Source organism: Pseudomonas sp. P4_C1, assembly GCF_056402155.1.
The window spans coordinates 1-96778 of the sequence record NZ_JBFUHY010000014.1; the positions used below are offsets into that span (position 1 = coordinate 1).

The window sequence follows — 96778 nt, forward strand, 5'->3', positions numbered from 1 at the left end:
CCCCCTGTGGGAGCGAGCTTGCTCGCCCCCCTGTGGGAGCGAGCTTGCTCGCGATGGGGCCCTTGAAAGCACAGCCACTCCCTCAGAAGTTATCCGGTAACCGCGCCTTCTCCCGCGCATGGTCACGACTGACCAAACCCTTGGTCACCAGGTCCTTCAAGCTCATATCCAGCGTCTGCATCCCCAACGACCCTCCCGACTGAATCGCCGAATACATCTGCGCCACCTTGTCCTCGCGGATCAGGTTTCGGATCGCCGACGTCCCCAGCATGATYTCGTGGGCCGCGATGCGTCCGCCGCCGATTTTCTTCACCAGGGTCTGGGACACCACCGCCAGCAGCGACTCGGAGAGCATCGAACGCACCATCGACTTCTCGTCCCCCGGAAACACGTCGACTACCCGGTCGATGGTTTTCGCCGCCGACGTGGTGTGCAGCGTGCCGAACACCAGATGGCCGGTTTCGGCGGCGGTCAACGCCAGGCGAATGGTCTCCAGATCGCGCATTTCGCCCACCAGAATCACATCCGGGTCTTCCCGCAGTGCCGATCGCAAGGCGGTGGCGAAGCTGCGGGTATCTCGATGAACCTCACGCTGGTTGATCAGGCACTTGCGCGGCTCGTGGACAAACTCGATAGGGTCTTCGATGGTGAGGATGTGGTGATGGCGATGGGTATTGAGGTAATCGATCATCGCCGCCAGCGTGGTGGACTTGCCGGAACCGGTCGGGCCAGTCACCAGCACCAGGCCACGGGGTGCGTCGGTCATTTTGCGAAACACGTCCCCCATGCCCAGTTCGTCCATGCCCTGCACTTTCGACGGGATGGTACGAAACACAGCGCCCGCGCCACGGTTCTGATTGAACGCATTGACCCGGAAGCGCGCCACACCGGGCACCTCAAAGGAAAAATCGGTTTCCAGGTGTTTCTCGAAATCCACCCGCTGGGCGTCATTCATGATGGCATGGATCAGCACCTGCACCTGCTGGTGCTCCAGGGCCGGCAGGTTGATGCGCCGCACATCGCCATCCACCCGAATCATCGGCGGCAGGCCGGCGGACAAGTGCAGGTCGGATGCCCCCTGTTTGGCGCTGAATGCCAGCAGTTCGGTGATATCCATAGCGTCTCTCAATTCCAGTAGAATGCCGCGAACCTTCAGACCGCTGGCGCCTCTTGATGTCCACCATAGCAGACAACATTCTCGAAGTTAGTTCGCGCATCCATGCCGCAACACTCGCCGCCAACCGCGCCGAGAACAGCGTCCAGCTGCTGGCCGTGAGCAAGACCAAACCCGCACAAGACCTGCGTGAAGCCTACGCCGCCGGCTTGCGCGACTTTGGCGAGAACTACCTGCAGGAAGCGTTGGGCAAACAGCTCGAACTGGCCGACCTGCCCTTGATCTGGCACTTCATCGGCCCCATTCAATCGAACAAGACTCGTGCCATCGCCGAGCACTTCGACTGGGTGCATTCCGTGGATCGCCTGAAAATCGCACAACGCCTGTCCGAACAACGTCCCGCCGATCTGCCGCCACTGAATATCTGCATCCAGGTCAACGTCAGCGGTGAAGCCAGCAAATCCGGCTGCACCCCGGCCGACCTGCCGGCCCTGGCCAACGCCATCAGTGCCCTCCCGCGCTTGAAGTTGCGCGGGTTGATGGCTATTCCTGAACCGACTGAAGATCGCGCCGCCCAGGATGCCGCTTTCGCTGCCGTGCAAAGCCTGCAAGCCAGCCTGAACCTGCCGCTCGACACACTTTCCATGGGCATGAGCCACGACCTTGAGTCAGCCATCGCCCAGGGCGCCACTTGGGTCCGTATTGGTACGGCCCTGTTTGGCGCCCGCGACTACGGCCAGCCGTAAACATGGCTGACACACTTCTGAATAAGGACCTGACATGAGCAAGACACGTATTGCCTTTATCGGTGCCGGCAACATGGCCGCCAGTCTGATTGGCGGCCTGCGGGCCAAGGGTCTGGAAGCCGCACAGATTCGCGCTAGCGATCCGGGCGAAGAAACCCGCGCCCGCGTGAGTGCTGAGCATGGCATCGAAACCTTCGCCGACAACGCCCAGGCCATCGACGGTGCCGACGTGGTCGTGCTGGCGGTCAAGCCCCAGGCGATGAAAGCCGTGTGCGAAGCGCTTCGCCCAAGCCTCAAGCCCGATCAACTGGTGGTTTCGATTGCCGCGGGCATCACCTGCGCCAGCATGAACAACTGGCTCGGCACCCAGCCGATCGTGCGCTGCATGCCCAACACCCCAGCGCTGGTGCGTCAGGGCGCGAGCGGCCTGTTCGCGACAGCCGAAGTGACCGCCGAACAGCGTCAGCAGGCCCAGGAACTGCTGTCCGCAGTCGGCATCGCCTTATGGCTGAATGAAGAGCAGCAACTGGACGCCGTCACCGCCGTTTCAGGCTCGGGCCCGGCGTATTTCTTCCTGCTGATCGAGGCCATGACCGCCGCTGGCGTGAAACTTGGCCTGCCAGCGGACATCGCCGCGCAACTGACCTTGCAAACCGCACTGGGCGCCGCCCAAATGGCCGTCTCCAGCGACGTCGACGCGGCCGAGTTGCGCCGCCGCGTCACCTCGCCTGCGGGCACCACAGAAGCTGCAATCAAGTCGTTCCAGGCCAATGGCTTCGAAGCCCTGGTCGAAAAAGCACTCGGCGCTGCCGCGCATCGCTCGGCCGAGATGGCTGAACAACTGGGTCAATAAGGAGCTTTTCATGATTGGATTGAATACCGCAGCGGTCTACGTGCTGCAAACCCTCGGCAGCCTGTACCTGCTGATCGTGCTGATGCGCTTCGTACTGCAACTGGTGCGGGCGAACTTCTACAACCCGATCTGCCAGTTCATCGTCAAGGCCACTCAGCCACTGCTCAAGCCACTGCGCCGGATCATCCCGAGCGTATTCGGCCTGGACATGTCCTCGCTGGTGCTGGCGATCCTGGTACAACTGGCGCTGATGGCCCTGACCCTGCTGCTGACCTACGGCACCACCGGCAACCCGCTACCACTGCTGATCTGGTCGGTCATCGGCGTGACCGCGCTGTTCATGAAGATTTTCTTCTTCGCCCTCATCATCAGCGTAATCCTGTCCTGGGTCGCTCCGGGCAGCCATAACCCGGGTGCCGAACTGGTGAACGACGTCTGCGAACCGGCCCTGGCGCCATTCCGCAAGTTCCTGCCGAATCTGGGCGGACTGGATCTGTCGCCGATCTTTGCGTTCCTGGCCATCAAACTGGTCGACATGCTGGTGATCAACAACCTCGCCGCCATGACCATGATGCCGGAAATCCTCCGCGTGTTGATCTGACCCGGTGAGCTGGTTTCGCTGGGACGGTGACGACCTGATTCTGGAGTGTCACCTGCAACCGGCAGCCCGTAGCGATGACTTCTGCGGGCTGCACGGCGATCGCCTGAAGATCCGCCTGACCGCGCCGCCAGTCGAGGGCAAGGCCAACGCGTATTTGATGGCGTTTCTGGCCAAGGCCTTTGGCGTGTCCAAGAGCCAGGTCAGCCTGATCAGTGGCGAGTTGAACCGGCAGAAACGGGTGCGGATCTGCTCGCCGAAGAAGTTGCCGGACTTGCCGGATCTGGTGCGCCCGACGGGCTGACCGCGTCATCGTTCATCGCGAGCAAGCTCGCTCCCACATTGGAATGCGTACCCCTGTGGGAGCGTGGCTTGCCCGCGATGGCCGCACCTCGGTCTTACATGAAAAAATCAGCTCGGGCCTTTGCTTGCCGCTAACCCCAGCGGTCTTTAGACTTACGCCTCATTTCAACGAGAGCAGGGTCGATGCCAGCTGCCTTTCCCCCCGATTCTGTTGGTCTGGTGACGCCGCAAGTGGCGCACTTCAGCGAAGCCCTGGCTCTCGCCTGCGGCCGTTCGCTCCCGGCCTATGACCTGATTTACGAAACCTACGGCACGCTCAACGCCACGGCGAGCAATGCCGTGCTGATCTGCCACGCCCTGTCCGGCCACCACCACGCCGCTGGCTACCACAGCGCCGACGACCGCAAACCCGGTTGGTGGGACAGCTGCATCGGTCCCGGCAAGCCGATCGACACCAGCAAGTTCTTCGTGGTCAGCCTGAACAACCTCGGCGGCTGCAACGGCTCCACCGGCCCGAGCAGCATCAATCCGGACACCGGCAAGCCGTTCGGTGCCGACTTTCCGGTATTGACCGTGGAAGACTGGGTGCACAGCCAGGCGCGTCTGGCGGACCGTCTCGGTATCGCCCAATTCGCAGCCGTGATCGGCGGCAGCCTCGGCGGCATGCAGGCGATGCAATGGAGCATCACCTACCCTGACCGCATCCGTCACTGCCTGGCCATCGCCTCGGCACCCAAGCTGTCGGCACAGAACATCGCGTTCAACGAAGTGGCGCGCCAGGCGATCCTCACCGACCCGGAGTTCCACGGCGGTTCGTTCCAGGAACACAACGTGATCCCCAAGCGCGGCCTGATGCTGGCGCGGATGGTCGGGCACATCACCTACCTGTCCGACGACTCCATGGGCGAGAAATTCGGCCGCGGGCTCAAGAGCGAGAAGCTCAACTACGACTTCCACAGCGTCGAGTTCCAGGTGGAAAGCTACCTGCGCTATCAGGGCGAAGAGTTCTCCGGGCGCTTCGATGCCAATACGTATCTGTTGATGACCAAAGCGCTCGACTACTTCGATCCGGCGGCGAACTTCGACGATAACCTGGCGAAAACCTTTGAAGGTGCCAAGGCCAAGTTCTGCGTGATGTCGTTCACCACCGACTGGCGCTTCTCCCCTGCCCGCTCGCGGGAACTGGTGGACGCGCTGATGGCCGCGCGCAAGGACGTCTGCTACCTCGAGATCGACGCCCCGCAAGGCCACGACGCCTTCCTGATTCCGATCCCACGCTACCTGCAGGCATTCGGCAATTACATGAACCGCATTACGCTGTGAGAAAGCCATGAGAGCTGATCTGGAAATCATCCAGGAATGGATCCCCGCCGGCAGCCGCGTGCTCGACCTCGGGTGCGGCGATGGCGAACTGCTGACCTGGCTGCGCGATAACAAGCAAGTCACCGGTTATGGCCTGGAAAACGACGCCGACAACATTGCCGAGTGCGTGGCCAAGGGCATCAACGTCATCGAACAGGACCTGGACAAGGGCCTGGGCAACTTTGCCAGCAACAGTTTCGACATCGTGGTCATGACCCAGGCACTGCAAGCCGTGCACTACCCGGACAGGATCCTCGAGGAAATGCTGCGCGTGGGCCGGCAGTGCATCATCACCTTCCCCAACTTCGGTCACTGGCGCTGCCGCTGGTACCTGGCGAGCAAGGGCCGGATGCCGGTTTCCGAGTTCCTGCCGTATACCTGGTACAACACGCCGAACATTCACTTCTGCACCTTCGCGGACTTTGAAGCCTTGTGTCGCGAACGTGAGGCGAAGGTCATTGATCGGCTTGCCGTGGATCAACAACATCGGCACGGGTGGGCCAGTAAGCTATGGCCTAATCTGTTAGGTGAGATCGGAATCTACCGCGTGAGCAGTCCGGGACTTTCCGACCACAAGGTCGCGGTCTGATCCACCCTATTTCAAGGAGAACGATCATGGGTCGTCTAGCGTTGCTTCTACTCACTGCCTGCCTGAGCGTCACCGCCATGGCCGCCGACGCCATCAAGGGCGAGCGCAAGGAAACCTTCGGTGACGTGACGGTGCACTACAACACCTTCAACTCCACCTACCTGACACCGGACATTGCCAAGTCCGCCGAACTCACCCGCAGCAAGAACCAGGGCGTGATCAACATTGCGGTGCTCAAGGACGGCAAACCGCAGATGGCGCAGGTCAGCGGTACGGTCAAAGACCTGACCAGCCAAAGTGTGGACCTGAAGTTCCGCCAGATCACTGAACAAGGTGCGATCTACTACATCGCCCAATTCCCGGTACCGCAGCAGGAAACCCGCACCTTCGACATCAAGGTGCAGACCGGCGACAAAATCAACACCATCAATTTCAACCAAGAGCTCTTCCCCGGCCAATGATCAACTTCACACAACTCGTATTGGCCAGCCATAACGCCGGCAAACTCAAGGAGCTCCAGGCCATGCTCGGTGAATCGGTGCATCTGCGCTCGATTGGCGAGTTCAGCAGCGTCGAGCCTGAAGAAACCGGCCTGTCGTTCGTCGAGAACGCGATCCTGAAAGCCCGCAATGCCGCGCGCATTTCCGGCCTGCCGGCGCTGGCCGACGATTCCGGGCTGGCGGTGGATTTCCTGGGCGGCGCGCCAGGCATCTACTCGGCGCGTTATGCCGACGGCAAGGGCGATGCGGCGAACAACGCCAAACTGCTCGACGTGCTGAAAGATGTGCCTGAAGCAGAACGTAGCGCGCAGTTCGTCTGCGTGCTGGCCTTGGTGCGTCACGCCGATGATCCGTTGCCGATCCTCTGCGAAGGTTTGTGGCACGGGCGCATCCTGACCGAGGCCAGCGGCGAACACGGTTTCGGCTACGACCCGCTGTTCTGGGTGCCGGAGCGCGATTGCTCCAGCGCCGAACTGAGCCCAAGCGACAAGAACCAGATCAGCCACCGCGCCCGTGCAATGGATCTGCTGCGCCAGCGTCTGGGCTTGAAATGACCCACGATTCCGCAGCAAAGCCACTGATCTTCGGTGGCGCCGCACAAACGCCCAGGGCAGCGCTGCCTGTGCTGCCACCCCTGGCGCTGTACATCCACATCCCGTGGTGCGTACGCAAATGCCCTTATTGCGACTTCAACTCCCACACCGCCAGCCCCGTGCTGCCGGAAGAAGAGTACGTCGACGCCTTGCTGGCCGATCTCGATCAAGACCTGCACGCCGTTTATGGTCGTGAGCTGAGCTCGATTTTCTTTGGGGGCGGCACGCCAAGCCTGTTCAGTGCTGATTCGCTGGGTCGCTTGCTCAAAGGCGTCGAACAGCGCATCCCGTTTGCCAGCGACATCGAAATCACGCTGGAAGCCAATCCGGGGACGTTCGAGCAAGACAAGTTCGTGGCGTACCGGAAACTGGGGATCAATCGCCTGTCGATCGGCATCCAGAGTTTCCAGCAAGAAAAACTCGAGGCCCTGGGGCGGATTCACAACGGTGACGAAGCCGTACGTGCCGCCGGCATGGCGCGACAGGCCGGGTTCGACAACTTCAACCTGGACTTGATGCATGGCTTGCCGAACCAGTCCCTGGATGATGCCCTGGCGGACCTGCGCACAGCCATCGCCCTGAAACCGACACACCTGTCGTGGTATCAACTGACCCTGGAACCGAACACGGTGTTCTGGAACCAGCCGCCAACGCTGCCGGAAGACGACACGCTGTGGGACATTCAGGAAGCCGGGCAAGCGTTGTTGGCTGAACACGGTTACGCGCAATACGAAGTCTCGGCCTATGCCCTGCCAGGTCGCCCGGCGCGTCATAACCTCAATTACTGGAGTTTTGGCGACTTCATCGGCATCGGCGCGGGCGCCCATGGCAAGCTCAGCCATCCGGACGGGCGCATCATTCGCACCTGGAAGACCCGCCTGCCGAAGGACTACCTGAATCCGGCGAAAAGCTTCCAGGCTGGCGAGAAAGCGCTGACCAATGATGAAATGCCGTTCGAATTCCTGATGAACGCGCTGCGCCTGACTGAAGGCGTCGAATCGCGGCTGTACCCGGAACGTACCGGCATGACGCTGGAAAGCCTTGCTGAGGGCCGCCGTGAAGCCGAACAAAGCGGCCTGTTGCAGGTCGAACCGTCACGTCTGGTAGCCACCGAGCGCGGACAACTCTTCCTCAACGACTTGCTGCAGAAATTTCTGAGCTGATTTCAGCCTTAAGGGAAAACGAATGGATTTGGTACTCGACCTGCTTGCCACCGTGTCTCGCTGGAGCCGCAGCAACCTCTCGGAAATCGCCCTGGCCCTGGTGGGTTGCCTGCTGGTGCTGTTCGGTGCGGATTTCAAAGGCTGGGTCGAGCAGCGTCTGGGCAGCATCGCCGGCGCATTGCGCGTGCCGCTGATGTCCCTGCTGTGCATGATCGGTAGCGGCGCGGCACTGATCTACGCCACGCCGTGGGTCGTGCGCGGCCTGAGCCAGTTCAACAACTACAGCCTGGCGCCAGTGTTGCTGGTGGTGTTGGTGTTGATTGGCGTGGTCGCTGACCGCCGCTGATCCTGCGGCACACACAGACAACTGTGGGAGCGAGCTTGCTCGCGATGAGGCCATCACATTCAACATCTATGTTGACTGTCAGGCCGCCATCGCGAGCAAGCTCGCTCCCACAGGTTTTACGCCAACTTCTCGAACTTCAAATCCCACACGCCATGCCCAAGACGTTCGCCACGGCGTTCGAACTTGGTGATCGGCCGCTCGGCCGGGCGCGGTACGCACTTGCCGTCTTCGGCAAGATTGCGGTAACCCGGCGCGACGCTCATCACTTCCAGCATGTATTCGGCGTACGGTTCCCAATCGGTGGCCATGTGCAGAATGCCGCCGACCTTCAACTTGCTGCGCACCAGCTCAGCGAAGGACGCCTGAACGATACGACGCTTGTGGTGACGGCTCTTGTGCCACGGGTCCGGGAAAAACAGCATCAGGCGATCGAGGCTGTTATCGGCCACGCAGCGGTTGAGCACTTCGATCGCGTCGCAATCGTAGACCCGCAGGTTGGTCAGGCCTTGCGTCAGCACGCCATTGAGCAGCGCACCGACACCCGGACGGTGCACTTCGACGCCGATGAAATCCTGATCCGGCGCAGCCGCTGCCATTTCCAGCAGCGAGTGGCCCATGCCGAAACCGATTTCCAGCGAGCGCGGTGCCGAGCGACCGAACACCTGGTCGAAGTCCACCGGCGCATCAGCCAGCGGCAGCACGAACAGCGGAGTGCCCTGCTCCAGGCCCTTTTGCTGGCCTTCGGTCATGCGCCCGGCGCGCATCACGAAACTTTTGATGCGGCGGTGTTGGCGCTCGTCGCCTTCTTCCGTCTGGATAGGCGTGTCGTTCGATTCAGTCATCAATGGCTCTTACTTGATCAGACCATCCAGCGGCGAAGAGGCGCTGGCATAGAGTTTTTTCGGCATGCGGCCAGCGAGGTAGGCCAGGCGGCCTGCGACGATGGCATGTCTCATGGCTTCAGCCATCATGACCGGCTGCTGGGCGTGGGCGATGGCCGAGTTCATCAGCACCGCATCACAACCCAGCTCCATGGAAATGGTGGCGTCGGACGCGGTACCGACACCGGCATCCACCAGCACCGGGATTTTGGCTTCTTCCAGGATGATTTGCAGATTGTACGGGTTGCAGATCCCCAGGCCCGAACCGATCAGACCAGCCAGCGGCATCACCGCGATACAGCCGATTTCCGCCAATTGACGGGCGATGATCGGGTCATCACTGGTGTAGACCATCACGTCGAAGCCTTCCTTGACCAGCGTTTCGGCGGCCTTGAGGGTTTCGATCACGTTGGGGAACAGGGTTTTCTGATCGGCCAGCACTTCCAGCTTCACCAGGTTGTGGCCATCGAGCAGCTCACGGGCCAGGCGGCAAGTGCGCACGGCCTCGATAGCGTCGTAGCAACCGGCGGTGTTCGGCAGGAAGGTGTAGCGATCCGGCGACAGCACTTCGAGCAGGTTCGGCTCGCCCTCGATCTGGCCAAGGTTGGTGCGACGCACGGCGAAGGTGACGATCTCGGCACCCGAGGCTTCGATGGCCAGGCGGGTTTCTTCCATGTCACGGTACTTGCCGGTACCGACCAGCAAACGCGACTGGTAAGTACGACCGGCCAGGACGAAAGGCTTGTCGCTGCGAACGATGCTCATGGGAAATCCTCTATAGGGGTGAGGTACTTGCAGAATTCTGTGGCCACTCGGCCGAGGTTGCTAGCCGCCACCGATGGCGTGCACCACTTCGACGTTGTCGCCGTCGTTCAACGTGGTGTCTGCGTGCTGACTGCGCGGGACGATATCCAGATTGAGTTCGACCGCCACCCGGCGTCCGGTCAGATCCAGACGGGTCAGCAGGGCCGCAACGGTTTCACCGTCGGGCAGTTCAAAGGATTCGCCGTTCAACTGAATGCGCATGCCGGATGCCGCCATCATTTTTAGGGGCTGGCATTCTAGCCCGATCATGACCTAAAGGTCAGCAACAAGCGTCAAGCGGTAAGTTGCAAGCGCCAGGCGGCTAACCCCAGGCAAAACCAGCCCACCAGGAAGGCCAGGCCACCGAACGGGGTGATGATGCCGAACTTGCTGAGGCCCGTCAGCGTCAAAACATACAGGCTGCCGGAGAACAGCAGGATACCGATGGCAAACGATGCGCCGGCCCAGGTGATCAGGCGGCCGGGAATCTGCGTGGCCAGGAATGCGACGCCCAGTAATGCCAGGGTATGTACCAGTTGATAGGTGACGCCCGTGTGGAAAATTGCCATGTACTCGGCGCTCAGGCGGTTTTTCAGGCCATGGGCGGCAAAGGCGCCGAGGCCGACACCGGTGAAGCCGAAAAAAGCGGCCAGCATCAGAAAGCCACGCAGCATGCAGAACTCCAGTCAGACTCGATCAACAGGGTCTGTATAATGGCCTGCTCAACGGGTTCGGCCAAGCCATCTCTATGCTGCGTATCTATTTCCGTCGTTTCACCAATGCCGTGCTCTGGTTCATGGGTGGCAGCGTATTGCTGGTGCTGATCTTTCGCGTGGTGCCGCCACCGGGGACCGCATTGATGGTCGAGCGCAAGATCGAATCCTGGTTCGATGGCGAACCCATTGACCTGCAACGGACCTGGAAACCCTGGGACGAGATCTCCGATGACCTGAAAGTCGCGGTGATTGCCGGCGAAGACCAGAAATTTCCGGAGCACTGGGGCTTCGATATCGGCGCGATTCAGGCGGCGTTTGCCCATAACGAGCGCGGCGGTTCGATCCGTGGCGCCAGCACCCTCAGCCAGCAAGTGTCGAAAAATCTGTTCTTGTGGTCCGGACGCAGCTGGCTGCGCAAAGGCCTGGAGGCCTGGTTTACTGCATTGATCGAAGTGTTTTGGCCAAAGCAGCGAATTCTTGAGGTGTACCTCAACAGCGTCGAGTGGGATGACGGCGTGTTTGGCGCCGAAGCGGCCGCCCGACATCACTTTGGTGTGAGTGCAAAAGGCCTCAGCCGCCAGCAGTCGAGCCTGCTCGCCGCCGTCCTGCCCAACCCGCGAGTCTGGAGTGYCAGCCATCCGACTTCCTACGTTTCGCGGCGTGCAGGGTGGATTCGACGGCAGATGAGCCAACTGGGCGGGGATAGCTATCTGGTCGGACTGAACGATTCACGCCGGGCGCCTTGGGCCGAATAACCGATCACCATTTATTGAAACACTGAAGATCCCTGTGGGAGCGAGCTTGCTCGCGATTGCGGCCTGACATTCAACTTTTATATTGAATGTTCGGACCTCATCGCGAGCAAGCTCGCCCCCACAGGATCAACGATCGGGGCGTTTTTTATTGCCTGCTCGCCAGTTACGCAGCGATCGACACTTTGAGCTTGTTCATCGCACTCTTCTCGAGCTGGCGAATACGCTCGGCCGACACGTTGTACTTCTGCGCCAGGTCGTGCAGCGTGGCTTTTTCTTCCGCCAGCCAGCGCTGATAGAGGATGTCACGGCTGCGGTCGTCCAGCACTTCCAGCGCTTCGTGCAGGTTGTGGTTGGAGTTGTCGCTCCAGTCGGCGTCTTCCAGTTGACGGGCCGGGTCGTACCGGTGGTCTTCCAGATAGTTGGCCGGCGACTGGAAAGCACTGTCGTCATCCGCTTCGGCAGCCGGGTCGAAGGCCATGTCATGGCCGGTCAGGCGACTTTCCATCTCGCGCACTTCCCGAGGCTCAACACCGAGGCTTTCCGCCACACGGTGGACTTCCTCGTTATTCAACCAGGCCAGACGTTTCTTCTGGCTGCGCAGGTTGAAGAACAGCTTGCGCTGGGCCTTTGTGGTCGCGACTTTCACGATGCGCCAGTTGCGCAGGATGAATTCGTGGATTTCCGCCTTGATCCAGTGCACGGCAAAGGACACCAGGCGCACGCCCATTTCCGGGTTGAAACGCTTCACGGCTTTCATCAGGCCGACGTTGCCTTCCTGGATCAGGTCAGCCTGGGCCAGGCCGTAGCCGGAATAGCTACGGGCGATATGTACGACAAAACGCAGGTGGGCGAGCACCATCTGCCGAGCCGCCCCCAAATCCTGCTCATAATAGAGACTCTCGGCCAGTTCACGCTCCTGCTCCGGCGACAGCAATGGAATGCTGTTGACGGTGTGCACATAGGCCTCCAGGTTCGCACCCGGGACCAGAGCATATGCAGGTTGCAAAGAATTGGTCATACGAAAAAACCTCCGACTTACAAACTCGTGCAGTTCAGCACTGCGAAAATTGACCGGAAACCGAAAGACAAGTTCCCAAAACCCAAAAACGCTGAAAGGTCAATACGAGCAAAATGATACTACTTAGGCGCAAGCTCCCTCAGGTGGCGTGCGACTGCAATCCATGCACCGATATACCCCAACAGCACCGCGCCAAGCAAGAGAGACAGACCGTCGGCAACTGGCACTCCAGCCAGTGCAAAATCACTGCCGTACAAACCGGCCAGCCCTACCACCGCGTCGTTCAGCCAATCAAGGCCGAACGCCAGTACGCCCCAGGACAGAATCCCCGCACCGAAGCCATACAGCGCGCCCATATATAGAAAGGGCCTGCGTACATAGCTGTCAGTGCCGCCGACCAGTTTAATCACTTCTATCTCTGTGCGGCGGTTTTCAATATGAAGACGAATGGTATTGCCTATCACCAAAAGTAATGCAGAAACCAGAAGCACGGTCAGACCGAAGACAAATCGATCACCCAGCTTGAGGATGGCTGCCAGACGCTCGACCCAGACTAAATCAAGTTGCGCCTGTTGTACCTTCGGCAGCTCGGATAGTTTTTGTCTTAATGCTTCAAGGGCCGGCTTGTCGACTTCGTTCGGCGTCACCAGGACCACGCCCGGCAGCGGGTTCTCCGGCAACTCCTTTAGCGCCTCGCCCAGCCCGGACTGTTTCTGGAACTCTTCCAGCGCCTGATCCCGGCCAACGTATTCGGCATCGGCGACGCCAGGCATTCCCTTGATCTGATCACGCAGCGATTCGCCTTCCGCCGGCTTGGCCTCAAGGTCCAGGTACAGGGAAATCTGCGCCGCACGCTGCCAGGAACCACCCAGACGCTCGACATTACTTAGCAAAAGTGACAGCCCCATGGGCAAACTCAGGGCCACCGCCATCACCATGCAGGTGAAAAAACTGCCGACAGGCTGCTTGCCCAGGCGGCGCAGGCTGTCCACCAGACTGGCGCGATGACTTTCGATCCAGGCGCGGAACAACGTAGCAAAGTCCGGCCCGTCGTCATCATCGCGTTTTTTCTTTTGCGGCTGCGGATCGGCGGCCTTCGGGGCCACACGCTCGGAAACCTTGGGGCTACGTGTTGCGCTCATACCGCGGCCTCCCCGTCACCGATCAATCGACCGCGTTGTAGCGTCAGCATGCGATGGCGCATGCGGGCGATCAGGGCCAGGTCATGACTGGCGATCAGCACGCTGGTACCCAGGCGATTGATGTCTTCGAACACACCCATGATCTCGGCGGCCAGACGCGGGTCGAGGTTACCGGTCGGTTCGTCCGCCAACAGCAAGGCCGGACGGTGGACGATGGCGCGGGCGATGCCGACGCGCTGCTGCTGACCGGTGGACAGGTCGCCCGGGTACAGATCGGTTTTATCCGACAGCGCCACGCGCTCCAGTGCCGAGTCCACGCGCTTGGCGATCTCGGCCTTGGACAGGCCCAGGATCTGCAATGGCAATGCAACGTTGTTGAACACCGTGCGATCGAACAGCAACTGGTGATTCTGGAACACCACACCGATCTGCCGGCGCAAGAAAGGTATCTGCGCATTGCTGATGGTGCTCAGGTCTTGCCCGGCGAGCAGCAATTTGCCGCTGGTCGGGCGCTCCATGGCCAGCAACAGCCGTAACAAGGTGCTTTTACCGGCGCCGGAATGGCCGGTGACAAACAGAAACTCGCCACGACGGACTCGAAAGCTCAGCTCATGCAAGCCGACGTGACCGTTCGGGTAGCGCTTACCGACCTGTTCGAAACGAATCATGAACGCTCCCGCTCGGCAAACAATGCCTGGACAAAGGGTTCTGCTTCAAAGGTACGCAAATCGTCGATGCCTTCGCCGACGCCGATGTAGCGGATCGGCAGGCCGAATTGCTTGGCCAGGGCGAAAATCACCCCACCTTTCGCTGTGCCATCGAGCTTGGTCAGCGCCAGGCCAGTCAGCTCGACGGTCTGGTTGAATTGCTTGGCCTGGTTGATGGCGTTCTGGCCGGTACCAGCGTCAAGCACCAACAGCACTTCGTGAGGTGCGTCGGCGTCGAGCTTGCCGATCACCCGGCGAACCTTCTTCAGCTCTTCCATCAGATTGTCTTTGGTGTGCAGGCGGCCGGCGGTGTCGGCGATCAACACATCGATACCACGGGCCTTGGCGGCCTGCACGGCGTCGAAGATCACCGAAGCCGAGTCGGCGCCAGTGTGCTGCGCGATCACCGGGATCTTGTTGCGCTCGCCCCAGACCTGCAACTGCTCCACCGCCGCGGCGCGGAAGGTGTCGCCAGCGGCGAGCATGACTTTCTTGCCTTCCAGCTGCAGCTTCTTCGCCAGTTTGCCGATGGTGGTGGTCTTGCCGGCACCGTTGACGCCGACGACCAGAATCACGAACGGCTTGTTCTGCGAGGTGACTTTAAGCGGCTGCTCGACAGGCTTGAGCATGGCCGCCAGCTCGGCCTGCAGGGATTTGTACAGGGCATCGGCGTCGGCCAGCTCTTTGCGTGCGACTTTCTGCGTCAGACGCTGGATGATCACCGAAGTGGCTTCGACACCGACGTCGGCGGTCAGCAAGCGGGTTTCGAGGTCTTCCAGCAGTTCGTCATCGATGACCTTCTTGCCCAGAAACAGGCTGGCCATGCCTTCGCCGATACTGGCGCTGGTCTTGGACAGGCCCTGCTTGAGACGGGCGAAGAAACCGGCTTTGGTTTCTTCGGTGCGCACTGGCTGGACCGGGGTTTCGATGGGAGCGAGGGCGGGAGCGGGAGCAGGTGCAGGTGCAGGTGCAGGTGCAGGTGCAGGTGCAGCAACAATCGGGGCTACCGGTTCGATTACAACCGGTGCAGGTGCAGGCTCAGCCACAACGACTGGCGCCACCACCGGCTCGATCTCAGGCGCATGAACCGGGGCCGGCGCAAACTCAGCCGGGGCCGGTATCTGCGGTGTCACGTGAGGGGCCAGGTCATTCTCGACCAGTGCCACGGGCTCTTCCGCCACGGGCAAGGTCAGCCACGGCTCGGCAGCGCTGGTCAGCGGTTGCTCGATGATTTCACGGGCAGGTTCGGCGACGACTTCGGCCTGCGTCTGCAGCACCGGCTCGGCAATCGGCAGAGCAACCGATGCAGACGCTTCTTCTATTACCGGGACCGGTGCCGGCGCTGGTTCAGGAATGGCTTGTGGCTGTTCGACGACGGGTTCCTGCGGCTTTTTGCGCAGCCATCCGAACAGGCTTTTTTTCTCGCCAGCCGCAGCTGGGGTCTTCTTGTCGTCGTTGGAACCAAACATGGAGGACGGCTATCTCACAGTAGCGACGCGCCAATGGCGCCCCGGCAAATAAATATTCGATGCAGAACAGACTGCGATTGACCCAGCTTGTTCACGCGCAACATTTTGTCGAGGTGCCAACGGCGCCTCAAAGGTCGACTAATACGAAGGACTGGAACGGCATCGTCGGCGAAAACGCAGAGTTTAGCTGACAAACTCAAAGTTTCTGCCGGTAACCCATACAACCCGAAGGCCGGTCAAAGGCCTGATAGGCGTGGCCGCCAGTAAACCGGATCAGTATCCTAGCACCTCCTCGCCCGCCTAGGCTAAGACCAAGCGGGCAGCCCCAAAGGTTTAAAAACGAATGAATGCTCTTGCCCGCCGCGCCGCAGGCCTGCTGCTCAGCACAGTTTGCCTACCCCTTTCGGCCCTGGCCGCCGACCCGCAACCCACCCACGAATTCACCCTCGACAATGGCCTGAAGGTGGTCGTGCGTGAGGACCACCGTGCGCCCGTGGTGGTTTCCCAGGTCTGGTACAAGGTCGGCTCCAGCTACGAGACGCCGGGTAATACCGGCCTGTCCCACGCTCTGGAACACATGATGTTCAAGGGTAGCGAGAAGGTTGGCCCTGGCGAAGCCTCGCTGATCCTGCGCGACCTCGGCGCCGAAGAGAATGCATTCACCAGCGACGACTTCACCGCGTACTACCAGGTGCTGGCCCGGGATCGCCTGGGCGTAGCCTTCGAGCTGGAAGCCGACCGCATGGCCAGCCTGCGCCTGCCGCCCGACGAGTTCGCCAAGGAAATCGAAGTCATCAAGGAAGAGCGTCGCCTGCGCACCGACGACAAGCCGATGTCCAAGGCCTACGAGCGCTTCAAGGCCATGGCCTACCCGGCCAGCGGCTACCACACGCCGACCATCGGCTGGATGGCCGACCTTGAACGGATGAAAGTCGAAGAACTGCGCCACTGGTACGAAACCTGGTACGTGCCCAACAACGCCACGCTGGTGGTGGTTGGCGATGTCACCCCGGACGAAGTCAAAACCCTGGCCCAACGCTACTTCGGCCCGATCGCCAAGCGTGAAGTGCCCGCCGCGAAAAAACCGCTGGAACTGGCCGAGCCGGGCGAGCGCCAGATCACCCTGCATGTGCAGACCCAACTGCCTAGCCTGATGCTGGCCTTCAACGTGCCAAGCATCGCCACCACCGACGACAAACGCCTGGTCAATGCCCTGCGCCTGATCTCGGCGCTGCTCGACGGCGGCTACAGCGGACGCATCCCGACGCAACTGGAGCGCGGAGAAGAACTGGTGTCCGGCGGCTCGTCGAGTTACGACGCCTACACCCGTGGCGACAGCCTCTTCACCCTGTCGGCATCGCCAAACTCACAGAAACACAAGACCATCGCCCAGGCGCAAGCCGGATTGTGGAAGCTGCTCGACCAGCTTAAAACCACGGCGCCAACCGCTGAAGAGCTGGAACGGGTACGCGCACAAGTCATCGCCGGCCTGGTCTTCGAGCGTGACTCGATCACCAGCCAGGCCACCGCCATCGGCCAACTGGAAACCGTCGGCCTGTCATGGAAGCTGATGGACACCGAACTGGCCGATCTGGAAAGCGTCACGCCGCAAGACATCCAGAAAGCCGCCAAGCTGTATTTCACCCGCGAACGTCTCAGCGTCGCCCATGTACTGCCTCTGGAGACGACTCATGAGTGAGCGTAAACCCTCTCGCCTGGCCCTGATCGGCCTGGTCGCCGTTGCCGTTTTCGGTTCCGCCGCGTTCTATTTGTCGCGTTCTGGCGAAACCAGTGCCAGCGAAGCCCTGGACAAGGCCAAGGCCAGCCAGAAACTGCAATCGCTGACCGAACTCAACGGCAAGGCACCGGGCCACCGCCAGCTGGACGTACAAACCTGGAGCACTGCCGAAGGTGCGAAAGTGCTGTTCGTCGAAGCCCATGAGCTGCCGATGTTCGACATGCGCCTGATCTTCGCCGCCGGCAGCAGCCAGGACGGCGATGCACCGGGCGTGGCGGTGTTGACCAACGCCATGCTCAACGAAGGCGTGGCCGGCAAAGACGTCGGTGCCATTGCCCAGGGTTTCGAAGGCCTGGGCGCCGACTTTGGCAACGGTGCCTACAAGGACATGGCCATCGCGTCGCTGCGCAGCCTCAGTGACCGGGACAAGCGCGAGACGGCCTTGAAGCTGTTCGCCGAAGTCGTCGGCAAACCGACCTTCCCCGCCGACTCGTTTGCCCGCATCAAGAACCAGATGCTCGCCGGTTTCGAATACCAGAAACAGAATCCCGGCAAACTGGCGAGCCTGGAACTGATGAACCGCTTGTACGGTGATCACCCATACGCACACGCCAGCGACGGCACGGCGAAAACCATCCCGGCGATTACCCAGGCACAGCTGCGGGCTTTCCACGAGAAAGCCTACGCGGCCGGTAACGTGGTGATCGCACTGGTCGGCGACCTGTCCCGCGCGGAAGCCGAAGCGATTGCCGCCCAGGTGTCCAGCGCCCTGCCCAAAGGCCCGGCGCTGGCGAAAATCGCGCAACCGGTCGAGCCCAAGGCCAGCGTCGGCCATATCGAGTTCCCGTCCAAGCAGACCAACCTGATGCTCGCGCAATTGGGCATCGACCGCGACGACCCGGACTACGCGGCGTTGTCCATGGGCAACCAGATTCTCGGTGGCGGCGGCTTCGGCACCCGTCTGATGAGCGAAGTGCGCGAGAAGCGTGGCCTGACTTACGGCGTGTATTCGGGCTTTACCCCGATGCAGGCGCGCGGCCCATTCATGATCAACCTGCAAACCCGCGCCGAGATGAGCGAAGGCACCCTGAAACTGGTGCAGGATGTGTTGGCCGACTACCTTAAAACCGGCCCGACCGAAAAAGAGCTGGACGACGCCAAGCGCGAACTGGCCGGCAGCTTCCCGCTGTCCACCGCGAGCAACGCCGATATCGTCGGTCAGCTGGGCGCCATCGGTTTCTACAACCTGCCGCTGAGTCACCTGGAAGACTTCATGCAACAGTCCCAGGCCTTGACCGTCGAGCAGGTCAAAGCCGCCATGAACAAACACCTGGGCACGGACAAGATGGTCATCGTCAGCGCTGGCCCGACCGTGCCGCAAAAGCCGTTACCGGCCCCTACTGATAAACCTTCCGAGCAGCCGCTCGGGGTTCCGGAGCATTAATGGCCCATCCTAAAAAACCCGCCAAAAACGTCCATAACGGCGTGAACCAGCTGCGCATCATCGGCGGCGAATGGCGCAGCCGGAAGCTGAGCTTCCCCGACGCCCCTGGCCTGCGCCCGACGCCGGATCGCGTGCGTGAAACCCTGTTCAACTGGCTCGCGCCTTACGTGCCGGGCGCCAAGGTGCTCGACCCGTTCACCGGCAGCGGCGCGCTGTTCCTTGAAGCACTGTCCCGTGGCGCGGCCATGGGTCAGGCGCTGGACGCCAGCAGTATCGCGGTGTCCAGCCTGAAAGAGCACCTGGGGACGCTGCGGTGCACCAACGGCCAGGTCCAGACTGCCGATGCCCTGCGCTACCTGGAAACCCAGACCGCGACGGCCTACGACCTGGTGTTCCTCGACCCGCCATTCAACCAGAACCTGCTGCCCGCCGTTTGCAAGTTGCTCGAAGAGCGCCAATGGCTGGCCGAAGACGCCTGGGTGTACACCGAAAGCGAGTCGGCGCCGTCGACCCTGGGCCTGCCGGAGAACTGGCGCCTGCACCGGGAGCAGAAATCCGGACGCGTGTATTACTCGTTGTGGCAGCGCAACGCCTGACATTTCAGCGAGACGACTGCCCCAGCCTGGTTGTGAGGTGCACTACATAGTTACCACCTGACGCCCTTACGGATCATCCACAGTGGTTTGCGCAATTACCTGCAAACCACTGAGGATGAACACGGATGAACATCTCCCGCAGCCTATTTATGCTGCCCTTTATCGCCTGGCTACCGCTCATGGCCAGCGCGGCGACACCCCCCGCGACGCAAGACTTCGTACTGGACAACGGCCTCAAGGTTATCGTGCGCGAGGACCATCGCTCGCCCATCGTTACCGCCCAGCTCTGGATCAAGGTCGGTGCAAGCTACGAGCCTCCCGGCCAGTCCGGCCTGTCCCACGCCCTCGAACATATGGTCTACAAAGGCAGCAGCAAGGCCTGCGCCGGAGAGTTCGCGGCGATACTGAAAAAACTGGGCGCCAGCGAAAACGCATTTACCGGCACCGATTTCACGGTCTTTTACCAGACACTGCCTTCCGGCCGCACTGGCGTCGCTTTTGAAATACTGGCCGATCTGATGAGTACGGCCGAGCTGGATGCACAGGACTTTACACAGGAGCTCAAGGTCATTCAGGAGGAGCGTCGGATGCACTTTGATGATGAAATCATCGCGCTGGCTCAAGAACGACTGAACAGCATCGCCTACCCGGCCAGCGGCTACCGAACCCCGACAATCGGCTGGATGCACGACCTGCAACGCATGAATGCCGTGCAATTGCAGCAGTGGTATCAGGCCTGGTATTCACCGGACAATGCGACGCTGGTAGTCGTTGGCGATGTTGCACCTGAGCGGATCAAGACCCTGGCACAGCAGCACTTCGGCCACCTTGAGCGACGTGCGACACCTGTGGCGCCTACCCCTGTCGAGCTGGCTTCTGCCGGAGAACGGTCACTGACCCTGTATGCACCCATAGCATCCCCGCGCCTGATCATGAGTTTCAACGCGCCCAGCCTGACCACGGCACCGGATCATCGGACCGCCCATGCCCTGCGCCTGCTCGATATGTTACTGGCCGGGTCCAGTAGCGCGCGGATCAAACAGCAACTGCAACTGGGCGAGGCGATATTCACCGAGGCCGACTCAGCGTACGACGCCTTCAATCGCGGCGATTCGTTACTGACCATCAGCACCCAGCTCAACCCGGACAAGCTCAGTGACGCTGACGAAGCCCTCGCCCGCCTGTGGCAAGTGATCGAATCACTGAAGAGCAAGGCACCGGAACCGGCAGAACTGGAGCGCGCGAAAAACCTCCTGATCGCTAACTCGGTTTATGCGCAGGATGATCTGGAAGAACAGGCCAACACCTTGGGCCTGCTGGAAACCATCGGCCTGGACTGGCGGCTGGCCGATCAGGATACCGATGAGCTGAACAAGGTCACCCCCCTGGATATTCAACAGGTCGCAAAGACTTACCTGACGCGTGAGCGCCTGAGTACCGCGACAATCTTGCCGGAGAAAAACAATGGATAAGCTCAAAGGCCTCATCAGTGGATTGATCCTGGCCGGCATGCTGTTGAGTGCGCAGGCCCCTGCCGTTGCAACCACGGCGCCCCAGAAACCAGTGCTGCAATCGCTCAATGAACCACAGACTCCGGCGACCCAGCGCACGCTGTCGATCAAGGGTTACAAAACGCTCAGTGGAACGAAGATCCTGTTCATCCACACCCCTGGCCTGCCAATGTTTGATGCCTTGGTGAGTTTTGCTGCCGGCAGCGCCCACACCCCGCATCAACCCGGCCTGGCCGCGGTCACCTATAGCCTTTTGAATGAGGGCGTAGCTGGCAAGGACGTCAACGCCATACAGGCGACGTTCGACAATCTGGGTGCCAGGATGGGTATGGATATCAGCCAGGACCGGACCTGGTTTTCCCTGCGTAGCCTGAGTGACGAATCACGGCGCGCTCCAGCCCTGGAACTGTTTGCCCAGGTACTCGGCAAGCCGCTGTTGCCGCAAGAGTCCCTGCCTACGGTGAAATCCCAATTGCAGTACTTTCTGGACCTTGAAGATCAGTCCCATGCCGCTCAAGCCCGACAAGCGAACCTCGGTCAGTTGTTTCCCGAGCACGGTTATGCTCAGTCCTTCTACGGAACCAGGGCCGGACTGACCTCCGTCACCCGCACCCAGGTGCAAGACTTTTATCGCGAGGCTTATGCCGCGGGCAATGCCCAGATCACACTGGTTGGTGACCTCACCGAGGAAGAAGCCCAGCGCATCGGTGCGCAGATATCCGCGGCCTTGCCCCTGGGACCGGCCACTGCCGCGATCCAGCCAGTGACAAGTCCGGCCGCTCCAGGTCTGCTACGCGTTGAGCGACCATCGACCCAGGCTTATCTACGCCTTGCCCAGCCAAGTGTCCTGCGAAACAGTCCGGACTACGTCGCGCTTCAGATGGCCATGCGGGTTTTCACCAACCGTCTGACCAATGAACTGCGTGAACGCCGAGGCCTGACCTACCACGTTGAAGCCGACCTTTCAGCCCTTCAGGCGCAGGGGTTACTGACCATTGATTTGCAGACCCGACCAGAGCAGGCCGATGCCGTGCTGGCCCATATCAAGACGATGTTCAACGACTTCCTCGCCCAAGGGCCGACCCAACAGGAACTCGAAGACATCCAACAGCAACTGACCGGTAGCGCGCCGTTGGGCAGCGCTACCAATGCGCAGATTCTGAGCCAGTTGTACGCCATCAGCGCCCACAATCTGCCGCTGGACCTCGACTTCGCCATGCAAGCCGCCTTGAAGCTGAACCTTGTATCAATCAAAAGCGCACTCAACCGGCATTACCACGCCGACCAATGGCGCGCTGTCATCCTGGGGCCGAAGACAGATCAACAACCGCTGCCGGCTCCAAGCGAAAGCGCAACCAATTCCATGTGTCGCGCACCTGGCGAGATTGTGGCAAGTTAGAGAGCCATGATGACGCGGTTGCGGCGCTGTCCCGCCGCGTCTTCGGGCAGACTCATGAACACTTCCACCGAGAATGACTGTGCAATCGCACCCCACACTGGCCTCACCGCCGTCCTTTACCCCCGCCTTTGGCATCGGCAATCCGCACTTGCAAACCTTGTGGGGGCCTCTGTGGCGTAAAACCGTGCACATCGGCCGCGAACGCGAACGTCTCTGGCTTGAAGACGGCGATTTTCTCGATCTCGACTGGCACGGCCCGCACAGCGCCGACGCACCCTTGGTGCTCGTGTTGCACGGGCTCACCGGCTCCTCGAATTCGCCTTATGTCGCCGGCATGCAAAAAGCCTTGGGCGAGCGGGGTTGGGCCAGTGTCGCGTTGAACTGGCGCGGCTGTTCAGGCGAACCCAACCTGTTGCCGCGCAGCTACCATTCCGGCGCCAGCGAAGACCTGGCCGAAACCATCAGGCACTTGCGGGCCAAACGGCCTCTCGCTCCGCTGTATGCTGTCGGCTACTCATTGGGCGGCAATATCCTGCTCAAGCATTTGGGCGAAACCGGTACCGACAGCGACTTGATGGGCGCCGTGGCGGTGTCGGTGCCGTTCCGCCTGGACCACTGCGCCGACCGTATCGACCAGGGTTTCTCAAAGGTCTATCAGGCGCATTTCATGCGCGAGATGCTCGCCTACATCAAGAACAAACAGCGGCAGTTCCAGCATGACGGACACGAGGATGGCCTGGCCGCATTGGCCGCACTTGGCTCACTGGAAAACATGCGCACGTTCTGGGATTTCGATGGCCGGGTTACCGCACCGCTGAACGGCTTTGTCGATGCCGAGGATTACTATCGCCGCGCATCGAGCCGCTACTTCCTCGGCGAAATTCGCACCCCGACCCTGATGATTCAGGCGGCCGACGACCCCTTCGTATTTCCCCACAGCCTGCCGCACGTCGATGAATTGTCCGCCTGTACGCAATTTGAACTGCAAGCCAAGGGCGGGCACGTCGGATTCGTAGACGGCACGCTCAGGCAACCGGGTTACTACCTGGAACGGCGCATCCCCGAGTGGCTGGCCGCCGTGGCTCGCAAGTAAAGCCATGGTCAGCGATCAGGGCGAGTCGATTCATTTCTGGCAAACCGCACCACTGGCCGGGGTCGAGTTGTTGTCCGCCCGCTACATCGATCATCGTTTCGCGCCCCATGTGCATGACGGCTATGTGATCGGCATGATCATGGCCGGCGCCCAGCGTTATCGTTATCGCGGTGCCGAACACCTGGCGGGCAGCGGCACGCTGGTGCTGATCAACCCCGATGAATTGCACACCGGTCATAAAGGTACCGAGGATGGCTGGCTGTACCGGGCGTTTTATCCGGACAGCGGACAGATAACCTCGCTGCTGGCCGAACTCGAATTGCCGACCCACCACTTGCCGGCCTTCGGTGCCACGCTGTATCGCGATCAGGATCTGGTGAACGGTTTCTGCCAACTCCACCGCCTGCTGGAAAGCCCCGCCACCGCATTGCAGCAACAAACGGTCTGGCGCGAACTGGTGCTGTCGCTGTTGCAGCGTCATGCGGCGGTGCCCGATGCCGGCAAACCCGGCAAGGAACACCGGGCCGTGAGCCTGGCCAAGGAATTGCTGCAGGCGCAACTGGCAGCACCGCCCTCACTGGAGACACTGGCGGCGGCGGTCAATCTCTCGCCATTCCATTTCGCCCGAGTGTTCCGCCGCGCCACCGGCATGCCGCCACACACCTGGCTGATGCAACAGCGCATCGCCCGGGCGCGGACGTTGCTGCAAAGTGGTTGTTTACCGCTGGAAGTCGCAATGCAACTTGGGTTTGCCGACCAGAGCCATCTGAGCCGGCAGTTCAAGCAAGTGTATGGGGTTGGGCCGGGGGCGTATCGCAGTGCAAAGCGGGGGACTTGAGGTTTAACAAGGTCTCACAAACACCATCCATCCCTGTGGGAGCGAGCTTGCTCGCGATGGCGGCTTAACAATCAGCATCACTATTGAATGTAATGGCCCCATCGCGAGCAAGCTCGCTCCCACAGGGTTTCGTGGCGTTCATTCGCCAGTGGCAATGCCCCGCGCAGGCTCGTTGATCCATTCGCTCCACGACCCGGCATACAACGAACCCAGCGGATAACCGGCCAGACACAACGCAAACAGGTTGTGGCACGCCGTCACGCCGGAACCGCAGTACGCCACCAGATCGGTCGGCGAACGATCACCCAGTTTTGCGGCGAAACGCTGCTTGAGCTGATCGGCCGACAGGAAGAGCCCGTCTGCGCCCAGGTTGTCGGTAAACGCCGCGCACTGGGCACCGGGAATGTGCCCGGCAACCGGGTCGATCGGTTCCACTTCACCCTTGAATCGCGGCAGTGCGCGGGCATCGAGCAGGGTAAGTTCCGGCCGGGCGAGGCGCTTTTGCAACTGCTCGGCACTGATCAGCAACGCCGTATCAGGACTGCCGGTGAAGGAGCCACGGGTGATCGCCGGCGTATCCAGGCTCAACGGCAACCCCGCCGCATGCCAGGCCTTGAGTCCGCCATCGAGGATGAATACGCCATCGCGCTTACCCAACCATGCCAGCAGCCACCAGGCCCGCGCCGCATAGGCACCCGGACCATCGTCGTACAAAACCACTTCGCTATCGGCGTTGATGCCCCAGGCTTGCAGGCGCTCGATCAATTGCACGGGTTCGGGTAACGGATGACGCCCGGTCACGCCCTTGACCACGGCGCCACTCAGATCACGCTCAAGGTCAGCATAGCTCGAACCGGCAATGTGCCCTTCGGCATAGCTGCGCTGACCGTAATCCGGGTCTTCGAGGGCAAAACGACAATCCAGAATCACCAGCCCCGGCTGGTCCTTTTTCAGGTCCAGTGCTTGCGGGCTGATCAATTGCGCAATGGGCATAACGGGCTCCTGTGATTTTTATCGGACTTCGATCCTACGACACTTCCTCAAGCGCCTGGGCCAGGGGCACGTAAAACTCTTCGAACAAGGCATTGACCGCATCGCGGGCCTCATCCGTGACAAACCCGGCTTCCAGCACCAAAACCTGATACACCCCGCGTTTAATGGCCTGCTCGCTCAAGTGGCTGGAATTCTCCCGCGTGGTGCACAGGAAACGTACCCAGGACGTGAGGATGATCCAGGCATTGAGCGTCAGGGATTCGATCTGCACCTTGTCCATCTTCAGGATGCCAGCGGCGACGAAGCCTTCGTAGATCGCCGAACCCTGGATCAGGCAGCGCTGAGAGAAACGTCGATAGCGGTCGGCCAAGTCCGGATCGCTGTCGAGCAAATGTTCGAGATCGCGATGCAGAAACCGGTAACGCCACATCGCCGCCAGCAGCTCCTTGAGGTAGAAGCGTTTGTCTTCCACCGTGGCAGTACGGCCCTGGGGCGGGCGCAGGAAGCTGTCCACCAGGCTCTCGTATTCGCTGAACAGCACAGCGATGATCGCCTGCTTGTTGGGGAAGTGGTAGTACAGGTTGCCCGGGGAAATTTCCATATGGGCAGCGATGTGGTTGGTACTGATGCTGCGCTCGCCCTGTTGATTGAACAGCTCCAGGCTGTTCTGCACGATGCGCTCGCTGGTTTTGATCCGTGGGGCCATGGCTTGGGCTTTAATTCAGAGTGCGTTGACGGGCATCTTAGATCTATCCGCGAGTGGATAAAACAAAGCTGTTACAGGATGTCATTTGACTTTTTAGAGTATAGACTCTAGAAAGTGCCCCATTACAATAAATCCGGAGCCGACCATGACTGCTGAAATTTCCTACCTGCAGAACCTACAGCAGCCGCTGGAAGAGCTTCAGGCCCTGTTCGACGCCCAGCGTGCCGCCTACGCCGCCAACCCGATGCCACCCGCCGCGCAGCGCCAACAATGGCTCAAGGCGCTGAAGGATTTGTTGAACAATGAACGCCAGGCCCTGATCGATGCGATCAGCCAGGACTTCAGCCATCGTAGCGCCGATGAAACCCTGCTCGCCGAACTGATGCCCAGCCTGCACGGCATCCATTACGCCAGCAAACACCTCAAGGGCTGGATGAAAGCGTCGCGGCGCAAGGTGGGCGCTGCCTTCCAGCCGGCTTCGGCCAAAGTCGTTTACCAACCGCTGGGCGTGGTCGGGGTCATCGTGCCGTGGAACTACCCGCTGTACCTGGCCATCGGCCCGCTGGTCGGCGCGCTGTCGGCGGGCAATCGGGTGATGCTCAAGCTCAGTGAATCGACTCCCGCTACCGGCTTGCTGATGAAGCAGTTGCTGGCGCGCATCTTCCCCGAAGACCTGGTTTGCGTGGTCCTGGGCGAGGCCGATATGGGCGTGGCGTTTTCACGCCTGCCGTTCGATCACCTGCTGTTCACCGGCGCCACCAGCATCGGCAAACACGTCATGCGCGCCGCCGCGGAAAACCTGACCCCGGTAACCCTGGAACTGGGTGGCAAGTCCCCGGCCATTGTTTCCCGCGACGTGCCGCTCAAGGACGCCGCCGAGCGCATCGCCTTCGGCAAAACCTTGAACGCCGGCCAGACCTGCGTGGCCCCTGACTACGTACTGGTGCCGGAGGATCGCGTCGGAGGTTTCGTCGAAGCCTATCGCACAGCCGTCCGCGGGTTTTATCCGACGCTGGCCGACAACCCGGACTACACCGCGATCATCAATGAGCGACAACTGGCGCGCCTAAACGGCTACGTCAGCGACGCCACCAGCAAGGGTGCGCTGCTGATGCCGCTGTTCGACCAGGGCCAGGGCCGACGCATGAGCCATAGCCTGCTGCTCAATGTCACCGACGAGATGACGGTGATGCAGGACGAGATTTTCGGACCGCTGCTGCCGATCGTGCCGTACAAGGATCTGGACCAGGCATTTGCCTACATCAACCAGCGCCCGCGCCCACTGGCGCTGTATTACTTCGGCTACGACAAGCGCGAACAACARCGCGTGCTGCACGAAACCCATTCCGGTGGCGTGTGCCTGAACGACACGCTGCTGCACGTCGCCCAGGACGACATGCCGTTCGGCGGTATCGGTGCCTCGGGCATGGGTCATTATCATGGTCATGAAGGGTTCCTGACCTTCAGCAAGGCCAAGGGCGTGCTGATCAAGCAGCGCTTCAACGCGGCGAAACTGATTTACCCGCCGTATGGCAAATCGATCCAGAAGCTGATCCAGAAGCTGTTCATCCGCTAACGATCTCACCGTCGGGTAATAACAATAATGAACCCCAGCCTTTGCGATACACCCGCGCTGTCACGGCGCGGGCTACTTAAATTCAGCCTCGGCGCCAGCGCCTTTCTCGCCACTGCCGGATTGGGCGCCAGCCTCAGCGGCTGTTCGTCGAGTGTTCCGGCCAGTGGCTTCGTCACGTTGCGAAGCGGCGACCTGCTGTTTTTGCGGGCGTTGATTCCAGTCATGCTCGATGGTGCCGTAACTTCCGAACGGATGCCCGAGGCTGTCGAGGGCACACTGAAAAGCCTTGATTACAACCTCGCTCACTTGTCACCGGAAATGCTCAAACTGACCCAGCAACTGTTCGATGTGTTGGGCATGGCCGTGACCCGTGGACCGCTGACCGGGATCTGGAGCAGCTGGGAAAACGCCAGCGCCGATGATATCCGGCAGTTTCTGAACCGCTGGGAAAATAGCTCATTGAGCCTGTTGCGCATGGGTCACAGTTCTTTGCTGCAATTGGTGATGATGGCCTGGTACGGCCGCAAAGAATCGTGGGCGCATTGCGGGTATCCCGGGCCGCCAACAGTCTGAAATCGAGTCGACCCCATCGCGAGCAAGCTCGCTCCCACAGGGGATTTATGAACGACGCAGAACCAATGTGGGAGCGAGCTTGCTCGCGATGGGGCCAGCCGCTTCACCGCCTACTCCAACAATAAAAAGAGAACCCGAAGATGCCCGTACCCGATCCGTTCCGCGAAGGCATGGCCCGAGGCTGGAAAACCTACAATGGCTCGCAACTGACCCAGGACCTGGCACTCGAAGCGGACGTGGCGATCATCGGCAGCGGAGCCGGCGGCGGCACCACGGCTGAAATCCTCAGCGCAGCCGGCTACAAAGTGCTGCTGATCGAGGAAGGCCCGCTCAAGACCAGCAGCGACTTCAAGCTGCTCGAAGACCAAGCCTACAGCAGCCTTTATCAGGAAGGCATCGGCCGCATGAGCAAGGACGGCGCGATCACCATCCTCCAGGGCCGGGCGGTGGGCGGCACCACGCTGATCAACTGGACTTCCAGTTTCCGCACTCCGGAACCGACCCTGGAACACTGGGCCAAAGAGCACAACGTCAAGGGCCATAGCCCGGCGGAAATGGCGCCGTGGTTCGAAAAAATGGAGCAACGCCTGGGCGTCGCGCCGTGGATGGTGCCGCCCAACGCCAACAATGATGTGATCCGCAAGGGCTGCGAAGCACTGAATTACTCGTGGCATGTCATCCCGCGCAACGTTCGCGGCTGCTGGAACCTCGGCTACTGCGGCATGGGCTGCCCGACCAACGCCAAGCAATCGATGATGGTTACGACCATTCCGGCGACCCTGGAAAAAGGTGGCGAGCTGCTTTACCTGGCCCGCGCCGAAAAACTTAACATCAGCGGTGACAAGGTCACCGGCCTGCAATGTTCGGCGATGGATGAACGCTGCGTCGCACCGACCGGGCGCACCATCACGGTCAAGGCGCGGCATTTCGTGCTGTCCGGTGGCGGCATCAACAGCCCGGCCTTGCTGATGCGCTCCGGGGCACCCGACCCGCACAAGCGCCTGGGAAAACGCACCTTCCTGCACCCGGTGAACATGTCCGCCGCGTTGTTCGACGAAGTGGTCAACCCGTTCTACGGCGCGCCGCAGTCGATTTATTCCGACCATTTCCAATGGCAGGACGGCACCACCGGCAAGATGTCCTACAAACTGGAAGTCCCGCCCCTGCACCCGGCGCTGGCCACAACACTGCTCGGCGGGTTCGGCCAGGAGAATTCGCAACACATGGCCAATCTGCCGCATACCCACGCCATGCTGGCTTTACTGCGGGACGGCTTTCACCCGGACAGCCCCGGTGGCAGCGTCGAATTGCGCAGCGATGACACACCGGTGCTGGATTATCAGCTCTCGCCTTACGCCTGGGATGGATTGCGCCGGGCGTTCCATACCATGGCCGAGATCCAGTTTGCCGGTGGCGCCAAGGCCGTGATGCCGATGCACGCCGACGCCCGCTACGTGAAGACCCTCGCCGAAGCGCGCACGCTGATCGACGGCCTGAGCCTGGAGCTGTATCGCACACGCCTGGGCAGTGCCCATGTGATGGGCGGTTGTGCCATGGGTGAAGACCCGACAATCGCGGTGACCGACAGCCTCGGCCGGCATCATCAACTGGGCAATCTGTCGATTCACGACGGCTCGCTGTTCCCCACTAGCATTGGCGCCAACCCGCAGCTGTCGGTCTACGGACTGACGGCACAACTGGCGACATCCCTGGCCGAACGTTTAAAAAAACCATGAAAATAACGATAATTCCCATCGTCTATAGTGCTTTCTTACCCAACAGGCGACTTGGCCGACCGGGAAGGCTGCGATACCATCCGACTCCCCAACGGATTCCCGCCAGGACGACGCGATGAACCGAGTGTTGTACCCAGGTACCTTCGACCCTATTACCAAGGGCCATGGCGATCTGGTCGAACGCGCCTCGCGCCTGTTCGATCACGTGATCATTGCCGTTGCCGCGAGCCCCAAGAAAAACCCGTTGTTTCCTATGGAACAACGGGTAGAACTGGCGCGCGAGGTCACTAAACATCTGCCGAACGTTGAAGTCGTCGGTTTCTCGACGCTGCTGGCGCACTTCGCCAAAGAGCAGAACGCCAACGTGTTCCTGCGTGGTTTGCGCGCGGTGTCAGACTTCGAATACGAATTCCAGCTGGCCAACATGAACCGCCAACTGGCGCCGGATGTGGAAAGCCTGTTCCTGACCCCGTCCGAACGCTACTCGTTCATTTCCTCGACGCTGGTCCGTGAAATCGCAGCCCTGGGCGGCGATATCACCAAGTTCGTGCACCCTGTGGTGGCGGATGCCCTGACCGAACGCTTCAAGAAATAACCCCCCCGCAAACTGTAGGAGCGAGCCTGCTCGCGATGGACGTCAACGATAACGCGGGAAACCTGACACCCCCCGGCGTTCTCGGGTTCATCGCCAGCAGGCTGGCTCCTACAGTACGTCGCACCTGCGTGCAACGCAGGCGCCAATGCGGCACAATTGTGCGCATTGGTTTATTGCGCCCGGGCTTGCCGCCCCGGCTGGAGTTAGCATGTCCCTGATCATCACCGACGATTGCATCAACTGCGACGTCTGCGAACCCGAGTGCCCGAACGCCGCCATTTCCCAAGGCGAAGAGATCTACGTGATCGACCCGAACCTGTGCACCCAGTGCGTCGGCCACTACGACGAACCGCAGTGCCAGCAAGTCTGCCCGGTGGATTGCATTCCACTGGACGAAGCTCATCCGGAGACTGAAGAACAGTTGATGGAGAAGTACCGGAAAATTACCGGTAAGGCTTGAATGATGTAGTGCTCTTTCGGGCCTCATCGCGAGCAAGCTCGCTCCCACACTGGATCTGTGTCGTTCACAAACCCCTGTGGGAGCGAGCTTGCTCGCGATGAGGCCATCAGCCACGCCGAATCTCTAACGGATTGTCGCGCGTATCAGCTCTGACAACGCGGGCAAAAAACGCTGGCACGCTGCCCGAGCTTCACTTCCCGCAGCCCCGTGCCACAGACCTTGCAGTGTTCGCCGCCACGGCCGTACACGAACAGTTCCTGCTGGAAATAACCGGGCTGACCATCACCACCGATAAAGTCCCGCAGCGTGGTACCGCCACACTCGATGGCGGCCGCCAGGATGCGCTTGATCTCGATGGCCAGCTTCAAGTAACGCGCCCGGGAAATGCTCCTGGCTTCGCGGCGCGGGTCGATCCCGGCGGCGAACAACGCTTCGGTCGCATAGATATTGCCGACGCCCACCACCACCGCGTTGTCCATGATGAACGGCTTGACCGCTATCGAGCGGCCACGGGACTGCTGGAACAGGCGCTCACCATCGAACAGGTCGGTCAGCGGTTCCGGCCCCAGGCGAATCAGCAATTCGTGATTGAGCGGGTCGAGGCTCCAGAGCATCGCGCCGAAGCGCCGCGGGTCGGTGTAACGCAGGGCCAGGCCCGACTCCAGCTCGATGTCCACATGCTCATGCTTGGCCGCCGGCAGCCCGACCTCCACCAGACGCAAATTGCCTGACATGCCCAAATGACTGATCAAGGTACCGACTTCGGCATTGATCAGCAGGTACTTGGCGCGCCGCTCCACCAATACGATGCGCTGGCCGGACAGGCGCACATCGAGGTCCTCGGGAATCGGCCAGCGCAGGCGCCGATCACGCACGATCACCCGGCTGACGCGCTGGCCTTCCAGGTACGGCGCGATGCCGCGACGGGTGGTTTCGACTTCTGGCAGTTCCGGCATGGTGTGCTCTTGAAAGAAGAAAGTTCCGACACTCAGCGATGAGTGCCGAGGTCGCGGATCGTCTGCTTGAGTGTCTCGAAGTCGTAGTCCGAGAGGCCGACATAATCGAGCACCAGCGCCGCGATGCTGTTCCACTCGTGATCTTCGGTCTGGTTACCCAGTACCCGATAAGAAGCACAAATATGCTCGGCCATTTTCAGTATCGCCAGCAGGTTCTTCAGCGAACTGTTGCGCGACGACTCATCGCTGAAGATCGCCAGGGCATTGTGGTGATTGGCGATCGCCGCGCTCACGTGCTCCGGCAAGCGCCACGACCTGGCCGTGTAATACCCGACCACCGAGTGATTGGTATTGAACACCTGGTTCTCCGTATCCACCACCCGGCATTCGGCACTGGCGCTGGCATAGGCCTGCTCCAGAACACCCATGTAGTCGGGGAAACGCTGGAGCATCAAGGGCACGCCGCAGTCGTGGAACAGGCCCAGGGCATACGCTTCGTCGCCATTCTCAACGCCGATGCGCTTGGCCAGGGTCAGGCAGGTCATGGCCACGTCCTGGGCGGTGTCCCAGAAACGGTTCAGGGTGACAATGGTGTCGTCATTCATCTCGCCCTTGATCGACTGCGCGTTGATCAGGTTGATGACCGAGCGGCTGCCCAGCAGATTTACCGCGCGCTGGATCGAGGCAATCTTGTTACTCAGGCCGTAATACGGCGAATTGACGATCTTCAGCAGGGAGCCGGAAAGACCCGGGTCCTGGGAAATCAGCCTGGCGATGACTTCCAGATCCGGGTCGGGCATGTACTGCTCCATCTGCAAATCCACCATGATTTGCGGCTGGGCCGGTACGCTGATGCCCTGCAGGGCTTGTTGGATCTGTTCGGATGTCAGCTCTTGGGACATTTGTGCACACTCTGGGTCAGACACCGATTCTAACCTTTATGAAGTTGGATCCGACATACCAAATCGCAAGACAACCCTCGCCACATGTCCACTTGCAGGCCAATCCGGGGGCTCAACACGCTATACTCCCGCTCTTTTTTCCGGAGCGACGACATGTCCCTGCCTAGCCTGCGCCTCAAAGCCAACGCCGACCGTCGTCTGCGCAACGGTCACTTGTGGGTCTACAGCAACGAAATCGATGTAGCCGCTACGCCTTTGCACGGCTTCAAGGCCGGCGACCAGGCGATCCTCGAAGCCGCCGGCGGCAAGCCGCTGGGCATCGTTGCCATGAGCCCGAACAACCTGATCTGCGCCCGTGTGCTGTCGCGCGACATCAAGTTGCCGCTAGACAAGTCGCTGCTAGTGCATCGCCTGAACGTGGCCCTGTCGCTACGCGAGCGCCTGTTCGACAAGCCGTTCTATCGCCTGGTCTACGGCGACTCCGACCTGCTGCCGGGCCTGGTGGTTGACCGTTTCGGCGACATCCTCGTGGTACAGATCGCTTCGGCCACCATGGAAGCCCATAAAGACGACGTGATCGCGGCGCTGACCCAGGTGYTCAAGCCAAGCGGCATCCTGTTCAAGAACGACTCCGCTGCCCGTGACGCCGAAGGCCTCACCCGCTACGTCGAAACCGTGTTCGGCCTGGTGCCGGAGTGGGTTGCCCTCGAAGAGAACGGCGTGAAATTCGAAGCGCCAGTCATTCAAGGCCAGAAAACCGGCTGGTTCTACGACCACCGCATGAATCGCGCCCGCCTGGCCCCTTACGCCAAAGGCAAGCGCGTACTGGATCTGTACAGCTACATCGGTGGCTGGGGCGTACAAGCCGCTGCATTCGGCGCCAGTGAAGTGTTCTGCGTCGACGCCTCGGCCTTCGCCCTTGACGGTGTCGAGCGCAACGCCGCACTGAACGGCTTTGCCGAGAAAATGACCTGCATCGAAGGCGACGTGTTCGAAGCCCTCAAAGAGCTGAAAGCCAGCGAAGAACGCTTCGACGTGATCGTGGCCGACCCGCCGGCGTTCATCAAACGCAAGAAAGACATGAAAAACGGCGAAGGCGCCTACCGCCGCCTGAACGAGCAAGCCATGCGCCTGCTCACCAAGGACGGCATCCTGGTCAGCGCATCGTGCTCGATGCACCTGCCGGAAGACGACCTGCAGAACATCCTGCTGACCAGCGCCCGCCACCTGGACCGCAATATCCAGATGCTGGAGCGTGGCGGTCAGGGTCCGGATCATCCGGTGCATCCGGCCATTGCCGAGACGCGCTATATCAAGAGCATTACTTGCCGGTTGTTGCCGAATAGCTAAAACCGCAAACCACTGTAGGAGCGAGCTTGCTCGCGATGGACGACAAAGCACCTCGGGGTGTCAGGTCGCCAGCGTTATCGTTGACGACCATCGCGAGCATGCTCGCTCCTACAGACAGCGACACATTTTGATTCTCTGTCATTACGACAGCCTCGCCTGTGGCGTCTAACGTTTTCTCTTCCAATCACAGAAGAGGACAACGGAATGTCCAGCACGCCACACGGCCACCGTTTACGCACCGGCCGGCACTCAGAACATGGCCGCATCTATCTGCTCACCGCTGTTACCCACGAGCGAACCCCGTTCTTCAAAGACTGGCGCATGGGGCGCCTTCTCGTGCATGAATTCAGAAAGGCTCATGAAACAGGAAATGCCACATCTATCGCTTGGGTAGTCATGCCGGATCACTTTCACTGGCTGCTCGAGTTACACAACGGTGATTTGCCGAAACTGATGCAAGCCACCAAAGCTCGAAGTGCCCGCGCTATCAATCTCAAGCGAGGCCAGCCCGAGAGGCTATGGCAGAGAGGTTATTTCGACAGGGCTCTGCGTCGGGAGGAAGACCTGAAAGCCGCTGCTCGATACATCATCGCCAACCCCCTACGCGCAGGCCTCGTCGACCATATCGGCGATTACCCACTCTGGGACGCTATCTGGCTCTGACGCCCCTTTCCCCCTCTGTAGGAGCGAGCATGCTCGCGATGATCGTCAACGATAACGCTGGCAACCTGACACCCCGCGGCGTTCTTGGGTTCATCGCGAGCATGCTCGCTCCTGCAGGATTGCCTCTTTCCGCACGTCTCGTGAATGCTTGCAACCATTCCCTCCAGCCGCCAGCCGTGTAGAATCGCGAACATTCATCGCCAGTCATCCCCGGCGGGTTTATGAGCTCAAGCTGAAGCGCGCGGCGATCCCGCAAAGTTATCGGCAACTTCCGGACACGCGGCCATTTCTGAGTGTTCCAGACGTCAATAGAAGCTCACTTCCCTTTTGATACCTGATTAGCCGCCCGGAGTGCTTCATGCCTGATTACCGCTCGAAAACATCCACCCACGGCCGCAACATGGCCGGCGCCCGCGCACTGTGGCGCGCCACGGGGATGAAAGATGACGACTTCAAGAAGCCGATCATCGCCATTGCCAACTCCTTCACCCAGTTCGTACCGGGCCACGTGCACCTCAAAGACCTGGGGCAACTGGTCGCCCGCGAGATCGAACGCGCTGGCGGCGTGGCCAAGGAATTCAACACCATCGCCGTCGACGACGGCATCGCCATGGGCCACGACGGCATGCTCTATTCGCTGCCGAGCCGCGAAATCATTGCCGACTCCGTCGAGTACATGGTCAACGCCCACTGCGCCGACGCGATCGTGTGCATTTCCAACTGCGACAAGATCACCCCTGGCATGTTGATGGCCGCCCTGCGCCTGAACATCCCGGTGATCTTCGTCTCTGGCGGCCCGATGGAGGCCGGCAAGACCAAACTCGCCTCCCACGGCCTCGACCTGGTCGACGCCATGGTGATCGCCGCCGACTCCAGCGCTTCTGACGAGAAAGTCGCTGAGTACGAGCGCAGCGCCTGCCCGACCTGCGGTTCGTGCTCCGGCATGTTCACCGCCAACTCGATGAACTGCCTGGTCGAAGCCCTGGGCCTGGCATTGCCGGGCAACGGTTCGACCCTGGCCACTCACAGCGACCGTGAGCAGCTGTTCCTGCAGGCCGGGCGCACCATCGTCGAGCTGTGCAAGCGTTATTACGGCGAGAACGATGAGTCGGTGTTGCCGCGCAACATCGCCAACTTCCAGGCGTTCGAAAACGCCATGACCCTGGACATCGCCATGGGCGGTTCCACCAACACCATCCTGCACTTGCTGGCCGCTGCCCAGGAAGCCGAGATCGATTTCGACCTGCGCGACATCGACCGTCTGTCCCGTCACGTGCCGCAACTGTGCAAGGTCGCGCCGAACATTCAGAAGTACCACATGGAAGACGTGCACCGCGCCGGCGGGATCTTCAGCATCCTCGGCTCGCTGGCCCGTGGCGGTTTGCTGCACACCCAGTTGCCAACCGTGCACAGCCGCAGCATGGAAGAAGCCATCGCCAAGTGGGACATCACCCAGACCACCGACGAAGCGGTGCACCACTTCTTCAAGGCCGGTCCGGCAGGCATCCCGACGCAAACCGCGTTCAGCCAGTCGACCCGCTGGGAAACCCTGGACGACGACCGTGAAAACGGTTGCATCCGCAGTGTCGAGCACGCGTACTCGCAAGAAGGCGGCCTGGCCGTTCTCTACGGCAACATCGCCCTGGACGGCTGCGTGGTGAAAACCGCCGGCGTCGACGAGTCGATCCACGTGTTCGAAGGCAACGCGAAGATCTTCGAAAGCCAGGACAGCGCCGTGCGCGGCATCCTCGCCGACGAAGTGAAGGAAGGCGACATCGTCATCATTCGCTACGAAGGCCCGAAAGGCGGCCCGGGCATGCAGGAAATGCTCTACCCGACTTCGTACCTGAAATCCAAAGGCCTGGGCAAAGCCTGCGCCCTGCTCACCGACGGCCGTTTCTCCGGCGGCACCTCGGGCCTGTCCATCGGCCACGCTTCGCCTGAAGCGGCTGCCGGCGGCGCGATTGGCCTGGTGCAGGACGGCGACAAGGTGCTGATTGACATTCCGAACCGCTCGATCAACCTGTTGGTCAGCGACGAAGAACTGGCTGCACGCCGGGTCGAGCAGGACAAGAAAGGCTGGAAACCGGTGGAAGTGCGTCCACGTAAAGTGACCACCGCGCTGAAAGCCTACGCCCTGCTGGCGACCAGTGCCGACAAGGGTGCTGTACGTAACAAGGCGATGCTTGACGGGCTGTAAGGCTTAAGCATCGAACATGAAAATGCCCCGCCAAGTGCGGGGTATTTTTTTGTCCGCGCTATTCCTGAGGGTCGAGGTTATCCAACACCTGATTCACCGCCAACTCGCCCAGCATGATCACCTGCGCAATCCCCAGCATTGTGCTGCGTTGCGAGCCTTCCAGCAGTCCGGCGAAATCGCTGGCCATCACATTGGCCGAGGCGAGGGGTTCGCAGGCGTGGGTGGCGGCCATACGCAGGTTGGTAGACCGGTCACCAGGAACCCGGCGCGTCCGAAGATGCCCTGCGCATGGCCACCATATGAGCAGAGACAGAAACGAACCCTGCAAAGGGTGGCGCAATGCGCCGAGGTGAACACGGGCTACCAAACCCGATCACTGATGTTCAGCGACGCGGAAACGATAGAAGCCGGTACCCAGACGCACAAGCCGGCGGATTCTGGCGTAGTCGTAGTCCCTTGCGCAAGAATGCGTAGGGTGTGACTGTCAGGAGATGTCTTTCAAGCGGGGTCTTTCATTGCACTGACGGGCCTCATCGCGAGCAAGCTCGCTCCCACAGGGGATCTTCGGTGCTCACACAGTCTGTGTTTCACCCGAGATCTTTGTGGGAGCGAGCTTGGTCCGGGCGGCGTTCCGACGATGGCGGCGCCGCGGTCTTACTGGATGTCTTCCGGCTTGACGATCACCCAGTTCTTGTCGGCAGTCACGGTCAAGCCTTCCTTGGACTGGGCTGCGGCATTCTTGGCCATCATGCCGTTGATCTGGGTCATGTACTTGTCCTTGCGATTGACCCACAGGTGGATACCGCCCTTGGCCACGTCAACACTGTGGAACAGCATGTAACCATCGCTGCTCGGGGTGTCGCCGCCCACCAGCACCGGTTTTTTCCACTCGTCGATGTAGGTCAGGATCGCCGCCTGCTTGCCGGCCATCCAGGTCGCCGGGGTCCACAGGTACGGGGTCAGTTCCAGGCCGAGGTTGGCCTTCTCGTCATATTTGCCGGCGGTGACCTGCTTGCGCGCGGTGGTCAGCTCGCCAGTCTTCGGATCCTTGAGCAGCAGCGACACGCCGATCACATTCTGCGGTTTGACGTTGTAGCCGTACTTCGGATCGGCCGCGACCATGCGCACCAGTTCTTCGGAGGCGGCGGTCATCACGTAGACCTCGATGCCGTTCTCCATCAGTTTGTTGTACAGCTCTTGCTGGCCGGTGAAGATTTTCGGCGGGTTGACGTCGAGTTTCTTGACCACATCACCTTCGTAATAAGTGGCCGGCACCGGTTTGCCGGACGCCATCATTTCGTCGACATAGCCCTTGAGTTCCTTGAGCGTGAAGCCGGAGAACACTTGGGCGACCCATGGATAGCAGACCATGTCGTCGACTTCGCAGAGGCGGTAGTAGTAGCTGAACAGGCTTTCCTTGTGGTCGGCGGTGTCCTTGAACGGCATCAGTTTCAGGGAGGGATCGAGCTTGTCGCGGGTGATCAGGCCCTTGTTCTCCATGAACGGCAGCAACGACTCTTCGAGGTCGTAGCGGTAACTGGTGTTGTCCATGTCGAACACCGCGTAGTTACCTTTGTTGGCGTTGGCGGCGATCATCGCGTCCAGCGCCTTGGCCTGATCGGCCGGCCAGTGTTTCAGATCCGTGGCGAGGACCTGGCCGGCGAGGCCGAGGCAAAGTGCTGCGGCCAGTAGTTTCGGTGCGAACTTCATCTGCGTTTCTCCCTGAATGAAAGATATCGACGCTAACAAATAAGTGTGACAGTCCTCGTCTGTCAGCGACCGCCCGCGTCCCTTTCGCGCCAGTTGCATTTCTGACAGCGACATCCGCTTATTCCAAAAGCGACGAATACCATACGTTTTTGATATTAATTCATTAGTTTTCAAGCTGTTAGGCTTGCCCGTTCGCAGCTGCCCCGGATGGTAGCTGGCACAAGTCTCACTCGGAGTTCTCATGAATCTGCCGCTGATCCTCAATCTGCTGGTGTTCCTCGCCCTGCTCCTGGGCCTCGCGCAAACCCGCCACACCACTTGGAGCCTGGCGAAAAAAGTCCTGCTCGCGCTGGTGCTGGGCGTGGCGTTCGGTGTGGCCTTGCACGCCGTTTACGGTGCCGGCAACCCGGTGCTGAAAGCCTCGATCGGTTGGTTCGATCTGGTAGGCAACGGTTATGTACAACTGCTGCAAATGATCGTGATCCCGCTGGTATTCGCCTCGATCCTCAGCGCCGTGGCCCGTCTGCACAACGCTTCGTCGCTGGGCAAGATCAGCTTCCTGACCATCGGCACGCTGCTGTTCACCACCGCCATTGCAGCGCTGATCGGCATCGGCCTGACCAACCTGTTCGGCCTGACCGCCGAAGGCCTTGTGGCCGGCACCCAGGAAATGGCGCGGCTGCAAACCATCCAGACCGATTACGCCGGCAAGGTCGCTGACCTTAACGTGCCGCAGTTGCTGCTGTCGTTCATCCCGCAGAACCCGTTTGCCGATCTGGCGCGGGCCAAACCGACCTCGATCATCAGCGTGGTGATTTTCGCGGCGTTCCTGGGTGTCGCGGCCCTGCAATTGCTCAAGGATGATGCCGAAAAAGGTCAGAAAGTGATCAACGCCATCGACACCTTGCAAGCCTGGGTGATGCGCCTGGTGCGCCTGGTGATGAAGCTGACCCCGTATGGCGTACTGGCGCTGATGACCAAAGTGGTCGCCGGTTCCAACCTGCAAGACATCATCAAGCTCGGCAGTTTTGTCGTGGTGTCTTACATCGGCCTGGGCCTGATGTTTGTGGTGCATGGCGTGCTGGTGTCGGTTGCCGGGATCAATCCGCTGCGCTTCTTCCGCAAGATCTGGCCGGTGCTGACGTTTGCCTTCACCAGCCGTTCCAGCGCTGCGACGATTCCGCTGAGCATCGAAGCCCAGACCAGTCGTCTGGGCATTCCGCAGTCCATCGCCAGTTTCGCCGCTTCGTTCGGCGCGACCATTGGCCAGAACGGTTGTGCCGGCCTGTACCCGGCGATGTTGGCGGTAATGGTGGCGCCGACCGTGGGCATCAATCCGCTGGACCCGCTGTGGATCGCGACGCTGGTGGCGATTGTCACGCTGAGTTCGGCCGGTGTGGCCGGGGTTGGCGGCGGTGCGACGTTTGCCGCGCTGATCGTGCTGCCAGCGATGGGCTTGCCGGTTTCGCTGGTGGCGTTGCTGATTTCGGTCGAGCCGCTGATTGATATGGGGCGTACGGCGTTGAACGTTAGTGGTTCGATGACGGCCGGGGCGATTACCAGTCAGGTGATGCAGCAGACGGATAAGGCGCTGCTGGATGCGGATGAGCATTCGGCGTTGGCGCAGGCTTGAGTAGCGTCTGATAGACCGCTATCGCGAGCAAGCTCGCTCCCACAGGGATCTGTTGTGTTCACACAATTTGTGTTTCACCTCAAAACACTGTGGGAGCGAGCTTGCTCGCGATGCTTTTAGGCTTTTTCCCATACTTCGAAGTTGTACGCCGGTTTGTCGCCTTCCGCCGGGTTCGGCACATTCGACACCAGTTTCCACTGGTTCAAATCAAACTCCGGAAACCACGCATCCCCTTCCGGACTCAGCGCCACGCGGGTCAGGTACAACCGATCGGCTTGGGCCAGCCCTTGCGCATACAACTGCGCACCGCCAATCAGCATCAGCTCATCGACACCCTGTTCCTTCGCCCATGCTTCGGCACGAATGACGGCGGCTTCCAGCGACGGATAAACCTCCGCGCCTTCGAGCAGCAGATCTGCCTGACGGCTGACCACGATGTTCAAGCGGCCGGGCAACGGGCGCCCCAGGGAATCCCAGGTCTTGCGCCCCATGATGATCGGTTTGCCGAGGGTGGTGGCCTTGAAATATTTGAAGTCCCCCGGCAAGTGCCAGGGCATGCTGTTGTCGACGCCGATCACGCGGTTTTCACCGAGGGCTGCGATCAGGCTGAGAGGGAGTGATTTAGTCATGCCGGCGAGGATAGCAGAGCCGGGCTTTCGCCGATAAGCGCCACAGCGGTTATGCTCACAGCTCAATTAAGCGACGGGATGCCGCGTGACTGAACTCAATACCCTCTGGCTGACAGAAACCATTCGACTGCGCGAAGAACACGCAGGTCCTCTGGAAGACCTTGAAGCCAACCGACTGGCCCGCAGCGCCGGCGGCGATTTGCCGTCGCGCATTCAACGCCGGGCCCTATGGCTGGCTGAACGCGATGGCCTGGCTACGGCCCTCAAACACTGGCTGCAAGGTGCGAGACTGGCGCTGATTGTCATGGCGGTGCTGGCCGTGGTCAGCGGCGCCGGCCTGGCCTTTGCTGCACTGGGCGACGGCCTGCACCCGGTGAATGTGTTCTGGGCCTTGGGCAGCCTGCTCGGGCTCAATCTGATCCTGCTGCTGAGCTGGGCCCTGGGACTGGTGTTCGCCGGTGAACAAGGCGCCAGCCTCGCACGCCCGTGGCTGTGGCTCAGCGAAAAACTCGCGCGTGACGCCAAAGCCGCGCAACTGGCTCCGGCCCTGCTCCTGTTGCTGCAACGCCAGAAACTCAATCGCTGGGCCATCGGTGTGCTGGTCAACAGCCTGTGGTTGCTGGCGATGATCAGCGCCTTGGTGATCCTGCTGATGTTGATGGCGACCCGGCGCTACGGCTTCGTCTGGGAAACCACGATCCTCAGTGCCGACACTTTTATCGCCGTCACTCAGGCGCTTGGCGTGCTACCGGCCCTGCTCGGCTTCAGCGTACCGACCGAGGAAATGATCCGCGCCAGTGGCGATGCCGCACTGAACATCGAAAGTGCCCGCCAGGCCTGGGCCGCGTGGCTGGTCGGCGTCTTGCTGGTCTACGGCGTTGTGCCGCGCCTGCTGCTGGCGCTGTTTTGCCTGTGGCGCTGGAAGACCGGGCAAACGGCGCTGCGTCTGGATTTGAACCTGCCCGGTTACGCACAACTGCGCGAACGCTTGATGCCCACCAGCGAGCGCCTCGGCGTCAGCGATGTGGCACCCGCGCAGCTGCATCGCGTGGAAAGCGGCGTGACTGAACAGCAAAGCGACGGCGCGTTACTGGTCGCCATCGAGCTGGACGACCAGCGCCCGTGGCCACCGCAATTGCCGAAAAACGTGAGCAACGCCGGCATCCTCGACAGCCGCGAATCGCGGCACAAACTCCTCGAACAACTGAGCCGCTTTCCCCCGGCGCGCCTGGCCATTGCGTGCGATCCACGGCGTTCGCCGGATCGCGGCAGCCTGGCCTTGATTGCCGAACTGGCCCGCAGCGCCAGCGCCACCCGCGTGTGGTTGTTGCAGGCGCCCCCCGGCGAAGCGCTGGACGCCGAACGCCTCGGCGACTGGCACGTGGCGCTGCAACAGCTTGAGCTGCCGTTTGCCGATTGTGCACCGATGAACTGGCTGGAGACGGGTCATGACTGACACCTGGAAACAGCCTCTGAAACTCGCCGTGGTCGGCCACACCAACGTCGGTAAAACCTCGTTGCTGCGCACCCTGACCCGCGACGTCGGCTTCGGTGAAGTGTCCCATCGCCCCAGCACCACGCGGCATGTCGAGGGCGCACGATTGTCGGTGGACGGCGAGCCGTTGCTCGACCTTTATGACACCCCCGGACTGGAAGACGCCATCGCCCTGCTCGATTACCTCGAACGCCTGGAGCGTCCCGGCGAACGCCTCGACGGCCCGGCACGCCTGACGCGTTTCCTTGAGGGTAGCGAAGCCCGACAACGCTTCGAACAGGAGGCCAAAGTGCTGCGCCAGTTGCTGGCGTCGGACGCCGGGCTCTATGTGATCGATGCCCGGGAGCCGGTGCTGGCCAAGTATCGCGACGAGCTGGAAGTACTGGCCAATTGCGGCAAACCCTTGCTGCCGGTGCTGAACTTCGTCAGCAGCGCCAACCACCGCGAGCCAGCATGGCGTGAAGCGCTGGCGCGGCTGGGCCTGCATGCCCTGGTGCGTTTCGATAGCGTCGCGCCGCCAGAGGATGGCGAACGCCGACTCTATGAAAGTCTCGCCCTGCTGCTGGAAACCGCGCGGCCACAACTGGAACGCCTGATCGCCGATCAGCAAGCCCAACGTCTGGCTCGCCAACAAAGCGCAGAGCGATTGATTGCCGAATTGCTGATCGATTGCGCAGCTTGCCGGCGCAGCGTGGTCAGTGACACCGAGCAGGAACAACAGGCGATCAGCGAACTGCGCAAAGCCGTGCGCCAGCGCGAGCAGCGTTGCGTCGAGGCCCTGCTCAAGCTGTACGCCTTCCGCCCACAGGATGCCGCTGCGGGTGATTTGCCGCTGCTCGACGGTCGTTGGGGCGACGATTTGTTCAATCCGGAAACCCTGAAACAACTGGGCGTGCGGGTCGGTGGCGGTATCGCCGCGGGTGCTGCCGCCGGGGCCGGGGTTGATCTGCTGGTCGGTGGCATCACGCTAGGCGCAGCGGCATTGGCCGGAGCGATTGCCGGCGGCGCCCTGCAAACCGCACGCAGTTATGGCAGTCGCTTGCTCGGCAAGCTCAAGGGCCAGCGCGAACTGACGGTGGATGACAATGTGCTGCGGCTGTTGGCGCTGCGCCAGCGGCAATTGCTGCAAGCACTCAATGCCCGTGGGCATGCGGCGATGGACAGCATCCAGGTGGCCACACCCCTGGACAAGAGCTGGCGCGAAGGCAAGCTGCCCGAGGCTTTGAACAAGGCGCGGGCGCATCCGCAGTGGTCGTCGCTCAATCCTCATCCCAAATTGAATCAGGCGGAGCGGCAGGAGCAGGTGGAGGTTCTGGCACAACAGCTGTAGAGGCAGGAACACTTGTGTTGCCTGGGCTGACGCCATCGCGAGCAAGCTCGCTCCCACAGGGTTTTGTGCTGGGACATCAATCTGTGTCCAGACACAGATCCAATGTGGGAGCGAGCTTGCTCGCGATGGCCGCGCCTCGGTTCAAAGGCTTTATGCAGCCAACAGCCGCACCGCTTTGCCCTTCAACACTGCCAGATCAATCACCGGCACATGCATCTCTTTCGCCAATTCATCCCACTGGCGCATGCGCAAACTCACGGCACACAGCGGGTCCTGCTCGAACGCCTCTGCCTCTACAGCCGTCATCACCCCGCCCTGATATTCCAGGGTTTGACGACTGGCTTCGCTCAGGCGCTCGTAGTAGCCAGGCTCCTTTAGTGTCAGATAACGCTTGGCCTGAACGTGATACTCGACCAGCCGCGCCATGCGCTCGCTGAAACCGGCCTGGCGCAAGTAGTCGGCGCCGAGGCGCTCATGGCTGACCACACCGAAGCCACCCATGTTCTCCGCGCTTTCAGTGCAGATATGCCCGATGTCGTGGAAGAACGCCGCTAAAATCACTTCATCGTCGAAGCCTTCGTCCATGGCCAGTTGCGCCGCCTGGGACATGTGCTCGATCTGCGACACCGGCTCGCCGATGTAGTCGCTGTCGCCAAAGCGCTCGTACAAACCGAACACCTCGGCAATCACTTGCTTATTGCGTTCCATCAGATTTCCTCCAGTACCGTGGCGACGTTTCGCTCGGCCATCGCCGGCCCGACGCTCATGCCGACACCAGTGTGCATCAATGCCACGCCCAGGCCTTTTGCCGGGCGCAGGAACGAGAAGGGCCCCGGGCCCCGTGAACCATAGACACCCTGCCAGCGTTCGACCACTTGCACCTTGCAGCCCAGGGTCTGCTCGGCCAATTCGATCATCCAGTCGTCGACCCGCTCGGCATTGAAGGGCGATGGATCGCTGCCGTAATGGTGCGAGTCGCCAATGATCAGCTCGCCATAGGGCGTCGGGCTGATCAGCAAGTGGATGCCGTTTTCGTGCAGGTGCGGCGCGTGTCGCAGAATCTCGGCCTGCACCGCTGCAGCTTCCGGCAAGTCAGCGAAGGCGCCGTAGTGCACGCAACTCAAACCGGTGAGTAATGCATGTTGCAGGTTCAGGTTGATTTGCGGTCGGGCGCGGAGCATTTGCAGGCGGCAGATTTGCGGGTCGAGTTCGGCGATCTGTTCGGCCAGCAAGGTCTGATAATCGTGGCCGGAACAGACGATGATCTGCTCGGCACTGAAGCTGCCGGCGGTGCTGTACAGGCGACCCGGCTCGATATCGCGCACCAGGGTAGAGAAGTGAAACTCGACGCCCAGGTCGCGGCGCAGGAAGTCGATCAGCGCCGGAATCGCTTCGCGGGAATACAGTTGCTGGTCGTCCATGCCGTGCAACGCCGCGCGATGATGGCGGAACTGGCCGCCGTACAAATCGCGCAATGCAGCACCGTGCAGCAGATCGACACGGTAGCCGTGCTCTACGGCGCGGCCGTCACAGAAGGCTTCCAGCAACTGTTCTTCTGCTTCGGTGCGGGCGAACAGGTACGAGCCATTGCGCTTGAGTTGCAGGCCGGCGAGTTGCGCCCAGTCGCCCCAGATTTCGCGACTGGCCCGGGCCAGCTCCAGCATCGGCCCCGGCGGTTGGCCGGTGACCAGTGCCTGGCCGAAGTTACGCACCGAAGCGCCAAGGGGCGTTTCGCTGCGCTCGAAAACCGTGACCTTGAGACCGCGCTTGGCGGCGGCATACGCGTGGGACAAACCCAGGATGCCGGCGCCGACGATCAGCATGTCGTTGTGTTGTGTCATGACGAATTGTCCTGAATTCAAGACCGCAATCGCGAGCAAGCTCGCTCCCACAGTGATTTGTGGTGGGCACAAATTTTGTGACCGCCACAGGACCTGTGGGAGCGGGCTTGGTCCGGGCGGCGTTCCGACGAAGGGGCCCTGTCAGTCGATAAAGATCTTACTTGGCCGCCACTTTCTCGGACTTGCCGTCATAGCGCTTGCGCCATTCGGTGAGGATTTCGTCGCGGTTCTTCGAAGCCCAGGCGAAGTCGTTCTTGATCAGGCGCTGTTCGTAGTCGGCTGGCAGTTCGCTCTGTGGCTTGGCGATGCCAGGCTGGGCGAGTACGGCAAAGTTTTCTTTATAGAGCTCCATCGCCTCAGGGCTCGCGGAGAAGTCAGCCAGTTTCTTCGCCGCTTCCTCGTGGGCAGTGCCCTTGATCACGGCAGTCGCTTCGATCTCCCAGCCCAGGCCTTCCTTCGGCAGGATGATGTCCAGCGGTGCGCCCTGGCGCTTCAGTTGAACAGCCGGGTACTCGAAGGAAATACCGATCGGGAATTCGCCAGCCGCCGCCAGTTTGCAAGGCTTGGAACCGGAGTGAACGTACTGGCCGATGTTCTGGTGCAGGCCGTCCATGTACGCCCAACCCTGCTTCTCGCCGAAGGTTTGCAGCCAGGCGCTGACGTCGAGGAAACCGGTACCGGACGATGCAGGGTTCGGCATGACAATCTTGCCTTTGTACTCAGGCTTGGTCAGGTCCTGCCAGCTCACGGGTTTGGTCAGGCCCTGCTTCTCGGCTTCGACGGTGTTGAAGCAGATGGTTGCGGCCCAGACGTCCATGCCGACCCAGGCTGGCGGGTTGGCAGCGTCGCGGTAGTTCGCGCCGATCTTGCCCAGATCCTTCGGTGCATAGCTTTGCAGCATGCCTTGCTGATCGAGGATCGCCAGGCTGGAAGCGGCCAGACCCCACACAGCATCCGCCTGTGGACGGGCTTTTTCGGCCAGCAGTTTGGCGGTGATGATGCCGGTGGAGTCACGCACCCACTTGATTTCGACGTCCGGGTTGGCCTTCTCGAAAGCCTCTTTGTAGGTCTTCAGTTGTTCGGCTTCGAGGGCGGTGTACACCGTCAACTCGGTTTTCGCCGCAAAGGCGTTCAGGCTGAAAGCGGTGAGGACAGCGGCGGCCAGGGCCATAGGCTTGAACATGATCTTTTCCTGTTTTTTGAGTTGAGGGGTTGTGCAGATTCAATGACCGGGCGCGGTCTGCCGCCATGCCTGGGAGCGGCGCAGCAAACCGCGCGAGGCCCAAGCCAGCAGCAGGGACACGCCCGCCGAGGTAATCAGGATCAGGGTCGACATCGCTGCCGCGCCACCGACGTTGCCGGCGTCGTCCATGTTCAGCACCGCCACCGCCGCGAGGATGGTGTCGGGGCTGTAGAGGAAGATCGCCGCCGAAACAGTGGTCATGGCCGAGACGAACAGGTAGCGCACGATGTCCAGCAGCGCCGGCAGGCAAATCGGCACGGTGACTCGCAGGTAGTGGCGATATAGCGGCGCCTTGAGCGACAGCGCAGCCGCTTCGAATTCGGCATCGAGTTGACGCAGCGCCGTGGTGGCAGTCATTTGCGCGGTGGTCAAATAGTGCGCAATGGTGCAGACGATCAGCAGGGTCATCGTCCCGTAGAGCACATGCAGCGGGTTGCCGGTGAGATTGAAGAAGAAGACGTAACCCAACCCCAACACCAGGCCCGGCACCGCCATCGGTACGAAACTGAGCATGCGCAAGGTCAGGTTCAGGCCGCGCTGCCCCTTGGTTTTTTCCATCAGGTACGCACCGGTGAAGATCAGCAGGCTGCCGATCAGCGCCGTGCCCAAGGCCATCTTCAGGCTGTTGCCGTAGGCCAGCCAGCCACCGCCGGCGGTTTCATTGAACTGATAGTGGTTGAGCGACAGCGACAGGTTGTACGGCCAGAACTTCACCAGGGACGAGAACACCGCCATGCCGAACACCAGCAGCAACGCGGCGCAGATCAGCAGGACGATGGCCAGGTAGCAACCGTCGCGCAGCTTCGACGGCGCGGGCTTGAACACTTGGGCGCGACCGCTCATGGAGTCTCCGTGACGACGACGCAACCAGGCATCGACGCCAAAGCTGAGCAGCGCCGGCAGCAACAACACCATGCCGATCAAGGCACCACGACCGAACTGTTGCTGGCCGACCACCGCCTTGTAGGCCTCCAGCGCCAGCACCTGATAGTCGCCACCGACCACCACTGGCACACCGAAATCGGTGATGGTCAGGGTGAACACCAGGCAGAACGCGGCGAACACGGCCTGACGAGTCGCCGGCCAGGTGATGCTGCGGAAAGCTTTCGCATGACTTGCGCCCATGCTGGAAGCGGCATCGAACAGTCGCGCATCGGCCAGGGACAGGGCTGACAGCAGAATCATCAAGGCGTGCGGGAAGGTGTAGATGACTTCGCCGAGCACAATGCCCCAGAAGCCGTAGATGTTGTCCGAGAGCAGGCCACGCAACATACCCTGGTTGCCGAACAGGTAAACCAGCGCGATGCCGGGCAGCATTGATGGCGCCATCAATGGCAGCAACGAAATGCCACGCCAGATGCCTTTAGCCGGAATCAAGGTGCGTTGCAGGGCGTAGGCAAACAGGTAAGCCAGCGGTACGACAATGGCCGCGACACTGAGAGAAACCTTCAGGCTGTTACCGAGCAACCAATGGAAGTTCTCGCTGGTCACTAGTTCCTTGGCGGCAATCCAACCACCGCCCTGCCCGGCTTCGGCGCTGAAACCGCGCCAGAAGATCGCCAGCAACGGCATCAATACGGCAACACCCAACAACACCAGCAGAAGGACTTTGCCGCCGACCACGAACAACCGGTCACCGACCTCGGCGCGAGTGGTCTGCCGAACCTGCTTGTGCGGCAACGGCAGCGCGATGTTCGCGCTCATCAGGCAAACACCTGCAGGCTGCGCGGCGGCAACGCGACCATGATCTGCTGGGCGCCAAGGCGCGGCATGGCTTCCGGCGCCAGTTCCGCCAACAGCGCGTGGCCCGGCAATTGATCGAGTTCGAAGCTCATGCGGCAGCGGTTGCCGAGGAAGGTGATTTCACGAACCTTGGCCGGGAACAGGTTTTCCTCGTGCACCAGCGGGTTGACGTTGATCGCTTCCGGACGGCAGAACAATCGGCCCGACGCGGTCTTGGCGCCGCCATCGGCCAGACGCATGCTCAGCCCGCCGACCTGGGCGTGGCTGTCGCTGCTGCGCTGGAACGGCAACCAGTTGCCCTGGCCGACGAACTCCGCCACGAACGGCGTGGCCGGACGGTTGTAGATTTCCTGCGGCGTGGCGTACTGCTCGACCTTGCCGTTGTTCATCACGGCGATACGGTCGGCCATCAGCATGGCCTCGTCCTGATTGTGGGTGACCATCAGGGTGGTGATGCCGAGGTTGCGTTGCAGTTGGCGCAATTCGGTGCACAGATGCTCGCGCACCCGGGCATCGAGGGCCGACATCGGTTCGTCCAGCAGCAACAGCGAAGGGGCCGGGGCCAAGGCACGAGCCAGTGCAACCCGCTGCTGCTGGCCGCCGGACAATTGGCCGGGGTACTTTTTCTCGCTGCCGCTCAGGCCGACCAGCTCCAGCATCTGACCGACGCGCTGGCGAATCTGGTCGCGACCATTGCCGGCGAGGCCGTAGGCAATGTTCGCTTCGACGGTGAGATTGGGGAACAACGCGTAGGACTGGAACAGAATGCCGTAGTCCCGCGCCTGGGGTGCCAAGTGGGAAACGTCGCGATCACCCAAGTACAACTCGCCGCTGTCCTGCTTCTCCAGACCGGCGATGCAGCGCAGCAAGGTGGTCTTGCCACAGCCCGACGGGCCGAGCAGACACACCAGCTCACCGGCCGCCACGTCGAGGGAAACATTATCCAGCGCCGTGAAGGCGCCAAAGCGCTTCTGCACGCCGCGCACCTTCATCGGTGCGCCGGGGTTGGTCAGGGCAGTTGCGATCGGGTTGTTCATGGACGGACCTCATCTGGCAGATGGGGGCCATCCTAGAGTTGTAATGAGTCCGTCATGTGGCAGTAAGGCAAAAACTGCCGATAGTGGTATTCGGGATTTTTGGTTATTCCTGTGCTGACTGATCTACCGCCATCGCGAGCAGGCTCGCTCCTACAGGGGAATGCGGTCAACTGTAGGAGCGAGCCTGCTCGCGATGAGGCCTGGACAGGCAAAAGATCTCAGGCCGGGGCCATTTCCTGCGCCAATCCCAGAAACGCCGCCGGCAGCCGCGCGCCTTTGCGCTCCCTGAGGCAGTACAGATACTCGGGAATCTGCGGCGCACTCTCGATGGTCAGTACCCGCAGCTGCGGATCATGGGGCACTTCCTGGCGGGCAATGATGCTGATACCGATATTGCGCAGTACCGCTTCGCGGATCGATTCGCGGCTGCCGATTTCCAGCAGCGGGCCGAAACACACGCCGGCGCTGGCCAGCAATTCTTCGGTCAGGCGACGGGTGGTCGAACCCGGTTCGCGCATCAGCAGGGTATGCCCGGCCAATGCACTGAGCGAAACGTGATCGTGAACCGCCAGCGGATGATTGCGATGCACCGCCAGCACCAGCGGATCGCTGCCGAGCACCCGGCGAATCAGCCGCGCGTCATCGAGCAACTGCGACGACGCCGCGACATCGACCCGATAATCCTCCAGCGCTTCAAGCACCTGCTGGGAGTTACCGATTTCCACCGACACCTCCACTTGCGGCAGACGTTCGCGGAATGTTTTCACCAGGTCGAGGATGTAATACGGCGCCGTGGCGGCAATGCGCAATGTGCCCTGGACCTGGCCGCAGTTACGCAGGAAAAACTCGATGTCGGCCTCCTGTTGCATCAGTGCCTTGACCATCGGTAACAGCCGCGCGCCCTCTTCGCTGACACTGAGACGCCGGCCACCACGGTAGAACAGCTCGACCGAATATTGACTTTCGAGGTTGCGGATCTGCGTCGTCACCGTTGGCTGGCTCAGGCCAAGCTTTTTTGCAGCCTGGGTAATGCTGCCCAGGCGGGCCACCATGTAAAACGCCTTCAGCTCGGCACTCAGCACAACCGTCCCTCATCCTTTACTTGCGCAGCAGGCGCAAACCGTTGAACACCACCAGCAAACTCACCCCCATGTCGGCGAACACGGCCATCCACATGGTAGCGACCCCGGCGAAGGTTACCCCAAGAAAGATCGCCTTGATGACCAAAGCCAGGGCGATGTTCTGTTTGAGGATGCTCGATGTCCGTCGCGAAAGGCCAATGAATGCCGGAATCTTGCGCAGATCGTCGTCCATCAGGGCGACATCGGCAGTTTCAATCGCGGTATCGGTGCCTGCGGCGGCCATGGCGAAACCGATCTCGGAACGCGCCAGCGCCGGGGCGTCGTTGATGCCATCGCCGACCATGCCGACCCGATGCCCTTGGGCATAAAGAGCCTCGATAGCCTGCAATTTGTCGCCTGGCAACAGGTCTCCCTTGGCCTCGTCGATGCCGACTTGCGCGGCAATGGCTTGCGCAGTGTGGACGTTATCGCCCGTGAGCATCAGGGTTTTGATACCCAGGTCATGCAATTGCCGGATGGCTTCGCGGCTGGACGCTTTCACCGTATCGGCGACGGCGAACAGCGCCAATGGCCCGGACTGATCAAGCAGCAGCACCACCGACTTGCCCTGCTTTTCCAGGGCAAACAGCTTTTCTTCCAGCGCCGGCGAACACAAACCCAGATCCTCCACCAGGCGATGGTTGCCCAAATGGTAGAGCTGACCGTTGATCTCGCCGCGCACACCGCGCCCGCCCAGCGCTTCGAAGTTATCCACAATCAGCGTCGCGGTCTGGTTATCCACAGCCGCTTTGGCAATGGCCTGAGAAACCGGGTGATCCGAGCGCCTGGCCAGCGCGGCGGCTATGGCAGGCGCCGACTCATCGGCGGTCGGGTCCAGCGACAGGTAATCGGTCTGCACCGGTTTGCCGTGGGTGATGGTGCCTGTCTTGTCCAGGGCCAGGTAGTCGAGCTTGTAACCGCCCTCCAGATAGACGCCGCCCTTGACCAGGATGCCTTTGCGCGCCGCCGCCGCGAGGCCGCTGACGATGGTCACCGGCGTGGAAATCACCAGCGCACACGGACAGGCCACCACCAGCAGCACCAGCGCCCGGTAGATCCAGTCGAACCACAACTCGCCCATGAACATTGGCGGGATCACCGCCACGGCCAGTGCCAGGACGAACACCGCCGGGGTATAGACTTTCGAGAAACTGTCGACGAAACGCTGGGTCGGCGCCCGCGCCCCTTGGGCCTGCTCGACCGCGTGGATGATGCGCGCCAGGGTCGAGTTGTCGGCCGCAGCGGTTACTTCATATTCCAGGGATCCGGCCTGATTGATGGTGCCGGCGAATACTTTGTCGCCGATGGTTTTTTCCACCGGCAAGCTTTCACCGGTGATTGGCGCCTGATCGATGGTTGAGCGACCAGACAGCACTTCGCCATCCAGGCCGATGCGCTCGCCGGGACGAACCCGTACCCGCGCACCGAGCCCGATGCTTTTGACATCCTGCTCTAGCCAGTTCCCGTCATTCTGCAACACCGTTGCCGTGTCCGGGGTCATCTGCATCAGGCCGCCGATGGCATTACGCGCACGATCAAGGGACTTGGCTTCGATCAACTCGGCCACGGTGAACAGGAACATCACCATTGCCGCTTCCGGCCACTGGCCGATCAGCACCGCGCCGGTCACGGCAATGCTCATCAGCGCGTTGATGTTCAGGTTGCGGTTTTTAAGGGCGATCCAGCCTTTTTTGTAAGTGCCGAGACCACCGCTGAGGATCGAGACCAGCGCGATAGCCGCCACCACCCAGTTCGGCGCGGAACCGGTGAAGTGAATAACTTCTGCCAGCAATGCACCAACACCAGACAGTGCCAAGGGCCACCATGGCTTTTTCTGGAGCGCCGGCGCCGGGGTGTCAGCACCTTGATCCAGCGGCTCGGCCTGCATGCCCAAGGACTTGATGGCCTCGACGATCGGCTCGATACCAGGCAAATCGTGGGTCACGCCGAGCACCCGATTAATCAGATTGAACTCCAGCTGCTGCACACCGGTCAGTTTGCTTAGCTTGTTCTGGATCAGCGTCTGTTCGGTTGGACAGTCCATCGCTTCGATGCGAAAACTGCTCAGTCGAGCCCCGGGCGTCGGCGATTCGCTCAGTTTTACAAACGCAGGCGCTGCCGCTTTAGATGAGCAACAGGCGTCGCCGTGACCACCGTGGCCATGTTTTTGCACGGGCTTGAGCTTGTCGCTGTGCTCGTGTTCAGCCCCGGGTTTGCGGGAGTGCAGGGAATCGCTCATTGGTTGTGTCCATATAGAGTGCCTGTTGCCAAGTAAAGACCCTGTAGCCACTATAGGGTCAAGCACCCATTTTGGAGTTTTGGAGATTGTCGTCATGAAAATTGGAGAGTTGGCAAAGCTCACGGACTGTGCCGTGGAAACGATCCGCTACTACGAGCGCGAGAGCCTGCTGCCGGAACCGGCCCGCAGTGACGGCAATTATCGCGTCTATACCCAGGCCCACGCCGAGCGCCTGACCTTCATCCGCAACTGTCGCACCCTCGACATGACGCTTGAAGAAATCCGCAGCCTGCTGGCGTTTCGCGACAGCCCGCAAGATCAGTGCGAAAGCGTAAACTCACTGATCGACGAGCACATCCACCACGTCAGGGCGCGGATCGACGGCTTGCTGGCCTTGCAGACGCAACTGCTCGACCTGCGCCAACGCTGCGACGAGGGGCCGGGTATCGATCAATGCGGGATTTTGCAGCGGCTGGAAGTGAGTGGCGGGGTTGTGACGACGGAGGTGGAGCATTCCCATGTGGGCCGCAGTCACGGCCACTAAGCACACCGCAAAACCCTGTGGGAGCGAGCTTGCTCGCGATGACGGCGGCACATTCAACATTGATGTGACTGACAAACCGCTATCGCGAGCAAGCTCGCTCCCACAGGGTCGGTGGTGGTTTTTCAGACCGCCATCGGCGCGGTCATCGGTGCGTGGTGCTCGTAGCCTTCCAGGGAGAAATCGCCCGGTTCCACCAGCTCCAGCCACTCCGGCTGATACACACCCGTCTTGGCAAACTCCGGCACACGCTCGGAAATCACCAGTTTCGGCATCGGGAACGGCTCGCGCTTGAGCTGTTCGTTGAGCATGTCCAGGTGGTTTTCGTAGACGTGGGCATCACCGATGAAATAGGTGAACCAGCGCGGCGTGTAGCCGGTCAGGCGACCGATGAGGCTCAGCAGCGCAGCACCTTCGGTGAGGTTGAACGGCGTGCCCAGGCCCAGGTCGTTGGAGCGGATGTAGAGGGTCAGGGAAATCTCCCTGGTCTCGACATTCGGGTGGAACTGGTACAGCAGGTGGCACGGCGGCAAGGCCATTTCATCGAGCTGGGCGCAGTTCCAGCCATGGAACAGGATGCGACGGCTGCCCGGGTCATTGATGATGGTGTCTACGCACTGGCGGACCTGATCGATGGCCTTGTACAGCACCACGTAGGCCTGACCGGCATCGGAGCCTTCGGCGATCTGGCGGTAGCCTTGCTTCAGGGTCTGCTCGATGGCGGCCGGGTTGCTGACCGGAATCTGCTTGTACGCCGGCCATTTGCGCCATTGCACACCGTAGATTTCGCCAAGGTCGTCTTCGCCCTGGCGGAACGGGTTGGCCAGCCACTGGGCGTTTTCATTGGCGTTCTGGTCCCAGACCTTGCAGCCCAACTCACGGAATTCGGCAGCGTTGTTCACGCCACGCAGGAATCCGCACATTTCGCCGATGGCCGATTTGAACGCCATCTTGCGCGTGGTGATCGCCGGAAAACCTTCCTGCAGGTCATAACGCAGCATCGCACCGGGAAAACTGATGGTGTTCACGCCGGTGCGGTTGGCCTGCTTGGTGCCGTTCTTGATGACGTGGGCAACCAGTTCGAGATATTGCTTCATGAGTTACCTGTGTCCTTGAACCCGGGACCGAAGCCCCGGGGTTCGAATTTTATACTGCTGCCGCTGGAGTCGCCGGAGTGCGGTGATAGGCCAGCCAGATCAGGAACAACCCGCCGACGATCATCGGCACGCACAGCACCTGGCCCATGGTCAGCCAGTTCCAGGCCAGATAGCCCAGTTGCGCGTCCGGTACACGGACGAACTCGACGATGAAACGGAAGATGCCATAGAACAGCGCGAACATCCCCGAGACCGCCATGGTCGGCCGTGGCTTGCGCGAGAACAGCCAGAGGATCAGGAACAGCGCCACGCCTTCAAGGGCGAACTGGTACAGCTGCGACGGGTGACGAGGCAACTGCGCCGGGTCGCTGAACGGCGGGAAGATCATTGCCCACGGCACGTCGGTCGGCTTGCCCCACAGCTCGGCATTGATGAAGTTGCCGATACGACCGGCACCCAGGCCAATCGGCACCATCGGCGCAACGAAATCCATCAGCTGGAAGAACGACTTGTTGTTCTTTTTACCGAACCACAACGCCGCCAGCATCACACCGATGAAACCGCCGTGGAATGACATGCCGCCCTTCCACACTTCGAAAATCAGCGTCGGGTTGGCCAGATAAGCGCTCAGATCGTAGAACAGCACGTAACCCAGTCGCCCGCCGACGATCACCCCCATCGACATCCAGAACACCATGTCGGAGAGTTTCTCCCTGGTCCAGGTCGGGTCGAAACGGTTCAAGCGGCGGGACGCCAGCAGCCAGGCGCCGCCGATGCCGATCAGGTACATCAGACCGTACCAGTGGATTTTCAGCGGACCGATGGCCAGGGCCACCGGGTCGATCTGCGGGTAAGGCAGCATTGCGACTCCTCGTTAGAGTTCAAATCTTAAAAATTCCCGGGCGACGCTGCCACCTCAGGATTAAGCCAGGATTGCGCTGCCGGTCAGAGCAGGAAGTTCAGACCGACGCAGAACAGCAAAGCGGCAAACAGCCGTTTCAGCAACTTTGGCGACAACCTGTGAGCCAATCGCGCGCCCAAGCGGGCGAACACCATGCTGGTCAGGGCAATGCCCAGCAACGCCGGCAAATAAATGAAACCGAGACTATGGGCCGGGAGCAACGGATCGTGCCAGCCCAGAATCATGAAACTTAATGCACTGGCCAGGGCAATCGGCAGACCGCAGGCCGACGAAGTAGCCACGGCTTGCTGCATCGGCACACTGCGCCAGGTCAGGAATGGCACGGTCAGCGAACCTCCACCAATGCCGAAAATCGCCGAAGCCCAGCCAATCGCGCTACCGGCCACGGTCAGACCGAGTTTGCCCGGCACGGTTCGGCTGGCCTTGGGTTTAACCTCCAGCGCCAACTGAGCGGCGATCACCAGGGCAAACACACCAATGAGTTTCTGCAGGTTAGGGCCGGAAATCGCTTCCGCCGTCAGCGCGCCGAATCCGGCACCGACCAGAATGCCGACGGTCATCCACATGAAGATCGGCCAACGCACGGCTCCACGGCGGTGATGCTCACGTACCGCGTTGACCGAGGTAAAGATGATCGTCGCCAGGGAGGTGCCCACTGCCAGGTGCGTGAGGATCGACGGATCGAACCCTTGGGCCTTGAAGCTGAACACCAGCACCGGGACGATGATGATCCCGCCGCCCACGCCAAACAGCCCGGCGAGTACACCTGCACAGGCGCCGAGCGCCAGATAGAGCAGAAATTCCATGGTTGTCTCGCCCGCATCCCAAAACCGGAGCGGCATGGTAACGGATGCATGGCCTCAAGCTCCACTGCGCAAGGCGATGGATCGATGAGCGATGTCTGCGTAGAGTGAGCAAAAAACACACAAGGACAGCCTTATGTGCCTGATTGTTTTTGCCTGGCGTCCGGGTCATGCCCAGCCGCTGGTCGTGGCGGCCAATCGCGATGAGTTCTACGCCCGCCCCAGCCTGCCTCTGGCGCCATGGCCCGAAGCGCCGCACGTACATGCGGGGCGCGACCTCGAGGCCGGTGGCACCTGGCTCGGTGTCGGTGCCAACGGACGTTTTGCGGCGCTGACCAATATCCGAGATCCCAATCGACCACCAGGGCGAAAATCTCGTGGGGAGCTGGTCGCGCGTTTTCTAACCGGGGAAATATCAATTGACGACTATTTAGCCGACGTTGTCGAACGTTCGCAGGAATATGGTGGTTTTAACCTGTTGGTCGGCAATGCCAATGAACTCTGGCACTTCAACGCCCGGGAACCAGCAGCGGTGATGTTGGCCCCGGGGATCTACGGGTTATCCAATGCCGGGCTGGATACGCCGTGGCCGAAGTTGCTCAAGGCCAAGGCGGCGTTGAGCGAGGTGCTGGATGATCCGCAGCCTCAGGCGCTGTTGGCGTTATTGAGCGATGCGCAGACCGCACCGCTTGCCGAGTTGCCGGATACCGGAGTGGGGCTGGCCACCGAGACGTTGCTGTCGAGCGTGTTCATTGCCAGTCAGAGTTATGGAACGCGGGCGAGTACGGCGTTGATTGTGCAGGCGGATGGGGCGCGGCATATGGTCGAACACAGTTTCGGGCCGCATGGCGGGCATCTTGGGGAAGTGGAGATCAGGCTTTAGTTTTGTGTTACCTGGACTGGCCCCATCGCGAGCAAGCTCGCTCCCACAGAGTTTTGTGTTGTTCACAAAACAGTGAGCCTACACAAGCCCACTGTGGGAGCGAGCTTGCTCGCGATGGGGCCGTCAGCGTTTCAGAGGGGCTTGATCGCTGCCGGATTGATCATCCGCGCCAACCCGAGGTTCTTCAGCGCCAATTGCAACGAGCTATGAATCACTTGCGGGTTGTCGATGGTCATCAGTTCGGCAAGCAATTCCTTGGCCTTGCTCAGGTTGATCTGGCGCAGCATCCACTTCACCTTCGGCAGGTTGGTGGCGTTCATCGACAGACTGTCGAACCCCATCGCCATCAACAGCACGGCCGCCGCCGGATCACCGGCCATTTCACCGCAGATACTCACTGGCTTGCCTTCGGCATGGGCATCACGCACCACATTCTGCAGCGCCTGAAGCACTGCCGGGTGCAGGTAATCGTAGAGGTCGGCCACCCGCGGGTTGTTGCGGTCCACGGCCAGCAGGTACTGGGTCAGGTCGTTGGAACCGACCGAAAGGAAGTCCACTTGCCGCGCCAGTTCCTTGGTCTGATACACCGCTGCCGGAATCTCGATCATCACGCCAACCGGCGGCATCGGCACGTCGGTGCCTTCATCGCGTACTTCACCCCAGGCACGGTGAATCAGGTGCAGGGCCTCTTCGAGCTCATGGGTGCCAGAGATCATCGGCAGCAGGATGCGCAGATTATTCAAGCCTTCACTGGCCTTGAGCATGGCGCGGGTCTGCACCAGGAAGATTTCCGGGTGGTCGAGGGTGACACGAATGCCGCGCCAGCCAAGGAACGGGTTATCTTCCTTGATCGGGAAATACGACAGCGCCTTGTCGCCGCCGATGTCCAGGCTGCGCATGGTCACCGGTTGCGGGTGGAACGCGGCCAGTTGTTCGCGGTAGATCGCCAGCTGTTCCTTTTCGCTCGGGAAACGCTGGTTGATCATGAACGGCACTTCGGTGCGGTACAGGCCCACGCCTTCGGCACCGCGCTTCTGCGCCCGCGCCACATCCGCCAGCAAACCGGTGTTGACCCACAGTGGCATGCGGTGGCCATCGACTGTCACGCACGGCAGATCGCGCAGCGCATCGAGCCCGAGGGCCAGTTGTTTCTCTTCCTCGACCACCTCGGCGAACTGCTTGCGCAGCACTTCACTCGGGTTGGTGTAGACCTCACCGTGGTAGCCATCGACGATCATCTGGATGCCGTCGACCTTGGAATACGGCAGGTCGACCAGGCCCATCACGGTCGGAATGCCCATGGCGCGGGCGAGGATGGCGACGTGGGAGTTGCCTGAGCCGAGCACCGACACCAGGCCGACCAGCTTGCCCTCCGGCACCTCGCCGAGCATCGCCGGCGTCAGTTCTTCGCTGACCAGAATGGTGTTGTCGGGGTAGACCAGCGTTTGCTGACGCTCTTCCTGCAAGTAAGCCAGCAATCGCCGACCAAGGTCCTTGACGTCCGAGGCCCGCTCGCGCAGGTAGGCGTCGTCCATCAATTCGAAACGGTTGACGTGATCGGTGACCACCTGGCGCAAAGCGCCCTGGGCCCACTGCCCGGTCTTGATCACGGTGGTGACTTCGCTGCCCAGCGCGGCATCGTCGAGCATCATCAGGTAGACGTCGAACAAGGCCCGCTCTTCCGGGCGCAGCTGCGTGGCGAGTTTGGCGGACAAGGTGCGCATGTCGGCGCGCACGCCTTCAATGGCGGTCTTGAACAAACCGAGTTCGGCGTCGATGTCGGTGATGTTCTTGTCCGGCACCACGTCCAGATCGGCGGGCGGCAGCATGACCACCGCCGTACCGACCGCCGCACCCGGCGAACCCGGCACGCCGATGAACTTGGCTTCCTGAATGCCTTTACCCTGACGGCCCAGGCCGCGGATCGAACCGGTGGCCTCGGCGTGGGCGATAACGCCGGCGAGCTGCGCGCTCATGGTCACGAGGAAGGCTTCTTCACCTTCATCGAACTGGCGGCGCTCTTTTTGCTGGATGACCAACACGCCGACAACACGGCGGTGGTGAATGATCGGTGCCCCGAGGAATGAGGCGAAGCGCTCTTCACCGGTCTCGGCGAAGTAGCGGTAGCGCGGGTGATCCGCAGCGTTTTCGAGATTCAGGGGTTCTTCGCGCGTACCGACCAGGCCAACCAGACCTTCGTTGGGTGCCATGCTGACTTTACCGATCGAGCGCTTGTTCAAGCCCTCGGTGGCCATCAGCACGAAGCGGTTGGTCTCAGGGTCAAGCAGGTAGACCGAGCAGACCTGACTGCCCATGGCCTCTTTGACGCGCAACACAATAATCCCCAACGCCGCCTTGAGATCCTTGGCGGAGTTAACTTCCTGGACGATCTTGCGCAGCGTATTGAGCATGGCTCGGGGTCGAACTCCGTCGTCAGTCGCGCGCTAAAAGGCGCGGGGCAAGCTCTTTGAGAGCGCGTCGATACACCTCGCGCTTGAATGTCACCACCTGGCCCAACGGATACCAATAGCTGACCCAGCGCCAGCCATCGAACTCCGGTTTACCGGTCAAATCCATCCGCACCCGCTGCTCGTTGGAGATCAGGCGCAGGAGAAACCATTTCTGCTTCTGGCCGATGCACAGCGGCTGGCTGTGGGTACGTACCAGACGTTGCGGCAAACGATAGCGCAACCAGCCCCGGGTGCAGGCGAGAATTTCAACATCTTCGCGTTCAAGGCCCACTTCTTCGTTCAGCTCGCGGTACAAGGCGTCTTCCGGCGTCTCTTCGGGGTTGATTCCCCCCTGCGGAAATTGCCAGGCATCCTGATTGATTCGGCGAGCCCATAGCACCTGGCCGGCGTCATTCGTCAGAATGATCCCGACATTGGGGCGAAAACCATCGGGGTCGATCACGGCAACAACCTCGCAAACGCATGTCGCCGCATTGTTCCACAAAGGTTGTGAAGGCGGCAACGAAGGTTCCTACCTTATGTGCACTCTTGTGAAAAGACCGTATTCTTGTCGCCTTTTTACTGACTTTTCAGCGGGTAACTGCGATGCGCCTGGCTTTATTCGATTTGGACAACACCCTTCTGGGCGGTGACAGCGATCACGCTTGGGGCGATTACCTATGCGAGCGCGGCTTTCTCGACGCCGTCGCCTACAAGGCTCGCAACGATGCGTTCTACCAGGATTACCTGGCCGGCAAACTCGATAATGCCGCTTACCTGAACTTCTGCCTGGAAGTTCTCGGCCGCACCGAAATGGCCACGCTGGATCAGTGGCACAGCGATTACATGCGTGACTGCATCGAACCGATCGTGCTGCCCAAGGCCATCGACCTTTTGGCCAAACACCGTTCAGCCGGCGACAAACTGGTGATCATCACGGCGACCAACCGCTTCGTCACCGGGCCGATTGCCAAGCGCCTGGGCGTCGAAACCCTGATCGCCACCGAATGCGAGATGGTCGACGGCCGCTACACCGGGCGCAGCACCGATGTGCCGTGCTTCCGCGAAGGCAAGGTGACGCGCTTGAATCGGTGGCTGGAAGAAACCGGATATACGCTGGAAGACAGCTATTTCTACAGCGACTCGATGAATGATTTTCCGTTGCTGGAGCAAGTGACCCATCCGGTTGCGGTCGATCCGGATCCGAATCTGCGGGTCGAGGCCGAGAAGCGGGGTTGGCCGGTGATCAGTCTGCGCGGCTGAAACCGCTGTCGCGAGCAAGCTCGCTCCCACAGGGATCTTCAGTGAATTCAGATTTAGTGAACACCAGAAAACTCTGTGGGAGCGAGCTTGCTCGCGATGGGGGCGACACGGTCTCAAGCCTTAAACAGGCTTGGCCCCCATTAAACCGGCAATGGCCACAAAACAGACAAAACCGAACAACGCCAAGGCAAAGGTGAATTTACCCGCGCTCTCCGGCGCCTTGCGCAGTTTGTCGAGCCGCACCAGCAACCAGAACCAAGCCAGCGCCGCCACGGTGTACAGCACACTGGACGCCAGCAACCAGGTCTGCCCCAATGGCCAGCCCACCAGATGCACCATCCACCAGCCGGTAAACGGCATGCTCAGCAGCGCCAACCCCATCAACAACCAGACAAATACACGTGGCCGTTGCAGGGTGCGGCTTCCCGCCGTCGCATCACCCTTGCGCCGCGCAAGCAAAACCCAGACGCCCAGACCCAGCGCACAAGCCAGCAGTACAACAGTTGCCACCATGTGCGCCGTTTTCAGGGCAGTTAACGTTTCCATTGTCAGATTTCCTTATTGCCTGCCCATCAGCGTAGCCCCTCAGCCAAGAAACAGCTGATAGGCCGGGTTGTCGCTTTCGTCCCAGTACGGGTAGCCGATTTCTTCCAGCGCCGCCGGCACCAAATGGCGCTCGTCGTGGGGCACTTGCAGGCCCGCGACTACCCGGCCGTCCGCCGCGCCATGGTTGCGGTAGTGGAACATCGAGATGTTCCAGCGCCCGCCCAGCTTGTTGAGGAAGTTGAACAGCGCGCCCGGACGCTCCGGGAACTCGAAACGCAGAATCACTTCATCGACCACATGCGCCGCACGCCCACCCACCATATGACGGATGTGCAGCTTGGCCAGTTCGTTGTCGGTCAGGTCCAGCACCGGGAAACCCTGCTCGCTCAGACTGGCGATCAACGCACTGCGCGGGTCGCTTTCCGGGTGCGTCTGCACACCGACGAAGATGTGCGCTTCGCTGCCGGTGTTGTAGCGGTAGTTGAATTCGGTGATCTGGCGCTTGCCGATAGCCTCGCAGAACGCCTTGAAGCTGCCCGGCTTTTCGGGAATGGTCACGGCGATGATGGCTTCGCGGCCCTCGCCCAGCTCCGCACGCTCGGCAACGTGGCGCAGGCGGTCGAAGTTGACGTTGGCCCCGGAGTCGATGGCCACGAAGGTCTGGCCGCTGACGCCGCGCTGCTCGACATATTTCTTGATCCCGGCCACGCCCAAGGCGCCTGCAGGTTCGGTGATCGAGCGGGTATCGTCGTAGATATCCTTGATGGCGGCGCAGATTTCGTCGGTGCTGACGGTGATCACCTCATCGACATGGTCTTTGCAGATGTCGAAGGTGTGCTGACCGATCTGGGCCACCGCAACGCCGTCGGCGAAGAGGCCCACGGTCGGCAGCACCACACGCTCGCCCGCCGCCATGGCGGCTTGCAGGCAATTGGAGTCATCCGGTTCGACGCCGATGATCTTGATGTCCGGGCGCAGATACTTCACGTACGCCGCGATGCCGGCAATCAGGCCGCCGCCGCCCACCGGGACGAAAATCGCGTCCAGTGGTTGCGGGTGTTGGCGCAGAATTTCCATCGCCACGGTGCCCTGCCCGGCAATGGTATGGGGATCGTCGTATGGGTGAATGTAGACATAGCCTTTTTCGTCGACCAGTTTCAGCGAGTAAGCCAGGGCTTCCGGGAACGAATCGCCGTGCAGCACCACCTTGCCGCCACGGGAGCGCACGCCTTCGACCTTGATCTCCGGGGTGGTCTTGGGCATGACGATGGTCGCTTTCACGCCCAACACCTTCGCCGCCAGAGCCAGGCCTTGGGCATGGTTGCCCGCCGACGCGGTGACCACGCCGCGAGCGCGCTCTTCTTCGCTCAACTGGGTCAACTTGTTGTAGGCGCCGCGAATCTTGAACGAGAACACCGGCTGCAAGTCTTCGCGCTTGAGCCAAATGCTGTTGCCCAGCCGCTCGGAGAGCTGGCGAGCAGACTGCAACGGGGTTTCTACGGCAACGTCATAAACGCGCGAGGTGAGGATCTTTTTGACGTACTGTTCAAGCATCGGAAAGCATCACTGAGCGGGTTGGGCAGGACCATGGAGTCTAACCCGGCTTTCAACTGTACGACCACACGAATACAGAGGTTTTAGCCAGACATGGGGCTATAATGCCGGCCTTTCGTTCCCTCCTCGGCACCCCGGAGCCCGCATGAACCAGGATCAACTCAAACAGGCAGTGGCTCAGGCCGCCGTCGACTTCATCCTTCCGAAACTCGACGACAAGAGCATCGTCGGGGTCGGCACCGGCTCCACCGCCAACTGCTTCATCGATGCCCTGGCCCGGCACAAAGGCGCATTCGACGGCGCCGTCGCCAGTTCCGAAGCCACCGCCGCGCGCCTCAAGGGCCACGGGATTCCGGTGTACGAACTGAACACCGTCAGCGACCTGGAGTTCTACGTCGACGGCGCCGATGAAAGCGACGAGCACCTGAACCTGATCAAGGGCGGTGGCGCCGCCCTGACCCGCGAGAAGATTGTCGCGGCCGTGGCCAAGACCTTCATCTGCATCGCCGACGCCAGCAAACTGGTGCCGGTCCTCGGTACTTTCCCGTTGCCGGTGGAAGTGATCCCGATGGCCCGCAGCCACGTGGCCCGCGAGCTGGTGAAGCTCGGCGGCGACCCGGTTTACCGCGAAGGCGTACTGACCGACAACGGCAACATCATCCTTGACGTGTTCAACATGCAGATCACCAATCCGGTGGAGCTGGAGACGCAGATCAATGCGATCGTCGGCGTGGTCACCAATGGTTTGTTCGCGGCGCGTCCGGCGGATCTGTTGTTGCTGGGTACCAGCGAAGGTGTAAAAACCCTGCGCGCTGAATAACTAAGACCGTCCACATTTTTGTGGGCAGATGAAAAAACCTGTGGGAGCGAGCTTGCTCGCGATTGCTGACGGCCAGTTGAAATCTATTTTGACTGATACGCCGCTATCGCGAGCAAGCTCGCTCCCACAGTGTTTTGTGGTGTTGGTTAGAGTTGCGTGGGTTTCTTGAAAACGTAAAACAGGTTTGGCTCGCTGACGAGGTACAGCGTACCGTCGTCGTCCATGGCGATCCCCTCCGCTTGCGGCACGGCTTTTTGCAGACCCTGTTGTCTCTTGCTCAGGGACATCGTGCTCAACGGACGCCCGTCCACATCCAGTTCCAGAATCAACCGGGACTCATCGGACAGCGCCAACAAATGCCCGCTGCGCTCGTCGTATTGCAAACCCGACAGGTCCCGCACAAACATCCCGGCATCACGCTTGGGGTCGTTGACTACGTGCACCGACCAGGATTCTTCAGGATTGAATCGCGGAAAACCGTACACCTCGTAGATCAGCATCGGGTCGCGCTCCTTGGCGACGAACAGGCGCTTGCCCACCGAATCGTAAGCCAAACCCTCGAAGCCCTTGTTGTCGCCCATGTGTACGCCAACGGTCATCTGCTCGGCGTCTGCCGCATCGACGAAGGTGGTGCCCTGCTCCAGACGAATCTTGATCAGCCGCTGCTGGCTTTCGTCAGTGACCACGTAGGTGTTCTCGCTGATGAACTCCACCGCCTCCGGATCCCCGAAACCGACCAGTGCCACACGGCGCAAGATCCTGCCGTCGAGGGACAACTCGATCAACTCGCTTCGCTTATTGGTAACGGTGAACAGGCTTTTGCGCACCGGGTCGTAGGTCAATGCTGAAACGTTTTCAACCTGGCCATCAATCACCTGCGCCTCGGTCACGACCTGATATTGGTCCAGCCCCATGGATCGGGAACTCACCGGTTGCCACAGCGTATGCAGATTGAACCAGGCACGCTCGAACAGGCGCTGGTATTGGCCGAGCGCAATCAAGGCGATCAGCGAGACCATCGACAGGATCAGAATCAGGGATTTGAGGCGGGCAAATCGACGCATTCGGGTGGGCTCAGGGTCAATACAGGCGGATGAAATATCACGCCTGTCTGAACTGCAGCTTAATGGCCGCTGGCCTTTTACGTACAGACAATCAGCGCTGGCGCTGGTTACTTCTGTTTTTCGAAGCGATAGAACAGGTTCGGCTCACTCACCATGTACAGCGTGCCCGCTTCATCCATGGCCACGCCTTCGGCACGGGGAATGGTATTTTTCAGGCCGTTGAAGCCACGCAGCAAAGTAATGAAACTGACCTGCTCACCCTTCTTGTCCAGCTCCAGCAACAGGTGCGATTCGGCGGACAGCACCAGCATGTGGCCAGTCCGCGGGTCGATGGCCAGTGCCGACAGGTTGCGCATGTCCAGTGCATGACTGGCCAGTTTCAGCTTGTCGCCGGTCAGGACCTGGCCGTCACCTTTCCAGGTAAACAATGCCGGCGGGCGCTCTTCGCCCAGCACCAGTTGCTGATTATGCGAATCCCAGGTGACCCCCTCGAAAGCCTTGTTCTGATCTTTGGAAGGCCCGAGGTCGTATTTCGGGAAGTCGGCGATGTTCAGCTCGCGGGTATCGGCATCGACCTTGACGATGGCTATCAGGTGCTCGCGCTCATCGACAATCGCCAGTCGGCCGTCGCCCAGCACGGTGACGCCCTCAGGGTTGCTCCAGCCGACCAACGGCATTTTGCGCAGCACATCGCCCTGCAAGTTCAACTCGACCAGAAACGGGTTCTTGCCCATGACCGAAAACAGGGTCTTGGTCTGGGGGTCGTAGGCCAGGTCCGATGCTTCGTCCTTCTCCATGCCCGGCAACGGCTTGGCATCGATCACCGCCCGGTAGTCCGGAAGCCAGATGCTCGCCTGACGCTCGGCCGGGCTTTTCAATTGCTCTTTCACCCAGAGCACGCCCCGCGCATCCCAGTGCATGGCAAATGCAACGCCGTAGGCGACAACGACCACCAGCAGTAGCCAGATTTGCCAACGCAGGGCGAAGCGTGAGCGGCGGGCAGGTTTCAACGTGGAAAGCGGAGGAGTGGCCATCAGGGATGCGTTCCAGAAATTCAGGCTAGGGGTAATAGCACAATTTAGGGTCGGCTCAGAGGCCAACAGCCCTGAAATTATCCAGACCGGATGTGAAAAAAACGGGAAATGACAGGGTGGAGCTGTGTGGAATCTGGACTTCAACCCACCAAATACTACTGTGGGAGCGAGCTTGCTCCCACAGGGTTTGGCAGTGCCTGGACTAGCGGACGCTGCTGATGAAGCGGCTCGCGCCCGGCAGCTCCAGAACGATCTCATCACCGACATTCAGCGGACCGACGCCCACTGGTGTGCCAGTCAGAATCACATCACCGGCTTGCAACGAGAAGCAGCCGGCCATGTGCTGGATCATCGGCACGATCGGGTTGAGCATTGCACTGCTGTTGCCGTCCTGGCGCACTTCACCGTTGATGGTCAGGCGAATGCCGATGTCGGTCAGATCGGCAAACGTGCTGCCGGACACAAACGGAGCAATCACTGCCGCACCGTCGAAGGACTTGGCGATTTCCCAGGGCAGGCCCTTGGATTTCAGCTCGGCCTGCTTGTCGCGCAGGGTCAGGTCCAGGGCCGGGGCGAAACCGGAGATGGCGTCGAGCACTTCTTCACGGCTCGGCCTGGTCGACAACGGCTTGCCGATCAAGACCGCGATTTCCGCTTCGTAATGCACCGAGCCGCGCTCGGTCGGAATGCTGAAACCGCCTTCCAGCGGCACAACACAACTGCCTGGCTTGATGAACAGCAGTGGCTCGGTCGGTACCGGGTTATCCAGTTCCTTGGCGTGTTCGGCGTAGTTACGGCCGATGCACACCACTTTCCCCAACGGGAAATGAATACGCGTACCGTCGACATACTGGTGCTGATAGCTCATTACCGACTCCTGCCTTCATGGATGCTTAAAAATTGCAGATCAAACCGCGAAGATCTTGCCCGGGTTCATGATGCCGTTCGGGTCGAACACTGCCTTGACCGCTTTCATGTACTCGATCTCGACCGGGGAGCGGCTGTAGGTCAAGTAGTCACGCTTGGTCATGCCCACGCCATGCTCGGCGGAAATCGAACCGTTGTACTTCTCGACGGTTTCGAACACCCACTTGTTGACGGTGGCGCACTTGGCGAAGAACTCGTCCTTGCTCAGGGTATCCGGCTTGAGGATGTTCAAGTGCAGGTTGCCGTCGCCGATGTGGCCGAACCAGACGATTTCGAAGTCCGGGTAGTGTTCGCCGACGATCGCGTCGATTTCCTTCAGGAACGCCGGGACTTTCGACACGGTGACCGAGATGTCGTTCTTGTACGGCGTCCAGTGGGAAATGGTTTCGGAGATGTATTCGCGCAGTTTCCACAGGTTTTGCAGCTGGGTTTCGCTCTGGCTCATCACGCCGTCCAGCACCCAGCCCTGCTCGACGCAGTGCTCGAAGGTTTCCAGGGCGTGGTTGGCTACATCTTCGGTGGTCGCTTCGAATTCCAGCAGCGCGTAGAACGGGCAGTCGGTTTCGAACGGCGCCGGGACATCGCCACGGCCCATGACTTTGGCCAGGGCCTTGTCGGAGAAGAATTCGAAGGCGGTCAGGTCAAGCTTGCTCTGGAAGGCGTGCAGCACCGGCATGATCGAGTCGAAATCGGCGGTACCGAGGACCATCGCGGTGAGGTTTTTCGGCGCGCGATCCAGGCGCATGGTCGCTTCGACCACGAAACCGAGGGTGCCTTCGGCGCCAATGAACAGCTGACGCATGTCGTAGCCGGTGGCGTTCTTGATCAGGTCGCGGTTCAGTTCCAGCACGTCGCCCTTGCCGGTGACCACTTTCATGCCAGCAACCCAGTTACGGGTCATGCCGTAGCGAATCACCTTGATCCCGCCGGCATTGGTGCCGATATTGCCGCCAATCTGGCTCGATCCTGCCGAAGCGAAGTCTACCGGGTAGTACAGCCCTTTTTCTTCGGCCACGTTCTGCAGATGCTCGGTAACCACGCCCGGCTGACAAACGGCGGTGCGGTCAGTGAGGTTCACGTCGAGGATCTGGTTCATGTAGTCGAAGGACACGACCACTTCGCCATTGGCCGCCACGGCAGCGGCGGACAACCCGGTACGACCGCCGGACGGCACCAGCGCCACCTTGTGTTTATTGGCCCACAGGACAATGGCCTGGACCTGCTCGGTGGTTTTGGGGAACACGATGGCGGTCGGGGCCGGGGCGAAATGCTTGGTCCAATCCTTTCCGTAAGCATTCAGGGAGTCGGCATCGGTCAGCACCTTGCCAGGCTCAACCAGTGTCTTCAGCTCATCAATCAGGGCAGGATTGGTCATCGACAGAACTCTCGAACAATTCATGGTCATCCTGAGAACGCTTCACGTCGCAGGAATGAGTGTTTAGCGGGGCGCATATGCTAGCATACCGACCCCGCAGGATAGTGCCCAAGGGCTGTTCTGCGGTGACGGCTGTCGTGCCGTCCGGGTCAGCGTCTGCTGGCTATCTCCTGCCATTTTTCTCCGGGATACAGGTTTACGCAGATGAGCAAGACTTCTCTCGATAAGAGCAAGATCAAGTTCCTTCTTCTCGAAGGCGTCCACCAATCGGCTGTCGACGTCCTCAAGGCGGCGGGCTACACCAGCATCGAGTACCTCACAGGTTCTCTGCCGGAAGCCCAGCTCAAGGAAAAGATCGCTGATGCTCACTTCATCGGCATTCGCTCCCGCACTCAACTGACCGAAGAGATCTTCGATCACGCGAAGAAGCTCGTGGCTGTAGGGTGTTTCTGCATCGGCACCAACCAGGTCGACCTGGACGCTGCCCGCGAACGCGGCATCGCAGTGTTCAACGCGCCGTACTCCAACACCCGTTCCGTTGCGGAGCTGGTGCTGGCCGAAGCGATCCTGCTGTTGCGCGGCATCCCTGAGAAGAACGCTTCCTGCCACCGTGGCGGCTGGATCAAGAGCGCAGCCAACTCCTTCGAAATCCGCGGCAAGAAGCTGGGCATCGTCGGTTACGGCTCGATCGGTACTCAACTGTCGGTCCTGGCGGAAGGCCTGGGGATGCAGGTGTACTTTTACGACACCATCACCAAGCTGCCATTGGGTAACGCTACTCAGGTAGGCAAGCTGCACGAGCTGCTGGCGATGTCCGACATCGTTTCGCTGCACGTACCGGAAACCGCCGCCACCCAGTGGATGATGGGCGAGAAAGAAATCCGCGCGATCAAGAAAGGCGGCATCCTGATCAACGCCGCCCGCGGCACCGTGGTCGAACTGGACGCCCTGGCGGACGCGATCAAGGACAAGCACCTGATCGGCGCAGCCATCGACGTGTTCCCGGTGGAGCCACGCTCCAACGACGAAGAGTTCGAAAGCCCGCTGCGTGGCCTGGACAACGTGATCCTGACTCCGCACATCGGTGGTTCCACCGCTGAAGCCCAGGCCAACATCGGTCTGGAAGTGGCGGAAAAACTGGTCAAGTACAGCGACAACGGTACTTCGGTATCGTCCGTGAACTTCCCGGAAGTGGCCCTGCCGGCTCACCCTGGCAAGCACCGCCTGCTGCACATCCACGAGAACATCCCGGGTGTGATGAGCGAGATCAACAAGGTCTTCGCCGAAAACGGCATCAACATCTCCGGTCAGTTCCTGCAGACCAACGAGAAGGTCGGCTATGTGGTAATCGACGTCGACGCCGAGTACTCGGACCTGGCGCAAGAGAAGCTGCAACACGTCAACGGCACCATCCGTAGCCGGGTGTTGTTCTAAAGCTTGAAGCTTGCAACTGTAAAAAAGGGAGCCCCTGCGAAGGGGCTCCCTTTTTTATTTCACATTGACGGTAATCTTCTCGGAAACGATCGGTGGCTCGAACGGCATGTGGTTGCTATCGCCCAGTTCAAGCTGCAGGGTATGTTTGCCTGGCGTGAGCGTTATTTCAGCCTGGGTCTGCGCACCGCCGAAATGCAGGTGGTTGGCATCCTTGGGGATCGGCGCACCGGCGGCTGGCAGCTCATCGACGTCGATCAGCACGTGGTGATGACCGGTGTTCTTGGTGGTATCGCCCGCCGGTGCCAAGGCAATGTTCTCGACCGCGAACTTGACGACGACGGTCTGTGGAATCGTCGCACCGTCCTTGGGAGAAACAATGGACACTTCGGCGCCTTTCGGAGCCGGCGTTGCAGCACTGGCCAGCACCGAAACACCCATCAACAGGCCAGCCAAAGCAGCACGTGACTTAAAGGTTTTCATTCTCTTCTCCAGTTTTTCCGTAAAATTCGCGTGACCATGACAACTTCATGGCCATTCGTTGTCGAAGGCACTCGACAACCATAGCAAAGCGAGCCTGAATCAGAGGGTCCGCGATAAAAATTCAAAGGAGTGACCATGCGCTTTCTGCCTGGCCTGATCTGCCTGCTACCCCTTTTGAGCCCTTTGGCTCACGCCGAATTGATAGATGACGTCAACGACCGCGGCGAATTGCGCATTGCCGTTGAAGCCAACACCCCGCCATTCAATTTCAAGGATGACGACAAACTCACCGGTTTCGAAGTCGAACTGGGCCAACTGCTGGCAAGTGAACTCGATGTCCGGGCCGACTTTGTCGTCACCGACGGCAGCGATCTGCTGACTGGCGTCGAAAGTGGCAAATACGACATCGCCATCAACCACATAGCAGTGACCCCGGACCTCCAGGATCGTTTCGACTTCAGCGAACCTTACGTTCAAACCCATGCGCAGTTGATCGCGCAAAAAGAAGAACCGCGCTCCATTCTGCTGGTGCAGTCGCTGACAGAAGAAAAGCCTAAAACCAACCCGGCCGTGAGCCTGGCGATTCCGTTTCAGAAAGGTAATCCGGCGTTCCATGCCAGCCTGGAAAACGCGTTGCAGCGGATCAAGGATGACGGGCGACTGCAAGCGCTGGAGCAGAAGTGGTTGGGGGCGGATGCGGGCGAAGTGCCGAAGCCTTGAGGTTGTTGCAGGTCTGAAGTGAAAGCTGATCCTGTAGGAGCGAGCCTGCGCGCGATGGCGGCCTGACATTCAACATCAATGTTGACTGGGCTGGCCTCATCGCGAGCAAGCTCGCTCCCACAGTGTCTTGTGTCGCTCGTTAATCGAGTGCTGCCAACGTCAGCGCCACTTGCGACAACTCCAGCTCACTGAACACCTGCACCCCATGGCGCCTGAGCAACGCCGCCGTCACGCCCTCGCCACTGACCTTCACACCACTGAATGTCCCGTCATAGGTCAGCAGATTGCCGCAGGACGGGCTGTTGGCCTTGAGGATGGCGATGCGGATGCCATGTTTGCGGACCAGCTCAAGTGCCTGATACGCCCCCGACAAAAACTGCGCACTGACATCCTCGCCCTCGGTAGTGATCACCAGCGCCTGGCCGTCGAGCACTTGCGCGCCCTGCCCGCCCGGAATTTCCGCCGCTGCCCGTGGCGTCGGCAAGCCGCCGGCGACCTCTGGGCACAAGGGTACGACCCGACCTTCATCAAGCCACTGCGCAAGCGGATCGAACGGCCCGCTGGCCCCGCCGTCGTAACGAACCCGGTGGCCCAACAGGCAGCGACTGACGAGAATTTTCTGCATGATCAGAACGGCTCGTTACCGCGCCGGCGGAACCAGCCGGTCAGCGACAGGCGATCCCGGGTCGCGGGCAGGACTTCGTGGGGAACCTCTGCGGAGAGAAACACCACCAGGCAGCCGCCGATAGGTTGCACGTCTTGGACGCGATCATTGTCGAGGTACATGCGCAATTGGCCGCCGTGCTCGGGAAGCCAACCGTCATTGAGGTAAACCACCGCCGAAACCATGCGCCGGTCGTCATCGCGAAAGCGGTCGACATGCTTCAAGTAAAAGGCACCGGGCGGGTACATCGCAAAATGGCTTTCGAAATCCTCCAGGCCGAGAAACAGACCGCGATTGATCGCCTCGCGCAGGCTGTCCATCAAGTTCAGGTAGCTGTCGCAAGCCTCGGCCTGGCCGGGGTCGATCCACTGGATATGGTCGCCACGAATCCCTTCGCGGATCTCCGATGACGGCCCACGACCCACGGCGGCCGGAGCCAGCTCACCCTCGACAGCACGCTTGCGACACTCGGCCGCCAGCGCCTGGGTCAGATCCAGAGGCAGGAAAATATTCTGCTGCGACCAACCGTGCTCGGCCAGATCGTCGACGATTCGTAACAGCAGCGGGTGATCAGAGGATATTTGCATGCCGCGCATAGTATTCCTGTACCCGGAAATCCGACAGAGCCGCGCAGCGGACTGATACGAATTCTCGACAAGTACGGATGCCGCACGGAGAATAGTCGCCTGCTGACTGGAGTCCCTATGCGCCGTTTGCTTTTATCACTGCTGATGTTCTGCGTATTGCCCGCCTGGGCAGACAGCCACGACCAGTTGTACAAGGTCGCCGGCTGGCCGGAACAACGCGCGCATTTCAGCGACGCCCTCTCGGCTGCTCAGCAACGCTATCAGGGCAGCCTGCCTCCAGCGGTGTTTCAGGCACTGGTCAATAACAGCAATCAGCGATTTTCCGCCCAGGCCATGGACCGGCGCGCCGAAGCGCAATTGCGCAAGAACCTCGCCAACCCCAAACCCGCGCTGACGTTTTTCCAATCGCCCCTGGGCAAGAAAATCGTCGCCGCCGAGCTACTGGCGACCCGTCGCGACCAACTGGCAAAAAACGCCAAGGGTCTGCCGAAAATGCAGGCCAGCGACAGCCGCATGCTGATCATCGGCCATTTGGCACAAGCCCTGCCCGCACGCGAGGCCGGCGCGGAAGTCAGCCTGGCGATTGCTGGCGTCGCCGCCGATAGCTTGAGCTCGATGATTCCCGGGCTGCTCGGTGCCGGTCAGGCACAGGGCATGCTGAACGGACAACGTCAGCGCCTGATGGACCAGATCGGCAGCGACCTCAACAACACGCTGTTGTATGTCTATCGCGACCTGTCGGACGACGATCTGGAAGAGTTCGCGACCTTTGCCGAATCGGCGGAAGGCCAGGCTTATTATCAAGCGGCGCTAGCGGCAATTCGGGCGGGGTTGGCGGTGGGGCAGAGCAATTCGAACCTGACCCAGTGATCCTCACCAACTTATAGACCGCTATCGTCGGAACGCCGCCCGGAGCAAGCTCGCTCCCACAGTGTTTTGAGTCGCCCCCCACAAATTTGTGATCACCGCAAAACCTGTGGGAGCGAGCTTGCTCGCGATGGGGCCAAAACAGACACTAGAGATTGTGCCCTTTGATCCGCCTGGTCAAAAACCCGAAATACTCCTGCCGCATCACCAACGTTTCATTCGCCAGATGATGCCGTGCCTCGGGCAGCATCAGCACCTGCGGCCGATCAAACTTGCCCCGCAAAACGTCCAGGTTGTGCTCCCAATCCACTGTCATGTCGGCCTGGCCCTGCACGATCAGCGGCCGCCGCGTGCTCGCGGGTGCGGCTTCGATACGCTTGATCCAGCGTGCCAATGCGCCCACCCAGGCTGTCGGCAGGCGCAGCGGCTGCAACGGATCTGCTTGCAGGAACGGCAAAAACGCCGGGTCGTTGGAGTTCTCGCTGAAACGCCGGGCGATGGCTTTGACGAAAGGCTTGAGCAGGTAGTAACTCAGTTGCGACCAACCCCACGCCCGCGGCCGCACCAGCGGCGACAGCAGAATCACCTGACCCTGCGCCGGGCTGCTCACCCCCGCATTCAACACATGATCGATCACGATCGCCCCGCCGGTACTCTGCCCACACAGGTGCCACGGTTGCGGCAAGTCGAGGGATTGTGCCTCGCCGAACAACCCTTGCAACGCGTCCTGATACTCGGCGAAGTCCTTGATGCTCGCCCGTTCGCCACTGGACAAGCCGTGCCCCGGCAAGTCGCAGGCAATCACCGCAAAGCCCTGGTCCAGCGCCCACTCGATCACATGCCGGTAGAGCCCGGTGTGATCGTAGAAACCGTGGATGACAAACAGCGTCGCCTTCGCCCGCTCGGGCCACCAGAACTGGCTGACCAGCTCATAACCATCGACCTCGAACCGCCCAAGGCCACTGCGCACCTGACGCTGCGCAAAATCCAGCCCGTAGAACCGCCGGTAAGCCTGCGCCTGTGCTGACAACGGCTGCCCGGCTGCCAGAGGCAGCAAGCTGGCGCGTAGAAGATCAGGGTCGAAAGTAGCCGGCATGGACGATTCCAGAACGTGAAACGGACTTTATAGGCCTGCGATATTCTTCTGTCGCGGCAAGCATGGCAAGCTAGCCGACCTTCGAGGACTGAACCGATGCGCTCGCCCTATCGCGCCACCCTGTTTGCCTGCCTGCTCGCCGTGGTGTGTGCCGGCATGTTGTGGGCGGCCTACAACTGGTTCCAGGGGCGTTACCTGCGGGCGTTCAGCGAGCACACGGCGATGTTTTCGGGGGATCCGCTGCGCCTTCCCGAGTCCCTCGCCGGCCCTGGCGCCATCCGCCTGGTGCATTTCTGGGACCCGGCCTGCCCGTGCAATGTCGGCAATCAACAACACCTGACCGAACTGGTCGAGCGCTACGTACCCCATGGCGTGGAATTCTATGTCGTGCAAAAACCCGGTAGCCACGGCCAATTGCCGGGCACCCTGAGCAGCCTCAAAACCATCGACATCCTGCCCGGTTCCGAACAGATCCCCGCCAGCCCGGCCGTGGCGATCTGGGATCGCAGCGGCAAACTGGCGTACTTCGGCCCCTACAGCGAAGGCCTGACCTGCAATTCGAGCAACAGTTTTATCGAACCCATCCTGCAAGCGCTGGATGAAGGCCGTGCAGTGAGTGCCACGCACACATTGGCTGTGGGTTGTTACTGCCCGTGGCCTGTCGATCCAGCGAAGTAGGCAAAGACCTGGTAATACGAATCCCTCCTACGGGCGATGCGCCATATCGGCGCGCCGTGTTACACAGTGGCGCCAGGAATCACAATAACAACAAGGAGTCGCCATGAAACGCAGCCTGACCGCTCTCGCTCTGCTGATCGTCGTGCTGGCCGCCGGGGCCGGCGGGTACCTCTACAGCAAGCAGCCGTCACGCCAGGGCATGGTGGAACTGCAACACCTGCAAGGCTCCGTCACCGTGCGCTACGACGAGCGCGGCGTCCCGCACATCCACGCCGAAAACGAAACCGACCTGTACCGCGCCCTCGGCTACGTGCATGCCCAGGACCGCCTGTTCCAGATGGAAGTCTTGCGTCGCCTGGCCCGTGGCGAATTGGCCGAAGTGCTCGGGCCAAAACTGCTCGACACCGACAAACTGATGCGCAGCCTGCGCATTCGCGAACGCGCCGAAACCTACTTCGCGAATCTCGACAAGCAGTCGCCCGCCTTCATTGCCATGCAAGCCTATCTGGACGGCATCAACCAGTATCAGGACAGTCACGCAAAACCCGTGGAGTTCGACGTGCTGGGCATTCCAAAACGTCCATTCACGGCCCAGGACACCATCAGCATCGCCGGGTACATGGCCTACAGTTTTGCAGCCGCATTTCGTACCGAACCCTTGCTGACATTCGTGCGCGATCAACTGGGGCCCGGATACCTGAACATCTTCGATCTCGACTGGCAGCCAAAAGGCGTGCTCAACGGGACCGCACCCTCCCTGGCCAGCGCCGACTGGAAAGACCTCAATGCCCTCGCCCGCCTGAGCGAACAAGCCTTGGCCGACAACGGCCTGCCACAGTTCGAGGGCAGCAACGCCTGGGTCGTCGCAGGCAGCCGGACCCAAAGCGGCAAGCCGCTGCTGGCGGGTGATCCGCATATCCGTTTTTCCGCGCCGTCGGTGTGGTACGAAGCGCAACTCTCGGCTCCGGGCTTTGAACTCTACGGCCACTATCAGGCCTTGATGCCGTTCGCCTCCCTGGGCATGAACCACGACTTCGGCTGGAGCATCACCATGTTCCAGAACGACGACCTCGACCTGATCGCCGAGAAGGTCAACCCGGACAACCCCAATCAGGTCTGGTATCGCGGCAAGTGGGTGGACATGACGACCAGCGAGCAGCAGATCGCGGTCAAGGGCCAGGCACCGGTCACGCTGGTGCTGCGCCAGTCACCCCACGGCCCGATCGTCAACGATGCCCTGAGCAACGGCGTCGGCAAGACGCCGATTGCCATTTGGTGGGCGTTTCTCGAAAGCCAGAATCCGATTCTGGAGGGCTTCTACCAGCTCAATCGCGCCGACACCCTGGCCAAGGCCCGTGGTGCCGCGGCAAAAATCCAGGCGCCAGGCCTGAACGTTGTCTGGGCCAATACCAAGGGTGACATCGGCTGGTGGGCGGCGGCGCAATTGCCTAAACGTCCGGCGGGCGTACGTCCGTGGTTCATCCTCGACGGCAGCACCGCCGAGGCGGACAAGGACGGCTTCTACCCGTTCTCGGCCAACCCCCAGGAAGAAAACCCGGCGCGCGGCTACATTGTTTCGGCCAACTTTCAGCCGCTATCGCCGACCGGCATGGAAATTCCCGGCTACTACAACCTTGCCGATCGTGGCCAGCAGCTCAATCGCCAACTCAGCGACAAAGCCGTCAAATGGAACCTGGAAAACAGCCAGCAGCTGCAACTGGGCACCACCACCGCCTATGGCCCGCGCCTGTTGGCACCGCTGTTGCCGGTGTTGCGCGAAGTGGTGAGCGATCCCGCCGAACTCAAACTGGTGGAGCAACTGGCCCTGTGGAAAGGCGATTACCCGCTCGACTCCACCAGCGCCACGCTGTTCAACCAGTTCCTGTTCAACCTGGCTGACGCGACGATGCGCGATGAGCTGGGCAACGACTTCTTCGAGACGCTGCTCTCGACCCGGGTGATCGACGCCGCGTTACCCCGCCTGGCCGCCAGCGCCGATTCGCCGTGGTGGGACAACCGCGGCACACTCGGCAAGGAAACCCGTGCCGATACGGTCAAGGCGGCCTGGCAAGCCAGCATCGCGCACCTCAAGACCACCCTCGGTGCAGACTTCGCGCAATGGCAGTGGGGCAAGGCGCACACATTGACCCATGGCCATCCGCTGGGGCAGCAAAAGCCGCTGGACCTGATCTTCAACGTCGGCCCCTTCGCCGCACCCGGCACCCATGAAGTGCCGAACAACCTCTCGGCGAAGATCGGCCCGGCTCCGTGGCCTGTCACCTACGGCCCTTCGACCCGGCGCCTGATCGACTTCGCCGACCCGGCCCACAGCCTGACCGTCAACCCGGTCGGCCAGAGCGGCGTACTGTTCGACAGTCACTATGATGATCAGGCCGAGGCCTACATCGAGGGGATGTACTTCCAGGCGCATCTTAATGACGAAGAAGTCACGGCCAATACGCGCAGCACCTTGAAGCTGTTGCCGGCGCGGGCTGTACCGTAGATTTTTGCTGGCCGGGCTGGCCCCATCGCGAGCAAGCTCGCTCCCACAGGTTTTTCTGTTGTTCACAAAATTTGTGCTCAACAAAGATCCCTGTGGGAGCGAGCTTGCTCGCGATGGGGCCCTGGAAGGCACCCACAAATTCAGTTCAAACCATCGCCGCAAAATTCAGCCTGAACTGCTGCGGCGTCACCCCCAATCTGCGATTAAACACACTGCGCATGTGCTGGGCATTGCGAAAGCCGCATTGATAGGCCACAGTCTTGAGCGGCGCGCGGGTGCTTTCGAGCATCACCCGCGCCGCATCGACCCGTGCACGCTCGACAAACTCGGCCGGGGTGATTTTCGCTTCCCTGGCGAACACCCGGGAGAAGTTGCGTGCGCTCATATTGGCGGCATTGGCCAGGTCGGCGATGGTCAGGTCGCCCGTCAGGTTGGCCAGCACGTAATGCTGGACCATTGCCACCGCCGAATCCGGTTCGGCGTGGGGCGTAAGAAACGGGCTGAACTGCGATTGCCCGCCCGAACGCTGGGTGAACACCACCAGCCGCTTGGCGACATTCAGCGCCACTTCCGGCCCGTGATCCCGGCCCAGCAGGTACAGGGACAGATCGATGCCCGCAGTGACCCCCGCCGAGGTGAACAGCTCCCCGTCCTCTACGTAAAGGCGATCCRCTTCAACCCGGGTCGACGGGCACAAAATTGCCAGCGACGACGCATCATTCCAGTGGGTAGTGACCGTGCGATCTTCCAGCAACCCCGCCCGGGCGAGCATGAACGCGCCGTTGCAGATCGAGCCAAACCGTTGCGCCCGCCCGCATGCACTGCGTAGCCAGGTGTCGAATGCCGCGCCGAAACTCATGAACGGCAACTGCGGCCCGCCAGCCACCAGCAACAGGTCATAAGCCTCCAGCGCTTCGCTGAAATGCCGATGGGCATTGAGCGCCAGACCGTTGGAGCACGCCATCATTCCGTGCTCGACGCCGATCACTTCCAGCCGGTAGTGATCCTGCGGGGCGAGGAAACGATTGGCCTCGGAAAACACATCCATGGGGCCGGTGACATCCAGAGACTGAACGCCGGCGAACACCACAATGGCTACGGTTTTACTCATGGTTCAAAACGCCTCTGATGGCATTGAATGGCAACGCACACCTGTAGGAGCGAGCCTGCTCGCGATGGACGTCAACGATGACGGGGGCTGCCTGGATTTACGCGGCGCTCTCACGTTCATCGCGAGCAGGCTCGCTCCTACAGGGTCTGCATGCACCCTAGCCAATCCACAAGCAACAAGCGAGGTTGGCGCGATATGCACGCTCATTGGCCGGGATCGCAGCCATGGATCGATTGTCCGGTTTCGGGGGCCGGAACAGACTGGAACCCTCATCACGACGAGGACAACTCAATGAGCAGCACCATCGCCGGCATCAGGATCCCGGACAGCGCGCTGGCCAAGGCCACCACCGAATACATCCGTGACATCGAGTCGGACCTGCTCTACCACCACTCGCGCCGGGTCTTCCTGTTCGGTGCACTGAGCGGTGAGCGCAAGCGATTGGCCTACAACCCGGAGTTGCTGTACGTCGGCGCGATGTTCCATGACCTGGGCCTGGTGCAAGGTCATCGCAGTGACAACGAACGCTTCGAAGTCGATGGAGCCAACGCGGCAGCCGCATTTCTCAAGCCGTACGGATTGAGCGATGACGATATCGAACAGGTCTGGCTATCGATTGCCCTGCACACCACGCCGGGCGTGCCTCAGCACTTGCGGCCCACCGTGGCGCTGGTAACGGCCGGCGTCGAGATGGACGTGCTGGGCATGGACTACGCGGCGTTCTCCTCCGTGCAGCGCGAAGCGGTGGTGCATGCGCATCCACGGGGCGAGGGATTCAAGGAGTGCATCATCTGCGCGTTTGCCGACGGCTTGCGCCATCGTCCGCAGACCACGTTCGGCAATGTGAAGACCGATGTGCTGGTGGATCAGGAGCCGGGGTTCAAGCCGATGAACTTCGTCGAGGTCATCCGTAAATCCCCTTGGACTTCCTGACTGCAGAAGAACCTGTGGGAGCGAGCTTGCTCCCACATTGGATTTGGGTAGACCACTCAAATGTGGTCTACCCAATTCGGGCTCAAGCCGCTTCCGGTGCCTGTGCGCGACGCACGTCCGGTTGCTTCCACGAGTCGGCTGCCGCTTCCTCGATCGCTTGCTGGATCGCACGCTTGCGGCTTTCTTCGGCGCGACGGCTGAAGAACCAGACCATGAAGGTCACGATCGACACGGCCAGCAGGATCAGGCTGGCCACGGCGTTGATCTCGGGCTTCACCCCCAGACGCACCGCCGAGAACACTTCCATCGGCAGGGTCGTGGAACCCGGGCCGGACACGAAGCTCGCCAGCACCAGGTCATCCAGCGACAGGGCGAACGACATCATGCCGCCCGCCGCCAGCGATGGGGCGATCATCGGGATGGTGATCAGGAAGAACACCTTCCACGGTTTCGCGCCCAGGTCCATGGCCGCCTCTTCGATGGACAGGTCCAGCTCGCGCAAACGCGCCGAGACCACCACCGCCACATAGGCCGCACAGAACGTGGTGTGGGCGATCCAGATGGTGACGATGCCGCGCTCCTGCGGCCAGCCGATCATCTGCGCCATGGCCACGAACAGCAGCAACAGCGACAGACCGGTGATCACCTCAGGCATGACCAGTGGCGCGGTGACCAGGCCACCGAACAGGGTGCGGCCCTTGAAGCGCGTAATGCGCGTCAGGACGAACGCCGCCAATGTACCCAGTGCCACCGCCGCCACCGCCGTGTAGCAGGCGATTTCCAGCGAGCGCACCACCGAGCCCATCAACTGGCTGTTGTCGAGCAAGCCGACGTACCACTTGACCGACCAGCCGCCCCACACCGTTACCAGTTTGGAGGCGTTGAACGAGTAGATCACCAGGATCAGCATCGGCGCGTAGATGAATAGCAAACCCGCTACCAGCATGAAACTTGAGAAACGGAAGCGCTTCATTCCTTGCCCTCCATTTCTTTGGCCTGACTACGGTTGAACAGAATGATCGGCACAATCAGGATCGCCAGCATCACCACCGCCAGGGCAGACGCCACCGGCCAGTCACGGTTGTTGAAGAACTCCTGCCAGAGCACTTTACCGATCATCAGGGTTTCCGGACCGCCCAGCAGTTCCGGGATCACGAACTCGCCCACCACCGGGATGAACACCAGCATGCAGCCTGCGATGATGCCGTTTTTCGACAGCGGCACGGTGATTTTCCAGAAGCTGTTGAAGGTGCTCGAACCCAGGTCCGACGCGGCTTCCAGCAGGCTCTGGTCGTGCTTCACCAGGTTGGCGTACAACGGCAGGATCATGAACGGCAGGTAGGAATAGACTACGCCGATGTAGACCGCCAGGTTGGTGTTGAGGATCTGCAGCGGTTCGTCGATCCAGCCCATGCTCATCAGGAAACCATTGAGCAGGCCGTTGTTGCTGAGGATGCCCATCCACGCATAAACGCGGATCAGGATCGCGGTCCAGGTCGGCATCATGATCAGCAGCACCAGCACCGTCTGCACTTCCTTGCGGGCAACGGAGATGCCGTAGGCCATCGGGTAGCCGATCAGCAGGCAGAGGATGGTGCTGAAAAGCGCCATCTTCAACGAGCCGAGGTAAGCGGCGATGTACAGCTCGTCACCGGCCAGCATTGCGTAGTTGCCCAGGTTAAGCAGCAACTGCAGCTTCTGCTCGGCGTAGCTGTAGATTTCGGTGTACGGCGGAATGGCGACGTCCGCTTCGGCGAAGCTGATCTTCAGAACAATGAAGAACGGCAGCATGAAGAACAGGAACAGCCAGATGAAAGGAACTCCGATGACCATCTGACGGCCACCGGGAATTATTCGATTGAGACGGCGTTTGAGTTTGCGCATGTTCATGAGCGAAGTACCACGCCGCTGTCGTCTTCCCAGTACACGTAGACCTGATCACCCCAGGTCGGACGCTGCCCGCGACGCTCGGCGTTGGCCACGAACGACTGCACCAGCTTGCCGCTTGGCAGTTCGACGTAGAACACCGAATGGCCGCCGAGGTAGGCGATGTCGTGCACCTTGCCGCTGGACCAGTTGTACTGGCAGGTCGGCATGTTGGCGGTGACCAGCAGTTTTTCCGGACGTATCGCGTAGGTAACCGACTTGTCCTGCACCGAAGTGCTGATGCCGTGGCCGACATAGATCTGACGATCCAGGTCCTTGCAGGTAATGATCGCGTGGCCTTCGGCGTCGTCGATCACTTCGCCTTCGAAGATGTTCACGTTGCCGATGAATTCGCAGACCAGGCGGCTGGTCGGGGTTTCGTAGATGTCGATCGGGCTGCCGATCTGGGCGATCCAGCCCAGGTGCATGATCGCGATGCGCTCGGCCATGGTCATGGCCTCTTCCTGGTCGTGGGTCACCATCACGCAAGTTACGCCGACGCGCTCGATGATCTCCACCAGCTCCAGCTGCATTTGCGAACGCAGCTTCTTGTCCAGGGCGCCCATCGGTTCGTCGAGCAGCAGCAATTTCGGACGCTTGGCCAGGGAACGGGCCAGGGCCACGCGCTGACGCTGCCCGCCGGACAACTGATGCGGCTTGCGCTTGGCGTACTGGCTCATCTGTACCAGCTTGAGCATGTCCGCCACCCGTGCATCGATTTCAGCGGCCGACAACTTGTCCTGCTTGAGGCCGAAGGCAATGTTCTGCGCCACAGTCATGTGCGGAAACAGGGCGTAGGACTGGAACATCATGTTGATTGGCCGCTCGTAGGGCGGCATGTCAGTGATGTCTACGCCATCGAGGAAAATGCGCCCCTCCGTGGGCCGTTCGAAACCTGCGAGCATGCGCAGCAACGTGGATTTGCCCGATCCCGAACCGCCGAGCAGGGCGAAAATTTCGCCTTTCTTGATTTCCAGGGACACATCGTCCACGGCAATCGTCTCGTCGAACTTCTTCGTGACCCGGTCGATTTTGACCAGTACCTGTTTAGGTGACTGGTCGCCCTCGAGGGCTTTCTTATAGGCGCCGGAGGCAACTGCCATTTACGAAACTCCCAGAAAAAAAGAGTGCAGTTCGCTCAAGGTGAGCCAACCTGGATAGTTTGAGCCTTGAAACTATTTACCCGACTTGACCTTGGTCCAGCTGCGGGTCATCAAACGTTGAATATTCGGCGGTAGCTCGATGGACACGTAGGTCTTGTCGAGCACCGCTTGCGGTGGATAAACCGCTTCGTCGGTGCGAATGGACTGTTCCATCAGTTTGTCCGCCCCCGGATTAGGGTTGGCATAGCCGACGTAATCACTGACCTGGGCAATCACCTCGGGTTTGAGCAAATAGTTGATGAACGCGTTGGCCTGCTTCACGTTGGCCGAGTCCTTCGGAATCGCCAGCATGTCGAACCAGAGCGCGCCGCCCTCTTTCGGGATCGAATAGGCGATGTTCACGCCTTTCTTGGCTTCTTCGGCGCGATTCTTCGCCTGGAAGATGTCGCCGGAGAAACCGATCGCCACGCAGATATCGCCGTTGGCCAGATCCGCGATGTATTTCGAAGAGTGGAAGTAGGTCACGTAAGGTCGCACTGCAAGCAACTTGGCGGTGGCCTTTTCGTAGTCCTTGGGATCGGTGCTGTTGGCATTCAGGCCCATGTAGTTGAGCACTGTCGGCATCATTTCATCGGCGGAGTCGAGGAAGGCTACACCACAGCTTTGCAGTTTCTTGATGTTCTGCGGCTCGAACAGCACGCCCCAGGAATCGATCGTGTCGACGCCCAGCACAGCCTTGACCTTGTCGACGTTGTAGCCGATGCCATTGGTGCCCCACAGGTACGGCACGGCGTACAGGTTGCCCGGATCGTTCTGTTCCAGGCGCTTGAGCAGCACCGGGTCGAGGTTCGAATAGTTCGGCAGCTGCGACTTGTCGAGTTTCTGGAACGCCCCGGCCTTGATCTGTTTGCCGAGAAAGTGGTTCGACGGCACGACCACGTCGTAGCCGGTACGCCCGGCGAGCAACTTGCCTTCCAGGGTTTCGTTGGAATCGAAGACGTCATAAACCGGCTTGATACCGGTCTCTTTCTGGAAGTCGGCCAGGGTGGTCTCGCCGATGTAGTCTGACCAGTTATAAATATGCACGGTACCGGCGGCCTGGACACTGACAGCAATCGTCAGCCCGGCGCCGACCAGCATGGCTTTGCGCAAGAAAGAAAAAACAGGCAAGTGGAGGTCCTCTGAAATTAGTTGGGCCCAAGTTGCCCCGCGTTACATGACAACCGTAGTTGCCCGGCAACAAAACCGGCGCGCAACTTACCCTCGAAAAACCGTTCCAGCAAAACTTTTGTCATTTAATTCAACCTGTTGCCGCCACCGCGCAGGTGACGACAACAGGCCGTTGCATCAAACCGGCTTATTTACCGGATTTGATCTTGGTCCAGCTGCGGGTCATTTCACGCTGGGTCGCCGCTGGCAGGTCGGCGATGGCATACAACTTGGCCTGCACATCGGCTGGCGGGTAGATGCCTGGATCGCTGGTGATGTCTTTTTCTACCAGAGCTGTTGCAGCGGCGTTACCGTTCGGGAAGCGTACGGCGTTGGTGATACTGGCCATGACTTCAGGCTTCTGCAGGAAGGTCATGAACTTGTAGGCGCCCTGAACGTTCTCGGCATCCTTGGGAATCGCGACCATGTCGAAGAAACTGCCAGCGCCTTCTTTCGGAATGGCGTAGCTGACTTTGACCTTGTCACCCGCCTCTGCGGCACGGGACTTGGCCTGCTGAACGTCACCCGAGTAGCCAACCGCTACGCAGATGTTGCCGTTGGCCAGGTCCGAGATGTACTTGGACGAGTGGAAGTAGGTGATCGAAGGACGAATCTTGAGGAACAGTTCCTCGGCTTTCTTGATGTCTTCTTTCTTCTGACTGTCGGTTGGCAGGCCCAGGTAGTGCAGCGCGACCGGGAGCATTTCGGTCGGCGAATCGAGGAAACTCACACCGCAACCCTTGAGCTTGGCAATGTTTTCCGGTTTGAGCAGCACGTCCCAGGAGTCGATGGTATCGACGCCCAACGCAGCCTTGACCTTCGCCGGGTTGTAACCGATGCCGATCGAGCCCCACATGTACGGGAAGGCGTGCTTGTTGCCAGGGTCACTGACCGAAACGGCCTTGAGCAGATCCTGGTTCAGGTTTTTCCAGTTAGGCAGCTTGGACTGGTCCAGCTCCTGATATACGCCGGCCTTGATCTGCTTGGCCAGGAAGTTGTTCGATGGCACGACCACGTCGTAGCCGGACTTGCCCGCCAGCAGTTTGGCTTCCAGGGTCTCGTTGCTGTCGAATACGTCGTAAACGACCTTGATCCCCGACTCTTTCTCGAAGTTCGCGATGGTGTCCGGAGCGATGTAGTCGGACCAGTTGTATACGTGCAACACCTTGTCATCCGCCTGAACCGCACCCGCCATCATGCCCGCGACGGACAGGGCGAGAAGTGTCTTGCCAGCAAGCTTTTTACCTAATGCCTTCATGCGTCATGCTCCAAATTTTTCTTTTTTGAACCACTTTGTTCAGCGGCCGAACCCGGACAACTGGAACTGCAGCTAGTCTGGCAAGATCCGAGGCGGTCTTTCAAGAAAAGACCGGCCTTTGTGACAGCTTTGAGCGAGAGTGCCGCAGCTCCCTCGCTCTGAGCCTAGCACTTAGCCCTGCAATGCACTCAGGGTCAGGTCAAGGCACTTGCGAGCCTTGGCCACCAGCTCATCGATTTCCGCCGGCGTGATCACCAGTGGCGGAGCGATGATCATGGTGTCGCCGACTGCGCGCATGATCAGGCCATTGTCGAAGCAGAACTGACGGCAGATCATGCCGACGCCCTTGCCCTCGTAACGCTTGCGAGTGGCTTTGTCCTGGACCAGTTCGATGGCCCCCAACAGCCCGACCCCACGAACTTCACCCACCAGCGGGTGATCGTTCAGTTCCCGCAGACGCTTTTGCAAATACGGTGCCGTTTCTGACTTCACGCGCTCGACAATTTTCTCGTCGCGCAGGATACGGATGTTTTCCAGCCCCACAGCCGCCGCCACCGGGTGCCCGGAATAGGTGAAACCGTGGTTGAAGTCGCCGCCCTCGTTGAGCACGTCCACCACTTCATCACGCACGATCAGGCCGCCCATCGGGATGTAGCCCGAGGTCAGGCCCTTGGCGATGGTCATCATGTCTGGCTTGAGGCCGTAGAAATCGCTGCCGAACCACTCGCCGGTGCGACCGAAACCGCAAATCACTTCGTCAGCCACGAACAGGATGTCGTACTTGGCGAGGATTTCCTTGATGCGCGGCCAGTAGGTCTCTGGCGGAATGATCACGCCACCGGCACCCTGGATCGGTTCGGCAATAAAGGCACCGACGTTGTCGACGCCGACTTCCAGAATCTTTTCTTCCAGCTGGTTGGCCGCCCATACACCGAATTCTTCCGGAGTCATGTCGCCGCCTTCGGCGAACCAGTACGGCTGGGCAATGTGAACGATGCCCGGGATCGGCAAGTCGCCCTGTTCGTGCATGTACGTCATGCCGCCCAGGCTCGCGCCGGCCACGGTGGAACCGTGATAGCCGTTCTTGCGRCTGATGATGACTTTCTTTTTCGGCTGGCCCTTGATCGCCCAGTAGTGACGAACCATACGCAACATGGTGTCGTTGCCTTCAGAGCCGGAACCGGTGAAGAACACATGGTTCATACCCTCTGGCGCGATGTCGGCGATAGCCTTGGCCAGCTCCAGTACCGGTGGGTGCGCCGTCTGGAAGAACAGGTTGTAGTAAGGCAGCTCGCGCATCTGCTTGCTGGCGGCATCGGCCAGTTCATCGCGACCATAACCAATCGCGACACACCACAGGCCGGCCATACCGTCGAGGATCTTGTTACCTTCGCTGTCCCAGAGGTAAACGCCCTTGGCGTTGGTAATGATCCGCGGGCCTTTCTCTTTCAGCTGCTTGAAGTCGCTGAACGGAGCCAGGTGGTGGTCATTGCTCAAGGTTTGCCATTCACGGGTTTGCGGATTGTTGCTGGTCATGTGAATCTCCTAAAAAAATCAGGTGTAAGCGCCACCAGGTAGCGGCGGCGCCTGGCGTATCAGACGGCAAAGAGCAGGAATTCCCTTTCCCACGAACTGATCACGCGCTTGAAGTTTTCATGCTCGGCCCGCTTGACCGCGACGTAGCCAGTGATGAAATTTTTGCCGAGGTATTTCTCGATGGTTGAACTGTTTTCCATGCGTTCCAGCGCGTCTTCGATGGTCAGCGGCAGGCGCAGGTTGCGGCGTTCATAGCCACGTCCCACCACCGGTGCACTCGGGTTCAGGCCTTCGACCATGCCGATGTAACCGCAGAGCAGGCTCGCGGCAATTGCCAGGTAGGGGTTGGCATCGGCGCCCGGCAGGCGGTTTTCCACCCGACGGTTTTGCGGCCCCGCATCCGGCACCCGCAGGCCCACGGTGCGGTTCTCTTCGCCCCACTCCACGTTCACCGGTGCCGAAGTATCCGGCAGGAAGCGGCGGAACGAGTTGACGTTGGGTGCGAACAGCGGCAACAGCTCGGGAATGAGTTTCTGCAGACCACCGATGTGGTGCAGGAACAGCTGGCTCATGGTCCCGTCTTCATTAGAAAAGATGTTCTTGCCGGTCTCGATGTCGATGACGCTCTGGTGCAAGTGCATGGCGCTGCCCGGCTCGCCGGTCATCGGCTTGGCCATGAAGGTCGCAGCGACGTTGTGCTTGAGCGCGGCCTCGCGCATGGTGCGCTTGAACACCAGGATCTGGTCGGCCAGGGACAGGGCATCGCCGTGACGGAAGTTGATTTCCATCTGCGCCGTGCCGTCCTCGTGGATCAGCGTATCGAGGTCCAGGTCCTGCAGTTCGCACCAGTCATAGACGTCTTCGAACAGCGGATCGAACTCGTTCGCCGCTTCAATGGAGAACGACTGACGACCGGTTTCCGGGCGACCGGAGCGACCGACCGGCGGCTGCAACGGGTAGTCCGGGTCGTCACTGCGCTTGGTCAGGTAAAACTCCATTTCCGGCGCCACGATCGGCTGCCAGCCTTTGTCGGTATAGAGTTTCAGGACTTTCTTGAGCACGTTGCGCGGCGACAGCTCGATCGGGTTGCCTTGCTTGTCGTAGGTATCGTGGATGACGATGGCGGTCGGCTCGATGGCCCACGGCACCAGGTACACCGCACTCTGGTCGGGGCGGCAGATCATGTCGATGTCGGCCGGGTCGAGCAGTTCGTAATAGATGTCGTCTTCGACGTAATCGCCGGTCACGGTCTGCAACAGCACGCTCTCTGGCAGGCGCATGCCCTTTTCGGCGATGAATTTGTTGGTCGGCGAAATCTTGCCCCGGGTAATCCCGGTCAAGTCGGCGATCATGCATTCGACTTCTGTGATCTTGTGGTTTTTCAACCAATCGGTGAGCTGGTCGAGGTTGTTACTCATAAATGCCTCTAGGCTTGAGTTGTCTGACCCTTTTAAGGTCAGGCGTTGTTTGACGCATCGGCGTCGCGTTGTAGAGCGTTTGCGCGGCAGATTATCGTGCTTGCCAACGCGGCTGCAGAGGCCGGGCGTGCAGAATCGCGAGCGGAGCCCTGAACGATGGTCAGGCCGCTATTGTGAATCGGTTCTATATTGAATGGAGTAACCGTAATGGGGGTGCCATCGCGACCGTCCAGAATATCGGACGGGGACGGTCGAACCGTCAGGGACGCAAGGATCACCGGAACCGCCGAGGCCACGGAACGGACGGACGTGTCATCACTGATGTGATAAACATGCCGACCGACCTGTCTTGAGCAGTCGGTGACGCCGATTATCGGCAGGCGAGACATGAAGCACCCCGGTATTATTGCTGTTATGGGTTTGATTCGAGCTTAGCCTTGTTCATTTTTTTACACAACACCCCCGTAAAAAATACAACACGGCCCGCTCAAGCCTGCGGGCGCCACTGGGGCCAAAGGCATAAAAACGCCCCAAAGCGCCTCAAAAAAGCCACACAAGCGCTTTTTTAGGGCAAAAAAGGCCTCGCTTGACTTCGGCATGCCGTTCGGGTTGACTGGAATCTGAAAAGATCAATGATTGATATTTTTAACAACAAAGGTGTTGCATCATGTCGGTACCCCCGCGTGCCGTTCAGCTTAACGAAGCGAACGCGTTCCTTAAGGAACATCCTGAGGTTCTGTACGTTGACCTTCTGATTGCGGATATGAATGGTGTGGTGCGCGGCAAGCGCATCGAACGCACCAGCCTCCACAAGGTTTACGAGAAAGGCATCAACCTGCCGGCCTCTTTATTTGCTCTGGATATCAATGGCTCGACGGTGGAAAGCACCGGCCTGGGCCTGGACATCGGTGATGCTGACCGAATCTGCTATCCAATCCCCGATACCCTGTGCAACGAGCCATGGCAGAAGCGCCCGACCGCGCAACTGTTGATGACCATGCACGAACTCGAAGGCGAGCCATTCTTCGCCGACCCGCGTGAAGTGCTGGCCAACGTGGTGCGCAAGTTCGACGAAATGGGCCTGACCATCTGCGCCGCGTTCGAACTGGAGTTCTACCTGATCGACCAGGAGAACGTGAACGGTCGTCCGCAACCGCCTCGCTCGCCGGTTTCCGGCAAACGTCCGCACTCGACACAGGTCTACCTGATCGACGACCTCGACGAATACGTCGACTGCCTCCAGGACATTCTGGAAGGTGCCAAAGAGCAAGGCATTCCGGCCGACGCCATCGTCAAGGAAAGTGCCCCGGCGCAGTTCGAAGTCAACCTGCACCACGTGGCTGACCCGATCAAGGCCTGCGACTACGCGGTCCTGCTCAAGCGCCTGATCAAGAACATCGCCTACGACCATGAAATGGACACCACCTTCATGGCCAAGCCGTATCCGGGCCAGGCGGGCAATGGTCTGCACGTCCATATCTCGATTCTCGACAAAGACGGCAAGAATATTTTTGCCAGTGAGGATCCCGAGCAGAACGCCGCACTGCGTCACGCGATCGGCGGTGTGCTCGAGACCCTACCGGCGCAGATGGCCTTCCTCTGCCCGAACGTCAACTCGTACCGTCGTTTCGGCGCACAGTTCTACGTGCCGAACTCGCCGTGCTGGGGCCTGGACAACCGCACCGTAGCGATTCGCGTACCGACCGGTGCCGCCGATGCCGTACGCATCGAACACCGTGTGGCCGGCGCCGATGCCAACCCGTACCTGCTGATGGCTTCGGTCCTGGCGGGCGTGCACCACGGCCTGACCAACAAGGTCGAGCCTGGCGCTCCAGTGGAAGGCAACAGCTACGAGCAAAACGAGCAGAGCCTGCCGAACAACCTGCGCGATGCACTGCGCGAGCTGGACGACAGCGAAGTCATGGCCAAGTACATCGATCCGAAATACATCGATATCTTCGTCGCATGCAAAGAGAGCGAGCTGGAGGAGTTCGAACACTCCATCTCCGACCTCGAGTACAACTGGTACCTGCATACCGTTTAATCGGTTGCAGTAGTAAAAAAACGCCGCCGGCCTCACAGCCTGCGGCGTTTTTTTATGGGTTCATTTCGGCTGAGTGATGACTGGCATTTCCGGGACAACTCCTACACAACCATCAGACAGTGATTACATCGATTACCTCGCCGCAAGATCAAACTTCAGGGTCCCGAGATTTGATCCGGTCGCCCCTCCAAGTGTTGAGTTTTGAGTTTTGCATTTATGACTAAAATTCCATTAGGTACCGCCATTACCCTGATCGTCGCTGGTCTGTGCGCCACTGCGTGGGCCAAAACTCCCGATACTGCCCCATGGAGTTACGCAGGACCCTCTGGCCCGGAAAACTGGGGCGAACTGAAAAGCGAATACAGCCTTTGCAAGTCAGGGAACGAACAGTCACCGATCGACATCCAAAACGCGTTCGAGTACCCATTCAAACCGGCGTCCTTCAGCTATCGCCCAAACAAAGTTACCGTACTGAACAACGGCCATACGATTCAGGTGTCTGCGCCAAATTCAGGTAGTGTCTCCCTGCCCTCCGGTACTTTTTCCCTCGTGCAATTACACTTTCACACACCTGCTGAAGAAACGATTCAGGGCCGCACTTATCCATTGGGCGCACATCTGGTTCACCGAAATGACGCAGGCGAACTGGCGATTATTGCCTTGATGTATGAAGAGGGCGCACACAACACGGCACTGGAACCGATCTTCGCCGCCATGCCCAGGAATGCAGGCGGCATGGTCACCTTGAACAACGCGAACATTGCCGATTTATTGCCTGAAAACCATAACGCCTATGCCTTCATGGGTTCTCTTACAGAGCCACCGTGCACTGAAGGTGTACGGTGGAACGTGCTGACGACTGCGGTGCAATTGTCCCAGGCACAACTGGAGGCTTTTCGAGCGATATATCCAATGAATGCTCGCCCGATCCAACCCTTGAACGATCGTAGCGTGGTGGTCGGTAAATGAGTCATCGGGACTGCCAAGCGAGGCGGTGAGTCAATACAGACAAGGGGCGAGTCGACTCGTACAATGCCCGCTGCCCCGCAGGAGACTCCGATGACACGCGTAGCCACCCCCCGCAAACCCCGCGCACGCAGCCAGGCCCGGATCGATTCGATTCTCGATGCGGCCCGCACGCTGTTGGCCGCCGAGGGCGTGGCCAGTCTGTCGATCTACAGCGTCGCCGAGCGCGCGGAGATTCCACCCTCCTCGGTCTACCACTTCTTCGCCAGCGTGCCTGCCCTGCTCGAAGCCTTGACCGCCGACGTCCATGCGGCCTTCCGCGCCTGCCTGCAAGCCCCCATCGATCACCTCGCCTTGAATGGCTGGCGCGATCTGTCGCGACTGGTGGAACAACGCATGCTCGACATCTATGCAGAGGACGCCGCCGCCCGCCAACTCATACTGGCCCAGCACGGCCTGACCGAAGTCACCCAGGCCGACCGCCAGCACGACATCGAATTGGGCGACCTGATGCACAAGTTGTTCAACCATCACTTCGAGCTGCCGACATTGCCGAGCGATGTCGATGTGTTCGCCCTGGCCATGGAGCTGGGCGACCGGGTGTATGCGCGCTCGGTGCAGCAGCACGGGCAGATTACGCCGCGCATGGCTGAAGAAGGGATGCGGGTATTTGATGCTTATGTGGGGTTGTATTTGCCGCCGTATTTGCCCAAGCGGAATCTCTAGCGCACACACCGGCCTCATCGCGAGCAAGCTCGCTCCCACAAGGATCTTCAGTGAACTCAGATTCTGTGAACGACAAATAATCCTGTGGGAGCGAGCTTGCTCGCGATGGCCGCACCGCTCAGCTCAAGACAAGCACACATGAAAAAACCCCGAAGGGCTCAAACCCTTCGGGGTTGATGTTTACGCATATTGCTTACAACTTGGCGATCGACACCTCGGTGGATTTCACAAACGCGATCACTTCACTGCCGACCGCCAGTTCCAGCTCTTTCACCGAGCGCGTGGTGATCACCGAAGTGACGATGCCGGAAGCGGTCTGCACGTCGATTTCCGACAGCACGTCGCCGAGGACGATTTCCTTGATGGAGCCTTTGAACTGGTTGCGAACGTTGATGGCCTTGATTGTCATGATGTTGATTCCTGTCGTTGGATGAGGCTTGAGTTATTGAGCCCAGCGCAACTGCGTGGGCAAGGGTGAAACAGGTTCCGGCTCCGGCGGCTGGCCGGGCAGCGCCAGCACGCGATTGAGCACTTCGGTTTCCAGCGCCGCCAGCCGATGGGAACCGCGCACCCGAGGGCGCGGCAATTCCACGTGCAGGTCGAGGCCGACTTCGCCGTCTTCGATCAGGATCACCCGATCGGCAATCGCCACCGCTTCGCTGACGTCATGGGTCACCAGCAATACGGTGAAGCCGTGCTGCTGCCAGAGTCGTTCGATCAGTTGCTGCATTTCAATTCGGGTCAGGGCATCCAGCGCCCCCAAGGGTTCATCGAGCAACAGCAGGCGCGGCTGATGAATCAACGCACGGGCCAAAGCCACGCGTTGCTTCTGCCCACCGGACAACGCTGCCGGCCACTCATTGGCGCGATCGGCCAGGCCCACCGCTTCCAAGGCTTCAAGCGCTTGCGGCCGCCAGTTGCCCTTGAGGCCGAGACCGACGTTGTCGATGATCTTTTTCCAAGGCAACAAACGCGCTTCCTGGAACATCAGCCGCGTGTCTTCCCGCGCTTCACGCAATGGCGCGGCACCGGCGAGCAACTCACCGCCCGAGGGTTGATCGAGACCGGCGAGCAAGCGCAGCAAGGTACTTTTGCCGCAGCCGCTACGACCGACCACGGCGACAAACTGACCCGCCGGAATGTGCAGGTCGATCTCGCGCAGCACCTGCCGTGCACCGAAAGTTTTTTGCAACTTGCGCACCACCAGCGGAGTCCCGCGCAGCAGGCGTGGAGGTTGTTGGGCGGTCATACCGAACCTCCCCTGGCAACCTGATACGCCGGGTGCCAGCGCAGCCACACACGCTCAAGTCCACGGGCCGCGAGGTCAGCCAGTTTGCCGAGCACCGCGTACAACAGAATCGCCAGCACCACCACGTCGGTCTGCAAAAACTCCCGGGCATTCATGGCCAGATAGCCGATGCCGGAACTCGCGGAGATGGTTTCCGCCACGATCAACGTCAGCCACATAAAACCCAGGGCAAAGCGCACGCCGACCAGAATCGAAGGCAGCGCCCCCGGCAGAATCACCTGCCAGAACAGACCGAAACCCGACAAGCCATAACTGCGCGACATCTCCACCAGCGCCGGGTCGACGTTGCGGATGCCGTGATAGGTATTGAGGTAAATCGGGAACAACGTGCCCAGCGCCACCAGGAAAATCTTCGCCGACTCGTCGATGCCGAACCACAGAATCACCAGTGGAATCAGCGCCAGGTGCGGCACGTTGCGGATCATCTGCACCGAACTGTCGAGCAGGCGCTCGCCCCACTTCGACAGACCGGTGATGAAGCCAAGCGTCAGGCCGATGCCGCCGCCGATGGTGAAGCCCAGCGCGGCACGCCAGCCACTGATCGCCAGGTGCGTCCAGATTTCGCCGCTGCGCACCAGGCTCACGCCGGCCTCGATGACGGCGATCGGCGCCGGCAGAATCCGTGTCGACAACCAGCCCATCGACACACTCAACTGCCACACCGCCAGCAACAACACCGGCAACGCCCAGGGCGCCAGGCTGTGGATGATTTTCTTCATGACCGCGCCTCAGCTCTGGGACGCGGCTTTGGGCAGAATGTCGTTGGCGACCATCTCGCCGAACGGGCTGACGTAGCCGGCACTTTTCGGCAGTTCTGGACGCTCGACATCGAGGTGCGGGAACAGCAACTCGGCCACCCGGTACGACTCTTCCAGGTGCGGGTATCCCGAAAAAATAAAGGTGTCGATGCCCAGGTCCGCGTACTCCTTCACACGGGCGGCCACGGTCGGACCATCGCCCACCAGCGCCGTACCCGCACCGCCGCGCACCAGACCGACACCGGCCCACAGGTTAGGGCTGACCTCCAGATTGTCGCGGTTGCCGCCATGCAATGCGGCCATGCGTTGCTGACCGACCGAATCGAAACGCGCCAGCGAAGCCTGGGCACGGGCGATGGTGTCGTTGTCGAGATGGGAGATCAGTCGATCCGCGGCCTTCCAGGCCTCATCGTTGGTTTCACGCACGATCACGTGCAGGCGAATGCCGAAGCGCACGGTGCGTCCAAGCTTGGCGGCCTTGGCGCGGACCTGTTCGATTTTTTCCGCGACGGCGGCCGGTGGTTCGCCCCAGGTCAGGACCATTTCCACCTGTTCGGCGGCCAGGTCTTGCGCGGCTTCCGAGGAGCCGCCGAAGTACAGCGGAGGACGCGGTTGCTGGATCGGTGGATACAGCAATTTCGCGCCTTTCACGCTGATGTGCTGACCATCGTAATCGACGGTTTCGCCTTCCAGCACCCGACGCCATATACGGGTGAACTCCACCGAGGCCTGATAGCGTTCTTCGTGGCTGAGGAACAGACCATCGCCCGCCAACTCTTCCGGATCACCGCCGGTCACCAGGTTGAACAGCGCACGACCACCAGACAGCCGATCCAGGGTCGCGGCCTGACGCGCCGCCACCGTCGGGGAAATGATCCCGGGGCGCAGGGCGACAAGGAACTTCAAGCGCTGGGTCACCGGAATCAGCGATGCCGCCACCAGCCACGAGTCTTCACACGAGCGGCCGGTAGGGATCAGTACCCCGCCGAACCCCAGGCGATCCGCTGCCTGTGCGACTTGTTGCAGGTAACCGTGATCGACGGCACGTGCGCCTTCAGCGGTGCCAAGGTAATGGCCATCGCCGTGGGTGGGCAGGAACCAGAAAATATTGAGGCTCATGGAGTGGTCTCCTTGGGGAATCGAATTATTGGGCTTTGGCAACGGCAGCCGGCGGCGTCCAGATCACGTCCTTGATGCTCAACGGCTTGGGAATCAGCTTGAGCTGGTAGAAGCTGTCGGCGATTTTCTGTTGCGCCGCGACCACTTCCGGGGTGAGGAACAGCGCGCCATAGCCCTGGCGTTTCACCGAAGTCAGGGTGATGTCCGCTGGCAGGCCGAGCAGCGGAGAAACCTGTTGGGTCACCTCTTGCGGGTTAGCCCTGGACCACTCGCCCACCGCGCGCACTTCTTCGACCAGGGTCTTGATCACCTCGGGATTCTTCTGCGCATAAGGTTTGGTCGCCAGGTAGAACTGATGGTTGTCGACGATGCCCTGGCCATCGCGCAGGGTGCGCGCTTGCAGCTGTTGTTCGGCGGCGGCCTGGTACGGGTCCCAGATCACCCAGGCGTCGACGCTGCCACGCTCGAACGCGGCGCGGGCATCGGCCGGCGGCAGGAATACGGTCTGGATGTCGGTGTATTTGAGGCCGGCGTCTTCCAGTGCGCGCACCAGCAGGTAGTGCACGTTGGAGCCCTTGTTGAGCACGACTTTCTTGCCTTTGAGGTCCGCCACCGATTTGACCGGCGAGTCCTTCGGCACCAGGATCGCCTCACTGTGGGGCGCTGGCGGTTCGTAGGCGACGTAGAGCAAATCGGCACCGGCCGCCTGAGCGAACACGGGCGGAGTCTCACCGGTGACGCCGAAGTCGATGGAGCCGACGTTCAAGCCTTCAAGCAGTTGCGGGCCACCGGGGAATTCAGTCCATTGCACGTCCACGCCTTGGGCGGCGAGGCGTTTTTCCAGCGTGCCCTTGGCTTTGAGCAGCACCAGGGTGCCGTATTTCTGATAGCCGATTCGTAAAGTCTCGGCCTGAGCTTGAGTAATGGCGCCGAAGGTGACAGCCGCAGCAAACAGAGCGACCAGACCACGACGCAAAATGACAGGGCGCATGGCGCTCTCCTTTTTGCAGTTGGGTTTTGGCTGCACCTGCTTGCCCGTTGGCGGGCGAGTAAGGCCAGTACTTCAATTTTTCGGTGAGACTCAAATGCTCCAGCGAGCACTCAACAAACGATCATTCAACAGGTTCGGATCAAGCGGCTTGGGCCGTCGCGCCATGGCGCTGAAAAACAGCTCCAGCGATTCATTCAGTCGTTGTTCCAGCTCCGGCGCCAACTGCGCCAGTGCGCTACCTTCGCCGTAGGCGATCTGGCTGTCGACGGCGAAAATCCCCTGCAGCATTTCCTGGGCCTTCAAGGCCGACAGTACCGGCTTGAGCGCGTAATCCACCGCCAGCATGTGGGCGATGCTTCCGCCAGTGGCCATCGGCAAAACCACCTTATGGCTCAAGGCGCGCTCGGGCAGCAGGTCCAGCACGACTTTCAGCGCACCGGAAAACGATGCCTTGTAAACCGGTGTGGCGATCAGCAGGCCATCGGCGTTTTCAATCTGTTGCAGCAGGTCGATCACCTTAGGGCTGTCGAAGCGTGCGTGCAGCAGGTCTTCGGCCGGGAAGTCCCGTACCTGATAACTCACCACTTCCACGCCCTGCTCTTGTAACCATTGCCGGGAGCGATCCAGCAGCACCCCGGAACGAGAGCGCTGGCTGGGACTGCCACCGAGTGAGACAACCAACATTCAGACGATTCCTTGCACGGTGTTGGCGATTCGCGGTTTGCGATCTCGCTTCGATGGAGTGACCTTAACAGCTGATTTATATATCTATAAATCATATTTATTCATTTGGTTATGCATTAAAGAAATATACAATTCGGCTTCTTCCAGACATCGGCATAGGGGACGGCCTTCATAGACCGTACCCCTGCCACACCACCCGGCATGCGGGTCCGCACCGGGCGGTTCGAGGGATTGAGGTCAGGAGAGACGTGGAAGTCCCAAGCGATCAAACCACGCGAGATTAAGCACCCAATTCAAGGCCCATCGACTGTTGTCCCACCAACGACGGGTGTTACATGCCACTTTCTGGGCGACTTCTTTACTCGCACCC

Annotated in this window: 94 protein-coding genes; 42 read left to right on the forward strand and 52 right to left on the reverse strand. The window is 60.5% G+C overall.

What is annotated here, in order from left to right:
- Nucleotides 1-82 precede the first annotated feature (82 nt).
- Nucleotides 83-1117, reverse strand: a complete 1035-nt coding sequence (locus AC1DU9_RS11670) for a type IV pilus twitching motility protein PilT (protein WP_223456699.1) — start codon at nt 1115-1117, stop codon at nt 83-85.
- A gap of 56 nt (nt 1118-1173) precedes the next feature.
- On the opposite strand from AC1DU9_RS11670, the gene AC1DU9_RS11675 reads away from it, so the two are divergent.
- The 10 genes from AC1DU9_RS11675 to AC1DU9_RS11720 all read left to right on the forward strand — a co-directional run bounded on the left by AC1DU9_RS11675 (nt 1174) and on the right by AC1DU9_RS11720 (nt 8167).
- Nucleotides 1174-1860 (forward strand): YggS family pyridoxal phosphate-dependent enzyme, encoded by a 687-nt coding sequence (locus AC1DU9_RS11675; protein ID WP_223456697.1) that lies wholly within the window; start codon nt 1174-1176, stop codon nt 1858-1860.
- 34 nt (nt 1861-1894) lie between these two features.
- Nucleotides 1895-2713, forward strand: a complete 819-nt coding sequence (gene proC, locus AC1DU9_RS11680) for a pyrroline-5-carboxylate reductase (RefSeq protein ID WP_223456695.1) — start codon at nt 1895-1897, stop codon at nt 2711-2713.
- Between the two features lie 10 nt (nt 2714-2723).
- Nucleotides 2724-3314 (forward strand): YggT family protein, encoded by a 591-nt coding sequence (locus AC1DU9_RS11685; protein ID WP_223456693.1) that lies wholly within the window; start codon nt 2724-2726, stop codon nt 3312-3314.
- Between the two features lie 4 nt (nt 3315-3318).
- On the forward strand, nt 3319-3615 hold the full coding sequence (locus AC1DU9_RS11690) for a DUF167 domain-containing protein (protein WP_223456691.1): 297 nt from the start codon (nt 3319-3321) through the stop codon (nt 3613-3615).
- Between the two features lie 182 nt (nt 3616-3797).
- A complete protein-coding gene (gene metX, locus AC1DU9_RS11695; protein ID WP_223456688.1) occupies nt 3798-4937 on the forward strand; it encodes a homoserine O-succinyltransferase MetX in 1140 nt (379 codons plus the stop codon).
- 7 nt (nt 4938-4944) lie between these two features.
- Nucleotides 4945-5565 (forward strand): methionine biosynthesis protein MetW, encoded by a 621-nt coding sequence (metW, locus tag AC1DU9_RS11700; protein WP_223456686.1) that lies wholly within the window; start codon nt 4945-4947, stop codon nt 5563-5565.
- 26 nt (nt 5566-5591) lie between these two features.
- Entirely contained in the window at nt 5592-6026 is a 435-nt protein-coding gene (locus AC1DU9_RS11705) for a DUF4426 domain-containing protein (protein ID WP_223456684.1), read from the forward strand.
- The gene (gene rdgB, locus AC1DU9_RS11710) at nt 6023-6619 is read left to right on the forward strand and encodes an RdgB/HAM1 family non-canonical purine NTP pyrophosphatase (protein ID WP_223456683.1); all 597 of its coding nucleotides are present in this window, start codon (nt 6023-6025) and stop codon (nt 6617-6619) included. The genes AC1DU9_RS11705 and rdgB overlap by 4 nt, the downstream gene beginning before the upstream one ends.
- Nucleotides 6616-7821, forward strand: a complete 1206-nt coding sequence (gene hemW / locus AC1DU9_RS11715) for a radical SAM family heme chaperone HemW (protein WP_223456682.1) — start codon at nt 6616-6618, stop codon at nt 7819-7821. Before rdgB ends, hemW begins: the two co-directional genes overlap by 4 nt.
- A gap of 22 nt (nt 7822-7843) precedes the next feature.
- Complete coding sequence (locus tag AC1DU9_RS11720; protein ID WP_007987827.1) at nt 7844-8167, forward strand: DUF3392 domain-containing protein; 324 nt, start codon at nt 7844-7846, stop codon at nt 8165-8167.
- Nucleotides 8168-8283: 116 nt separating this feature from the next.
- Here AC1DU9_RS11720 and trmB read toward each other — a convergent pair whose 3' ends face one another.
- From trmB to AC1DU9_RS11740, 4 genes are all read right to left on the reverse strand, one after another.
- On the reverse strand, nt 8284-9009 hold the full coding sequence (trmB, locus tag AC1DU9_RS11725) for a tRNA (guanosine(46)-N7)-methyltransferase TrmB (RefSeq protein ID WP_223456681.1): 726 nt from the start codon (nt 9007-9009) through the stop codon (nt 8284-8286).
- Nucleotides 9010-9018: 9 nt separating this feature from the next.
- Nucleotides 9019-9813, reverse strand: a complete 795-nt coding sequence (locus AC1DU9_RS11730) for a thiazole synthase (protein WP_223456680.1) — start codon at nt 9811-9813, stop codon at nt 9019-9021.
- Between the two features lie 60 nt (nt 9814-9873).
- Complete coding sequence (gene thiS, locus AC1DU9_RS11735) at nt 9874-10074, reverse strand: sulfur carrier protein ThiS (protein WP_007953386.1); 201 nt, start codon at nt 10072-10074, stop codon at nt 9874-9876.
- A 71-nt stretch (nt 10075-10145) separates the two neighbouring features.
- Nucleotides 10146-10526 (reverse strand): DUF423 domain-containing protein, encoded by a 381-nt coding sequence (locus AC1DU9_RS11740; RefSeq protein ID WP_223456679.1) that lies wholly within the window; start codon nt 10524-10526, stop codon nt 10146-10148.
- Between the two features lie 74 nt (nt 10527-10600).
- On the opposite strand from AC1DU9_RS11740, the gene mtgA reads away from it, so the two are divergent.
- Nucleotides 10601-11323 carry a monofunctional biosynthetic peptidoglycan transglycosylase gene (gene mtgA, locus AC1DU9_RS11745; protein ID WP_477810191.1) on the forward strand — a complete coding sequence of 241 codons (723 nt, stop codon included), beginning with the start codon at nt 10601-10603 and terminating at the stop codon, nt 11321-11323.
- 163 nt (nt 11324-11486) lie between these two features.
- On the opposite strand, the gene rpoH is transcribed toward mtgA, so the two are convergent.
- The 4 genes from rpoH to ftsY all read right to left on the reverse strand — a co-directional run bounded on the left by rpoH (nt 11487) and on the right by ftsY (nt 15659).
- On the reverse strand, nt 11487-12341 hold the full coding sequence (gene rpoH, locus AC1DU9_RS11750; RefSeq protein WP_150725044.1) for an RNA polymerase sigma factor RpoH: 855 nt from the start codon (nt 12339-12341) through the stop codon (nt 11487-11489).
- A gap of 119 nt (nt 12342-12460) precedes the next feature.
- Complete coding sequence (gene ftsX, locus AC1DU9_RS11755; RefSeq protein WP_223456676.1) at nt 12461-13483, reverse strand: permease-like cell division protein FtsX; 1023 nt, start codon at nt 13481-13483, stop codon at nt 12461-12463.
- Complete coding sequence (ftsE, locus tag AC1DU9_RS11760) at nt 13480-14151, reverse strand: cell division ATP-binding protein FtsE (RefSeq protein ID WP_007975383.1); 672 nt, start codon at nt 14149-14151, stop codon at nt 13480-13482. The genes ftsX and ftsE overlap by 4 nt, the downstream gene beginning before the upstream one ends.
- The gene (gene ftsY / locus AC1DU9_RS11765; RefSeq protein WP_477810192.1) at nt 14148-15659 is read right to left on the reverse strand and encodes a signal recognition particle-docking protein FtsY; all 1512 of its coding nucleotides are present in this window, start codon (nt 15657-15659) and stop codon (nt 14148-14150) included. The genes ftsE and ftsY overlap by 4 nt, the downstream gene beginning before the upstream one ends.
- A 343-nt stretch (nt 15660-16002) precedes the next feature.
- On the opposite strand from ftsY, the gene AC1DU9_RS11770 reads away from it, so the two are divergent.
- The 7 genes from AC1DU9_RS11770 to AC1DU9_RS11800 all read left to right on the forward strand — a co-directional run bounded on the left by AC1DU9_RS11770 (nt 16003) and on the right by AC1DU9_RS11800 (nt 24278).
- Nucleotides 16003-17358 carry a M16 family metallopeptidase gene (locus tag AC1DU9_RS11770; RefSeq protein WP_223456672.1) on the forward strand — a complete coding sequence of 452 codons (1356 nt, stop codon included), beginning with the start codon at nt 16003-16005 and terminating at the stop codon, nt 17356-17358.
- On the forward strand, nt 17351-18841 hold the full coding sequence (locus tag AC1DU9_RS11775; RefSeq protein ID WP_223456670.1) for a M16 family metallopeptidase: 1491 nt from the start codon (nt 17351-17353) through the stop codon (nt 18839-18841). The genes AC1DU9_RS11770 and AC1DU9_RS11775 overlap by 8 nt, the downstream gene beginning before the upstream one ends.
- Nucleotides 18841-19437: a 16S rRNA (guanine(966)-N(2))-methyltransferase RsmD gene (rsmD, locus tag AC1DU9_RS11780; RefSeq protein WP_223456668.1), complete on the forward strand. Its 597-nt coding sequence runs from the start codon at nt 18841-18843 to the stop codon at nt 19435-19437. The genes AC1DU9_RS11775 and rsmD overlap by 1 nt, the downstream gene beginning before the upstream one ends.
- A 125-nt stretch (nt 19438-19562) precedes the next feature.
- Complete coding sequence (locus AC1DU9_RS11785) at nt 19563-20909, forward strand: M16 family metallopeptidase (RefSeq protein ID WP_223456665.1); 1347 nt, start codon at nt 19563-19565, stop codon at nt 20907-20909.
- Nucleotides 20902-22347 (forward strand): M16 family metallopeptidase, encoded by a 1446-nt coding sequence (locus AC1DU9_RS11790; protein ID WP_223456663.1) that lies wholly within the window; start codon nt 20902-20904, stop codon nt 22345-22347. Before AC1DU9_RS11785 ends, AC1DU9_RS11790 begins: the two co-directional genes overlap by 8 nt.
- A gap of 73 nt (nt 22348-22420) precedes the next feature.
- Entirely contained in the window at nt 22421-23440 is a 1020-nt protein-coding gene (locus AC1DU9_RS11795; RefSeq protein ID WP_411740675.1) for a hydrolase, read from the forward strand.
- A 4-nt stretch (nt 23441-23444) separates the two neighbouring features.
- The gene (locus tag AC1DU9_RS11800) at nt 23445-24278 is read left to right on the forward strand and encodes an AraC family transcriptional regulator (RefSeq protein WP_223456661.1); all 834 of its coding nucleotides are present in this window, start codon (nt 23445-23447) and stop codon (nt 24276-24278) included.
- A 138-nt stretch (nt 24279-24416) separates the two neighbouring features.
- Here the strand turns inward: AC1DU9_RS11800 and AC1DU9_RS11805 are convergent, their stop codons facing one another.
- Together AC1DU9_RS11805 and AC1DU9_RS11810 are read right to left on the reverse strand one after the other, a co-directional pair.
- Complete coding sequence (locus AC1DU9_RS11805) at nt 24417-25271, reverse strand: sulfurtransferase (protein ID WP_223456659.1); 855 nt, start codon at nt 25269-25271, stop codon at nt 24417-24419.
- Nucleotides 25272-25305: 34 nt separating this feature from the next.
- The gene (locus AC1DU9_RS11810; RefSeq protein WP_223456657.1) at nt 25306-25977 is read right to left on the reverse strand and encodes a TetR/AcrR family transcriptional regulator; all 672 of its coding nucleotides are present in this window, start codon (nt 25975-25977) and stop codon (nt 25306-25308) included.
- Nucleotides 25978-26122: 145 nt separating this feature from the next.
- Here AC1DU9_RS11810 and AC1DU9_RS11815 point away from each other — a divergent pair, with 145 nt between their 5' ends.
- The 5 genes from AC1DU9_RS11815 to AC1DU9_RS11835 all read left to right on the forward strand — a co-directional run bounded on the left by AC1DU9_RS11815 (nt 26123) and on the right by AC1DU9_RS11835 (nt 30917).
- Nucleotides 26123-27553 (forward strand): coniferyl aldehyde dehydrogenase, encoded by a 1431-nt coding sequence (locus tag AC1DU9_RS11815; protein ID WP_223456654.1) that lies wholly within the window; start codon nt 26123-26125, stop codon nt 27551-27553.
- A 27-nt stretch (nt 27554-27580) separates the two neighbouring features.
- Entirely contained in the window at nt 27581-28126 is a 546-nt protein-coding gene (locus AC1DU9_RS11820; protein WP_223456652.1) for a twin-arginine translocation pathway signal protein, read from the forward strand.
- A gap of 140 nt (nt 28127-28266) precedes the next feature.
- The gene (locus AC1DU9_RS11825; RefSeq protein ID WP_223456649.1) at nt 28267-29862 is read left to right on the forward strand and encodes a GMC family oxidoreductase; all 1596 of its coding nucleotides are present in this window, start codon (nt 28267-28269) and stop codon (nt 29860-29862) included.
- A 115-nt stretch (nt 29863-29977) separates the two neighbouring features.
- A complete protein-coding gene (gene coaD / locus AC1DU9_RS11830; RefSeq protein WP_223455913.1) occupies nt 29978-30457 on the forward strand; it encodes a pantetheine-phosphate adenylyltransferase in 480 nt (159 codons plus the stop codon).
- Nucleotides 30458-30665: 208 nt separating this feature from the next.
- Entirely contained in the window at nt 30666-30917 is a 252-nt protein-coding gene (locus tag AC1DU9_RS11835) for a YfhL family 4Fe-4S dicluster ferredoxin (protein ID WP_003195146.1), read from the forward strand.
- Between the two features lie 143 nt (nt 30918-31060).
- On the opposite strand, the gene mutM is transcribed toward AC1DU9_RS11835, so the two are convergent.
- Both mutM and AC1DU9_RS11845 read right to left on the reverse strand, forming a co-directional pair.
- Nucleotides 31061-31873, reverse strand: coding sequence for a bifunctional DNA-formamidopyrimidine glycosylase/DNA-(apurinic or apyrimidinic site) lyase (gene mutM / locus AC1DU9_RS11840; RefSeq protein WP_223456647.1), 813 nt, complete (start codon nt 31871-31873; stop codon nt 31061-31063).
- A 32-nt stretch (nt 31874-31905) separates the two neighbouring features.
- Nucleotides 31906-32775, reverse strand: a complete 870-nt coding sequence (locus tag AC1DU9_RS11845) for an HDOD domain-containing protein (protein WP_223456645.1) — start codon at nt 32773-32775, stop codon at nt 31906-31908.
- Nucleotides 32776-32928: 153 nt separating this feature from the next.
- Here AC1DU9_RS11845 and AC1DU9_RS11850 point away from each other — a divergent pair, with 153 nt between their 5' ends.
- The 3 genes from AC1DU9_RS11850 to ilvD all read left to right on the forward strand — a co-directional run bounded on the left by AC1DU9_RS11850 (nt 32929) and on the right by ilvD (nt 36988).
- Nucleotides 32929-34125: a class I SAM-dependent rRNA methyltransferase gene (locus tag AC1DU9_RS11850; RefSeq protein ID WP_477810193.1), complete on the forward strand. Its 1197-nt coding sequence runs from the start codon at nt 32929-32931 to the stop codon at nt 34123-34125.
- A gap of 204 nt (nt 34126-34329) precedes the next feature.
- A complete protein-coding gene (locus tag AC1DU9_RS11855; protein ID WP_223456643.1) occupies nt 34330-34788 on the forward strand; it encodes an REP-associated tyrosine transposase in 459 nt (152 codons plus the stop codon).
- 358 nt (nt 34789-35146) lie between these two features.
- A complete protein-coding gene (gene ilvD / locus AC1DU9_RS11860; protein ID WP_223456642.1) occupies nt 35147-36988 on the forward strand; it encodes a dihydroxy-acid dehydratase in 1842 nt (613 codons plus the stop codon).
- A gap of 58 nt (nt 36989-37046) precedes the next feature.
- Here ilvD and AC1DU9_RS11865 read toward each other — a convergent pair whose 3' ends face one another.
- Both AC1DU9_RS11865 and AC1DU9_RS11870 read right to left on the reverse strand, forming a co-directional pair.
- Nucleotides 37047-37316, reverse strand: a complete 270-nt coding sequence (locus tag AC1DU9_RS11865; RefSeq protein WP_411740677.1) for a DUF6124 family protein — start codon at nt 37314-37316, stop codon at nt 37047-37049.
- Nucleotides 37317-37642: 326 nt separating this feature from the next.
- Complete coding sequence (locus AC1DU9_RS11870; protein WP_223456641.1) at nt 37643-38698, reverse strand: HAD family hydrolase; 1056 nt, start codon at nt 38696-38698, stop codon at nt 37643-37645.
- 241 nt (nt 38699-38939) lie between these two features.
- On the opposite strand from AC1DU9_RS11870, the gene AC1DU9_RS11875 reads away from it, so the two are divergent.
- Complete coding sequence (locus tag AC1DU9_RS11875) at nt 38940-40331, forward strand: L-cystine transporter (protein ID WP_223456640.1); 1392 nt, start codon at nt 38940-38942, stop codon at nt 40329-40331.
- A gap of 116 nt (nt 40332-40447) precedes the next feature.
- Here AC1DU9_RS11875 and AC1DU9_RS11880 read toward each other — a convergent pair whose 3' ends face one another.
- Nucleotides 40448-40960, reverse strand: coding sequence for a dihydrofolate reductase (locus tag AC1DU9_RS11880; RefSeq protein ID WP_223456639.1), 513 nt, complete (start codon nt 40958-40960; stop codon nt 40448-40450).
- A gap of 85 nt (nt 40961-41045) precedes the next feature.
- Between AC1DU9_RS11880 and AC1DU9_RS11885 the strand changes: the two genes are divergently transcribed.
- Both AC1DU9_RS11885 and AC1DU9_RS11890 read left to right on the forward strand, forming a co-directional pair.
- Nucleotides 41046-42416, forward strand: a complete 1371-nt coding sequence (locus AC1DU9_RS11885; protein ID WP_223456638.1) for a DUF2868 domain-containing protein — start codon at nt 41046-41048, stop codon at nt 42414-42416.
- Nucleotides 42409-43785 carry a GTPase/DUF3482 domain-containing protein gene (locus tag AC1DU9_RS11890; protein ID WP_223456636.1) on the forward strand — a complete coding sequence of 459 codons (1377 nt, stop codon included), beginning with the start codon at nt 42409-42411 and terminating at the stop codon, nt 43783-43785. The genes AC1DU9_RS11885 and AC1DU9_RS11890 overlap by 8 nt, the downstream gene beginning before the upstream one ends.
- A 150-nt stretch (nt 43786-43935) precedes the next feature.
- Here AC1DU9_RS11890 and AC1DU9_RS11895 read toward each other — a convergent pair whose 3' ends face one another.
- The 7 genes from AC1DU9_RS11895 to AC1DU9_RS11925 all read right to left on the reverse strand — a co-directional run bounded on the left by AC1DU9_RS11895 (nt 43936) and on the right by AC1DU9_RS11925 (nt 53009).
- Complete coding sequence (locus AC1DU9_RS11895; protein ID WP_223456635.1) at nt 43936-44493, reverse strand: phosphonate degradation HD-domain oxygenase; 558 nt, start codon at nt 44491-44493, stop codon at nt 43936-43938.
- A complete protein-coding gene (locus tag AC1DU9_RS11900; RefSeq protein ID WP_223456633.1) occupies nt 44493-45626 on the reverse strand; it encodes a TIGR03364 family FAD-dependent oxidoreductase in 1134 nt (377 codons plus the stop codon). The genes AC1DU9_RS11895 and AC1DU9_RS11900 overlap by 1 nt, the downstream gene beginning before the upstream one ends.
- Before the next feature lie 157 nt (nt 45627-45783).
- Entirely contained in the window at nt 45784-46809 is a 1026-nt protein-coding gene (locus tag AC1DU9_RS11905; protein ID WP_223456632.1) for a putative 2-aminoethylphosphonate ABC transporter substrate-binding protein, read from the reverse strand.
- A gap of 39 nt (nt 46810-46848) precedes the next feature.
- The gene (locus tag AC1DU9_RS11910; RefSeq protein ID WP_223456631.1) at nt 46849-48573 is read right to left on the reverse strand and encodes a putative 2-aminoethylphosphonate ABC transporter permease subunit; all 1725 of its coding nucleotides are present in this window, start codon (nt 48571-48573) and stop codon (nt 46849-46851) included.
- A complete protein-coding gene (locus tag AC1DU9_RS11915; RefSeq protein ID WP_223456630.1) occupies nt 48573-49649 on the reverse strand; it encodes a putative 2-aminoethylphosphonate ABC transporter ATP-binding protein in 1077 nt (358 codons plus the stop codon). Before AC1DU9_RS11915 ends, AC1DU9_RS11910 begins: the two co-directional genes overlap by 1 nt.
- Before the next feature lie 218 nt (nt 49650-49867).
- Nucleotides 49868-50731 (reverse strand): LysR family transcriptional regulator, encoded by an 864-nt coding sequence (locus AC1DU9_RS11920; protein WP_223456629.1) that lies wholly within the window; start codon nt 50729-50731, stop codon nt 49868-49870.
- A 16-nt stretch (nt 50732-50747) separates the two neighbouring features.
- Entirely contained in the window at nt 50748-53009 is a 2262-nt protein-coding gene (locus tag AC1DU9_RS11925; protein ID WP_223456628.1) for a heavy metal translocating P-type ATPase, read from the reverse strand.
- A gap of 94 nt (nt 53010-53103) precedes the next feature.
- Between AC1DU9_RS11925 and cadR the strand changes: the two genes are divergently transcribed.
- On the forward strand, nt 53104-53553 hold the full coding sequence (cadR, locus tag AC1DU9_RS11930; RefSeq protein WP_223456627.1) for a Cd(II)/Pb(II)-responsive transcriptional regulator: 450 nt from the start codon (nt 53104-53106) through the stop codon (nt 53551-53553).
- Between the two features lie 122 nt (nt 53554-53675).
- Here the strand turns inward: cadR and AC1DU9_RS11935 are convergent, their stop codons facing one another.
- The 3 genes from AC1DU9_RS11935 to AC1DU9_RS11945 all read right to left on the reverse strand — a co-directional run bounded on the left by AC1DU9_RS11935 (nt 53676) and on the right by AC1DU9_RS11945 (nt 56375).
- A complete protein-coding gene (locus tag AC1DU9_RS11935; protein ID WP_223456625.1) occupies nt 53676-54647 on the reverse strand; it encodes a thymidylate synthase in 972 nt (323 codons plus the stop codon).
- 49 nt (nt 54648-54696) lie between these two features.
- Nucleotides 54697-55509 carry a prolipoprotein diacylglyceryl transferase gene (gene lgt / locus AC1DU9_RS11940; protein ID WP_477810194.1) on the reverse strand — a complete coding sequence of 271 codons (813 nt, stop codon included), beginning with the start codon at nt 55507-55509 and terminating at the stop codon, nt 54697-54699.
- 83 nt (nt 55510-55592) lie between these two features.
- Nucleotides 55593-56375 carry a sulfite exporter TauE/SafE family protein gene (locus AC1DU9_RS11945; protein ID WP_218431789.1) on the reverse strand — a complete coding sequence of 261 codons (783 nt, stop codon included), beginning with the start codon at nt 56373-56375 and terminating at the stop codon, nt 55593-55595.
- Nucleotides 56376-56508: 133 nt separating this feature from the next.
- On the opposite strand from AC1DU9_RS11945, the gene AC1DU9_RS11950 reads away from it, so the two are divergent.
- Nucleotides 56509-57255 carry an NRDE family protein gene (locus AC1DU9_RS11950; protein WP_223456621.1) on the forward strand — a complete coding sequence of 249 codons (747 nt, stop codon included), beginning with the start codon at nt 56509-56511 and terminating at the stop codon, nt 57253-57255.
- A 131-nt stretch (nt 57256-57386) separates the two neighbouring features.
- On the opposite strand, the gene ptsP is transcribed toward AC1DU9_RS11950, so the two are convergent.
- Nucleotides 57387-59666 carry a phosphoenolpyruvate--protein phosphotransferase gene (gene ptsP / locus AC1DU9_RS11955; RefSeq protein WP_223456619.1) on the reverse strand — a complete coding sequence of 760 codons (2280 nt, stop codon included), beginning with the start codon at nt 59664-59666 and terminating at the stop codon, nt 57387-57389.
- A 22-nt stretch (nt 59667-59688) separates the two neighbouring features.
- Nucleotides 59689-60168 (reverse strand): RNA pyrophosphohydrolase, encoded by a 480-nt coding sequence (locus tag AC1DU9_RS11960; protein ID WP_003229203.1) that lies wholly within the window; start codon nt 60166-60168, stop codon nt 59689-59691.
- A 143-nt stretch (nt 60169-60311) separates the two neighbouring features.
- Here AC1DU9_RS11960 and AC1DU9_RS11965 point away from each other — a divergent pair, with 143 nt between their 5' ends.
- Complete coding sequence (locus tag AC1DU9_RS11965) at nt 60312-60968, forward strand: histidinol-phosphatase (protein ID WP_223456617.1); 657 nt, start codon at nt 60312-60314, stop codon at nt 60966-60968.
- Between the two features lie 120 nt (nt 60969-61088).
- Here the strand turns inward: AC1DU9_RS11965 and AC1DU9_RS11970 are convergent, their stop codons facing one another.
- Both AC1DU9_RS11970 and ilvA read right to left on the reverse strand, forming a co-directional pair.
- Nucleotides 61089-61514, reverse strand: a complete 426-nt coding sequence (locus AC1DU9_RS11970) for a DUF2269 domain-containing protein (RefSeq protein WP_223456615.1) — start codon at nt 61512-61514, stop codon at nt 61089-61091.
- Nucleotides 61515-61553: 39 nt separating this feature from the next.
- Nucleotides 61554-63068, reverse strand: a complete 1515-nt coding sequence (gene ilvA, locus AC1DU9_RS11975) for a threonine ammonia-lyase, biosynthetic (RefSeq protein ID WP_223456613.1) — start codon at nt 63066-63068, stop codon at nt 61554-61556.
- A gap of 145 nt (nt 63069-63213) precedes the next feature.
- Between ilvA and rpiA the strand changes: the two genes are divergently transcribed.
- Nucleotides 63214-63888, forward strand: a complete 675-nt coding sequence (gene rpiA / locus AC1DU9_RS11980) for a ribose-5-phosphate isomerase RpiA (protein WP_223456611.1) — start codon at nt 63214-63216, stop codon at nt 63886-63888.
- 146 nt (nt 63889-64034) lie between these two features.
- On the opposite strand, the gene AC1DU9_RS11985 is transcribed toward rpiA, so the two are convergent.
- From AC1DU9_RS11985 to AC1DU9_RS12000, 4 genes are all read right to left on the reverse strand, one after another.
- A complete protein-coding gene (locus AC1DU9_RS11985; protein WP_223456609.1) occupies nt 64035-64952 on the reverse strand; it encodes an SdiA-regulated domain-containing protein in 918 nt (305 codons plus the stop codon).
- Nucleotides 64953-65059: 107 nt separating this feature from the next.
- On the reverse strand, nt 65060-65986 hold the full coding sequence (locus AC1DU9_RS11990; RefSeq protein ID WP_223456607.1) for an SdiA-regulated domain-containing protein: 927 nt from the start codon (nt 65984-65986) through the stop codon (nt 65060-65062).
- 202 nt (nt 65987-66188) lie between these two features.
- Nucleotides 66189-66854, reverse strand: a complete 666-nt coding sequence (locus tag AC1DU9_RS11995; protein WP_223456605.1) for a fumarylacetoacetate hydrolase family protein — start codon at nt 66852-66854, stop codon at nt 66189-66191.
- A gap of 39 nt (nt 66855-66893) precedes the next feature.
- Nucleotides 66894-68288 carry an FAD-binding oxidoreductase gene (locus AC1DU9_RS12000; RefSeq protein WP_223456603.1) on the reverse strand — a complete coding sequence of 465 codons (1395 nt, stop codon included), beginning with the start codon at nt 68286-68288 and terminating at the stop codon, nt 66894-66896.
- Between the two features lie 204 nt (nt 68289-68492).
- On the opposite strand from AC1DU9_RS12000, the gene serA reads away from it, so the two are divergent.
- Complete coding sequence (gene serA, locus AC1DU9_RS12005; protein WP_223456601.1) at nt 68493-69722, forward strand: phosphoglycerate dehydrogenase; 1230 nt, start codon at nt 68493-68495, stop codon at nt 69720-69722.
- 54 nt (nt 69723-69776) lie between these two features.
- Here the strand turns inward: serA and AC1DU9_RS12010 are convergent, their stop codons facing one another.
- Nucleotides 69777-70202 (reverse strand): DUF4399 domain-containing protein, encoded by a 426-nt coding sequence (locus tag AC1DU9_RS12010; RefSeq protein ID WP_223456599.1) that lies wholly within the window; start codon nt 70200-70202, stop codon nt 69777-69779.
- Nucleotides 70203-70337: 135 nt separating this feature from the next.
- Here AC1DU9_RS12010 and AC1DU9_RS12015 point away from each other — a divergent pair, with 135 nt between their 5' ends.
- Nucleotides 70338-70922: a transporter substrate-binding domain-containing protein gene (locus AC1DU9_RS12015; protein ID WP_223456597.1), complete on the forward strand. Its 585-nt coding sequence runs from the start codon at nt 70338-70340 to the stop codon at nt 70920-70922.
- Nucleotides 70923-71061: 139 nt separating this feature from the next.
- On the opposite strand, the gene AC1DU9_RS12020 is transcribed toward AC1DU9_RS12015, so the two are convergent.
- Entirely contained in the window at nt 71062-71547 is a 486-nt protein-coding gene (locus AC1DU9_RS12020) for a 2-thiouracil desulfurase family protein (protein ID WP_223456594.1), read from the reverse strand.
- 2 nt (nt 71548-71549) lie between these two features.
- Nucleotides 71550-72182 carry a 2OG-Fe(II) oxygenase gene (locus tag AC1DU9_RS12025; RefSeq protein WP_223456592.1) on the reverse strand — a complete coding sequence of 211 codons (633 nt, stop codon included), beginning with the start codon at nt 72180-72182 and terminating at the stop codon, nt 71550-71552.
- 108 nt (nt 72183-72290) lie between these two features.
- On the opposite strand from AC1DU9_RS12025, the gene AC1DU9_RS12030 reads away from it, so the two are divergent.
- Nucleotides 72291-73043, forward strand: coding sequence for a DUF2059 domain-containing protein (locus AC1DU9_RS12030; RefSeq protein ID WP_223456590.1), 753 nt, complete (start codon nt 72291-72293; stop codon nt 73041-73043).
- A gap of 145 nt (nt 73044-73188) precedes the next feature.
- Here the strand turns inward: AC1DU9_RS12030 and bipL are convergent, their stop codons facing one another.
- Nucleotides 73189-74136 (reverse strand): phospholipase BipL, encoded by a 948-nt coding sequence (gene bipL / locus AC1DU9_RS12035; protein WP_223456588.1) that lies wholly within the window; start codon nt 74134-74136, stop codon nt 73189-73191.
- Between the two features lie 96 nt (nt 74137-74232).
- On the opposite strand from bipL, the gene AC1DU9_RS12040 reads away from it, so the two are divergent.
- Together AC1DU9_RS12040 and AC1DU9_RS12045 are read left to right on the forward strand one after the other, a co-directional pair.
- Complete coding sequence (locus AC1DU9_RS12040; RefSeq protein WP_223456585.1) at nt 74233-74814, forward strand: DUF6436 domain-containing protein; 582 nt, start codon at nt 74233-74235, stop codon at nt 74812-74814.
- A gap of 103 nt (nt 74815-74917) precedes the next feature.
- Nucleotides 74918-77317, forward strand: a complete 2400-nt coding sequence (locus tag AC1DU9_RS12045) for a penicillin acylase family protein (protein WP_223456583.1) — start codon at nt 74918-74920, stop codon at nt 77315-77317.
- A gap of 145 nt (nt 77318-77462) precedes the next feature.
- On the opposite strand, the gene AC1DU9_RS12050 is transcribed toward AC1DU9_RS12045, so the two are convergent.
- Entirely contained in the window at nt 77463-78428 is a 966-nt protein-coding gene (locus tag AC1DU9_RS12050; protein WP_477810195.1) for a GlxA family transcriptional regulator, read from the reverse strand.
- A gap of 291 nt (nt 78429-78719) precedes the next feature.
- Here AC1DU9_RS12050 and AC1DU9_RS12055 point away from each other — a divergent pair, with 291 nt between their 5' ends.
- Nucleotides 78720-79361: an HD domain-containing protein gene (locus AC1DU9_RS12055; RefSeq protein ID WP_223456578.1), complete on the forward strand. Its 642-nt coding sequence runs from the start codon at nt 78720-78722 to the stop codon at nt 79359-79361.
- Nucleotides 79362-79443: 82 nt separating this feature from the next.
- On the opposite strand, the gene AC1DU9_RS12060 is transcribed toward AC1DU9_RS12055, so the two are convergent.
- The 7 genes from AC1DU9_RS12060 to AC1DU9_RS12090 form a co-directional block, all read right to left on the reverse strand.
- Entirely contained in the window at nt 79444-80334 is an 891-nt protein-coding gene (locus AC1DU9_RS12060) for an ABC transporter permease subunit (protein ID WP_223456576.1), read from the reverse strand.
- Complete coding sequence (locus AC1DU9_RS12065) at nt 80331-81212, reverse strand: ABC transporter permease subunit (protein ID WP_191622238.1); 882 nt, start codon at nt 81210-81212, stop codon at nt 80331-80333. The genes AC1DU9_RS12060 and AC1DU9_RS12065 overlap by 4 nt, the downstream gene beginning before the upstream one ends.
- 35 nt (nt 81213-81247) lie before the next feature.
- Entirely contained in the window at nt 81248-82390 is a 1143-nt protein-coding gene (locus AC1DU9_RS12070) for an ABC transporter ATP-binding protein (protein ID WP_223456574.1), read from the reverse strand.
- Between the two features lie 72 nt (nt 82391-82462).
- Entirely contained in the window at nt 82463-83560 is a 1098-nt protein-coding gene (locus AC1DU9_RS12075) for a polyamine ABC transporter substrate-binding protein (protein ID WP_317851105.1), read from the reverse strand.
- Nucleotides 83561-83747: 187 nt separating this feature from the next.
- Complete coding sequence (locus AC1DU9_RS12080) at nt 83748-84857, reverse strand: polyamine ABC transporter substrate-binding protein (protein ID WP_223456572.1); 1110 nt, start codon at nt 84855-84857, stop codon at nt 83748-83750.
- A 171-nt stretch (nt 84858-85028) separates the two neighbouring features.
- A complete protein-coding gene (locus AC1DU9_RS12085) occupies nt 85029-86393 on the reverse strand; it encodes an aspartate aminotransferase family protein (protein ID WP_477810196.1) in 1365 nt (454 codons plus the stop codon).
- 59 nt (nt 86394-86452) lie between these two features.
- A complete protein-coding gene (locus AC1DU9_RS12090) occupies nt 86453-87811 on the reverse strand; it encodes a glutamine synthetase family protein (protein WP_223456570.1) in 1359 nt (452 codons plus the stop codon).
- Between the two features lie 667 nt (nt 87812-88478).
- Between AC1DU9_RS12090 and AC1DU9_RS12095 the strand changes: the two genes are divergently transcribed.
- The 3 genes from AC1DU9_RS12095 (at nt 88479) to AC1DU9_RS12105 (ending at nt 91547) form a co-directional block, all read left to right on the forward strand.
- Nucleotides 88479-89855 carry a glutamine synthetase family protein gene (locus AC1DU9_RS12095; protein ID WP_223456569.1) on the forward strand — a complete coding sequence of 459 codons (1377 nt, stop codon included), beginning with the start codon at nt 88479-88481 and terminating at the stop codon, nt 89853-89855.
- Nucleotides 89856-90071: 216 nt separating this feature from the next.
- Nucleotides 90072-90824 (forward strand): carbonic anhydrase, encoded by a 753-nt coding sequence (locus AC1DU9_RS12100; RefSeq protein WP_223456568.1) that lies wholly within the window; start codon nt 90072-90074, stop codon nt 90822-90824.
- Nucleotides 90825-90914: 90 nt separating this feature from the next.
- Entirely contained in the window at nt 90915-91547 is a 633-nt protein-coding gene (locus AC1DU9_RS12105; RefSeq protein ID WP_477810197.1) for a TetR/AcrR family transcriptional regulator, read from the forward strand.
- A gap of 193 nt (nt 91548-91740) precedes the next feature.
- Here the strand turns inward: AC1DU9_RS12105 and AC1DU9_RS12110 are convergent, their stop codons facing one another.
- From AC1DU9_RS12110 to ssuE, 6 genes are all read right to left on the reverse strand, one after another.
- Nucleotides 91741-91956: a TOBE domain-containing protein gene (locus AC1DU9_RS12110; protein WP_007967989.1), complete on the reverse strand. Its 216-nt coding sequence runs from the start codon at nt 91954-91956 to the stop codon at nt 91741-91743.
- Nucleotides 91957-91989: 33 nt separating this feature from the next.
- Nucleotides 91990-92796, reverse strand: coding sequence for an aliphatic sulfonates ABC transporter ATP-binding protein (ssuB, locus tag AC1DU9_RS12115; protein ID WP_477810198.1), 807 nt, complete (start codon nt 92794-92796; stop codon nt 91990-91992).
- Nucleotides 92793-93575: an aliphatic sulfonate ABC transporter permease SsuC gene (gene ssuC / locus AC1DU9_RS12120; protein ID WP_223456565.1), complete on the reverse strand. Its 783-nt coding sequence runs from the start codon at nt 93573-93575 to the stop codon at nt 92793-92795. Before ssuC ends, ssuB begins: the two co-directional genes overlap by 4 nt.
- Nucleotides 93576-93584: 9 nt before the next feature.
- Entirely contained in the window at nt 93585-94733 is a 1149-nt protein-coding gene (ssuD, locus tag AC1DU9_RS12125; RefSeq protein ID WP_223456563.1) for an FMNH2-dependent alkanesulfonate monooxygenase, read from the reverse strand.
- A gap of 25 nt (nt 94734-94758) precedes the next feature.
- Complete coding sequence (locus AC1DU9_RS12130) at nt 94759-95724, reverse strand: sulfonate ABC transporter substrate-binding protein (protein WP_477810199.1); 966 nt, start codon at nt 95722-95724, stop codon at nt 94759-94761.
- 90 nt (nt 95725-95814) lie between these two features.
- Nucleotides 95815-96408 carry an NADPH-dependent FMN reductase gene (gene ssuE / locus AC1DU9_RS12135; RefSeq protein ID WP_223456559.1) on the reverse strand — a complete coding sequence of 198 codons (594 nt, stop codon included), beginning with the start codon at nt 96406-96408 and terminating at the stop codon, nt 95815-95817.
- Between the last annotated feature and the right edge of the window lie 370 nt (nt 96409-96778).

What these genes read in the sequence shown, in the direction of transcription:
- AC1DU9_RS11775 (WP_223456670.1), top strand. Translation starts at nt 17,351, where the DNA reads ATGAGTGAGCGTAAACCCTCTCGCCTGGCCCTGATCGGCCTGGTCGCC.
- ftsX (WP_223456676.1), bottom strand. Translation starts at nt 13,483, where the DNA reads ATGAGCGCAACACGTAGCCCCAAGGTTTCCGAGCGTGTGGCCCCGAAG.
- AC1DU9_RS11855 (WP_223456643.1), top strand. Translation starts at nt 34,330, where the DNA reads ATGTCCAGCACGCCACACGGCCACCGTTTACGCACCGGCCGGCACTCA.
- rpiA (WP_223456611.1), top strand. Translation starts at nt 63,214, where the DNA reads ATGAACCAGGATCAACTCAAACAGGCAGTGGCTCAGGCCGCCGTCGAC.
- AC1DU9_RS11985 (WP_223456609.1), bottom strand. Translation starts at nt 64,952, where the DNA reads ATGCGTCGATTTGCCCGCCTCAAATCCCTGATTCTGATCCTGTCGATG.
- AC1DU9_RS11945 (WP_218431789.1), bottom strand. Translation starts at nt 56,375, where the DNA reads ATGGAATTTCTGCTCTATCTGGCGCTCGGCGCCTGTGCAGGTGTACTC.
- ilvA (WP_223456613.1), bottom strand. Translation starts at nt 63,068, where the DNA reads ATGCTTGAACAGTACGTCAAAAAGATCCTCACCTCGCGCGTTTATGAC.
- AC1DU9_RS11925 (WP_223456628.1), bottom strand. Translation starts at nt 53,009, where the DNA reads ATGAGCGATTCCCTGCACTCCCGCAAACCCGGGGCTGAACACGAGCAC.
- AC1DU9_RS11950 (WP_223456621.1), top strand. Translation starts at nt 56,509, where the DNA reads ATGTGCCTGATTGTTTTTGCCTGGCGTCCGGGTCATGCCCAGCCGCTG.
- rdgB (WP_223456683.1), top strand. Translation starts at nt 6,023, where the DNA reads ATGATCAACTTCACACAACTCGTATTGGCCAGCCATAACGCCGGCAAA.
- rpoH (WP_150725044.1), bottom strand. Translation starts at nt 12,341, where the DNA reads ATGACCAATTCTTTGCAACCTGCATATGCTCTGGTCCCGGGTGCGAAC.
- rsmD (WP_223456668.1), top strand. Translation starts at nt 18,841, where the DNA reads ATGGCCCATCCTAAAAAACCCGCCAAAAACGTCCATAACGGCGTGAAC.
- AC1DU9_RS11730 (WP_223456680.1), bottom strand. Translation starts at nt 9,813, where the DNA reads ATGAGCATCGTTCGCAGCGACAAGCCTTTCGTCCTGGCCGGTCGTACT.
- AC1DU9_RS12020 (WP_223456594.1), bottom strand. Translation starts at nt 71,547, where the DNA reads ATGCAGAAAATTCTCGTCAGTCGCTGCCTGTTGGGCCACCGGGTTCGT.
- ptsP (WP_223456619.1), bottom strand. Translation starts at nt 59,666, where the DNA reads ATGCTCAATACGCTGCGCAAGATCGTCCAGGAAGTTAACTCCGCCAAG.
- ftsE (WP_007975383.1), bottom strand. Translation starts at nt 14,151, where the DNA reads ATGATTCGTTTCGAACAGGTCGGTAAGCGCTACCCGAACGGTCACGTC.
- AC1DU9_RS12010 (WP_223456599.1), bottom strand. Translation starts at nt 70,202, where the DNA reads ATGAAAACCTTTAAGTCACGTGCTGCTTTGGCTGGCCTGTTGATGGGT.
- bipL (WP_223456588.1), bottom strand. Translation starts at nt 74,136, where the DNA reads ATGCCGGCTACTTTCGACCCTGATCTTCTACGCGCCAGCTTGCTGCCT.
- AC1DU9_RS11990 (WP_223456607.1), bottom strand. Translation starts at nt 65,986, where the DNA reads ATGGCCACTCCTCCGCTTTCCACGTTGAAACCTGCCCGCCGCTCACGC.
- AC1DU9_RS11790 (WP_223456663.1), top strand. Translation starts at nt 20,902, where the DNA reads ATGGATAAGCTCAAAGGCCTCATCAGTGGATTGATCCTGGCCGGCATG.
- AC1DU9_RS11825 (WP_223456649.1), top strand. Translation starts at nt 28,267, where the DNA reads ATGCCCGTACCCGATCCGTTCCGCGAAGGCATGGCCCGAGGCTGGAAA.
- AC1DU9_RS11845 (WP_223456645.1), bottom strand. Translation starts at nt 32,775, where the DNA reads ATGTCCCAAGAGCTGACATCCGAACAGATCCAACAAGCCCTGCAGGGC.
- AC1DU9_RS12000 (WP_223456603.1), bottom strand. Translation starts at nt 68,288, where the DNA reads ATGACCAATCCTGCCCTGATTGATGAGCTGAAGACACTGGTTGAGCCT.
- AC1DU9_RS11890 (WP_223456636.1), top strand. Translation starts at nt 42,409, where the DNA reads ATGACTGACACCTGGAAACAGCCTCTGAAACTCGCCGTGGTCGGCCAC.
- AC1DU9_RS11675 (WP_223456697.1), top strand. Translation starts at nt 1,174, where the DNA reads ATGTCCACCATAGCAGACAACATTCTCGAAGTTAGTTCGCGCATCCAT.
- AC1DU9_RS12030 (WP_223456590.1), top strand. Translation starts at nt 72,291, where the DNA reads ATGCGCCGTTTGCTTTTATCACTGCTGATGTTCTGCGTATTGCCCGCC.
- coaD (WP_223455913.1), top strand. Translation starts at nt 29,978, where the DNA reads ATGAACCGAGTGTTGTACCCAGGTACCTTCGACCCTATTACCAAGGGC.
- AC1DU9_RS11900 (WP_223456633.1), bottom strand. Translation starts at nt 45,626, where the DNA reads ATGACACAACACAACGACATGCTGATCGTCGGCGCCGGCATCCTGGGT.
- AC1DU9_RS11820 (WP_223456652.1), top strand. Translation starts at nt 27,581, where the DNA reads ATGAACCCCAGCCTTTGCGATACACCCGCGCTGTCACGGCGCGGGCTA.
- AC1DU9_RS11835 (WP_003195146.1), top strand. Translation starts at nt 30,666, where the DNA reads ATGTCCCTGATCATCACCGACGATTGCATCAACTGCGACGTCTGCGAA.
- AC1DU9_RS11705 (WP_223456684.1), top strand. Translation starts at nt 5,592, where the DNA reads ATGGGTCGTCTAGCGTTGCTTCTACTCACTGCCTGCCTGAGCGTCACC.
- AC1DU9_RS11995 (WP_223456605.1), bottom strand. Translation starts at nt 66,854, where the DNA reads ATGAGCTATCAGCACCAGTATGTCGACGGTACGCGTATTCATTTCCCG.
- AC1DU9_RS11795 (WP_411740675.1), top strand. Translation starts at nt 22,421, where the DNA reads ATGACTGTGCAATCGCACCCCACACTGGCCTCACCGCCGTCCTTTACC.
- trmB (WP_223456681.1), bottom strand. Translation starts at nt 9,009, where the DNA reads ATGACTGAATCGAACGACACGCCTATCCAGACGGAAGAAGGCGACGAG.
- AC1DU9_RS11685 (WP_223456693.1), top strand. Translation starts at nt 2,724, where the DNA reads ATGATTGGATTGAATACCGCAGCGGTCTACGTGCTGCAAACCCTCGGC.
- AC1DU9_RS11875 (WP_223456640.1), top strand. Translation starts at nt 38,940, where the DNA reads ATGAATCTGCCGCTGATCCTCAATCTGCTGGTGTTCCTCGCCCTGCTC.
- ilvD (WP_223456642.1), top strand. Translation starts at nt 35,147, where the DNA reads ATGCCTGATTACCGCTCGAAAACATCCACCCACGGCCGCAACATGGCC.
- AC1DU9_RS11905 (WP_223456632.1), bottom strand. Translation starts at nt 46,809, where the DNA reads ATGTTCAAGCCTATGGCCCTGGCCGCCGCTGTCCTCACCGCTTTCAGC.
- ssuC (WP_223456565.1), bottom strand. Translation starts at nt 93,575, where the DNA reads ATGAAGAAAATCATCCACAGCCTGGCGCCCTGGGCGTTGCCGGTGTTG.
- AC1DU9_RS12105 (WP_477810197.1), top strand. Translation starts at nt 90,915, where the DNA reads ATGACACGCGTAGCCACCCCCCGCAAACCCCGCGCACGCAGCCAGGCC.
- AC1DU9_RS12130 (WP_477810199.1), bottom strand. Translation starts at nt 95,724, where the DNA reads ATGCGCCCTGTCATTTTGCGTCGTGGTCTGGTCGCTCTGTTTGCTGCG.
- AC1DU9_RS11935 (WP_223456625.1), bottom strand. Translation starts at nt 54,647, where the DNA reads ATGAAGCAATATCTCGAACTGGTTGCCCACGTCATCAAGAACGGCACC.
- AC1DU9_RS11965 (WP_223456617.1), top strand. Translation starts at nt 60,312, where the DNA reads ATGCGCCTGGCTTTATTCGATTTGGACAACACCCTTCTGGGCGGTGAC.
- AC1DU9_RS11970 (WP_223456615.1), bottom strand. Translation starts at nt 61,514, where the DNA reads ATGGAAACGTTAACTGCCCTGAAAACGGCGCACATGGTGGCAACTGTT.
- AC1DU9_RS11915 (WP_223456630.1), bottom strand. Translation starts at nt 49,649, where the DNA reads ATGAACAACCCGATCGCAACTGCCCTGACCAACCCCGGCGCACCGATG.
- AC1DU9_RS12060 (WP_223456576.1), bottom strand. Translation starts at nt 80,334, where the DNA reads ATGAAGCGCTTCCGTTTCTCAAGTTTCATGCTGGTAGCGGGTTTGCTA.
- AC1DU9_RS12045 (WP_223456583.1), top strand. Translation starts at nt 74,918, where the DNA reads ATGAAACGCAGCCTGACCGCTCTCGCTCTGCTGATCGTCGTGCTGGCC.
- AC1DU9_RS12025 (WP_223456592.1), bottom strand. Translation starts at nt 72,182, where the DNA reads ATGCGCGGCATGCAAATATCCTCTGATCACCCGCTGCTGTTACGAATC.
- AC1DU9_RS11880 (WP_223456639.1), bottom strand. Translation starts at nt 40,960, where the DNA reads ATGACTAAATCACTCCCTCTCAGCCTGATCGCAGCCCTCGGTGAAAAC.
- mutM (WP_223456647.1), bottom strand. Translation starts at nt 31,873, where the DNA reads ATGCCGGAACTGCCAGAAGTCGAAACCACCCGTCGCGGCATCGCGCCG.
- AC1DU9_RS11720 (WP_007987827.1), top strand. Translation starts at nt 7,844, where the DNA reads ATGGATTTGGTACTCGACCTGCTTGCCACCGTGTCTCGCTGGAGCCGC.
- AC1DU9_RS12015 (WP_223456597.1), top strand. Translation starts at nt 70,338, where the DNA reads ATGCGCTTTCTGCCTGGCCTGATCTGCCTGCTACCCCTTTTGAGCCCT.
- AC1DU9_RS12090 (WP_223456570.1), bottom strand. Translation starts at nt 87,811, where the DNA reads ATGAGTAACAACCTCGACCAGCTCACCGATTGGTTGAAAAACCACAAG.
- AC1DU9_RS11910 (WP_223456631.1), bottom strand. Translation starts at nt 48,573, where the DNA reads ATGAGCGCGAACATCGCGCTGCCGTTGCCGCACAAGCAGGTTCGGCAG.
- hemW (WP_223456682.1), top strand. Translation starts at nt 6,616, where the DNA reads ATGACCCACGATTCCGCAGCAAAGCCACTGATCTTCGGTGGCGCCGCA.
- AC1DU9_RS12100 (WP_223456568.1), top strand. Translation starts at nt 90,072, where the DNA reads ATGACTAAAATTCCATTAGGTACCGCCATTACCCTGATCGTCGCTGGT.
- AC1DU9_RS11740 (WP_223456679.1), bottom strand. Translation starts at nt 10,526, where the DNA reads ATGCTGCGTGGCTTTCTGATGCTGGCCGCTTTTTTCGGCTTCACCGGT.
- cadR (WP_223456627.1), top strand. Translation starts at nt 53,104, where the DNA reads ATGAAAATTGGAGAGTTGGCAAAGCTCACGGACTGTGCCGTGGAAACG.
- AC1DU9_RS11785 (WP_223456665.1), top strand. Translation starts at nt 19,563, where the DNA reads ATGAACATCTCCCGCAGCCTATTTATGCTGCCCTTTATCGCCTGGCTA.
- metX (WP_223456688.1), top strand. Translation starts at nt 3,798, where the DNA reads ATGCCAGCTGCCTTTCCCCCCGATTCTGTTGGTCTGGTGACGCCGCAA.
- ssuE (WP_223456559.1), bottom strand. Translation starts at nt 96,408, where the DNA reads ATGTTGGTTGTCTCACTCGGTGGCAGTCCCAGCCAGCGCTCTCGTTCC.
- metW (WP_223456686.1), top strand. Translation starts at nt 4,945, where the DNA reads ATGAGAGCTGATCTGGAAATCATCCAGGAATGGATCCCCGCCGGCAGC.
- lgt (WP_477810194.1), bottom strand. Translation starts at nt 55,509, where the DNA reads ATGCTGCCTTACCCGCAGATCGACCCGGTGGCCCTGGCCATCGGTCCG.
- AC1DU9_RS12110 (WP_007967989.1), bottom strand. Translation starts at nt 91,956, where the DNA reads ATGACAATCAAGGCCATCAACGTTCGCAACCAGTTCAAAGGCTCCATC.
- AC1DU9_RS12095 (WP_223456569.1), top strand. Translation starts at nt 88,479, where the DNA reads ATGTCGGTACCCCCGCGTGCCGTTCAGCTTAACGAAGCGAACGCGTTC.
- AC1DU9_RS11800 (WP_223456661.1), top strand. Translation starts at nt 23,445, where the DNA reads ATGGTCAGCGATCAGGGCGAGTCGATTCATTTCTGGCAAACCGCACCA.
- serA (WP_223456601.1), top strand. Translation starts at nt 68,493, where the DNA reads ATGAGCAAGACTTCTCTCGATAAGAGCAAGATCAAGTTCCTTCTTCTC.
- AC1DU9_RS12080 (WP_223456572.1), bottom strand. Translation starts at nt 84,857, where the DNA reads ATGAAGGCATTAGGTAAAAAGCTTGCTGGCAAGACACTTCTCGCCCTG.
- ssuD (WP_223456563.1), bottom strand. Translation starts at nt 94,733, where the DNA reads ATGAGCCTCAATATTTTCTGGTTCCTGCCCACCCACGGCGATGGCCAT.
- ftsY (WP_477810192.1), bottom strand. Translation starts at nt 15,659, where the DNA reads ATGTTTGGTTCCAACGACGACAAGAAGACCCCAGCTGCGGCTGGCGAG.
- AC1DU9_RS12070 (WP_223456574.1), bottom strand. Translation starts at nt 82,390, where the DNA reads ATGGCAGTTGCCTCCGGCGCCTATAAGAAAGCCCTCGAGGGCGACCAG.
- AC1DU9_RS12055 (WP_223456578.1), top strand. Translation starts at nt 78,720, where the DNA reads ATGAGCAGCACCATCGCCGGCATCAGGATCCCGGACAGCGCGCTGGCC.
- AC1DU9_RS12040 (WP_223456585.1), top strand. Translation starts at nt 74,233, where the DNA reads ATGCGCTCGCCCTATCGCGCCACCCTGTTTGCCTGCCTGCTCGCCGTG.
- proC (WP_223456695.1), top strand. Translation starts at nt 1,895, where the DNA reads ATGAGCAAGACACGTATTGCCTTTATCGGTGCCGGCAACATGGCCGCC.
- AC1DU9_RS11895 (WP_223456635.1), bottom strand. Translation starts at nt 44,493, where the DNA reads ATGGAACGCAATAAGCAAGTGATTGCCGAGGTGTTCGGTTTGTACGAG.
- ssuB (WP_477810198.1), bottom strand. Translation starts at nt 92,796, where the DNA reads ATGACCGCCCAACAACCTCCACGCCTGCTGCGCGGGACTCCGCTGGTG.
- thiS (WP_007953386.1), bottom strand. Translation starts at nt 10,074, where the DNA reads ATGCGCATTCAGTTGAACGGCGAATCCTTTGAACTGCCCGACGGTGAA.
- AC1DU9_RS11770 (WP_223456672.1), top strand. Translation starts at nt 16,003, where the DNA reads ATGAATGCTCTTGCCCGCCGCGCCGCAGGCCTGCTGCTCAGCACAGTT.
- AC1DU9_RS11870 (WP_223456641.1), bottom strand. Translation starts at nt 38,698, where the DNA reads ATGAAGTTCGCACCGAAACTACTGGCCGCAGCACTTTGCCTCGGCCTC.
- AC1DU9_RS11810 (WP_223456657.1), bottom strand. Translation starts at nt 25,977, where the DNA reads ATGGCCCCACGGATCAAAACCAGCGAGCGCATCGTGCAGAACAGCCTG.
- AC1DU9_RS11805 (WP_223456659.1), bottom strand. Translation starts at nt 25,271, where the DNA reads ATGCCCATTGCGCAATTGATCAGCCCGCAAGCACTGGACCTGAAAAAG.